Source organism: Pantoea sp. SGAir0184, assembly GCF_043544755.1.
Map to the genome: position 1 here is coordinate 2,060,082 of NZ_CP028050.1, position 115,343 is coordinate 2,175,424.

A 115,343-nucleotide genomic window follows, 5' to 3' on the forward strand; every position below is an offset into this window, starting at 1 on the left:
CGTCATCAGGTAGCGCAGCAGCAGCGTCGCTCCATCCTGTTTATCACGCAGAATACCTGAGCAATTAACGCGGTCGTCAGTGGCCGCGTAATACCAGTGAAACATTCACTATCTGCAGGGCCGCCGCCAGTACCACCAGCATGACGATGTGCTGGCGCGCCTGACGCCAGCCCTGACGGCGCCACAGCCACAGCGCACGACCAATCAGCAGCAGCACCAGCACTAACAACAGAAGGGGCTGCCACTGCATCAGAACACCCGTTTAAACGGTTTAACCGTGACTTTGTCGTACACGCCAGCGGCGATATATGGATCGTCATTGGCCCATGACTGGGCCGTTTCCAGCGATGAGAACTCGGCAACAATCACAGAACCGGTGAAACCAGCCGGGCCCGGCTCATTACTGTCGACGGCAGGCAGAGGACCGGCGACAATCAGACGCCCCTCATCCTGCAGCAGCTGCAGACGCGCCAGGTGTGCCGGTCGCACAGAGTTACGTTTTTCCAGTGAATCTGCGGTATCTTCCGCATAAATGACGTAAAGCACGATGGGATACTCCCGTTAGACTTGCCGAATTTGCGAGACACGTTAAGTGATCGCTAAACAGAGTGCAAACGAAAGATACTGGGCGCGCGCTGCAACGCAGGCAGGGTTAAAAAGCGCCTTTCTTTTGGGCTTCAGTAGCGTGCTTATTGAAACTGATTGCTATTTGCATTTAAAATCAGCGCTTCACTCAATGAACATGACTGATATGACGACGTTGACTACGCCTTTTCCAACCCGAACGCCTGTGTCCGTGATTTTATCCGTGCTCCTTCACGGTTCGGTAATCGCCGGCATTCTTTATGCTTCATTTCATCAGACCATTGAGGTTCCTAAAGCGTCTCAGCCTATCAGCATTAGCATGGTAGCCCCCGAAGTGCAGCCTGAACCGGCACCTGCAGCCGTAACCCCGCCGCCGCCGCCCGAACCGGAACCCGAGCCGGAAGTCGCGCCAGAGCCACCAAAAGCCGAGCCGGTGCCGATCCCTAAGCCGGAACCTAAACCGAAGCCAAAACCGAAACCGAAGCCAAAGGTGGAGAAAAAGGCAGAGCCGAAGCCGCGCCAGCAGGTGAAGCCGCAGGAGAATCCGTTTAAACAGGACGCGCCAGCCGCGCAAACGCGCCCCTCTACGGCACCGAAGAGTAACCCGGCCCCAACGCAGACGGTGTCGGATGGACCGAAAGCGATGAGCGTCAGCAAGCCGGCCTATCCGGCGCGTGCGTTCGCGCTGCGCGTTGAAGGGCGGGTGCGGGTCAAGTTTGACGTGGACAGCGATGGGCGCGTCGATAATGTCGAGATTTTGTCCGCTGAGCCGCGCAACATGTTTGAGCGCGAAGTGAAGCAGGCGATGAAGAAGTGGCGCTATCAGCCAGGGCGGCCGGGCAAGGGGCTGACGATGAACATCGTGTTCCGCATTAACGGCGGCGCGAACATCGAGTAAAGCCAGACAGGCAAAGAAAAAGCGGCCATTCCGGGCCGCTTTTTTATACGCTTAATCGCTCAGATTGGCTCGGCCTTCCGGCAGTGGACGGGATTTCCCGCTGTTATCGACCGCCACATAAACAAACACCGCTTCGGTGGCGCAGTAAGTCTGGCCGATCGGTTCGGACGACACTTTTTTAATCCACACTTCCACGTTAATGGTCATCGAGCTATTGCCGGTGCGGATGCAGCGCGCGTAGCAGCTCACCACATCGCCGACGGCGACGGGCTTGAGGAAGGTCATACCATCCACGCGCACCGTTACCACGCGGCCTTTGGCAATCTCTTTAGCCAGTATCGCGCCGCCCATATCCATCTGCGACATCAGCCAGCCGCCGAAGATATCACCGTTGGCATTGGTATCTGCCGGCATCGCCAGGGTACGCGAGACCATCTCGCCTTGCGGCAACTTATGTTTTTCGTCCATTGCTCAGTTCTTCTGCAGGTGAAGACAAGCCCGGCGGAGACCGGGCTGCATCGATTATTTTTGTTCTTGTTGCGGCATCTGTCGCCAGATGTACAGGCCGCTTAACAGCGTAAACAGCAGGGTCAGGCCGGTAAGACCGAACACTTTAAAGTTAACCCAAAACGCCTGGGATAACCAAAACGCGACATAAATATTCGCCAGGCCGCAGGCCAGGAAGAACAGGGCCCAGGCGATATTCAGCCGACGCCATACCGCACCCGGCAGCTGCAGCTCTTTGCCAAGCATGGTCTGGATCAGCGGTTGCTGCATAAACCACTGGCTGTACAGCAGCGCCAGCGCGAACAGCGAGTAAATCACCGTGACTTTCCATTTGATGAATTCATCGTTGTGGAACACATAGGTCAGGGTGCCGAACACCGCAACCAGCACAAAGGTGAAAATGGTCATCTTTTCCAGCTTGCGGTACAGCACCCAGCTGACCACCAGCGCAATACCGGTCGCCACCACCAGCGCGCCGGAGGCGACGAAAATGTCGTACAGCTTGTAGAAAATAAAGAAAACTACCAGGGGAAGAAAATCGAGTAACTGCTTCATAGCGTTTCCAGTCAGGGGCAGGAGCGTTGAGTTACGGCGCCGCAGCGGGCGCCGTAACGCTTAACGTAACAGCATATACAGCCGGTACAAATAGATAATCAGAATGGCTGATACCAGGTTGCCCAGCGCGTTGAGCACCACCGAAGCGATATTGGCAGGCAGCACGGTCAGCGAGGAGAAGAAGAACATCAGCGCAATTTTCGCCAGCAGCCACAAAATAATCGCCGGGGCGATCACCTTAATGTTCTTCCATGCCAGACGCATACTGGCGCGCATCGCACTGAAAATGCCCATTTTTTCACTTGCCAGCATCACCGGCGCCAGCGACAGCAGAATCGCCAGAATCACACCCGGCACCATCAGTACCATAAAGCCCAGCTGAACCAGCAGGGTGATCAGGAAGGTCTGCACCAGCAGTTTCGGCAGCAGCGGCGCAGAGGCGCCAATCGCGCGCAGCGCGCTGACGCGCTGTCCACTGGATACCATCGGCAGCAGGCACAGCATGCCGCCCAGCAGCAGCGTGTTGCCAATCAGGGCAGCGAAAGTGCCGGCGGCAGAGGCGCGCAGCAGAATGCGTTGCTGATCCGGTGACATGTTCTGGACGATTTCAAACAGCGATGAGGCGCTGCTGTCGGTCTGGCTGAGCAGGGATAACTGATCCTCGCCCGGCGTCAGGGCGTGGCCAACAATCACGGTAATAAACGAGGTCAGCAACGCCATCAGCACGATGGTGACCAGCTGATGGCGCAGAAAATTTCCTGTGTCACGGTATAACGAGCTTGCCGTGATAGACATGTACACTCCTTGAAGGAACCGGGTTAATTAACCCGGCGATTGTACATGTTCTGCAGGCAGGCTGGCACCCGGAATCCCATAACTTTCTGTCATCTCAGGTAAAGAAGGGTGAAAAAGCGCGGGTAAACCATAGCGCGCCCGGGCGCGATCGCAGGCGTCATTCGGCACGCCATTTTCGCCGGACATGGCGAACTCCCGGCACGGTGACGGCCGCTGCGCATAAATCCCACAGGAAACACAGCCGCCAATTTCACCCTGCAGCGCCACGCAGCGCGGAGCACGATCGTTGGTGCCGCGCATGTTGCGCATCAGCAGGCTCAGGGGTTCTGTCAGTTCAACCGGCACCGCGCCACCGCCGTCGTCGGCTTCGGCCCAGTAAAATGAAACGCGAAAATGGGCGCAGCAGGCGCCACAGGTCATACAGGGGTTAAGTAAATCGCTCATCTGATCGCCCGCCACTCCTGAGGCTTCGAACCAAAATCACAAAAGGGGAATAGCAACATAATCACGCCGTGTCATGGCGGCAACAGGATTTTTATGTCCGCTTGTAAAGGCAAAATTGATCTGAATCAATTCATTGTTTTATAAGTGATTAATTTGAATTGATGCTGATGATCTTTTGGCAAAAAAGGGGTAAATCTTGTGCCGCGATTAACCTCAATACCCTGTTTTCCGGCAAAGGAGTGATTATGAAACTGGCTAAATGCGCGCTGCTGCTGGCGCTGGCGATCCCGCAACTGGCACTGGCTCACCAGGCCGGTGATTTTTTTGTGCGCGCCGGTAGCGCGACCGTTCGTCCGACCGAAGGCTCTGATAATGTGCTGGGTATGGGCGGCTTCAGCGTCAGTAATGATACCCAGCTGGGTCTGACGTTTACCTGGATGGCGACCGACAATATCGGCGTTGAGCTGCTGGCGGCCACGCCGTTCCGCCACAAAGTGGGACTTGGCCCGACCGGCAACCTCGCTACCGTGCGTCAGCTGCCGCCCACCCTGATGGCGCAGTACTACTTTTTCGACAGCCAAAGTGCGCTGCGCCCTTACGTTGGCGTCGGGATCAACTACACCACCTTCTACGATGCGAAGTTCAACCAGACCGGGCAGGATGCGCAGCTGAGCGATTTGAGCGTGAAAGATTCATGGGGCGTGGCGGGTCAGGTCGGGCTGGATTATCAGATCAACCGCGACTGGATGCTCAACGCGTCATTGTGGTACATGGACATCGATACCGAGGTGAAATTCAAAGCGGCGGGCGAACAGCAGAATATCAATACCCGCATCGATCCGTGGGTGTTCTTCTTTGGCGCGGGCTACCGTTTCTGATTTTTACACCAGAAAGAAAAAGGGCGACCCGCAGGTCGCCCGTTTAGTTACTTAATCTGCATATTGTTGACGACGGATTTTACCCCCGCCACGTTACGCGTTACCGCAACCGCACGGTTGGCCATCTGCGGCGAGCTGACAAAGCCGCTCAGCTGTACTTTCCCTTTGAAGGTCTCAACGTTAATTTCTGTCGATTTCAGCGCCTCGTCATTCAGCAGCTGTGCCTTCACTTTGGTGGTAATGACCGTGTCATCGATGTAACCGCCGGTCCCTTCCTTTGTTGCTGTTGGTGCACAGGCACTTAAGGTGAGCGCCATCACTGCAGCCACTAAAAAACCCGCAACGACTTTGAACAATTTCATCGGTTATCTCCCTGTCATAGATGGTGGTGCACCGTAACGTGACGGCACGCTTAAGTGTGGGCCGTGCCTCGCATTTCGGCAACTCAGGCGCGATGAAAAAGTTTGTCGCAGGGGAGAAAAAAGGGGGCAGGAAGTAAGAAGGGCCCTGCAGCTTGTGCAGGGCCGTGCCAACTCAGCGGGTAGCCGCTTTGAGATCGCTGACGAACGTTTGCAGTTCGCTAAGCAGCGCCGTTGGGTCGTTCTGATTACGCTCGATGATTTTTACGATGGCCGAGCCGGAGATGGCTCCGGCGGCTCCGGCGGCAACGGCCTCTTTCACCTGACCCGGCTCAGAGATGCCGAAGCCCTGCAGCGGCGGCGCAGCATGATATTCGCGCAGCTTCTCGATCAGATGGTGCAGCGGCAGGCTGGCGCGATTTTCCGCACCGGTAACGCCAGCGCGTGACAGCAGATAGGTGTAGCCCCGGCCGTGCGAGGCGATTTCGCGCAGCAGATCGTCATCCGCGTTGGGCGGACAGATAAAGATCGGCGCAATGTTGTGACGCATCGCCGCCTGGCGGAATGGGGCCGACTCTTCCACCGGCACGTCAGCCACCAGCACCGAGTCAACGCCCACCGCAGCGCACTGCGCGTAGAAGTTGTCGATACCTCTGCTGAACACCAGGTTGGCGTACATCAGCAGCCCAATCGGCAGATCGGGGTATTTCTGGCGCACGGTGGCCAGCATTTCAAAACACTGCGCCACGGTGGTGCCGGCGGCAAAGGCGCGCAGCGTAGCGCCCTGAATGGTCGGGCCATCGGCCAGCGGATCGGAGAACGGAATGCCCAGCTCCAGCGCATCCGCACCGCCCGCGACCAGCGCATCAATAATTTTCAGCGACAGCGCCGGCGACGGATCGCCAAGGGTGACGAAGGGCACAAACGCGCCTTCCTGTTTCGCGGACAGACGTTGAAACAGCTGATTATAACGCTCCATCAGATCTCTCCCTTAGCTTTCAGAATATCGTGAACGGTAAAGATGTCTTTGTCACCGCGGCCGGAAAGGTTCACCACCAGCAGCTGTTCTTTGTCCGGATTTTCGCGGATCATCTTCAGCGCATACGCCAGCGCGTGTGATGACTCCAGTGCCGGAATGATGCCTTCGGCACGACACAGCGTCTTAAAGGCATCCAGCGCTTCATCATCCGTGATTGACACGTAGTCAGCGCGGCCGGTGCTGTTCAGGTGCGCATGCTGCGGACCGACCGACGGGAAATCGAGACCGGCAGAGATGGAGTAGGACTCTTCGATCTGTCCCTCTTCGGTCTGCATCATCGGCGCCTTCATGCCGAAATAGATGCCGACGCGACCGTGCTTGAGCGGCGCACCGTGCTCACCGGTGTCAATACCGTGACCCGCAGGCTCCACGCCGATCAGGCGCACGCTGCTCTCTTCGATGAAGTCCGCAAACATGCCGATGGCGTTAGAACCGCCGCCGACGCACGCCAGTACTGCATCCGGCAGGCGACCCTCTTTTTCCAGAATCTGCGCTTTGGTCTCTTCGCCAATCATGCGCTGGAATTCACGCACAATGGTCGGGAACGGGTGCGGACCTGCGGCAGTGCCGAGCATGTAGTGCGCGGTTTCGTAGCTGCCGGACCAGTCGCGCAGCGCCTCGTTACAGGCATCTTTCAGCGTGGCCGAGCCGCTGTGTACCGGAATCACCTCTGCGCCCATCAGCCGCATACGGAACACGTTGGGTGACTGACGCTCAACGTCTTTTGCGCCCATGTAAATACGGCATTTCATGCCGAGCAGGGCACACGCCAGTGCCGACGCCACGCCGTGCTGACCGGCGCCGGTTTCCGCGATGATCTCGTTTTTGCCCATGCGTTTTGCCAGCAGTGCCTGGCCCAGCACCTGGTTAGTTTTGTGTGCGCCGCCGTGCAGCAGGTCTTCGCGCTTAAGGTACAGGCGGGTTTTGCTGCCTTTGGTCAGGTTGCTGCACAGCGTCAGGGCCGTCGGGCGACCGGCGTAGTTTTTCAGCAGGTCAGTAAATTCTGCCTGAAACGCCGGATCGCGCTGTGCTTCAACAAAGGCCGTTTCCAGCTGACGCAGTGCTGGCATCAAAATCTGCGGCACATACTGGCCGCCGAATTCGCCAAAGTAGGGATTAAGTAATGTCGTCATCGTGTCCTCTTCCTTATCCGGCCCGCCCGCAGGCGGGCAGACGCAATTAATAGGCGCGCAGCGTGCGGAATACCGCCGCGACTTTGCTGGCATCTTTGATGCCCGGCGCGGATTCCACGCCGGAGTTGAAGTCGAGGCCGTCACAGCCGAGCTGAGCGGCTTCGACGCAGTTATCGGCGCTTAGGCCACCGGCCAGCAGCACATCAGCCAGGTCTTCACCCTGCAGCAGCGACCAGTCAAAGCGCTGACCGCTGCCACCCTGGCCATTATCCAGCACGTAGCGATCAACGTGCGGCCAGTCGCGTGGCGGCAACCGATCCTGAATGCTCAGCGCCTTCCAGATGCGCACGCTGGCTGGCAGCGCCTGGCGCAGTTCTGCAACGTAGGCTTTGTCTTCGTCGCTGTGCAACTGAACGGCCGCAAGCGATAAACGCGTGGCTAACGTGACAACGTCACTGATAGTCTGATTGCGGAACACGCCGACATACTTCAGCGGTGCGGCGGCGATCACCGCCTGTGCCTGCGCCTCGTTAACCTGGCGCGGCGAACCGGCGGCAAAGATCACGCCGCCATACAGCGCGCCAGCCTGATGTGCGGCCTGCGCATCTTCCGGGCGGGTCAGGCCGCACACCTTGTTATCGCCCAGCAGCACGCGGCGCACACCGGCGTCGAGGTCGTGCTCTTCCATCAACGCCGAGCCAATTAAAAAGCCGTTAGCAAAATGGCTCAGCTCGCGCAACTGGGCGTAATTATGGATGCCGGACTCGCTGATCACGGTGACGCCATGGCTGAGACGCGGGGCTAGCTGACGCGTGCGATTCAGGTCAATCGACAAATCACGCAGATCGCGGTTGTTGATGCCAACCACTTTAGCTTCCAGCGCGATAGCGCGCTCCAGCTCTTCTTCATTACTGACTTCGGTCAGCACGCCCATTTTCAGGCTATGCGCCACCGCAGCAAGCTGACGGTACTGCTCATCATCCAGTACGGACAGCATCAGCAGAATGGCATCGGCCTGATAATGGCGCGCCAGGTAAATCTGGTAGGGATCAATAATAAAGTCTTTGCACAGCACCGGCTGCGTGATGGCGGCGCTGACCACCGGCAGGAAATCAAAGCTGCCCTGGAAATATTTCTCATCGGTCAGCACTGACACCGCAGAGGCGTAATGGCGGTAGATCCCGGCGATAGTCGCGGGATCAAAATCGGCGCGAATCAGCCCTTTCGACGGGGAGGCTTTTTTACACTCCAGAATGAAGACGGTGCGCGTGCCACGCAGCGCCTCGTAAAAATGACGCTCCGCCGGCTGCAGATCGTTCTGGAAGGAGGCCAGCGGCTGCTGCGATTTACGTGCTTCAACCCACAGGGCTTTATCCTGCACAATTTTCTCTAATACGGTGCCCTTGATACTCATTTCATCCTCTCGCTGCCAGTGCCACAACGCGCTCGTACGCCTGACCGCTGCGAATGGCAGCCATGGCGCGCTCAGCGTTATCGCGCAAATCTTCATTTCCGAATACTTTCAGCAACATTGCGACATTTACCGCAACGGCCTGCTCGTGGGCGGGCTGGCCTTTACCCTGGAGCAAACGCGTCAGAATGTCACGGTTTTCTTCCGGTGTGCCGCCGGCCAGTGCCTCTTTCGGCTGGAAGCTGAAGCCAAAGTCTTCCGGCGTCAGCTGATAGCTGGTGATCTCGCCGTCACGCAGCTCAGCGACCTGGGTCGCACTGTGCAGCGCCACTTCATCCATGCCGCCACCGTGCACCACGGCAGCACGCTGGTAGCCCAGCACTTTCAGCGTCTGGGCGATGGGCAGCACCAGTTCCGGACTATAAACGCCAATCACCGCCAGCGGTGGGCGCGCCGGGTTGATCAGCGGACCCAGCACGTTAAATAGCGTGCGGGTTTTCAGCTGCTGGCGCACCGGCATCGCGTGGCGGAAACCGCTGTGATACTGCGGCGCAAACAGGAAACAGACGTTGAGATCGTCCAGCGCCTGCCGTGCCTGCTGTGCCGGCATGTCGAGATTGATACCGAAAGCGGCCAGCAGATCGGAAGATCCGGATTTGCTGGAGACGCTGCGGTTGCCGTGCTTGGCCACTTTCAGCCCGCAGGTGGCGGCGACAAAGGCGCTGGCCGTGGAAATATTAATGCTGTTGCTGCCATCACCGCCGGTGCCAACGATATCGGCAAAAGTATAGTCCGGACGCGGGAACGGTCTGGCATCGGCCAGCAGCGCGGAGGCGGCACCGGCGATCTCTTCCGGGCGCTCGCCACGCACTTTCATGGCGATCAGCGCCGCTGCCAGCTGCGTCGGATCCAGCTGTCCGGTAATAATCGCGCTGAACAGCTGGTGGCTCTCGGCCTGGCTCAGCGTTTGCGCCTGATACAGTTTTTCCAGAATAGTTTGCATCATCATCTCCCTGTTATTTCGCCAGCGCCCAGGCCAGTGTTTGCTCCAGCAGACGTGCGCCCTGCGTGGTGAGAATCGACTCAGGATGGAACTGGAAGCCGCACACGCGGTCCGTTTCGTGACGCACCGCCATCACCATGCCGTTGTAGCTGGCGTTAACCGTCAGTTCCGCCGGCGTATTGCTGCCTACCAGCGAGTGGTAGCGCGCCACCGGCAGCGGGTTGCTGAGGCCGGTGAACATCGCCTCGCCATCATGGGTAATGGCGGAGGCTTTACCGTGCAGAATTTCGCCCGCCTGGCCGACGTGCCCGCCGTAAGCTTCGACAATGGCCTGATGGCCGAGACAGATACCAATGATCGGCAGCTGACCGCGCAGCGCCTGTAACAGCTGCGGCATGCAGCCGGCATCTTTCGGTGCGCCAGGGCCGGGTGAGAGCATCAGCACCGGGTTTTCCATCTGCTGCAGGCGGTCGATCAGCACTTCTGCCGGGACGTTGTTGCGGTAAATCACCACGTTGTGGCCAAAGGTACGCAGCTGATCAACGAGGTTGTAGGTAAAGGAGTCGATATTATCGAGCAGCAGGATATCGGCCATCAGAAAATCTCCTTGCAGTGATGGGCAGTAGCGATGGCGCGCAATACCGCGCGGGCTTTGTTGCGGCTCTCATCCGCTTCAGCCTGAGGCTGAGAATCCAGCACCACGCCGGCACCGGCCTGCACGGTGGCAACGCCACCTTCCACCCAGGCGGAGCGGATGACGATGCAGGTATCAAGGTCGCCGCTGGCGGTGAAGTAGCCGACCGCGCCGCCGTAGCTGCCGCGCCGCGTGCCTTCTTTTTCCGCAATCAGCTGCATCGCACGCACTTTCGGTGCACCACTTAGCGTGCCCATGTTCATGCAGGCGCGATAGGCGTGCAGCACATCAAGATCGTTACGCAGCGTGCCTACCACGCGGGATACCAGGTGCATCACAAACGAGTAGCGGTCCACTTTGGTTAAATCCGCCACGTAACGGCTGCCGGGCACACAGATACGCGCCAGGTCGTTGCGCGCCAGATCCACCAGCATCAGGTGCTCAGCCAGCTCTTTATGATCGGTGCGCATTTCCAGTTCAATACGGCTGTCCAGGTCGCGATCCAGCGAGCCATCCGCATGGCGACCGCGCGGACGCGTACCGGCAATCGGGTAGATTTCGATCTGGCGCGAGCTGGCGTCATACTTCAGCGAGCTCTCCGGCGAAGCGCCGAACAGCGCAAAGTCCTGATCCTGCATAAAGAACATGTACGGGCTGGGGTTGCTGTTTTTCAGCGTATCGTAAGCCGCCAGCGGTGACGGGCACGGCAGCGAAAAGCGGCGCGATGGTACCACCTGGAAGATTTCGCCGATGCGAATGGCCTGCTGCAGTTCGCTTACCACGTTGCAGTAAGCTTCATCGCTCTGGCTGGTGCTCAGCGTCATCTGCTCGACGCGCTGCACTGGCAGCGCAGGCGCTGGCTGCGTCATCTGACCGTGCAGCTGTTCAATACGGCTCTGCAGACGCTGAAACTCGCTGGTGGACGGCGCAAACAGGCTGGCCTGCAGACGGGCGCTGCGCTGCTGGTGATCGATCACCAGTAACGTTTCGGCGAGGTAGAAGCAGTAGTCCGGGCAGCTTTGGTCATTGCGCAGCGGCGGCAGATCTTCAAATCCCGCCACCAGGTCGTAGGCAAACAGGCCGCCCAGCAGCATGGCTTCACGCTCTTCGGCCGGGCTGTTCACCAGATGCGGAATCAGACGCAGCGCATCAAACACCGACAGCGCCTTCAGGCGGGAGTCCTCATCGTGCAGACCCTCAACCGGCGTGAAATGCAGCTCACGTCCGTCCGGGCGAGCGGCGATGCGCACCTCGGGCGGCAGCGCTTCGTCCAGCAGCGGCAGCAGCGCGCGGCCGTTTTCCGACAGCGCCTGCAGGGTAACAACATTGCCCAGGGCGCTGATGCGCAGCGCGCTGTCGACAATCAGCAGGCTTTTCAGGTTCTGCTTGCTGTCGATATCGGCAGATTCAAGCAGCAGAGTTGCCGGACGTGCGCCGCATAGTTGATGAAACACTGCGGCCGGATCTTCGCGGTAGGGCGCGGTACCGGTAATCAACTTCAATGTAGGTTTCGCATTAGCCATAATGGATTCTCTGAATTTCGCTCAAAAAAAAGCCCGCTCGGTGGCGGGCTCAGGTATCTGCACTGCGGTTACGCAAAATGTGCATGACGACGTCGCCCGTGAAAGGGATCATCGCGCCACCAACCATTAACATGCGTACCGATAAGAGCCATGATTAAATACCCGTTACGTGTGAACTTGTGTACTAGTTAACTGGTTCGGGTGAAAAAAGTCAATACCCTTTTTCAGTTACGGGCAAAATCGTTATCATGCCAGCCGGTTTAATGCAGTCGCTGGAGTGACCTTGTCAGATATCGCCCGTTTTCCACTTTATGATTTACACAGCCATACCCAGGCTTCTGACGGTTTGCTGACGCCGACCGCGCTGGTGCAGCGCGCCGTTGAGATGCATGTCGGTGTGCTGGCTATTACCGATCACGACAGCGTGGCGGGCGTTGCCGAAGCGCAGGCGGCGGTGCAGCAGCTTCAGCTACCGCTGCGGGTACTGGCCGGTGTGGAAGCGTCGACGCTGTGGGAAAACCACGAAATTCATATTGTCGGGCTCAACATTGATGCGCAGCATCCGGCGTTGACCGCTTTTCTGGCGCAGCAGCACCAGTGCCGTATGGCACGTGCAGAATTGATTGCCGAACGGCTGGAGCGCGCGCGCATTCCTGACGCGCTGGCCGGCGCTCAGCGTCTGGCGCAGGGCGGGGTGATCACCCGCGGGCATTTTGCCCGCTATCTGGTAGAGCTGGGCAAAGCCGATAACATGGCGCAGGTATTTAAAAACTACCTGGCGCGTGGCAAAACCGGCTACGTGCCGCCACAATGGTGTACAATTAAACAAGCCATTGATGCTATTCATCATTCTGGCGGTGTGGCGGTACTGGCCCATCCTGCGCGCTACGGGCTGTCGGCCAAATGGCTGAAGCGACTGATTGCGCATTTTGCCGCAGAAGGCGGCGATGCGATGGAAGTGGCACAGTGTCAGCAGGCACCGAATGAACGTACCCAGCTGGCGAGCTATGCACGCGATAATCAGCTGGCGGCCTCGCAGGGGTCCGATTTTCACCAACCCTGTCCGTGGATTGAACTGGGGCGCAAGCTATGGCTGCCGGGCGGCGTGGAGCCGGTCTGGGTGCGTTTTCCCGCTTTAGCGCCGGTCAAATCGCACGTTGATGGGTGATATGAGGTTTTTATGAGTCAACTTTTTCACATTCATCCGGAAAATCCGCAGCCGCGTCTGGTTAATCAGGCGGTGGATTATCTCAATAAAGGCAGCGTTATTGTCTATCCGACCGATTCCGGCTACGCGCTGGGATGCCGTCTGGAAGAGAAGAATGCCATGGAGCGCATCTGCCGCATTCGTCAGCTCGATGGTAACCATAACTTTACCCTGATGTGTCGCGATCTCTCTGAGCTGTCGACCTATTCGCAGGTGGATAACAGCGCGTTTCGCATTCTGAAAAACAATACGCCAGGCAATTACACCTTCATTCTGAAGGCCACTAAAGAAGTGCCGCGTCGTCTGATGAACGACAAACGTAAAACCATCGGCCTGCGCGTACCGTCAAACCCGGTGGCGCTGGCGCTACTGGAACGCCTCAATGAGCCGATGATGTCGACCTCACTGATGCTGCCAGGCAATGATTTCACTGAATCCGATCCGGAAGAGATCCAGCACAGCATCGGCAAGCTGGTGGATTTAATTATCGATGGCGGCACGCTGGGCCAGCAGCCAACCACCGTGATCGATCTCACCAGCGATGCGCCCGTCATCGTGCGTGAAGGGGCAGGCGATACCCGCCCGTTCCTGTGATTACGCCGGGCCGGGCGCTGTTTGTGGCGTCTGGCCGATATTGGCTTCCAGCCAGCGTTTGAAATCGCCGTACGGAATGTACAGCGAGACATCTTTTAAGATGACTTTTTTGCTGCGTACGTTAGCAATTTCATGGCTGTAACCCACAATCACTCCGCTGATGGTCTGATCGGCATTATAGACAGCGCCGCCCGACATCCCCTGAACGACACCGGCATCGGATGCCATTGCCATACAGGGTTTTTTATTCCAGCGATTATTAATGGCGGTGCGCGCCAGATTAACGCCGCTCGACTCCACCGGCATCGCGGAAATAAAACTGTAGCCATACATTTTAATTGGCTCGCCCACCGCGCTGCTGCGGAATTTCGCCAGCGTACCCGGGCTGTTTTTATGATAAATAATCGCGACGTCGCAATAGGGATGATAAGCCTTCACGCGCTGCACGGCGGTTTTGGCGACGTGCGCGGCAGTCAGACTGTATTCCGGCGTTAACGGAATGGTTGTACCGAGGATGCCCAGACCCAGTACCGTCGGGATGCCGGTCACGCTCATATCCACGTGCTGCAGCGCCGTACGACTGTACTCAGTATGGCCCACGGAACAGCCGCTCAGTGCCAGCGCTGCAAGCGCCGGCCAAAGCAGGGAGGTTCTCATGATGGCGGTCTTCATTTAATGTCTGTCAGCAAAATCCCTGGTGAAGACTTTCGACAGACAAATTAAATTCAATCCGTGAAACGATTAGCGCGCCATTTCCCGAGCGCGCCGGATTATATTATCAGGCCAGCTGTACCATTATTTGTTAATGGCTTGTTGTTTGAAAGCTTATAAAAAGTAATTAAAATAATTTCTGATACTGCTTAGCCGAATTCAGGATTAAATTTTACACAGTTTTCGCGGCAGAACAATTCATCATATTTAATCTTTATCAAATAAAAACGAAAATACAGACTTAATCCAACCTGCAGCGCCAATCCGCTGTAGGGCTGGTGCTGCTGGCTGTAATTAGCTTTACTAACACCATTATTAAGTTCTTTGTGCTGATTTTGGTGTTTTGTGCCGATTTTCTGTTTGCACAACTGCAGCCTGGCCGGGAACGCTGCGGGTAACAGACTGGTGAGCCTCTTTAATCTATTGCGGCACTAATCAGCGCAACATTAAATAAATATACGGCCTCAGGCAAAACGACGTAATTTCAGCGGGTTGCGCAGGCTATCCTGACGCTCGTTACGCAAATCAATCAGAAATCTGAATCAATGACCGTGCTGCCCGCTTCAGCCTCCGGATCACAGGCGCTTTATTATCGGCAGAAAAGGAAAAGGTGTTAACGAAACTGTAGCTGGTGTAAAATCTCCGGCCGTCCGCGCTGGCACCTGGCGCGAAGCGGTCACAGATTCTGATACGGGACCTGGTAACGCCGGTATCTTACCTCTTCATTACCACGACGCCTGGGAAGGCGACAACGAGGCAGCTCCATGAGCGAGAAATTACAAAAAGTATTAGCGCGCGCCGGACACGGTTCGCGCCGTGAAATCGAAGCAATGATTTCAGCCGGACGCATCAGCGTTGATGGCAAACTGGCGACGCTGGGCGATCGCATCGAAAATGACAAAACCCTGAAAATCCGTATTGATGGCCATCTGGTATCGATTGCTGAATCGGCCACCGAGGTGTGTCGCGTACTGGCGTATTACAAACCGGAAGGTGAGCTGTGCACGCGCAACGATCCTGAAGGGCGCCCAACGGTATTTGATCGCCTGCCGCGCCTGCGCGGTTCACGCTGGATTGCCGTCGGCCGTCTGGACGTAAACACCTGCGGTCTGATGTTGTTCACCACCGACGGTGAGCTGGCCAACCGCCTGATGCACCCAAGCCGCGAAGTTGAGCGTGAATACGCAGTGCGCGTATTCGGTGAAGTGGATGACGAAAAAGTGCGTCAGCTGAGCAAGGGCGTGCAGCTGGAAGACGGCCCGGCAGCGTTCAAAACCATCAAATTCGCCGGCGGCGAAGGCATTAACCAGTGGTACAACGTCACCCTGACGGAAGGGCGTAACCGTGAGGTGCGTCGTCTGTGGGAAGCGGTTGGCGTGCAGGTAAGCCGTCTGATGCGCGTGCGCTACGGCGATATTCAGCTGCCAAAAGGTCTGCCGCGCGGCGGCTGGATGGAGATGGAACTGCCGGCGGTCAACTACCTGCGTAAGCTGGTGGGACTGCCGGAAGAGACGGTGACCAAAGTGGCGGTCGAGAAAGATCGTCGCCGCACCAAAGCGAACCAAATCCGCCGGGCGGTGAAACGTCATAGCGCGGTAAGCAATAACAGCCCGCGTCGCAACAGTAATAAACGCGGTTCCTGATGCTCCCTGACGCCGCGCCTGCGGCGTCAGTTTTTACCAGTCGATTCCCTGCTGTGCCTGAATGCCGGCATCGAACGCGTGTTTGACCGGACGCATCTCGCTGACGGTATCCGCCAGTTCCAGTAGCGTGCGGTGACAGCCGCGCCCGGTAATGATCACACTTTGCTGCGGCGGACGCTGCTGCAGTGCAGCGATCAGCTCATCCAGATCGAGATAATCCATACTCACCATGTAGGTGATTTCATCGAGTATCACCAGATCCAGCGACGCGTCTTGCAGCATGCGTCTGGCGTGTTGCCACACCTGCTGGCAGGCGGCCGTATCGCTGGCACGGTTTTGCGTCTCCCAGGTAAAACCGGTGGCCATCACCTGAAACTCCACGCCGTGCTGCGCCAGCAGATTACGTTCACCATTGGGCCATTCGCCCTTAATAAACTGCACGGCAGCCACGTTTTTACCGTGGCCGCAGGCGCGCAGCGCGGTGCCAAAAGCGGCGGTGGTTTTACCTTTGCCGTTGCCGGTAAACACCATCAGGATGCCGCGCGTTTCGGTGGCGGCGGCGATGCGGGCGTCAACCTGTTCTTTCAGCCGCTGCTGGCGTTGCTGGTGACGATCGCTCATGCGCTGGCCGGTCCCGGCTTGCGCCCCGGTTGTGCATCGTAGCTGATGCCGGTTTTTCGGCGGCTGTCATCGCCCATCAGATAGAGGTAGAGCGGCATCAGGTCGGCCGGGGTTTTCAGCAGGCTGGCATTCTCCTCCGGGAAGGCGCTGGCGCGCATTTTGGTGCGCGTGCCGCCGGGATTGATGCAGTTCACCCGCAGATGGCGGTTTTTATACTCATCGGCCAGCACCTGCATCATGCCCTCGGTGGCGAATTTCGACACGGCATAGGCGCCCCAGCCTGCGCGGCCGGTGCGGCCCACGCTGGAGGTGGTGAACACCAGCGAACCGGCGTCGGATTTTAACAGCAGCGGCAGCAGCGCCTGCGTTAAATAGAAGGTGGCGTCGAGGTTGATTTGCATCACCTGCTGCCAGACCGCCGGATCGAGTTCCGCCAGCGGCACGATCTCACCGAGAATGCCAGCGTTATGCAGCACGCCATCCAGCCGCGGCACCAGCGCGGCAACCTGTTGCGCCAGCTGCTGGCAGCTTTCCGGTGTGGCGTGCGCCAGATCCAGCAGCAGCGTAGCGGCGGGCTGTTTATTGAGCTGATTAATCGCCTCAGCGGTTTGCTGCAGCGTGGTGGCGTTGCGGCCGAGCAGAATCACGCGCGCACCGTAGCGCGCATAGGTCAGGGCGGCTTCGCGGCCAATGCCGTCGGAAGCGCCGGTCACGAGAATGATGCGATTGTCCAGCAGGTCGCTTTTCGGTTGATAATGCACAGCGATGTCCTTTGCAGGTCAGAGGGTTTTTTGGCTTTATGCCTCAATTTGGCGCAAGGTGCAATCGCCGCAACGCGCATTCTGTGCCGCCTGCCGGCATTTCAGGCGACGAACGGCATCAAAGCGGGTAAACTCAGGGTTTGACTGTAATTCACTGTTTAATAAGGCGGCAGAATGGATTTACTCTCCAGCTATGGATTATTTCTGGCCAAGGCCGTCACCGTCGTGGTGGCGATCGCAGCTATTGTACTGATTGTGCTCAATGCCGCACTGCGTAAACGTCACAGCGGCGGTCAGCTGCGCTTAACCCATCTCGACGAAGCCTATCGCGAGATGAAAGAGGACCTGCAGCTGGCGAAGATGAAGCCGCAGGCGCAGAAAGTGTGGCTGAAGCAGCATAAGAAAGAAGAGAAACAGAAAGCTAAAGCCGAAAAGCGCAATGCCAAAGCCGGTGTAACTGAAGCGGCGAAGCCGACTCTCTATGTGCTGGAGTTCAAAGGCAGTATGGACGCCGGTGAAGTCAGCTCGCTGCGCGAAGAGATCTCCGCGGTGCTGGCGGTGGCACAGCCGGGTGATGAAGTGCTGCTGCGGCTGGAAAGCCCCGGTGGCGTGGTGCACGGTTATGGCCTGGCCGCGTCGCAGTTACAACGTCTGCGTGATGCGGGGCTGCAGCTGACGGCGGTAGTGGATAAAGTTGCCGCCAGCGGTGGCTACATGATGGCCTGCGTTGCGGATCGCATCGTGGCGGCGCCGTTCTCCATCATTGGTTCCATCGGTGTGGTGGCGCAAATCCCTAACTTTAACCGGCTGCTGAAGCGTAACGACATTGATGTGGAGCTGCACACTGCCGGCCAGTACAAGCGTACGCTGACGCTGTTTGGTGAGAATACCGAGGAAGGGCGGGAGAAATTTCAGGAAGACCTGAATGAAACCCATCAGCTGTTTAAAGATTTTGTGCATCAGATGCGTCCGGCGCTGGATCTGGACAAAGTGGCGACGGGCGAACACTGGTATGGCCGTCAGGCGCTGGATCTGGGGCTGATTGATGAGATTGGTACCAGTGATGCGCTGATCATTGCGCGCATGGACCGTTTTAGCGTGCTGGGCGTGCACTTCGCGCGCAAGAAAAAGATGATTGATCGCGTGACCCACAGTGCCAGCGTGGCAGCCGAGCGGCTGATTCTGAAAATCTGGCAGCGCGGTGATAAACCGCTGTTGTGAATAAACCCGGCGCAGGCCGGGTTTTTTTATGCCAGGTGATACTGCGCGGAGAGCACCACGGCAAGGTGCTTAAACACGTTAAACACCGCCGTGGTTTTGGCGGTCGGCAACCCTTCATCATCGAGGAACCACGGGCCGCGAAACACCAGAACCTCGCCCTGCTGAATCACCTCAGTGGCTTCCATCCCGGCAAAATATTCATCGTGCTGCTCAATGAGCTGATTAGCGATTTCCAGTAGCGCCTGGTGTGAAATGGATTCCGTTTCTGCTGACATTTTTCACCTCTTTTTTGACAGCGAATTTTCTCCTTCTATATTACTTGCCTGTCGGTGCGTTCAGCAAATCAGCGTTCGGTCAGAAAACTGGCGAGAAATTAAACAGAATGCTAATTAAGTTGCGTAACAGATTTTATCAGGTAGAGTGTGGGCGATTCAGCTTTCAGGGAGATCACACCAGGATGTGTGATACCGTCAGACGGAAAACTCGCTCTTAATCATCAAGTTGCAAATGCCGATGCAATCTGACCAGAGATTGTCCCCGCTGGCTTGAAAAGCAAAAAGTCAGCAGCAATATTGAACCCATTGGGTTTTGGGGCTGCCAATCCTCTCCCGTTTATCAGGACGTTTCAATTAGGTAAAGGTACATATGGGTAAAGCACTCGTCATCGTTGAGTCCCCGGCAAAGGCCAAAACAATCAATAAATACCTCGGTAATGACTACGTGGTGAAATCCAGCGTCGGTCATATCCGTGATTTGCCGACCAGTGGTTCAACGGCCCGTAAAAGTGCCGACGGGGAAAAGGCGAAAACCGGCAAGAAAGTAAAGAAAGATGAAAAGGCCGCGCTGGTCAATCGCATGGGTGTTGACCCGTGGCACGGCTGGGAAGCGGACTACCAGATTCTGCCCGGCAAGGAAAAAGTCGTATCCGAACTGAAGAACCTGGCTGCCGATGCCGACCACATCTATCTCGCAACCGACCTTGACCGCGAAGGGGAAGCCATTGCCTGGCACCTGCGGGAAGTGATCGGTGGCGATGACAAACGCTTCAGCCGCGTGGTGTTTAACGAAATCACCAAAAATGCGATTCGTCAGGCGTTCGAGAAGCCGGGCGAACTGAATATTGAGCGCGTCAATGCGCAGCAGGCGCGTCGTTTTATGGACCGCGTGGTGGGCTATATGGTCTCGCCGCTGCTGTGGAAAAAAATTGCCCGTGGCCTGTCGGCCGGACGCGTGCAGTCGGTTGCCGTGCGTCTGGTGGTGGAGCGCGAGCGCGAAATCAAAGCCTTCGTACCGGAAGAGTACTGGGAAATTGACGCCGATCTGTCAACGCCGAAAGGCGATGCGCTGGCGGTCAGGGTAACGCATCAGGGCGATAAAGCGTTCCGCCCGGTTAACCGCGAGCAAACCGAAGCGGCCGTGGCCATCCTGGAAAAGGCGCGTTACGCGGTTCTGGATCGTGAAGACAAGCCGACCAGCAGCAAACCGTCGGCGCCGTTTATCACCTCGACGCTGCAGCAGGCGGCGAGCACCCGCCTTGGTTTTGGCGTGAAAAAAACCATGATGATGGCGCAGCGTCTGTATGAAGCCGGTCACATCACCTATATGCGTACCGATTCCACCAACCTGAGTCAGGATGCGGTGGCGATGGCGCGTGGCTATGTGGAGAAAAAATTCGGCAAGAACTACCTGCCGGATGCGCCCAACACCTATGCCAGCAAAGAGAATTCACAGGAAGCGCACGAAGCGATTCGTCCTTCTGATGTCAACGTTGCCGCCGAGCAGTTGAAGGATATGGAAGCGGATGCGCAGAAGCTGTATCAGCTGATCTGGCGCCAGTTCGTGGCCTGCCAGATGGTGCCTGCGCAATATGATTCCACCACGCTGACCGTCGGCGCGGCAGATTTCAAACTGAAAGCGAAAGGGCGTACGCTACGTTTCGACGGCTGGACCAAAGTGATGCCCGCGCTGCGTAAAAATGATGAAGATTTGACGCTGCCGCCGGTGAACGTGGGCGACACGCTGGATCTGAAATCCCTGCTGCCGGGCCAGCACTTTACCAAGCCGCCGGCGCGCTTCAGCGAAGCTTCGCTGGTACGCGAGCTGGAGAAGCGTGGCATTGGCCGCCCGTCTACCTATGCTTCGATCATTTCCACCATTCAGGATCGCGGTTACGTGCGGGTGGAAAACCGCCGTTTCTACGCCGAGAAGATGGGTGAGATTGTTACCGATCGTTTGGAAGAGAACTTCCGTGAGCTGATGAATTATGATTTCACCGCGCACATGGAAGACAGTCTCGACCAGGTTGCGAATAACGAAGCGCAATGGAAAGCGGTGCTGGATTCATTCTTCAGTGATTTCAGCCAGCAGCTGGAGCAGGCGGAGAAAGATCCGGAAGAGGGCGGCATGCAGCCGAACCAGATGGTGCTGACCTCGATCGATTGCCCAACCTGCGGACGTAAAATGGGGATTCGCACCGCCAGCACCGGCGTGTTCCTGGGCTGTTCCGGTTATGCACTGCCGCCGAAAGAGCGCTGCAAGCAGACCATTAACCTGATCCCGGAAAACGAAGTGCTTAACGTGCTGGAAGGCGATGATGCCGAAACCAACGCGCTGCGCGCCCGTCGCCGCTGCCAGAAATGCGGCACCGCGATGGACAGCTACCTGATCGATAACGGCCGTAAACTGCACGTCTGTGGTAATAACCCGGAGTGTGACGGTTATGAAATCGAGCAGGGTGAATTCCGTATCAAAGGTTATGACGGTCCGATTGTTGAGTGCGAAAAATGTGGCTCTGAAATGCACCTGAAGATGGGGCGTTTTGGTAAGTACATGGCCTGTACCAACGACGAGTGTAAAAATACCCGTAAGATTCTGCGTAACGGCGAAGTCGCGCCGCCGAAAGAAGATCCGGTACCGCTGCCGGAGCTGCCGTGCGAAAAATCGGATGCGTATTTTGTGCTGCGTGACGGAGCTGCGGGCGTGTTCCTGGCCGCTAACACCTTCCCGAAATCGCGCGAAACCCGTGCGCCGCTGGTGGAAGAGCTGCAGCGCTTTGCTGACCGTCTGCCGGAGAAACTGAAATATCTGGCCGAAGCGCCGGCAGTGGACCCGGAAGGCAATAAAACGCTGGTGCGTTTTAGCCGTAAGACCAAACAGCAGTATGTTGCCTCAGAAAAAGAGGGCAAAGCGACCGGCTGGTCGGTTTTCTATATCGACGGTAAGTGGCAGGAAGCGAAGAAGTAATCCCCCTGGAGGCCAGCGTTCGCTGGCCTTTTTCTCATCCTTATAGCTAATCGTTCTACATTCTTACGTTAACTGATATAGTAGTTATAGCTTATTGCATTTTGCTGACTCGCTTTCCCTCATTATTACGCCATCAGGGCGGATACACGCCTGCAGGGAATGCACCTCTGTCGCTATCGGGAAGATATAACTATGAAATTGCAGCAGTTGCGTTACATCGTTGAAGTCGTTAACCACAACCTCAATGTCTCCTCCACGGCAGAGGGGCTGTATACCTCGCAACCGGGCATCAGTAAGCAGGTGCGCATGCTGGAAGATGAGCTGGGCGTGCAGATTTTTGCCCGCAGCGGCAAACATCTGACGCAGGTGACGCCAGCGGGTGAAGAGATTATCCGTATTGCCCGCGAAGTTTTGTCCAAAGTGGATGCGATCAAATCGGTTGCCGGTGAACACACCTGGCCAGATAAAGGATCGCTGTACGTGGCCACGACCCACACTCAGGCGCGTTATGCACTGCCTGGCGTAATCAAAGGCTTTATCGAACGCTATCCGCGCGTTTCTCTGCACATGCATCAGGGCTCGCCCACACAAATTGCTGAGGCGGTCTCCAAAGGCAATGCCGATTTCGCCATTGCCACCGAAGCGCTGCACCTGTACGACGACTTAATTATGCTGCCGTGCTATCACTGGAACCGTGCCATTGTGGTCACGCCGGATCATCCGCTGGCGGGGAAATCCAATGTGTCGATTGAGGAGCTGGCTGATTTCCCGCTGGTGACTTACACCTTCGGTTTTACCGGCCGCTCAGAACTGGATACTGCGTTTAACCGTGCCGGTTTAACGCCGCGTATTGTTTTTACCGCAACCGATGCCGACGTGATCAAAACCTATGTGCGTTTAGGCCTGGGGGTTGGGGTGATTGCCAGCATGGCGGTGGACCCGGTTTCCGATCCGGATTTGGTGCGCATCGAAGCTTCAGAAATCTTCACCAATAGCACTACCAAGATTGGTTTCCGGCGCAGCACCTTCCTGCGCAGCTATATGTATGATTTCATTCAGCGCTTCGCACCGCACCTGACGCGAGACGTGGTGGACGCCGCTGTGGCGCTGCGCTCAAACGAAGATATCGAAGCGATGTTCCGCGATATCAAGCTTCCTTTCAGGTAATCACCTAACTCATTATTTTTGCGGGAAGTCCAGCGACTTCCCGCACACCTCCCGCCGCTTAGCACCAGCAGAACCTCAAAAAATTCCCTTATTTTTTTGTAAATGAAACATGCGTCACATGTTTTTTCATTGTTATTTATTAAATGCGAATCAGTACACAATTTTTACTTTGCCGCTTTGCGGACTGCCAGGAATATTCCCATACTCCAGTTAAGAGCTGATGAGAAAGGGCTTTTTAACTGGCTCGTTAAATTAAACTCAAATTTAAAGTGGATCTAATTTTGGTTTAAGCCAAATTTACAATGTAACTATTAAATTAATAGTTTGCAGCGTGCTTAAATTTATCTCATCAGTTTTGGCGGTTTTGATAAATAGCGTTAATCGTTGTGCTCAATAAAAATAACTGGATTTTTGGACTTAACAAGTTTAGGATTCGTCCTAAATCTTCATCGTTGTTATCAATCGTTTTATTGAGAGTGATTATCAAAAACTATGACTACGAGATTAACTGTACAACCGGACTTCCGGGCTAAAAGCACCAAGGTAGAGCGTTCAGGTAACATCCGTCGCAAAGCCTGGTTGACTGTCTTCGCTGCTTCAGCACTGTTCTGGGTAGTGGTGGCGTTAATGATTTGGCGTATGTGGGGTTAAGCCATGTGGGCAAATACACTCAGTCGTAAATATCCGGTCGCTGCGCGTCAGCCTAAAGCACCGGTGTGCAAAGCCAAAGACGCGCCTGCTGAACCGCAAGTGGCAATCCCGGCTTCCTGGGAACTGAGTGAACAGCAGCGCAGCTTTATTGAATCATTCATGGATCCGAAGTCTAAATAACGCAGTCTGCGTCCAATTCCTATTAAGACATACTGTCGCGCATTTTTACCGGACTCTCCGGTGGGCACGTTAAAAGCCCGTCCTTTAACACTCAGCATCTAAAAAAACGGTGTCATCAGTACAACGCTGAAGACGATGGCTTTTTGTTGCCCGCGATCCGGGAGGAGTGACAGATGAATACCACAACTTTTTCATGGCTCAGCGTTTATGCCTTCTCAATGGCCTTTTGGGCTGCGGCCGTCTGGGCCGTCCTGTAATTCGCTAATCCTGCCAGTTAACGCTTTCTGAATGCCCTGACACTAGTCAGGGCATTTTTCGTTGCGGTTTTGTGTGTCAATTCGTGTTGTTATCAAAACGTTAACGAAAATGTGGTCTATCTTTAAGCTAAACCTTGCACTCTCTGAGGTTTAGCAGAAGAGCCCATAAAAGGAGGAGTTATGTCGTTAACGTTACGTGAGCAGAGTCAGGATGCGCTGGAAGTAGGGGCAAAAAAATATCATTACTACAGCTTGCCGAAAGCCGCTCAGCAGGTCGGTGACATCGATCGCTTACCAAAATCCCTCAAGGTTCTGCTGGAAAACCTGCTGCGCTGGCAGGATGAAGATTCCGTAACGGCAGCAGATATTCAGGCGCTGGTGGCGTGGCAGCAAACTGCACATGCCGATCGCGAAATTGCTTATCGTCCGGCGCGCGTATTAATGCAGGATTTCACCGGCGTACCGGCCGTGGTTGACCTGGCGGCGATGCGTGAAGCCGTTAAGCGGCTGGGCGGTGATGTGGCGAAAGTTAACCCGTTGTCACCGGTCGATCTGGTGATTGACCACTCGGTCACGGTCGACCATTTTGGCGATGACGATGCGTTTGAAGAAAACGTGCGCCTGGAGATGGAACGCAACCACGAACGCTACGTTTTCCTGCGCTGGGGGCAAAAAGCCTTTAACCGTTTCCGCGTCGTGCCGCCGGGCACCGGTATCTGTCATCAGGTCAATCTGGAGTACCTCGGTAAAGCCATCTGGCATGAAACGCTGGACGGCAAAGAAGTGGCTTATCCGGATACGCTGGTCGGCACCGATTCCCATACCACCATGATTAACGCCCTGGGCGTACTTGGCTGGGGCGTGGGCGGCATTGAAGCTGAGGCCGCCATGCTTGGCCAGCCGGTTTCGATGCTGATTCCCGATGTGGTGGGTTTCAAGCTGACCGGCAAACTGCGTCCCGGTATCACCGCCACCGACCTGGTATTAACCGTGACGCAGATGCTGCGCAAGCACGGGGTGGTCGGTAAGTTTGTCGAATTCTACGGTGACGGATTGGCCGATCTGCCGCTGGCGGATCGCGCAACCATCGCCAACATGGCGCCAGAATATGGCGCAACCTGCGGTTTCTTCCCGATTGATGAAGTCACGCTCAGCTACATGACGCTCACCGGGCGCGATGCGCAGCAGGTTGAGCTGGTGGAAGCCTATGCAAAACAGCAGGGGCTGTGGCGTAAACCGGGCGATGAACCCATCTTCACCAGCACGCTGGCGCTGGATATGGCTGAAGTAGAGTCGAGCCTCGCCGGTCCGAAGCGTCCGCAAGATCGCGTCTCCCTCGGCGACGTACCGGCGGCCTTTGACGCCAGTAACGAGCTGGAAGTGAATCACGCGCAGAAGCCGCACAAAACGGTCAGCTATCTGGACAGTGAAACCGGCGACCGCATCCAGCTGGATGATGGTGCCGTGGTGATTTCGGCGATTACGTCCTGTACTAACACCTCCAACCCCAGCGTATTGATGGCGGCTGGCCTGCTGGCGAAAAAAGCCGTCGAGCGCGGGCTGATGCGCAAACCCTGGGTTAAAGCCTCGCTGGCACCAGGATCAAAAGTGGTGTCCGACTATCTCGCCGTGGCGCAACTGACCCCGTATCTTGATGAGCTGGGCTTTAACCTGGTGGGTTACGGCTGCACCACCTGCATCGGTAACTCCGGCCCGCTGCCGGATGAGATCGAAAGCGCGATCAAAGAGGGCGATTTGACGGTGGGTGCCGTGTTGTCCGGCAACCGCAATTTCGAAGGGCGCATCCATCCACTGGTGAAAACCAACTGGCTGGGGTCTCCGCCGCTGGTGGTGGCGTATGCGCTGGCGGGCAACATGAAGATCAACCTGCAGACTGACCCGATCGGTCAGGATCAGCAGGGTAATGACGTCTATCTAAAGGACATCTGGCCATCGCCGGAAGAGATTGCCGCATCGGTGCAGAAAGTTACCAGCGACATGTTCCATAAAGAGTACGCCGAGGTGTTCGACGGCACGCCCGAGTGGCAGCAGATCAAAGTCAGCGAAGCCGCCACCTATGACTGGGACGAAGGCTCCACCTATATTCGTCTGTCACCGTTCTTTGACGATATGGAAAAAACGCCGCAGCCGGTGCAGGACATTCAGGGCGCGCGCATCCTGGCGATGCTCGGTGATTCGGTGACGACCGACCATATCTCCCCGGCTGGCAGCATTAAAGCGGAAAGTCCGGCGGGGCGTTATCTGCTGGCGCACGGCGTTGAGCGTAACGACTTCAACTCGTATGGTTCACGACGCGGCAACCACGAAGTCATGATGCGCGGTACGTTTGCCAACATCCGTATTCGCAACGAAATGGTGCCTGGCGTCGAGGGCGGTTATACCCGGCACTATCCGAGCCAGGAACAGCTGGCTATTTACGATGCGGCGATGAAGTATCAGGAGGAGGGCGTGCCGCTGGCGGTGATTGCCGGGAAAGAGTACGGCTCAGGATCCAGCCGCGACTGGGCGGCGAAAGGCCCGCGCCTGCAGGGCGTGCGCGTGGTGATTGCCGAATCGTTCGAGCGTATTCACCGCTCTAACCTGATCGGCATGGGCATTTTACCGCTGGAGTTCCCGGCGGGCGTGACGCGTAAGACGCTGCAGCTGACCGGGGAAGAGCGTATCGACGTGGCGAATCTGGCGCAGCTGCAGCCCGGTTGCAGCGTCCCGGTGACGCTGACGCGGGCTGACGGCAGTCAGCAGACGCTGGATACTCGTTGTCGTATCGATACCGGTAATGAGCTGACCTATTACCAGAACGACGGCATCCTGCATTATGTGATACGCAATATGCTCAACTAAAAAATAAAGCCGGGCATGCCCGGCTTTATTCATTGACGCTGACAGCGTGTGTCACTGAAGCGCTTTGCAAGTGCGCGCACTGCCGCGTCACGATTTCGGCAGCAGATGTCCCATCTTCTCGGCTTTCGTATCGAGATAGTGCGCATTTTTTGGGTTACGGCCAACGATCAGCGGCACGCGCTCAACGATATTGATACCCGCTTCTGACAGGATTTCCACTTTGCGCGGATTGTTGGTCAGCAAACGCACTTCATTGATGCCCAGCAGTTTAAACATGTCGGCGCACAGGGTGAAATCACGCTCATCGGCGGCAAAGCCCAACTGATGGTTTGCTTCCACCGTGTCGTAGCCTTTGTCCTGCAACGCATAGGCGCGAATTTTGTTCAGCAGCCCGATGTTACGGCCTTCCTGACGATGGTACAGCAGCACGCCGCGTCCTTCTTCCGCAATGGCGGTCAGCGCCGCTTCCAGCTGGAAGCCGCAGTCGCAGCGCAGGCTGAACAGCGCATCGCCGGTGAGACATTCGGAGTGGACGCGCGCCAGCACCGGATTGTGATCGCTAATATCACCATAAACCAGCGCGACGTGGTCGTGGCCGGTTGCCAGTTCTTCAAAACCAACCATCAGGAAATCTCCCCATGGCGTGGGCAGTTTGGCTTCTGCTACCCGTTTCAGCTGCATGTGACTCTCCAGAACCTTCAGAGGATGCGCTATCATCATGATAACGCACGGGCCCGACTGGCCCGACGAAACTGCCGATATTGTGCCACAACCTGAACCAGGGCCGCTAATCAGTCAGAGTGATTGTAGTGATAAAGCACAATTATCTAAGCCGCAACGGGTATGTTATTCTTTTTTCAACTAAAGTTATGCAATACGCCTGTCAGGTCGGGAAACAATAAAGGGACGAGATGTTAAAAATTGTGCAACGCACCACGCTGGGCGCGTTTTTATTATTGCTGATGCCACTGGGCGTATGGCTTTCCGGCTGGCAGTGGCAACCGGGGGAGAGCGGGCATCTGTTGCGCGTGCTGTTCTGGATCACCGAAACCGTCACCAGTCCGTGGGGCACGCTGACCAGCCTGATTCTGAGCGGATGGGTACTGTGGTGCCTGCGCTTTCGCCTCCGGCCGGCCATTCTGTTGTTGATTATCATGAACGGCGCGATTCTTGCTGGTCAGTCGACCAAAACCTTTATTAAAGAGCAGGTGCAGGAGCCGCGGCCGTATGTGGTCTGGCTTGAGCACAGCCACGGCGTCAACGAACAGCAGTTTTATCAGCTGAAACGGCAGCAGCGCGGCGAAATGGTATCCGCTTTGCTCGCCAATGACACAAAGCTGCCCGCCTGGTTAAAAAATCACTGGGCGTTTGAGACGGGCTTTGCTTTTCCGTCTGGCCACACCATGTTTGCCGCCAGCTGGGCGCTGCTGGTGATTGGCCTGTTATGGCCGCGCCGGCATGTTGTTACGGTGGTGGTGCTGTTTGTCTGGGCGACGCTGGTCATGGGCAGCCGGCTGGTACTGGGCATGCACTGGCCGCGCGATCTGGTGGTCGCGACGCTGATCTCGTGGCTGCTGGTGACGCTGGCAACCTGGCTGGCGCAGCGCTTTTGTGGCCCGCTCAGCGTGCCGCCGGAAGAGCAGCGTGAGATTGCCGGGCGCGATGACGGATTGTAATTTCTCCCTTTGCCCCCATATGATTGATTGTACTTGCAGAAAGGGCACTAACTGCTGCGCGGATAAGCAGCAACGGCGGCACTTTTTTGGCATACTCTACCGGATAACCTCACGACAGGACGCATTGTGAAATATTTGCTGATTTTTCTCGTGGTTTTGGTCATTTTCATCATCTCCGTCACGCTCGGAGCGCATAATGACCAGATTGTCACCTTCAACTATCTGCTGGCGCAGGGCGAATTCCGCATTTCAACCTTGCTGGCCTGCCTGTTTGGTGCCGGATTTTTGCTGGGCTGGGCGATCTGTGGCCTGTTCTGGCTGCGCATTCGTGTTTCGCTGGCGCATGCACAGCGTAAACTGAAGCGCATGCAGGCGCAAAATGAACAATCTGCTGCGGTAAATAGCACCTCCACTGCAGTGCGTCGGGATTAATGTTCGATGCTTGAATTGCTGTTTCTGCTTCTTCCTGTCGCGGCGGCGTACGGCTGGTATATGGGCCGCCGCAGTGCGCAACAGGATAAGCAACAGGAAGCTAACCGTCTGTCACGCGAATACGTGGCAGGGGTGAACTTTCTCCTTTCTAATCAGCAGGATAAAGCGGTTGATCTGTTCCTCGATATGCTTAAAGAGGACAGCGGCACCGTTGAAGCCCACCTGACGCTCGGTAACCTGTTCCGTTCGCGCGGCGAAGTCGACCGCGCCATCCGCATTCACCAGTCGTTAATGGAAAGCGCGTCGCTTACCTACGATCAGCGTTTGCTGGCAATTCAGCAGCTGGGACGCGACTACATGGCTGCCGGCTTGTACGATCGCGCCGAAGACATGTTCAGCCAGCTGATCGATGAAACCGATTTTCGCATCAGCGCGCTACAGCAGCTGCTGCTGATTCATCAGGCGACCAGCGACTGGCAGAAAGCCATCGAGGTGGCGGAGCGGCTGGTAAAACTCGGCAAAGATAAGCAAAAGGGCGAAATCGCCCACTTCTACTGCGAGCTGGCGCTGCAGGCGCTGAGCAGTGACGACCTCGATCGTGCCATGAGCCTGTTGAAAAAAGGTGAAGCGGCCGACCACCAAAGCGCGCGCGTTTCCATCATGATGGGACGTATCCTGATGGAGCAGGGCGAATACGCGAAAGCGGCGCAGCGGCTGCAGCGCGTGCTGGAGCAGGACAAAGAACTGGTGAGCGAAACGCTGCCGATGCTGGAAACCTGCTATCAGCGGCTGGAGCAGCCTGACAGCTGGGCGCAGTTCCTGCAACGCTGCGTTGAAGAGAACACCGGTGCTGCGGCGGAACTCTATCTGGCGGACATTCTGGAGCAGCAGCAGGGGCCGGAAGCGGCACAGCTCTACATTAACCGTCAGCTGCAGCGTCATCCCACCATGCGCGTGTTCCATCGTCTGATGGATTTCCACCTGCACGAGGCAGAAGATGGCCGTGCCAAAGAGAGTCTGATGGTGCTGCGCGACATGGTTGGCGAACAGATTCGCACTAAACCGCGCTACCGGTGCCAGAAGTGTGGCTTCACCGCGCACGCCCTCTACTGGCACTGCCCATCGTGCCGCGCCTGGTCTTCCGTTAAACCGATTCGCGGGCTCGACGGCCAGTAAGCTGGCCGCGTTCGGTGATTATTTGCACCGTACAGTAGTTACAACATACTAATAGGGACCTTATCATCGCACCATCAGCACTGTGCACCGGCTCGTCAATCAGCAAGGCAATCGCCGTCGCAACGTTGTCGTGGCCGGGTTGCACGGGTAGAATGCTTGCCGTTTGTCCATCGCGCCTGCGGGTGCCAGCCTCTGAGGAAACGTTATGCCTGTTACTCACTCACCGATTCTGGTGGCACTCGACTATCATGATCTCAATAGCGCACTGCAGTTCGTTGACCGTATCGATCCGTGCCAGTGCCGTCTGAAAGTGGGTAAAGAGATGTTTACCCTGTTTGGACCGTCGCTGGTGAAGACGTTGCAGGCGCGCGGTTTCGAAGTATTCCTCGATCTCAAATTTCATGACATCCCGAACACGACGGCGCATGCGGTCGCGGCGGCAGCAGATCTCGGCGTGTGGATGGTCAACGTGCATGCCAGCGGCGGGGCGCGGATGATGAATGCGGCGCGCGAAGCGCTGCTGCCGTTTGGCAGTGATGCGCCCTTGCTGATTGCGGTAACGGTGCTGACCAGCATGGACGAAGACGATCTCAAAGGTCTTGGCATCACCTTATCGCCGGCGCAGCAGGCTGAGCGTCTGGCACGGCTGACGCGCGAGTGTGGTCTTGATGGTGTGGTGTGCTCGGCGCAGGAAGCCGCGCACTTCAAACAGGTTATCGGGCAGGATTTCGCGCTGGTCACGCCGGGTATTCGCCCGGCGGGGAGCGAGGCCGGCGATCAGCGTCGTATCATGACGCCGCAGCAGGCACAACAGGCCGGCGTGGATTACATGGTGATTGGGCGACCGATCACCCAATCTGCCGACCCGGCGCAGACGCTGCAGCAAATCCTGCACAGTTTACAGGAGGGCTAATGGCTCAGGACAATCCGCTGGTTTACTCCACCGAAACCGGCCGTATTACACATAGCGAAGAGAAACCGCAGAGACCGAAAGGCGATGGCATCGTGCGCATTCAGCGCCAGACCAGTGGGCGTAAAGGTAAAGGCGTGTGCCTGATTACCGGCATCGATCTCGATGATGACGCGCTGGCAAAGCTGGCGGCCGAGCTTAAGAAGAAGTGCGGCTGCGGCGGGGCGCTGAAAGAGGGCGTGATTGAGATTCAGGGCGATAAGCGCGATTTGCTTAAAACGCTGCTGGAAGCCAAAGGCATGAAGGTTAAGCTGGCGGGCGGTTAATGAAAGCGGGCCACACAAGGTGGCCCGATGTAACGTAGATGCGCTGCGTAGCCTGCTACAATATTATTATTAATCAACCTGATGGCCAATAATGCCGCCCACCGCAGCGCCACCGACGGTACCCAGCGCGCTGCCGTTGGTGAGCACCGATCCACCAATAGCACCGGCACCGGCGCCAATCGCCGTGTTGCGGTCACGTTTTGACCAGTTGGAACAGCCGCTCAGGGCCACCACTAACGTCGTTGCCAGCACGGCAACCGTCACGCGTTTCATTGTTGTAGTCATGGACATCTCCTTGATGGTTTGCTCAGAGGCAACTCGTTAAGTATAGATGTTACGCCCTGAAGTTGTTCGCCCGATGCACTCAGGCGGTGCTTTTCCTTCAGCCTGCACGCTGGCGCGCAACCACTTGCGCGCGTTGTTCACGCTGCTTGCAAAAACCATTTTGGTACCGCCGCAGGCTTGAGATAATTCTAGGCGTAAGCGGATGTGTATGCAGAAAGAAAACTCTGAAATCCCGACGTGGTGTCCGCATCCGGATCCCGTATCAAACCCCACACTTTGCCCGCTTTAGCCACTTTCCGCTGCTAATCCAGCCATTCCCTCCATAACGTTTTTAGCGGTGGCTCCGCACAATTCAGTGATGACTGTATGGCGGAGAAAACACAATGCTGGAAGCGCTGAAACAGCAGGTTCTGGAGGCCAATCTCGACCTGCCGCGTTACAACCTGGTGACCTTTACGTGGGGCAATGTCAGCGCGGTAGACCGCGAGCGCGGGCTGCTGGTGATTAAACCCTCGGGCGTTAAATATGAGCAGATGCAGCGCGACGACATGGTGGTGGTCGAACTGGAAAGCGGCAATGTCGTCGAGGGCCAGCTGCGGCCATCTTCGGATACCGCAACACACCGCGCACTGTATCTGGCGTGGCCGGATATTGGCGGCATCGTGCACACCCATTCGCGCCACGCCACCATCTGGGCGCAGGCGGGCAGGGACATCCCGGCATGGGGCACCACGCACGCTGACGATTTCTATGGCACCATTCCCTGCACTCGCGCGATGCAACGGGCAGAGATTGAGCAGGAATATGAATGGCACACCGGCCAGGTCATCATTGAAACCTTTGCGCAGCGCGGCATCGAGCCCGGCGCGATTCCTGCTGCGCTGGTGAACTCCCACGGGCCGTTTGCCTGGGGTAAAGACGCACATAGCGCAGTGCACAGTGCGGTGGTGCTGGAAGAGGTGGCCTACATGGCGCTGCACACTGAGCAGCTGCGTGCCGAGCTACCGCCTATCGCTCAGACCCTGCTTGACCTGCACTATCTGCGCAAGCACGGGAAGAACGCCTGGTACGGGCAAGGCTGAGCGCGTGATATTGTCTCAAGGCACCGGCGGGTGCCTTTTTTATTTAAGGGGATTGCGTGCCCGGACGAGACGGGGGACTGTCGATGCTGTGATTTATTCACCATGCGTTAAGCGTATTTATGCGCTTGCCGGCTGTTGCGCCGTCATTAAGTAAGCCCGCTAATCTTTCCTCAGGCAGGGGCTCGGGGATCTCTCTGGATTTTACGTTATAAATCAAACTCTCATTTGGTCTGGCCTCACTCTGCATTACGCTGATGTGGCGTTTAACGCATCACATAAATAGAGGATGAGACGATGACAGTAATTAACCAACCAACCTGCCGCCTGTTTACCGAAGTCGGCCAAACCACCCAGCTCGCCGCCTATTATGAGGAAGGTCGACACACCATGTGGATGATGCTGCGCGCGCAGCCGCGCCCCAGTTTCAACCACGAATTAATCGAGGAGATCATGAACCTGAGCTACGCCGCCCAGCGTTCCGGTCTGCCGATTGATTTCTGGGTGACCGGATCGCTGGTGCCGCAGATGTTTAACGCCGGGGGCGATTTGCGTTTCTTTGTTGAATGCATTCGCAACAACCGCCGTGAAGCACTGCGCGCCTACGCCCGCGCCTGTGTTGATTGCATCCATTCGGCGGCCCGCGGGTTTGACACCGGCGCAGTGACGCTGGCGATGATTGAGGGCAGTGCCTTGGGCGGCGGTTTTGAAGCAGCGCTGGCGCACCACTTCATTCTGGCGCAGAACAGTGCGCGTATGGGCTTCCCGGAAATTGCCTTCAACCTGTTCCCCGGCATGGGCGGCTACTCACTGGTGGCCCGCCGCTCCGGGATGAAGCTGGCCGAAGAGCTGATCTGTGAAGGGGAGTCGCACAGCGCAGAGTGGTATGAAACCCGTGGTCTGGTCGACAAAGTGTTCCAGCCCGGTGACAGCTACCGCACCACGCGTACCTTCATCGATACGCTGCGGCCAAAACTGAATGGAGTCCGTGCCATGCTGAAAGCGCGACAGCGCGTACTGCAGCTGTCACGGGCAGAACTGATGGATATCACTGAGGATTGGGTCGACTATGCTTTCACGCTGGAACCGAAAGATATTGCCTACATGGAACGTCTGGTACAGCTGCAAAATCGTCACAGCGCATCACTGCGTAAAGCCGGTTAGCAGTACGCTAAGACGTTAAACGCGGGCAGGATGCTTAGCCAGCCAATGCCCGAGCTGCTCTGCGGGCATTGGTTTCGCATAATAATAACCCTGACGCCCATCGACACCGTTGGTCAGCACAAACTTCTCTTCGGCTTTGGTTTCGATGCCTTCGGCAATGACCTGTAAATCCAGGGCTTTCGCCACGGCAACGATCGCGCGCACCAGCGACTGCGATACCGGTTGCTTGTTGATATTGCGCACAAAACTTTGATCCAGCTTAATCGCATCGATCGGCACGCGCGCCAGCTGGGAGAGCGAGGAGTAGCCCGTGCCGAAATCATCCAGATGCACCTGTGCGCCTAACTCCTGAAACTGTTTCATCAGCTTCAGCGCACCGGCCTCATTCTCGATCAGGCAGCTTTCCGTCAGCTCGATGTCTATCGGGCACTCACTGATGCCCGCTTCGCTCAGCGCCTGTTTCAGGTCGCTGTAGATGCTCTGGTCGATCAGCTGTTTGGCGGAAACGTTGACAGCGACGCGCAGGTAAATGCCTTCGCTGCGCCATTTAACGATTTGCTGCAGCACGTTCAGCATCACCCAGCGCCCGAGCGGCACAATCAGTCCGGACTCCTCCGCGTAAGAGATGAAATCGCCAGGCGGCACCAGGCCGCGTTCAGGTGAATTCCAGCGCACCAGCGCCTCGGCACTGCGCACTTCGCCGTCGCGATCGATCTTCGGCTGATAGTGCACCACCAGATGATCCTGCTCCAGCGCTTTGCGCAGATTGGTATCCAGCCACAGATATTCAAATACGCGCTGGTTCATCTCGCTGGCGAACACGCAGAATTTGCCGCGCCCGTTCTCTTTAGCGTGGTACATCGCGGTATCGGCGTTACGAATCAGACTTTCGCGATCTTCACCATGCAGCGGGGCGAGGGCGATACCAATCGAGCAGCCGCTGTAGACTTCGATCAGCCCGATACGGAACGGCTGACGCAGCCGCTCAAGAATGCGTGAGGCCATTGCCTCCAGCGCCGCCTGACTGGTGTGCTCAGCCAGTACCACAAACTCATCACCGCCGAGGCGCGCCAGCGTCTGGTCCTTGCCGAGACAGCTGAGGATCGCCAGCGACACCGCCTGCAGCAGCTGGTCGCCAAACATATGGCCGTAGGCATCGTTTACCTTCTTGAAATTGTCGAGATCGAGGTAAACCACGCCGGTCTGGCTGCCGTTAGCCAGCTCCAGTGCCAGGCTAATTTGCTGATGGATAGCATTGCGATTCGGCAGGCCCGTCACCGTGTCGGTATTGGCCATAACGCGTAAGCGCTCCTGCGCCCGACGCTCTTCTGTGATGTCGGTTCCGGAACAGATGAGGAAAATTTCATTTTTTCCGCTACCGCTGTGGACGAACTTATTACGAAACAGAAACAGTCGCTGACCTTTTCGGGTTTTAACCCAGCGCTCCACTTCGTAGGAGTTGCCGTCGCGAAAGAAGCCGGCGATATTGCGGCGCGACGCCTGCGCTTCCTGTTTGGTCATAAACAGCTGAAACACATTGCGGCCAATTACTTCCTGCTCTTTCAGGCCGGTGTACTCTTCGCTCAGGCGGTTAAAACGCTGAATGTTGCCGCGCTGATCGAGGATGACGATCACCGAATTCGCTTCAGACACCACCTGTTCGGCGAAGGAGAGGCCAAGGGTTAAATCGCGCGCCACCGACGAGGTATCGCCCCAGGCGGATGCAGTGCCGGCCCAGGTGGACTGATTCACCTTACGGCCGACAAAGTGCATCGGCACTGGCGAGCCATGCAGTGAAAGGGTCAGGTTGATGCTGGAGGTAATTACCGTCATGGCACGCAGCAGACTGGCCTGAGCCGGCGTCAGGGGCACCGCCATATTGGTATTGGCATTTTCATCTTCGGCAAAATGCAGCGCATCGCTATCTGAAGTTAAACGCCAATGAGGGCTGGTTGTGCCAAACAAGGTATATAGCAACGTTTGCCCTTGTTCATCGGTCATGGAAACTTCCTCCGGAGGAATGCGCAGCAGGGGTATCTCATTATTTTAGCAACAGTATTCAACCTCCTGCGCCAGCACAAGATGCAAACTGAATATATTTTTGTTTTTATTAAAGAATGGCACGAAAAAGCCCCGGATTCCGGGGCTGAAAGGTTAGCACGGGCACTTGCCGAGTTTGCCCGCCTGGCTGGGAAAACGCGCCTCCAGGCAGTAACGATGGAAGGCGCGCTCATCCATGGGGGTCTGTTCCGGATGTTTTTCGCGCATATGCTTCAGATAAGTTTGATAGTCGTGCACGCCCACCATTAACCGGAAGCTCTGCTGTAATCCCTGCCACAGACGCTGCCAGCGTGAGCGCGGCGCGGCAGGGGCGCGGGCAGCGAGCGGTAAGCACTGCTGAATTTGCCAGCCCGCGTGCGGCTTTTTCCAGCGTAAAATGGCCTCAGACATTTCGCACCTCCTGACGGAGTGACACGTCCGACTCATGGGTGGTCGGCACTGAACTGCGCAGCGCGCGCCGGATCACGAAGAACGCCGCAATCAGCATGGTTACCGCGACCAGCATGAAAAAGCCGCACAGCGCCGCGTTGATCTGATTGCTGAACACGATGGTTTGCATGTCGGCCACGGTTTTCGCCGGTGCGATAATCACGCCCTCATCGAGACCTTTACGGAACTTACTGGCCTGCGCGAGGAAACCAATTGACGGTTTCTCATGGAAAATTTTCTGCCAGCCGGCGGTCATGGAGGTGATAAACAGCCAGGCGGTGGGCACAATCGTCACCCAGGCGTAACGCTGCTTTTTCATTTTGAACAGCACCACGGTACCGAGGATCAGCGCCATCGACGCCAGCATCTGGTTACCGATGCCGAACAGCGGCCACAGGGTGTTGATGCCGCCGAGCGGATCGACCACGCCCTGATACACGAAGAACCCCCAGCCGGCCACTGCCACAGTGGTACCGGCCATGTTCCCGAGCCACGAGCGGTTGTTAGCCAGCGAAGGCACCACGGTCCCGACCAGATCCTGCACCATAAAACGGCAGGCGCGGGTACCGGCATCAACGGCGGTGAGGATAAACAGCGCCTCAAACAGAATGGCGAAGTGATACCAGAACGCCATCATTGCGCGGCTGTTAAACACCTCGGTGATGATATGCGCCATCCCGACGGCAAACGTCGGTGCACCACCGGCGCGGGAGAGAATGGTGCTTTCGCCCACTTCGCCGGCGATACCGCTCAGCATCTCCGGCGTCACCACAAAGCCCCAGCCGTTAATTACCTGAGACGCGTTCTCCACCGTGGTGCCAATCAGCGCCGCCGGTGAGTTCATGGCAAAGTAGACGCCCGGATCGAGCACCGAGGCACAAATCAGCGCCATGATCGCCACAAAGGACTCCATCAGCATGGCGCCATAGCCGATAAAGCGAATATGGCTTTCGCGCTCCACCAGTTTTGGCGTCGTACCGCTCGACACCAGCGCGTGGAAGCCGGAGATCGCGCCGCAGGCAATGGTGATAAACAGGAACGGGAACAGCGCGCCGGAGAACACCGGCCCCGTGCCGTCGATAAAGCGCGTCACCGCCGGCATCTTCAGTTCCGGCATGGCGAACAGAATGCCCACCGCCAGCCCGATGATCACGCCGATTTTCAGGAAGGTGGAGAGGTAATCACGCGGCGCCAGCAGCAGCCACACCGGCAGCGACGAGGCAACAAAACCGTAGATCACCAGCACCCACGTCAGCTCGGTGCCTTTCAGGGTAAAAATCGGTCCCCAGTACGGATCGGCCGCCACGTCACCGCCGTAAATGATCGCCGCCATCATCAGCACAAAGCCGATGATCGACACTTCGGCGATTTTGCCCGGGCGCAGAAAGCGCATATACACGCCCATGAACAGGGCAATCGGAATGGTGGCGGCGATGGTAAACAGCCCCCACGGACTGTTAGCCAGCGCTTTCACCACCACCAGCGCCAGCGCGGAGAGAATAATGATCATCACACCGAGCGCACCGAGCATGGTGACCACGCCGGCGAACGAGCCCAGTTCCTGGCGCGCCATCTCACCCAGCGAACGACCGTCGCGGCGCGTGGAGATAAACAGCACCAGAAAATCCTGCACCGCGCCGGCCAGCATCACGCCGACCAGAATCCAGATGGTGCCGGGCAGAAAACCCATCTGCGCCGCCAGGATCGGCCCGACCAGCGGACCGGCACCGGCGATCGCGGCAAAGTGGTGGCCAAACAGCACCCATTTGTTGGTAGGAACATAGTCCAGCCCGTCATTGAAGCGCTCTGCCGGCGTGCGGCGCCGGTCGTCCAGCTCAAAAATGCGCCTGGCGATAAACAGGCTGTAGAAGCGATACGCGATGCTATAGCAGGCGACGGAGGCGATCACCAGCCAGACGGCATTAACGTGTTCGCCGCGACTGAGCGCCAGCATGGCGAACGCAGCCGCACCAATTAACGCCACCGCTAACCAGATCAATCCGGTTCTGACGTTGTTCATGAGTTAACTCCTTGTAGGGACCGGGAAAAAGGCGATCGGAATACAACAAGTTAAAAGTAATGTAATGAATTGTTAACGACAGGGAATCGGATCAGAAGTGTGAAGCGGGAAACAAATTTAACAACTGTTCAGGCGGGCGGGGAAAAATGCGGGATAACGGCTGTTATCCCGCACGATTTCATGCTCAGGCGGCCGGACGGGCCACCACGCTGCGTGTTTCCATGCGCACTTCGGCGATGGTCACATCAATCACATCGGTCACGCGGTAGGCCACTTCACCTTTGATCTGCACGGTGCCGCTCTCCTGCGAGCACACCAGTTCGTCACGTACGGCGTGAATGAACGGGGCAGGGATAAAGGCGACCGCACCGTTCTCCAGCAGGCGCACGCGCATGCCGCCGCGCGAAACGTCGATGATCTCCGCGCTGAATTTGCGGTCAGTGCCGGCAAACGGCGCGAGGAAGCGCGCGTACAGCCAGTCACCGACATCGCGCTCGGCCATGCGGTTGAGACGGCGACGCTCACTCATGATCAGGGTCACGTCATCCTGTGGCCGCGCAATGCTTTCGCCGCGCACGATAGCCTTCAGCAGACGATGGTTGATCATATCGCCGAATTTACGAATCGGTGACGTCCAGGTCGCGTAGGCTTCGAGGCCGAGACCAAAGTGCGGGCCCGGTTCGGTGCTGATTTCGGCGAAACTCTGGAAACGACGAATGCGGCTGTCGAGATACTGGGTTGGCTGCGCATCAAGCTGACGACGCAGCTGACGGAAGCCTTCCAGCGTGGTAATGGCCTGCGGATCAACCGTGATACCGTGACCAGCCAGTACCCCAGCCGCCTGTTCCGCGTTCGCCTGGTCGAAACCGGTGTGCAGGTTGTAGATACCGAAGCCAAGCTTCTCCTGCAGCACTTTAGCGGCGCAGACGTTGGCGAGGATCATCGCTTCTTCCACGATGCGGTTAGCGATGCGGCGCGGTTCCGCAATAATATCCAGCACTTCGCCTTTCTCACCGAGCACGAAGCGGTAGTCAGGGCGATCTTTGAACACCAGCGCGTGCGTCTGACGCCACTCGCCACGTGCCAGGCACAGGCGATGCAGCAGGCGAATCTGCTGCGCGATGGTGTCATTCTCCGGCTGCCAGCTGCCGCTGTTCTCCAGCCAGTCCGACACTTCGTCGTACACCAGCTTGGCTTTGGATTCGATCCACGCGGCAAAGAAGTGGGCATCGTCAGCCAGGCTGCCATCCGGCAGCACAGTAACGCGACACACCAGCGCCGGACGCCTGACGTTAGGGCGCAGCGAGCAGACATCATCTGACAGTTCGCGCGGCAGCATCGGGATATTAAAGCCCGGCAGATAATTGGTGAAGGCGCGTCTGGAGGCCATCTGGTCGAGTTCGCTGCCGGCAGCAACGTAAGCGGTCGGGTCGGCAATAGCGATGGTCAGCGCCAGCTTACCTTCTGCCAGCTCTTCAACATACAGCGCATCGTCCATATCTTCGGTGCTGGCGCTGTCGATGGTGACAAAGTTCAGCGCGGTGAGATCTTCACGCTGCAGCTGTTCGTCCAGCATCTCGCCAAAGCCCACTTCCGGCGCTTCGCGCTCCAGATTGTGGCGCGACAGCGTTACCCACCACGGTGCGAGGTGATCGTCCGCGGTGACAACAAATTCGGTCAGTTCGGCATAGAAACCGCGATCGCCTTTCAGCGGATGGCGGCGCATCTCTGCCACAGCCCAGTCACCGTTCTGGAAATCGTGGGTCAGGCCACGCACCGCACGGCACTGAATCGCGTCTTTCAGCAGCGGATGATCCGGCACGATAGACAGGCGGTCATCTTTTTTCTGCACGCGGCCGACAAAGCGCGTCAGGAACGGCTCAATCAGGGTTTCCGGCTCCGCGCTCTCGCGGTCTTTATCAGTGTGGATCACGGCGGAAATGCGGTCGCCGTGCATCACTTTCTTCATCTGCGGAGGGGGAATGAAGTAGCTTTTCTGAGCGTCAACTTCGAGGAAGCCAAAGCCTTTTTCCGTGCCTTTCACAACACCTTCGGCGCGCGGGGTCTGCGCGTGAAGCTTCTCTTTCAGCTGCGCGAGCAGCGGGTTATCCTGGAACATAATATATTTAGTTTCGTGGCCTAAGAGCGGTGGACAGTTTTACGCGAATCAGGTCCGCGCGGCAAGGCTAAAACAGGCGAAAAAGCCGCTTTACGCGGCTTTTTACTTTCTGGTAACGCACAGAACTCAGGCGATACGCTGGGTGGGCGCGGCGGCGGTCAGCGCCAGCTTCACCGGTACCGATTTGGAGGTGGGCGTGCCGCTGCCGTCACCGTAGCTGGAGAGCGGTACCAGCGGATTGGTCTCCGGATAGTAGGCGGCAAGGTTACCGCGCGGAATATTATACGGCACCAGCTTAAAGCCGCTGACGCGACGCGTCAGACCGTCATTCCACAGGGTTTCAATGTCAACCAGCTGCCCTTCGCTGAAACCGAGCGACGCCATGTCGTCCGGGTGGATAAACACCACTTCACGCTGACCGTACACGCCGCGATAGCGGTCATCCAGGCCATAAATGGTGGTGTTGTACTGGTCATGTGAGCGCAGCGTCTGCAACGTGAACGGCACTTCAACGTCATTGCCCAGCTGCGGGAACAGCGAGGTCGGCAGTGCCGCCGCGCTGAATTCTGCCTGACGCGATGGCGTATTGAAGCGCAGTTCCGCGGCAGCGTTACCGAGGTAAAAGCCGCCGGGAATATCACACTGACGGTTAAAATCAGCGAAGCCGGGGATGGTCGCCGCAATGTGATCGCGAATGACGTTGTAATCAGCGGCCATGCCGAGCCAGTCGATGTGGTCGCTGCCCAGCGTCGCGTGCGCGATACCGGCCACAATGGCTGTTTCCGAACGCTGCGTTTCCGCCAGCGGAATGCCGACACCTTCTGAGGCGTGCACCATGCTGAACGAATCTTCCACGGTGATGAACTGGTTGCCGCTGGCCTGGCGATCGCGCTCGGTACGGCCCAGCGTCGGCAGAATCAGGCCTTCGTGGCCCGGTACCAGATGGCTGCGGTTCAGCTTGGTGCTGATCTGTACCGTCAGACCACAATGCTGCAGCGCTTCTTCGGTAACCGGTGAGTCCGGCGCCGCCGCGGCGAGGTTGCCGCCCAGCGCAATCAGCACTTTGACTTCATCACGCAGCATGGCGTTGAGCGCTTCAACCGTGTTATGACCGTGTTCGCGCGGCGGTTCAAAAGCAAAATGTGCGCCCAGTGCATCAAGGAACGCTTTCGACGGTTTCTCGTCGATGCCCATGGTGCGGTTGCCCTGCACGTTACTGTGGCCGCGCACCGGACACAGACCCGCGCCTTGTTTGCCGAGCTGGCCAAACAGCAGCTGCAGGTTAACGATTTCCCGTACGGTATCGACCGAGTGTTTGTGCTGAGTAATGCCCATCGCCCAGGTGATGATCACCCGTTCGGCGCTCTGGTAAATGGCGGCGGCTTCGCGAATCTGCGCTTCGCTCAGGCCCGACTGCTGCACAATCTGCTCCCAGCGGGTCTCGTCGACGGCCGCCAGATACTGCTCAACGCCCTGAGTGTTGGCGTCAATAAAGGCCTGATCGAAAATGCCTTTTTCACCGGCGGCCAGCCGTTTACGCTGCTCTTCCAGTAGCGCTTTGACCATGCCGCGCACCGCCGCCATATCACCGCCGAGGTTGGGCTGATAATAGGCAGAACTGATGTTGCCGGCCATCGACGTCACCACTTCCAGCGGCTTCTGCGGATCGGCAAAACGTTCCAGGCCGCGCTCACGCAGGGTATTGAAGGTCACGATTCTGGCGCCGTGATCGGCGGCGTGACGCAGGCTGTGCAGCATGCGTGGATGGTTGGTGCCGGGGTTCTGACCAAAGACAAAAATCGCATCAGCGTGGTCGAAATCGTCCAGACGAATGGTGCCTTTACCGACGCCAATGCTGCGTTTCAGTCCGGTGCCGCTGGCTTCGTGGCACATGTTGGAGCAGTCAGGGAAATTGTTGGTGCCCAGCACGCGGCCAAACAACTGGTACAGCCACGAGGCTTCATTGCTGGCGCGACCGGAAGTGTACAGCTCCAGCTGATTCGGATGGTCCATTGCCTGCAAATGCTGCGCGATCAGCGCAAAGGCGTCATCCCAGCTAATCGGTTCATAGTGATCGGTCGCGCTGTTGTAGCGCATCGGGTGGGTCAGGCGGCCCTGATACTCAAGGAAATAGTCGCTCTGCTGATACAGGGTGCTGACGCTGTGCTGGGCAAAAAATTCTGGCTCGACGACGCGGCGTGTCGCTTCCCAGGTCACGGCTTTCGCGCCGTTTTCGCAGAAGCTGAAGGTGCTCTTGTTATCATCGCCCCAGGCACAGCCCGGGCAGTCAAAGCCGCGCGCTTTGTTCATGCGCATCAGGTTACGCATGTTTTTCAGGGCGGCTTTACTGTCAAGGACAAAACGGGTGGTGGCTTCCAGCGAGCCCCAGCCGCCCGCAGCGGCGCGATAGGGCTGAATCTTACGTTTAAATTTCATGATAGTCGCAGGCTTATTGTTTATGAATTGTTATCAGAATATGACTTCTGTTGGTGAGAAGTGTGCGACTGACGGCAAAAGTTGTCTAATTGATTGACTTAATGGTGCGATAGTTAACGTTTATCGCGCGCCAGGGGTAAAAGCGTGATTGGCATCATAAATTATCCGCTGCCGCGCGCCGGCGGGTAAGTGTGCGGCCAAATAGTGGCTAATAATTGCTCTTTCCGTTAGCAAAAGGGCGCGCTCCATGAAGCAACTTGCCAGTCAGGTTCACGCATTCGGCAAAGCATTAATGATGCCGATCTCCGTCATTACTGCCGCCGGTATCTTTCTCGGTCTGGCCGCCGCGTTGCAGAATCCGGCGATCACCGGTGAAGCATTTGCCAGTTTGCAGGTGCCGCAGTTGATCATCGGTTTTATTCGTAAAGTGGCGGGCGCGCTGTTTGCCAATCTGCCGGTATTTTTTGCCGTCGCCAGCGCGATTGGGCTGGCCAAAGCGGAGAAACCCACCGCCGCGTTTGCGGCAGTAATTGGCTATATCGCCATGAATGTGGGGATCAGCGCCACGCTGGCGGCAAAAGGGCTGACGGCAGCCACCACCACGCCCGAGGCGCTGCAGCAGGCGGGTATGGACCAGACCAGCGCCATGATGACGTCAGCCGAGTACATCGACATGCTCGGCATTTTTACCTACAACATGAGCGTGCTGGGCGGGGTGATTGCCGGCCTGCTCACTGTGATGCTGCACAACCGCTTCTATACCCAGCAGTTGCCCACGGCGATCAGCTTTTTTGGCGGGCGTCGCTTTGTGCCCATCGTGACGGTGGTGGTACTGCCGCTGACGGGCGTGCTGCTGGCGCTTATCTGGCCAACCATCGGTCAGGGCATCGCGTGGGTCGGTCAGATGATCGGTAAAAGCGGTCAGTACGGTGCCTTTTTGCTCGGCGCCTGCGAGCGCCTGCTGATCCCGACCGGCCTGCATCACATCCTCAATGAAACCGTGCGCTTTACGCCGATTGGCGGCATGGCGACGGTGGACGGCCAGACCATCGTCGGCGCGCTGAATATTTTTAACACTTCGCTGACCCATCCCGGCGCGATTCCGGACGACACCGTGCGCACCGCCACGCAGTTTCTCGCCCAGGGCAAAATCCCGGTGATGATGTTCGGTCTGCCCGCCGCCGCGCTGGCCATCTATCACACCGCCAAACCTGAACATAAGCAGCGGGTCAAAGCGCTGGTGCTGGCCGGCGCGCTGACCTCATTTACCACCGGCATCACTGAACCGCTGGAGTTCTGCTTCATCTTCGTCTCGCCGGTGTTGTACTTGATGCACGCGCTGCTGACCGGCCTGTCGTTTATGCTGATGTCGATGCTGCACCTGATGATCGGTAACGTGCAGGGCGGCGCGATTGATCTGCTGGTGTTTGGCATTCTCGGCGGCAGCAAAACCCACTGGTGGTGGACGCTGGTGCTGGGCGCCATTTATGCGCCGGTTTATTACTGGGGCTTTCGCCTGGTGATTACCCGGATGCAGGTCGAAACGCCGGGGCGCGAATCCGAAGAGGAAGCCAAACCGTTGCAGGTGGCGGCGGATGAACGCACCCGCGTGATCATCAGCGGGCTGGGCGGAGAGGCCAATATAGAGGACGTCGATTGCTGCTTCACTCGCCTGCGCGTGCGGGTCAAAGAGATGAAAGAAGTGGTGGATCAAACGCTGCTGTCGACCGGTGCCAACGGCGTCAACCGCGTCAGTGAGCACGATGTGCAGGTGATTTACGGGCCGCAGGTCGAGAAAATCGCCAATGAGGTGAAAAGTGCGCTCGGCGTCGCCTGATGCCGGGCGGTACCGTTAATCATGTGGGGCGCGGCCGGTGGCGACCCGCCGCGTCTCCGCGTATACATCACCCGCTATCCGCCTGAGCAATCCGCCTGACAACGCAGAAATTTCTTCGCTGAGTGCGCGTTGGGGCGCGACGAGTTTTGCTACCATAACGCGATAAAAATTCGACGGTGGATAAGAAAATCGACATCAAGCAATTGATTTATTTGTGCAATCTGGAGCGCGAGCGCCATTTTGGCCGCGCGGCGGAGGCCAGCTTCGTCAGCCAGCCCACGCTCTCGATGCGGCTTAAAAATCTTGAGCGTGAGCTGGGGCTGTCGCTGATCAATCGCAGCAACAACTTTGACGGCTTCACGCCAGAAGGGGAACGCGTGCTGACGTGGGCGCGCGAAATTGTTTCGGTGTATCAGGGACTGAAGCTGGAAGTGGAGTCGCTTAAGCACGGCGTCAACGGCACGCTGCGGCTGGGCGTAATGCCACAGTGCAGCGTGGCGCTGCCGGCGTTACTGAAAGCGGTGGAAGCGCGCTATCCGCAGCTCGACTATCGCGTTTCTGCCATGAGCGCCGATCAACTGCTGGAAGCGCTTAACAGCCACACCGTGGACGGCGGTATCGGCTTTTTTGAGCTGACGTCACTGCGGGAACTGCATTTCCAGACCGCGCTGCTCAACGATCGCGGCGTCGAAGCCATTTTCCATCCCGATCATTTCCCGGCGCTGCTGCAGCATGAGCGGCTGTCGCTGCACACGCTGGCGAGCCAGCCGCTGTGCCTGGCCGAGCCCACGCGCTATTTCCGGCGTTACCTCGACGGACAGCTGCGTGAAACCGGCGTGCTGCCGCGAGTGATTGTGGAAAGCGCCTCGGTGATGCAGCTGATTCAGAGTGCGCAGGTTGGCCTGGGCGTCATGGTGTCGCCCTGCGGCCATCTGCTACCGGAAATGCTGCACCATCTGGCGCGCCGGCCGATTGATATCGCGCCGATGGGACGTCAGGCGGCGCTGGTGATTGCCGAGCCGGGCAGGGCGTCGCCGCTGTCGCAGCACTTCTTTGACGAAGCACGACGCCACCTGGCGGATTAGCGCGCTTCGCCCAGCGCCATCAGCAGTCGATCCTGCCAGCTGGCAAATGCCACCGCCTGCATCAGTGTGAACAGGCGCTCGCTGCCCCAGCCCGCGTTTAACAGCGGCTGCAGATGGGCGGCACTGAAGCGCTCCGGCAGCCGGGTAAGCTGGGCGCTCAGCGCGATCACCTGCTGCGTCAGGCTGTCATCGCTGGCCTGATCCACATCGTGTAGCAAACGCGTGCGCCAGCCGTTCGCCAGCTGCGCGAACTGGCGTCGGCAGCCCAGTACGCGCGCGCTGACTGCCTGCGCCAGCTGTTCCTCTTCCCCACCATAAGCCTCAAGCCGCTGACGCAGCGTCGCCCAGCCATACAGCGCCTGGGCATCGTGCACCAGCAGCCAGACAGCGTCGTCGAGTCCGGCCATACCCTGACAAAAGGTCACCGCCGCCAGCTGGTCAGCGCTGGCATAGCGCAGCTCAACCGGCTTGAGGGCGTGCTGCCAGGCAGCAGCCTGACTGAACAGCACCGCATCGGCGTCGGTGGGCGGCGTGACGCCAGGGATCCAGCGCACCGGCAGGCCCATCATCGCCTGAAGCGCGGCGACCACGCGCGCCTGATAGCTGACGTAGCCTACTAGCTGGTTGAGCGTAACGATATCGGGTTCAGTCAGGCCTACCGCATCCAGCGCGCTGATGCTGCTGGCGGTAATCAGCTCAGGCTGCATCGCCAGCTGGCGCGCATACTGGGTGATTTGCGTCAGGCGATTATTGCTTTCGCGCGAAGAATCCGGTCCCGGCAGCGGATTAAGCCGCGCCGAGTAGTGATTGCACAGCCGCTGCACGCCAGCCACCTGCGCCACCGTGAGTGCGGTGCTGAGACGATCGTACAGCGTTAGTGTATGGGTCAGCGAGGTGCTGACCGCATCGGGCAGCAGGGTATGGCTCAGGTCACGTGCCGCCTGTAGCACTGGCTGAAAGTGCTGCAGCAGCGGCTGCAGGGCGCTGGCTTCCTGCTGCAGGCCGAGCAGAAAACGGTCATCAATATGAGCGGCTTCGGGAACCAGGGGAGCAGTAGCGGACGTATGCGGGCGAGTCTGGCTTTCATAAAACCAGTGGTCATGGCCGGGAGAACGGCGGTGTTCCATGGTCATTCCTTTCGCAAAAAACGGACTGAGTGCACAACGGGCAAATCTGAAAAGCGCATCGCCACTCAAGGGCTAGCTTATCGTCGCTGAACGGCTGTCCACGGCAAAAGAATGATGGGGAATAATTAATAGCGTGTGGCTATAAGGCGGGGAGAGAAAAGAAAATGGGCGAGCACCTGGCTCGCCCGCAGAACTTATTTCAGTTCCAGCTCGTTCATCGCGGCAATGCTGAAGCCGCCATCCACGTGCACCACTTCACCGGTGATACCACCCGCCAGGTCTGAACACAGGAAGGCCGCAGAGTTACCCACGTCTTCGATGGTGACGGTGCGGCGAATCGGGGTAACCGCTTCGCAGTGTGCCAGCATCTTACGGAAATCTTTGATGCCTGATGCGGCCAGGGTACGGATTGGACCGGCAGACACGGCGTTAACACGCACGCCTTCCGGACCCATCGCGTTCGCCATGTAACGCACGTTGGCTTCCAGCGACGCTTTCGCCAGACCCATCACGTTGTAGTTCGGGATAGCGCGCTCTGCACCCAGGTAAGAGAGGGTCAGCAGTGCTGCGTTCGGGTTCAGCATCGCGCGGCACTCTTTGGCCATCGCTACAAAGCTGTAGGCGCTGATGTCGTGCGCGATTTTGAAGCCTTCACGGGTAACGGCGTTCACGTAGTCGCCATCCAGCTGGTCGCCCGGGGCGAAGCCGATGGAGTGAACAAAGCCGTCAAATTTCGGCCAGGTTTTTGCCAGTTCAGTGAACAGGGCAGTGATGCTCTCGTCTTCTGCCACATCGCACGGCAGAACAATGTCTGAACCCAGTTCTTTAGCGAACTCTTCCACGCGACCTTTCAGTTTGTCGTTCTGGTAGGTGAAAGCCAGTTCTGCGCCCTGTTTGTGCATCGCCTGCGCAATACCGTAGGCGATGGAAAGTTTACTGGCAACGCCAGTAATCAGAATGCGCTTACCGGAAAGAAAACCCATAGCTGTAATCCTTATGGTCATTGTTGTTGGCGGTCGCGATGATTAAAAATTGTGCGACCGACGTTAATCGACGTGCGGATTCTAGCACGTCTGTATCAAATGGGGTAAATCGCGCCGCGTTTTCCGCTACGGTCGTAGCACTCAACGCTCGCGCCGCCACGCCTCGGCGGTTAACGCTTCGCCAAAATGGCTGGCAATCAGCCGTTTGGTTAAGTCGTGCAGCGGCGAGGCCAGCACGTCAGCGGTGCCGCCGCGCTCCACCACTTCGCCCTGATGCATCACCAGTACCTGATCGCTGATGTGCTTCATCATGCCAAGATGCTGAGTAACATAAATATAGGCGATGCCGTGTTTCTCCTGCAGCTCCAGCATCAGGTTCACCAGCTGCGAACGCATGGTCATGTCCAGCGAGGCGAGGGCTTCATCAGCGACAATCACCTTCGGCTGCAGAATCAACGCGCGCGCCAGCGCCAGACGCTGCTTCTGGCCGGGGGCCAGCATGTGCGGATAGTAGCCGGCGTGGTCGCGCAGCAGCCCGACCTGACGCAGCGTGGCAATGATGCGCTTTTCGCGTGCTTCATCATCAAGCTCGGTATTCAGCCGCAGCGGAAAATCAAGGATCTGGCTTACGCGCTGGCGCGGATTGAGCGACGTCGACGGATCCTGAAAAATCATGCGAATCCGCTGGCTGCGGTAGCCGTAATCGCCGTAGCTAAGCGGGTGATCGTCGATCAGCATCTCGCCTTCACTTGGCGCCACCATGCCGCTCAGCATCTTCGCCAGCGTGGATTTGCCCGAACCGTTCTCGCCGATAATGGCCAGCGTCTGCTTTTCGCGCAGGGTAAAACTGACGTTTTTCACCGCTTCAACATGCTGGCGTCGGAACAGCCCGGTGCGGTAGCGGTAGGTTTTGCTCAGGTTGCGCACTTCCAGCAGGGTTTCCATTATTGGCTCTCCATATTCAGCGGGAAGTGGCAGGCATAAAGATGCGCTTTAGTGCCGCTCAGGCGCGGCGTTTCGATGCATTTACGCTGCGCGTAAGGGCAGCGCGGACCGAGACGGCAGCCAATCGGCAGATGTTCCAGCGACGGTATCGCGCCGGACAGCGTATTCAGGCGGCTTTTATGCGGCAGCGCGCGGCCAAAGTCGGGCATAGCGCGGATCAGCGCCTGAGTATACGGATGGTGCGGCGTTTCCATCAGATCGTCACTCTGCGCGGTTTCCACCGTTTGTCCGCAGTACATCACGTTGATGCGGTCCGCCCACTGACTCATGGTGCGCAGGTCATGGCTGATCAGCAAAATCGTGGTGTTGTTATTCTGATTGAGGCGGCTCAGCAGACGGAAAATCTGCGCCTGCGTGGTGGGCTCCATGGCATTGGTCGGCTCATCGGCAATCAGCAGGCGCGGCTGATTGGCCAGCGCGATGGCGATCATTACCTTCTGACATTCGCCTTCGGTCAGCTCATACGGGAAGCTGCGCATGATGTCTTTGTGATCTTTAATGCCGACGCGGTGCAGCAGCTCAATGGCGCGCTCTTTGCGCCAGAACCACAGGCGCTGATACCAGCGGCCTTTAAAGGTCCAGCGTGGAATGGCCTGCATCAGCTGGCGGCCGACACTTTCAGAAGGATCGAGGCAGGATTGCGGCTCCTGAAAAATCATCGACACGTTATGGCCAACGATGCGCCGCCGTTCGCGCGGCGACAGGCGCAGCAGATCGATATCATCGAACACCATGCGATCGGCGGTGACACGCCAGTTATCTTTGGTCACGCCGCAGATGGCTTTCGCCACCAGACTTTTCCCCGAGCCGGATTCGCCCACCAGGCCACGCACTTCGCCCTCGTTTAGCGTCAGATTGATGCGATCGACCGCTTTCACCGGACCTTCAGCGGTCATGAATTCAATGGTCAGATTTCGGATGTCCAGCAACGGCATTATTCCACTCCCGCAGCGACGGCGCGACGGATGCCATCGCCCAGCAGGTTAACAATCAATACGCTTATCATCAGCGCGGCACCCGGCAGCATCACCGTCCACGGCGCCACGTAAATCAGCTCCAGCGCGTCACCCAGCATCGCACCCCATTCGGGCGAGGGCAGCTGCGCGCCGAGGTCAAGAAAGCCGAGCGCGGCGATGTCGAGGATCGCCATCGACAGCGAGCGAGTAAATTCACTGACCAGCAGCGGCAGAACATTTGGCAGCACCGCATTCCACAGAATATTCAGGTTGCGCGCGCCATCCAGCCGCAGCGCCACCACATACTCTTTTTCCATCTCATCATGCACTGCCGTGTAGATTTCGCGCACCAGACGCGGGATCAGCGCCAGCAGTACCGCCAGCATCGCATGCTCCAGTCGCGGGCCAAGAAAGGCCACCACGCTAATCGCCAGCAGCAGAGAGGGAATCGACAGCAGCGTATCCAGCACGTGATTCATCACCGCCGAGCGCAAACCGTGGGTAATCCCCGCCAGCACGCCCAGCAGCAGCGCGCAGATTGCTGCCAGCACCGTAACCAGCAGCGCAGAGCCAACCGTCGGTGCCACGCCGCTCAGTAAACGGCTTAGCACATCGCGCCCGAGATCGTCAGTGCCGAGAAAGAAGGAGACATCGCCGTAGCGCGACCACGACGGGGGCAACAACTGATAGCCGAGAAACTGCTGGTCGATGCCGTAAGGGGACAGCAGCCCGCCGAACAGGCAGAGAAACAGCAGGATGCCGAAGCCGTACAGGCCAATCATGGCGCTGGTATCGCGATAAAAGCGCTGCCAGCTGAGGCGAAATGCACTCGGCAGCCGCTTCTCGGCGTAGATGTTATCTGAGGGCATACCACTCCTTGTGTTTCAGCGGATTGAGCGCCGCACCGATAATATCCGACAGTACGCTGACCAGAATCACTAGCCCGCCAACCACCATCACGCCTGCGGAGATCGCCGCGTAATCCTGCTGACGGATAGCGTTAATCAGCCAGCGCCCCAGTCCAGGCCAGTTGAACACCACTTCGGTGATCATCGCCAGCGTCAGCATGGTGGAGAATTGCAGGCCAAGACGCGGGATCACCGGCGGCAGTGCGTTGTGCAACACGTGACGACGTATCACGGTGAAGCGCGACAAGCCGCGCGTTGCCGCTGCCTTGACGTAATTTTTATCCATCACGTCGCTGGTGCTGTTGCGCAGCAGGCGAATCACTTCGGTAGTCGGTGCCACAGCCAGCACGATCACCGGCAGAATCAGGTGCGTCAGCGCGCTGACCAGCATCTCATGCCGCCACGGTGAAGGGCTAAGCCAGGCGTCAATCAGGGCAAAACCAGTAATGTTCTGCACCGGATAGAGCAGGTCGAAACGACCGGAAACCGGCAGCCAGCCCAGCGTCAGCGAAAACAGCAGGGTAAACAGCAGCGCCAGCCAGAACACCGGCATTGAGAAGCCGAGCAGCGCCAGCGCGCTGATGGCTTTATCCTGCCATTTATTGCGCATCACGCCGGCGCAGATGCCGAGCGGAATACCGACCAGCAGCGCCAGCATAAACGCCAGCACGCACAGTTCCAGCGTGGCGGGAAACACCTCGCGCAGCTGTATATCAATTGCCTGACCGTTGGTGCTGGAGACACCGAAATCAAACTGCAGCAGCCCTTTAAACCAGAACCACCAGGCATCGAACAGCGAGGCGCCTTCCAGCGGCGCGTTAGGCGTGAAATAGCTCAGGCTGAAACTCACCAGCGAGAGTAAGAACAGGGTGATGATCAGCAACAGCAGGCGACGCAACAGATAGATGATCATGCTTACTCCTCGCCGTGCTCATCGCGGTAAACCCCGGCGAATGAGGCATTACCGAAGGGACTCAGCACCAGGCCTTTAATGTCGTGCCGGTAAGCCTGCAGGCGCAGCGACGATGCCAGCGGCAGCACCGGCAGCGCCTGCGCCAGCATCTGCTGGGCGCGATCGTAGCTGTCGATACGCGCCGACAGCTGCTGCGACAGCAGCGCGCGCTGCAGCGCCTCATCAAACGCCGGCGAACACCAGTGCGCATAATTGGTCTGCGAACGAATCGCCGCGCAGCTCAGCAACGGGCGGAAGAAACTGTCCGGATCGTTACTGTCGGTGGCCCAGCCGGTCAGGGTTAAATCGTGATTCATGGCCATCAGCTGTGCTTCCTGAAAACGTCCCTCGACCGGCGCGATGGTGACGCGCACGCCCACCTGCGCCAGATCCGCCTGCAACAGCTCGGCGGTTTTAAGCGGGCTGGGGTTCCACGACATCGAGGTGGTCGGCACCACCAGGCGCAGATGCAAATCCTCAATGCCCAGCGCTTTTAATGCCTCACGCGCTTTTGCCGGATTGTATTCCGTCACGCGCGCATCATTATCGTAAGCCCACGAGGCGCGCGGCAGAATCGAGGCTGCGGTTTCCGCCGTGCCGTAATAAATCGACTCCATCAGCCGCTCGTTGTTGATTGCCAGCGCCAGTGCGTGGCGCACTTCCGGACGGTCGAGCGGCGGTTTGCGGGTGTTAAACGCCAGATAGGCGATATTCATGCCGGGACGCAGCGTCATGCGCAGGCGCGGATCGTCGCGCAGAATCGACAGCTGGCTGGCGGCCGGGTAGGCCAGTACGTCACACTCGCCGGTCAGCAATTTCGACAGGCGGCCAGTGCCGCCCACGCCGAGGTCGATCACCACCTGTTGCAGACGCGGTACGCCTTTCCAGTAGTGCGGATTGCGCGCCAGACGCAGATATTGTCCGGTGCGGTACTCACTCAGCTGGAACGGGCCGGTGCCCACCGGCTGGCGATCCAGCTGTTCCTGCTGGCCTGCCGCGCTCAGCTGGCTGGCGTACTCCTGCGACAGCACCGGCGCGTAGTGGGTGGCGATATGCCACAGGAACGAGGCGTCCGGGCTGTTGAGGCGGATCTCTACCGTGTCGTTATCCAGCTTCTTCACGCTCTGCACCGAGTCGGCAAACTGCAGGCTGTCGAAGTAGGGATAGCTGCCGCCGTTGACGTTATGCCACGGATGCTGGCGATCGAACATGCGGGCAAAGCTGAAGACCACATCGTCGGCGTTCATTTTGCGCGTCGGCGTAAACCAGTTGGTGTGCTGGAACGAAACATCTTTGCGTAAGTGGAAGCGGTAAGTCGCGCCGTTATCGCGCACTTCCCAGCTCTGCGCCAGATCGGGGATCAGGCGATAGGTATAAGGGTCGACGTCGAGCAGGCGGTCATACAACTGTGCCGCCAGCGTATCGACCACCAGCCCGCTGCTGACCATCTGCGGGTTGAAGGTGTTAACCGTGCCGTTCACGCAATAGACAAAGCCGCTGTGGCGGATAGAGTCCGCGGGTGCGGCGAGCGCAGAGGCACTCAGGACGCTGAGACCAAGCAGCAGCGCGGGGAATAATTTTGGCATAGAACTCAACGATTCTCGGGCAATAGCGAGAGTGTATCGCAAAGCACGCGCACTCCCCAAATTCGCCGCGCATCTGCGCTTTTTTTACCCAGCGGGCGACGGGGGTAAGCACAACCTTAGTGTGGAAATGAGAAAAATTCTCAATTAGAGCTTTACAGATGATAATAGGAATGATTATTATTCTTCTGCGCTTCGACGGTGGCTCTACCGAAGAAGAGCACGACATTGCTCACATTGCTTCCAGTATTACGTTGCCCGCACCTCGTGTTGCGGGCTTTTTTTGCGCCATCGTCAGCCGCGCATCGTTATGTTACTTCCGGCAATCCTCATGCGAAATCGGCATCGGTCATTTGTTACGCGCAGGGTAGTCTGGGCTTTTCATCTGCAGAGAAATGATAATGAAAAGAGTGACTTTAACGATGCTGTTACTGGCCAGCGGCAGCGTCGCGGCGCACGGCGTTACCCTGCGCATTGCCGATCAAAAGGGCAACATGCGCGCCGAGCTGGAAGCAGCGCAGCAGCTCAACGATCTCTCCTACCGTATCGAATGGGCGGAATTTCCGGCCGCCGCTCCGCTGGCCGAAGCCCTGAATGCCGGGGCGGTTGATGCCGGTATTATTGGTGATGCGCCGCTGCTGTTCTCACTGGCCGCGGGTTCGCAGGTCAAAGCGGTGGCCGTCAGCAAATCCACCCCGGCCGGGCTGGCGGTACTGGTTGCGCCGGACTCACCCATCAAAACGCCGCGGGATCTGCGCGGTAAACGTATCGCTACCGGGCGCGGGTCGATCGGTCATTTTATCGCGCTGAAAGCGCTGGAAAGTGCCGGGCTGAGCGATAAAGCAGTCAGCTGGCGCTTTCTCACGCCTGCCGATGCGCGCATTGCGCTGGCGAGTGGTTCCGTCGATGCGTGGGCAACCTGGGATCCTTACACCGCGCTGGCAGAAGTAACGCATACCGGCCGCGTGCTGATCAACGGCGTGGGGCTCTCCAGCGGCAACAGCTTCCTCGCCGCCACCGATGCGGCACTGAGTTACGCCAGTAAACGTGCGGCGCTGCAGGATTATATTAACCGGCTGGCGGCCGCTGACCGCTGGGCCAATCGCCACGTTGAGGCGTATTCCGTCAGGCTGGCGAAAATCATCGGTTTTCCTCAGGAGGCTGCCGCCAAATCTTTTGCCCGACGTCAGTCACACTGGCAGAGCATTGACGACCACACCGTACAACAGCAGCAGGAAACTGCCGACTTTTATCAAAAGTACGGCCTGATTGCTCAGCCACTCGATGTCAAGCCGACCTTTTATCGCGGTCTGCAGGTGGCACAGCAGTAACCCTTTGTGCGCCGGTATTTGGCGAACAGGCGGGATGCGCGTAGCATGGCGGCATCAAATCCGTGGCGGATAACCCAATGTTAATCAAAACCTTTGATGGTCATAATGACCTGTTGCTCAACCTGTGGTTGCATCATCGCGACGATCCGGCCGCTGCCTTCTTTACCGGTATCGAAAAAGGACACCTCGATTTTCCGCGCATGCAGCAGGGCGGCTTTGCCGGTGGATTGTTTGCGCTGTTTGTGCCGCCGCAGCGCTACGTCAGCGAAAAGGCGCCGCAGCTGGCCAGTGAAGCCTGGCAGCCGCTGGAGATCCTGTGGCAGCAGCTGGAGATTCTGAAAACGCTGGTTGCCCGTTCTGACGGCCGGGCGCGCCTCTGCCTCAGCACCGCCGATATCGCCGCCTGCCGGCGCGATGGCATACTGGCAATGGTGGCGCACATTGAGGGCGCGGACGGTTTTGACGGCGACGGCGCCGATCTTGCCGCCTTCTGGCAGGCGGGCGTGCGTAGCATCGGTCCGTTCTGGAATCTGGAAAATCGCTTTGGCGCTGGCGTCACCGGCGCATTTCCCGGTTCGCCGGATAGCGGTCCGGGGCTGACTGCCGATGGCGAGCGGCTGATCGCGCTGGCGAATCAGCAGCGCATGATGATCGACGTGTCGCACATGAATGAAAAAGCGTTCTGGGACACGGCCCGGCTCTCATCCGCGCCGCTGGTCGCCAGCCACTCGAATGCGCACGCGCTGTGCGCGCAGCCGCGCAACCTTACCGACGACCAACTGCGGGCGATTCGCGATAGCGGTGGCGTGGTCGGCATTAATTTCGGCAACGCCTTTCTGCGCGCCGACGGTAAGCGCGACGATGATGGCGGCTTGATCGAAATTGTTAAACACTGTGAGCATCTGATGACTATTATGGGAAGCGATCACGTCGCGCTGGGGTCGGATTTTGACGGCATCAGCGTGCCCGCAGAGCTTAAAGATGTCACCGGTTTGCCGCGGCTGTATGCGCTGATGCGCAGTCTCAACTATGATCAGGCATTGCTGGAACAACTTGCCTGGGGCAACTGGCAGCGGGTATTGCACCAAATCTGGCAGGCGTAAGTGTATTTCCTTACGCAATCAGGGTTGATCTGCTCGCTACATTGGCGCAACATCGCCCCGCGTTATCCATTGCTGGCGGAAGCTTTGTTTCTGTCGCAATGTTTTTAGCAGAGCCTGCTCTGCGTTTTAAGACTATGAGGAAGAATATTATGTGGAAAAAACCTGAGTTTGTTGACCTGCGTCTGGGCCTGGAAGTAACGCTGTACATCTCCAACCGCTAAGACGTCCTGCCCGCCGTTCGTGCGGGCATTTTCTTTTCCTGCTTCGGTCCTTCACATGTTTATTAAAGTCCTCGGTTCGGCGGCTGGCGGTGGCTTTCCTCAGTGGAACTGTAACTGCGCCAACTGCAGCGGGCTGCGTAACGGCACGCTCCAGGCGCAGGCGCGCACCCAATCCTCAATCATTGTCAGCGATAACGGTACCGACTGGGTGTTGTGCAACGCTTCGCCGGACATCAGCCAGCAAATCGCCCGGACGCCGGAACTGGTGAAACACGGCGTGCTGCGCGGAACGGCGATTGGCAGCATTATTTTGACCGACAGCCAGATCGATCACACCACCGGTCTGCTGAGCCTGCGTGAGGGCTGCCCGCATCAGGTATGGTGCACGCCGGAAGTGCATGCCGACCTCACCAGCGGCTTCCCGATTTTCACCATGCTGCAGCACTGGAACGGTGGCCTGCAGCATCGTGCGCTTACGCCGCTTGAGCCGTTTCGCGTTGACGTCTGCGCCAGTCTGCAATTCACCGCCATTCCGATTCTCAGCAATGCGCCACCGTATTCGCCGTATCGCGATCGCCCGTTGCCGGGACATAACGTGGCGCTGTTTATCGAAAACACTGCCAGCGGGCAGACGCTGCTGTATGCGCCAGGCCTCGGCGAACCGGATGCGGTGATTATGCCGTGGCTGCAAAAAGCCGACTGCCTGCTGATCGACGGCACCGTGTGGCAGGATGATGAGCTGCTGACCACCGGCGTCGGCAAAAATACCGGCAAAGCTATGGGCCATCTGGCGCTGGCGGAAGAGCAGGGGCTGATGGCGCTGCTGGCCGCGCTGCCGGCCAGACGCAAAATTCTGATTCACATTAACAATACCAATCCGATTCTCAACGAGCATTCGCCGCAGCGCCAGTTCCTGACGCAGCAGGGCATTGAAGTGAGCTGGGACGGCATGGCGATTCATTTGCAGGAGTCCGCATCGTGATCATTACCGAGGCGTTGTCACCCGAAGCCTTTGAACAGGCGCTGCGTGCCAAAGGCGCGTATTACCATATTCACCATCCTTACCATATCGCGATGCACAACGGTGCCGCGACGCGCGAGCAGATTCAGGGCTGGGTGGCGAACCGTTTTTACTATCAGACCAATATTCCGCTGAAAGATGCGGCGATCATGGCCAACTGTCCGGATCCGGCAACGCGCCGTAAATGGGTACAGCGTATCCTCGATCACGACGGCCGTAACGGCGAGGAAGGCGGCATTGAAGCCTGGCTGCAGCTGGGAGAAGCGGTCGGTCTCGATCGCAAAGTCTTGCTGTCAGAGAAGCTGGTGTTGCCGGGCGTACGGTTTGCCGTTGATGCCTATGTCAACTTTGCGCGTCGCGCCAACTGGCAGGAAGCAGCGTGCAGCTCGCTCACCGAGCTGTTTGCCCCGCAGATTCATCAGTCGCGCCTCGACAGCTGGCCGCAGCACTATCCGTGGATCAAAGAGGAAGGCTATTTCTACTTCCGCAGCCGCCTGAGCCAGGCGAACCGCGATGTGGAACATGGCCTGGCGCTGGCACTGGAAGTCTTTACCAGCGCTGAGCAGCAGAACCGTATGCTGGAGATCCTGCAGTTTAAACTCGACATTCTCTGGACCATGCTGGATGCCATGACCATGGCATACGCGCTGCAGCGTCCGCCGTACCACACGGTGACCGATCAGGTCGCCTGGCACAGTACAAGACTGGTGTAATCACATGAAAGAGACTCTGATTCCGGTGTTTCGCCGCGGCTATCGTCTGCAATGGGAAGCCGCGCAGGACAGCCACGTAGTGCTTTACCCGGAAGGGATGGCGAAGCTGAATGAAACCGCTGCCGCCATTCTGGAACTGGTAACCGGCAAGCAGGATGTGGCGGCCATTATCGCCACGCTCAATGCGCGTTTTCCGGAGGCGGGCGGCGTCGATGATGACGTCAAAGACTTCCTGCAATCGGCCATTGAACAGAAGTGGATCCAGTGTCGTGAACCCGAATAAACCTGGCGTGAATGCGCCGCTGTGGCTGCTGGCGGAGCTGACTTATCGCTGCCCGCTGCAGTGTCCTTACTGCTCGAACCCGCTGGATTTTTCGCAGCAGGAACAAGAGCTGAGCACCGAACAGTGGATCGAGGTGTTCCGCCAGGCACGCGCCATGGGCAGCGTGCAGCTGGGCTTTTCCGGCGGTGAACCGCTGACGCGCAAAGATCTGCCGGAGCTGATTCGCGCCGCGCGCGATCTGGGCTTTTACACCAACCTGATCACCTCCGGCATTGGCCTGACGGAGAAAAAGCTTGATGCCTTCGCCGACGCCGGGCTGGATCACATCCAGATCAGTTTCCAGGCGAGTGATGAAACGCTGAACGCCGCGCTGGCCGGTTCGCAGAAGGCGTTTCAGCAGAAGCTGGCGATGGCAAAAGCGGTGAAAAAGCACGGCTACCCGATGGTGCTGAACTTCGTGCTGCACCGCCATAACATCGACCAGATCGATAAAATCATCGATCTGTGTATTGAGCTGGAGGCGGATGATGTCGAGCTGGCCACCTGTCAGTTTTACGGCTGGGCGCATCTTAACCGCCAGGGGTTGCTGCCAACGCGCGAGCAGATTGCCCGCGCCGAAGCGGTGGTTGCGCGCTACCGTGAGCGCATGGGCAGCAGCGGCAATCTCACCAATCTGTTGTTTGTCACGCCGGATTACTACGAAGAGCGGCCCAAACCCTGTATGGGCGGCTGGGGATCGATATTTCTCAGCGTGACGCCGGAAGGTACGGCGTTACCCTGTCACAGCGCGCGCCAGCTGCCGGTGCAGTTCCCTTCAGTGCTGGAGCAGAGCCTGGAGGATATCTGGTACAACTCGTTTGGCTTCAATCGCTATCGCGGCTTCGACTGGATGCCGGAACCGTGCCGCTCATGCGATGAGAAAGAGAAAGATTTCGGCGGTTGCCGCTGCCAGGCATACATGCTGACCGGTGATGCCGACAACACCGACCCGGTGTGCAGCAAGTCGCCGCATCACGGAAAAATTCTTGAGGCTCGCCGCGAAGCCAGCTGCAGCGATATCAAAATCGCCCAGCTGCAGTTCCGCAACCGCAGCAATTCTGAGCTGATTTTCAAACAGCGGGTCACCTGATGTGCGAACGCAGCCTGACGCTGGCTAACGGTCTGCGCTGTCATCTGTCGCACCAGCCCGACGCGCGGGAAAGCGCGGCGCTAGTGCGCGTCGGCGCGGGCAGCCTGCACGAACCCGATCGCTGGCCCGGCCTGGCGCATCTGCTGGAACATCTGCTGTTTTGCGGCAGCGCGGGCTTTACCGGCGATGAGCGCCTGATGCCGTGGCTGCAGCAACAGGGTGGTCAGGTGAATGCCACCACGCAACTCAGCCGCAGTGCCTGGTTCTTCCAGCTGCCGGCGCAGGCGCTGGCGGCGGGCGTGGCAAGGCTGGCAGATATGCTGGCTGCGCCACTGCTGACCGGTACGGCGATTACGCAGGAAGCGGCGGTCATTGAGGCAGAATTTCAGCTGCTGCGGCATCATGCCGAAACGCTGAGTGAAGCAGCGCTGCTCGACGCGGCCGGTGGCGCACTGCGCCGCTTTCGCGTCGGGAGTGCGGCGACTTTTGGTGACAACGTAACGAAGCTGCAGCAGGCGCTACGGCTATTTCATCAGCAGCATTTCGTCGCCGCCAACCAGCGGCTGTGGCTGAGCGGACCGCAATCGCTGGATGAATTACAGCAGCTGGCCGAGGCGTTTGCTGTTCGCCAGTCAGGCGGTGCGGTGCACTCCTCATTACCAGCCATTTCCGCGCCGGAGCCAGTTGAAACGCTCATCCAGCTTGCCGATGAAGAGTCATTCTGGCTTAGCCTGTTTATCACCGGCGAAGAAAGCCCTTTGCGTGACAACGTCACATTGCTGGCGGCTTTCTGGCAGGATGAAGCCCCTGGTAGCCTGATGGCGCAGCTGCGCAGCGAGCAACTGTGCGCATCGCTGCAGTGTGAATGGCTGTGGCAGAACGCCGATCATAGCTGGCTGGCGTTGCGCTTCAGTGCGCCAGCGCTGTCAGCGTCGGCGGCAAGACGCATTGAACAGCTCTTCTGGCAGCATCTGCGTGCGGTGCGCGCCGCCACGCCAGCGCAACATCGCCACTATTTGCAACTGGCACAGCAGGATTTCGCTGCGCTGTCGCCGCTGACGCAGCTGCGCGGACGGGCGCTGGGATCGGCGCCATCAGCTGACATTCCCGCAGATTTCACCGGTTTTATCGCCGCACTGCCACAGGCCTCGTGTACGCGGCTGCTGACGCAGCGACAGCTGTCCGCCGCGCCTTATACCACGCAGGGATTCTGTCTGCAGCGCGCGCCATGGCCACAGACTGCGGCTGGCCCGGTCACGCCGGTTAACTGGTCATTTTATCCGTGCGCTGACGCCCTGCATTTGCCGGAACTCCCGGCAAATTGCGCGCCGTTACTGCGCGCAAATCCGGTGCAGCCGCGGGAAACGCTGCTGGTGCGCCCGGCGTTTTATCACACCCTGAGTGACGAGGCGGCGTTAAGCTGGCAGCAGCAGCTGCGCCCACGGCTGGCCGCACTGCGCCATGCCGGTGGCAGCGGACGCTGGCAACAGCAGCAGGGCGTCTGGCAATTGGTGATTGATCTGCCTGACGATGCAATGCCCGCGCTGCAACAGCTGCCTGGCGTGCTGGCGGCGCTGAATGCGCCGGTGCTGCCGCAACCGCACCGCGCTGCACAAAGTATTGTGATTCGTCAGTTGCTGGAAGCGCTACCGCAGCAGCTGCTGGCCCCGGCTGCGCATCCTGCATGGCAGGCCGCCTGGTGCGGCCACAGCGAAAGCGTCAGTCTGCACGCCGCGCACGGGCTGAGCGAGGTGGTCCGGACTCAGCCTGCGCCGACGCGCGCGGCTGCGCTACAGCACGGCGTCAGCGCGCTGCGTTGTGCGGCGAACGATCAGGCCTTGTTGCTGTTTATTCCGCTGCCCGCTGCCGATGATGCCAGCCTCGCGGCGCTGCGTGCGCTGGCGCTGATGTTTGAACCACGCTTCTTTCAGCGGCTGCGGGTCGGGCAACAGATTGGCTATGTGGTGTCAGCGCGCTACCAGCGCGTGGCGGATGTGGATGGACTGCAGCTGGCGCTGCAATCACCGTCCATTGGCTGGCGCACGCTGCTGCAACACTGCAAAGCGTTTTTGCGCGACATGGTGAGTGAACTCGCCGCCATCAACGATGAAACGCTGCGGGGCTGGCAGGCGACTCTGCTGACGCAGTGCCAGCCACACCAGAACGCCGACGCCGCCAGTGAGGCACTGCGACAACAGCAGGGACTGCCGGTGCTTACGCCAGAAGCGGTCGCCGCGCTCACGTTACCCCAGCTGCAGCGGCTGCATCAGCGCCTGCTGCGCGAACGCCGCCGCTGGCGCTTGCTGATTAATCAACGTGAATAATTTCTCCCTCTCTGCAGTCAGCCTGCTCCCGCTGGCATAAAGACAAAAGTTTACACAGCAGGGGTTGGTGTTTCTGCTGCTTTTGCATAAACTGGCGGCACTTTTCTCTGAGGCTGTGGCATGACGATATCGCCCCAACGCGCAAAATGGATTCTGGCACTGGTTTGTCTGGTGCTGGCATTTTGTCTCGTCCAGCGCAGCTTCAATCTCCCGACCCAGCCTGTCGTTAGCATTACTGTTCACAGCGCCGCCGTTGATGACGGTGCCAGCAGTGATAAACCCTGTGCGCTGGGCGCTAAGTCACTCAGCGGCAGCGCGCCGCTGCTCGATACCGCGCTGCCGTTCCTCGTACTGCTGCTGGCGTTGATCGCCACGCTCTTCCAGACCTCGTCTGCCACTGTCTGGCGGCGTGAACCGCTGTTTGTGCCGCTGCGACGGCGCCATCTCACGCTCTGCGTCTTCCGGGAATAACACTACGCGATCCACCGCGTAAACCCTGTTATTCACCGGAGAAACGATTATGACATTCCTGATCAGGAGCCTGCTGCTCCTCGTGGCGAGCTGCGCGCTGAGCGTGCAAGCCGCCGATACGGGCTGGCTGCGCAATGCGCAAAACAGCCACGCCGAAGTGCGCCTGCGCGCCGCGCCGCAGGGCGATCACCTGCAACTGCTGCTGGATATTCGCCTGCAGCCGGGCTGGAAAACCTACTGGCGTTCGCCGGGCGAAGGCGGCGTCGCGCCGGAAATCCGCTGGCAAACGCCGGATGTCAACGCCCGCTGGTCGTGGCCAGTGCCAGCGCGCTTTGACGTCAGCGGCCTCACCACGCAGGGCTACAAAGGCGACGTTACGCTGCCCATAGTGCTCGAATCTGCCCCGCAGGGCACGCTGGCCGGCACGCTGACGCTGTCCACCTGTAGCGACGTCTGCATCCTGACGGACTTTCCGTTCCAGCTCGATCTCTCGCAGCCCGCCAGTCCGGATTTTGCACGTGACTTCGCCCAGGCGATGGGGCAGATCCCGGCTGACAGCGGGCTGACCGATCAGCTTGATGCCAGTTTCGTTGATGGCACGCTGCAAATCCGGGCGCAGCGTCAGCAGGGCTGGCAGCAGCCGGAACTGTTCTTTGATTATCCGCAGGGCAGCATGCTGGCGGCGCCGCAAATCAGCGTGCAGGGCGAGACGCTGACTGCACGCGTGGCGGTAACCGACGAATGGGGCGAAGCCGCGCCGGACCTGCGCGGTAAAGCGCTGTCGCTGGTCATCACTGACGCCGGTATCGCTCAGCAAAGCCAGCTGACCCTTGGTCATCAGCCACTGTTTTCTCCCTCCGCCGGGAACGCCACGCTGTGGTCGGTAGTGCTGCTGGCGCTGCTCGGCGGGCTGATTCTCAACCTGATGCCCTGCGTGCTGCCGGTGCTGGCGATCAAACTGAGCAGTCTGGTGCAGCAGCAGGGACAGACGCAACGCCAGACGCGTCAGCAGTTTCTCGCGTCCAGCGCCGGCATTCTGTTCTCTTTCCTGCTGCTGGCGCTGCTGATGACCGTGCTACGGCTCAGCGGTCAGGCGCTGGGCTGGGGCATTCAGTTTCAGAGCAGCGGCTTTCTGCTGGTGATGGTGCTGGTGATGTTCCTGTTCAGCGCCAGTCTGTTCGATCTGCTGCATTTCCGCCTGCCTTCCGGCCTGACTACCCGGCTGGCGACGCATGGCGGTGCCGGTCTGGCAGGGCATTTTGGCCAGGGGGCCTTTGCCACGCTGCTGGCGACACCGTGCAGCGCACCGTTTCTTGGCACCGCCGTCGCCTATGCGCTGACCGCGCCGCTGCCGCAGCTGTGGCTGCTGTTTGTCGCGCTCGGTGTCGGCATGAGTCTGCCGTGGCTGCTGGTTGCGGCGCTGCCGGGTATGGCGCGCTGCCTGCCACGTCCGGGGCGCTGGATGCTGCATCTGCGCACGCTGCTGGGGCTGCTGATGCTGCTGGCAACGCTGTGGCTGGTGACGCTGCTGATTCCCCACTGGGGCAGCACCGTCGCCATTCTGCTGGCGGCCATCCTGCTGCTGGCGCTGACGGGCTGGCTAGTCGCACGCCGCGCGCTGCCGCAGGCAGGTCTGGTGTTCATTACCGTGACGCTGGCGGGCGCGCTGTTACTGCTGACGCGCCTCTCCCCGGAAGAAGAATCGCTGGTATGGCAACCGCTGACCGAAGCCGCCATCAATCAGGCGCTGGAGCAGGATAAGCGCGTCTTTGTCGATGTCACCGCTGACTGGTGCATCACCTGCAAAGTGAATAAATCGCGGGTGCTGAATCAGCCTGACGTGCGTGCCGCCCTCGGCGCAGAGGATGTGGTGCTGCTGCGCGGTGACTGGACACAACCGGATCCGGCCATCGGCGAGTTCCTGCGCCGCCGCGATCGCGTAGCAATCCCCTTTAACCAGATTTACGGCCCGGCACTGCCGCACGGCCAGATTTTATCGCCGTTATTAAGTCGTGATGCGGTGATTTCAACACTCTCTGAGGCAAAAAAATGATGAAAAAATCCCTGTTACTTTCGCTGATGTTACTGGCGGCACCCGCCCTGGCCGCCGCGCCATTTACCCCTGAGCAGGAGGCGCGCATCAAACAGCTGATTCGCGAAACCCTGGTACAAAATCCGGCGATTCTGGCAGAAGCCGCCGACGCATTTGATAAAGAAGCCGCGCGCCAGCAGCAAAACGTGGTCGCGCAGATGGTAGAGAAAAACCGCGCGGCGCTGTTTAACGATGCCGGCTCACCGCGCATCGGCGCCAAAAAACCGGCACTGACGCTGGTCTATTTCACCGACTACAACTGCGTCTTTTGCAAAAAGTTTGAGGCGGATATCGAAAAACTGCTGCAGAACTATCCGCAGGTGGCGGTGGTGCTGAAGCCGCTGCCGTACCGCGCTGAAAGCTCGCTCAGTTCGGCGCGTCTGGCGCTGACGGTGTGGGAGCAGCAGCCGAATAACTTTCTTAAGCTGCATGAACGGCTGATGGCAAAGAAAGGCAACCATGATGAAGCCAGCATCGCCGCCGCGCTGGACAAAAGTGGCATCAGCCTGTCGGCGCCGAGCACCGCCAGCCTCGACACCATTAACCTCAACCTGACGCTGGCGCAGCAGCTGGGTGTGCAGGGTACGCCCGCCACGCTGGTGGGCAATCAACTGATCAGCGGGGCAGTGCCTTATGCACAGCTGGAAGCCGCGGTGAAAGGTGCGCTGCAGGCTCAGCCATGAGCCGGTTAACGCGCTGGCTGCGCGAAGGCGTGCTGTTGTTGCTGATGGCAGCGGCGCTGCTGCTGGCCATGGACTGGCTGCGTGCACCGCAGCTGCCCGCGGATGTGGCCCGGCAGCCGCTCAGCGCGCTGCAGGGCGAGGTGAACCTGGCGACGCTGAGCCAGCAGCGGCCGGTGCTGGTTTACGTCTGGGCCAGCTGGTGTGGCGTGTGCAAACTCACCACACCGACGGTGGCCGCGCTCAGTCAGCACGGCACGCAGGTGGTCAGTGTGGCTCTGCGATCCGGCAGCGATGCGCGCGTCGCCACCTGGCTGGATAAAAAAGGAGTACGGGGACTCGCCGTCAATGATGAAAGCGGGGCGCTGGGAGATCGCTGGCAAATCAGCGCCACGCCGACGTTCATCGTGCTGCATCAGGGCAAGGTGGTCAGCACCAGCAGCGGCTGGACCAGCAGCTGGGGGCTGAAGCTGCGCCTGTGGTGGGCGGCACGCGCTGCCTGATTAATCATTAACGGTTAACCGACCGCGATAAATAACCGTAGCGTGAACAACCTTGCGCTGCGGTTATTTTTTTTGCTCATTAAAAATCCGCATTCAATATTTCAATGCATTGAAATTAAATGAGTAATAAATAAAGCGATAAATGAATGACTCTGGATTGTTTGCAATTGCCATCATCATGGCACATATATGTTAAATCACTTTTTTATTTATTCATTTAATAACGGCGCGCTCGCGCCATTTTATTTTTGGGGGAGAACAATGCGAATTCATCACCTCAACTGTGGCTGCATGTGCCCGCTCGGTGGCGCGTTATTCGATGGTTTCAGCAAAGGTCCGTTTGCTGAACTGGTGTGCCACTGCTTACTGCTGGAAACTGACCGTCACGGTTTAATCCTCGTGGATACCGGTCTGGGCACGCAGGATATGCGCCATCCTGACCGCCGCCTGTCGGGCTTTTTCCGCGCGCTGAATAATATTCGCTATAACGAGCAGCTCAGCGCGCTGGCACAGATTCAGCTGCTGGGTTTTCGCCCGGAAGATGTGCGCCACATTATTCTGACCCACCTCGATTTTGACCACGCCGGCGGCATCAGTGATTTTCCGACCGCCCGCATTCATCTGCTGCAGCGTGAACTGGATACCGTAACCCAGGCGGGCGATAGCAGCTGGCTGGCGCGTCAGCGGTTTCGCCCGCAGCAGTGGACTGCGCACGATGGCTGGCGCGGTTACGCCAGCGGCGGCGAGCGCTGGTATGGCTTTGATGCGGTGAAGGCGGTCGACTATCTCAGCGATGAGATTCTGCTGGTGCCGCTGCCGGGACATACGCTGGGCCATGCGGGCGTGGCGATTCGTCACCAGGGCGGCTGGCTGCTGCATGGCGGCGACGCCTGGTTTTATCGCGGTGAAATGTACCACAGCCAGCGCCACTGTACGCCGGGCCTGCGCGCCTATCAGCGCCTGATGTGCAGTGACCGCGCCGCCTGGCACAGCAATCAGCAGCGGCTGCGTGAGCTGTCACTGCAGCACGCGCAAGAGGTGCAACTGTTCTGCAGCCACGACGCGCAGGAACTGAACCAGTTCCGTCGGCACGGTTAACTTTTTGTGCGGGCTGTGCGCATGACTCTTTATCTTTACTAATATTTCTCAGGCGTGCGAAGCGATGCCTGGCCGGATCGCTCTCGCCTGGAAAAACTGTGATAGGGAGAGTGCGATGTACCATACCTCGGGACGCTCGGTTGTTGGCGTGACGCTGTTTACCCTGCTTGAGCCGTTGCCGCTGGGCTTTTTCTTTGCTGCCTGGCTGTTTGATATTATCTATCTGCAAACCTTCATCGTCATGTGGACCAAAGCCGCCAGCTGGCTGATCGCCATCGGGCTGGTGCTGGCGATTGTGCCGCGACTAATCAGCCTGATTCATTTATTCCGTGGCGCACCTGCCGCAGAGAAGACCCATTTCTGGCTGTCGCTGCTGGCGATCGTGCTGGCCATCGTCAACGCATTCATTCACAGCCGCGATGCCTATGCGGTGGTGCCGATGGGCGTAACGCTCTCCACCCTGGTGGTGGTGGTGTTGCTGATAGCGAATCTGCAGCTGGCGCTGCGCGAGCGTCGTTTACAGGGAGGCCGCCCATGAAATTTAGTGTAATGAGTGCGCTGGGAATTGCGGTACTGCTGAGCGCCTGCGACAGCGGATCGGACCTCGATCCGCAACGGCAAATCGGCCCTGATCCGCAGCTGCCGCAGGCCAAAAACTTCTTTATGCCGCCGATGCAGGTGCCGGAAGGCACCGCGTGGAAAGAGGGCGAGACACCAAAAGTGGCCGACGGCCTGAAGATCGAGAAAATCCCGGCCAGCCTGATGCACCCGCGTCAACTGTATGTGCTGCCGAATGGCGACGTGCTGGTGGCAGAAGCCAACGGGGTGAAAAACCCGGTCACGGCACCGAAAGAATTGATCATGAGCCTGGTGCAGAAATCTTCCGGCAAAGGTGGCCCGGGCGGCAACCGCATCACGCTGCTGCGCAACGTTAACGGCAAGTGGGAACAGCACCGGTTCATCGAAAACCTCAATGCGCCGTTTGGCATGCAGCTGATTGGCAATACGCTGTATGTGGCTAACGCCGACAGCCTGGTGAAATTCCCTTACCAGACCGGCGAAACCGAAATCCGCACGCCGCCGGAAGAGGTGACGTCGCTGCCGGGCGGTGAGCTGAATCACCACTGGACCAAAGCGCTGCTCGCCAGTCCGGACGGCAGCAAACTGTACGTTGGTGTCGGCTCCAACAGTAACATCACCGAGAACGGCATCGGCGCAGAGTATGGCCGCGCGGCGGTGTGGGAAGTGGACGCCGCAACCGGTGCCAGCCGCATCTATGCCAGCGGCATCCGCAATCCTACCGGTCTGCAGTGGGAGCCGCAAAGCGGCAAGCTGTGGGCCATCGCCAACGAGCGTGACGAAATCGGGTCGGATCTGGTGCCGGATTACCTGACCTCCGTGCAGGACAAAGGTTTCTACGGCTGGCCGTACAGCTACTTTGGTCAGCACGTCGACGAGCGCGCGCAGCCGCAGCGGCCGGATCTGGTCGCGAAAGCCATCAAGCCGGACTATGCGCTGAGCTCACACGTGGCACCGCTCGGCCTGCTGTTCTATGGCGCGGATAATATGCCGCAGTACCGCGGCGGCGCGTTCATCAGTGAACACGGCAGCTGGAACCGCACGCCGCTCAACGGCTATAAAGTGATTTGGGTGAAATTTGAAAACGGCAAACCGGTCGGGCAACCGCAGACGGTGGTGTCAGGATTCCTCACCGACGATCAGAAGCAGGTACGCGGTTTGCCGGTAGGACTGGCGACGGATAATCAGGGCGGGGTGTTGATTGCCGACGATGCCGGCAACGCGATCTGGCGTATCAGCGCCGCGCAGTAGGATAATCGCAGGCAATAAAAAAGGATTTGGCCAGGTCGCCAAATCCTTTTTTTATGTTCGTCACCCGGCTGGTAACCGCGCTCGGAACGGGGTGCTCAGCACTCCTCACAAAAGGAATGATAAAATGTGCAGCGAAAGATTTCAAGTTTCGCTAAAATACTGTATGGTTATACAGGTGTTGAGCGCGGCGGATGCTTATTGTTTTCTGATGACTCCAGGGGCGCGGATAGTCAAACCCCGGCAGGTTTCAGGTGGTGCTGGCCTGTGGCTTTCACAATGAGTGCCGCTCAGCGCTCCTCACAGATGTGCTTAGGCGGTCGGCGGGTAGAGTCAGGGCCCCGAAAGCTGAACAGCGCGCTCCTGTCAGAGGAGAAGGAAAGTGATGGAACTTGTTCGATTACTCCTGGACCTTGTCCGGGTGATCCTGCAAATCATCGTTGCCCTTTTGCAACTGACCGGTCAGGCGCACTGACCGGAACTTGAAACAAGGCGGAGCTCACCCCTCCGCCTTTTTTCGTACGTCCGCGTCACGCGCCGGGCCGGCTTTGCTGTTGCATCGCCTGCCTGAGCGCCGCAACAAATACGCTGACGCGCGCCGGCAGGTGGCGCGTGGTGGGAAACAGCGCCCACACGCCCAGCATCTGCGGCTGCGCGTCCTCCAGCTCCAGCGCCACCAGTTCGCCGGATGCCAGCTCTTCCCGCACATCCCACTCAGAAAGCTGCGCGATGCCGCTGCCGGCCACGCACAGCGCACGCACCCCTTCGACATTGCTGCCGCTGAAGCGCCCGTCAACGCTCAGGCTGGAGAGATGACCGTCCACCATAAAACTCCACTGCACCACATTCGACATGCGCAGACAGTGGTGTTGATGCAGATCCGCCAGATGACGCGGCGTGCCGAAGCGTTGCAGATAGCCCGGAGCCGCACACAGCCGGCGCGGGTTGTCGGCCAGACGGTGTGCCACCAGGCGGGAATCGCGCAGCGGGGCGATGCGAATCGCGACATCAAAGCCCAGCCCGACAATGTCCGTGACATCGTCGCTGAGCTGAAACTCAACGCGCAGCCCGGGGTTTTGCTCCATCAGTGACGGCAGCAGTGGAATGATGGTGCGCCGGCCAAACCCCGTAGGCGCGGTGATGCGTAGCTGGCCGGTGGCCCCCTGTTTATCGGGCGCGAACAGGTTGCGTGCGCTCTGTTCGGTCTCGGCCAGCGTTCTGGCATAGGGAAGAAACTCTTCGCCTTCATCGGTAAGGGCAATGGCGCGCGTGGTGCGATGCAGCAGCCGTACGCCGAGATCTTCCTCCAGTGAGGCTAGCCGGCGCGACACGGTCATAGTGGTGGTGCCGAGCCGCCGCGCCGCCTGCGTCAGGCTGCGGGTTTGCGACACCATCAGAAAAACATCAATATCCCGGGAGTTCATTGTAACGGTTTCCGTTAAGCAGACGTATCATAATCGGCCATTTTTGCCACAATGGCGACTCACTATAATGGCTCCTGATGATAATTTATTTCAGAGCGCCGAATGACCGACAAACACCTGTTTCAGAGCAGTACGCTTAACCACCTCGATTTAACCAATCGCCTGATGGTGGCACCGATGACGCGCATCTCCGCCAGTGTGGACGGTGTCCCGGGCGAGCGTATGCAGCAGTACTATACGCGTTTCGCCCGCGGTGGCTTTGGCGCAGTAATCAGCGAAGGTCTCTACATTGATGAAGCCTGGTCACAGACTTACGCTTTTCAGGCCGGGCTGGTCAATCGCCAGCAGATCGCCGGCTGGCGGGCCATCACCGACAGCGTGCACCAGCACGGCAGCAAAATCATTGCACAGCTGATGCACGCCGGTGCGATATCGCAGGGCAATATTTACCGGCGCGATACGCTGGCGCCTTCGGCGATCCCGCCACGTGGCGAACAGCTGCGGTTTTACCATGGCCACGGCGCTTACCCGTTGCCGCGCGCCATGAGTGATGAACAGATTGAGCAGGTGATTGACGCCTTTGCTGACAGCGCGGCGCGCGCCATTGAGGCAGCCGGTTTTGACGGCATTGAAATTCACGCGGCCAACGGTTATCTGCTCGATCAGTTCTTTACCGATTACACCAACCAGCGCAGCGACCGCTGGGGCGGCGATATTATCGCAAGACTGACGCTGACGCGGGAGGTGATTGCCGCGGTGCGACAGCGCATCGGTGCCAACGTCACGCTGGGCGTGCGGATTTCCCAGGGGAAAGTGAATGATTTTACGCATAAATGGCAGGAGGGCGCTGCCGGAGCGCGCCAGGTGTTTGCGCTGCTGGCCGACTCAGGTATCGATTATCTGCACCTGACCGAACACGATGCGTTGCAGCCAGCGTTCGCGGACGTGGCAGAGTCGCTGCTACAGCTGGCGCGCCAGGCTGCGCCACAGTTGCCGGTGGTGATCAACGGATCGCTGTCAGATGCCGAACGCGCCGGCATGGCGTTGTATCAGGGCGCAGATTATGTGGCGCTGGGCAAAAGCGCGCTGGCCAATCCGGACTGGCCACAGCGCGTTCGCCACGGCCAGCCGCTGCGCGCCTTCGATCAAAACCTGCTGGCACCGTCCGCGGATGTTAAAAACAGCGAGCTGGCATAACCGCCGTTTTCGGTCGCCATCCATGGCGACCCTGCCACAACGGTGTAAAACGCATGCCCGCGCATCTGCAACAATGATGTGGGGTTTTGTCGGGTGCGCATTGCTGCGCACCTGGATAAACCCAACACTACCCAGCCCGCTTAACGTTTAAACGCCCAGCTCAGCTTACCGTTATCGGCGCTTAACTTGTTCAGCGCCTTCTGGTTCACCGCGTCTCTGGCACCGAGCGCCTGCGCCGTCAGCGGACCGCTATCACTCTGCGCAATCACCGTGTCCTTCGGTACGCTCACCATCTTCTCCGCCACCTTTTTCACCGCTGCGGCGTAGCCGTCGCGGTCGCGCAGGTTGAACGCTTTCAGCGGCAGTTCCCGGCTCAGCCACTGTCCCCAGAAGAACTCCAGGAACGGCGGCGGGTTGTCTGGCTTATCGAAGCCGATATCGCGCACAAAGTAGATCAGCGAACGATACTCATCATCCTGCATATGCTGGCGACCCAGCTCCTGCGGCAGCGCTTCGGGGGCGATTTTACCGTTTGGCGTCTCCAGCCACACCAGATGTGCCGCCGCCATTTTCTGCCAGAAAGCAGCCTGGCTTTTCAGCGGGCGGAAATCATCGGTAATGCGCACCTGCACCGGCGTTGACAGGCCGGCTATGTCAGCAAAGTTGCTGAACGTATGGTGGCCATCAGTCAGGTACAGTTGATTATCCGGGCCGATCACCGCGGTTTTCATCGGGCCGGGCTCGCTGCCGACCGGCGCCTTACAGCTGAAACTGGCCGGATCGCGCAGGGTGGAGCGCGGCGTGAAACTTTTCACCCCTTCTTGTCCCATGCTTTCGCAATAGTCATCGAACAGCTTTTCCGGATCGGCCTGATAACGATGCTGCTTGTAATCCAGCTGGCGATAACCAATGGCGGCCTGAGTGGGATGCAGCTGCGCCAGTTCGACCTGCACAATTTCTCCGGCTTTGATGTCGGGCGGCAGGGCGGCAAAGGCGAGGGCGGGACTGAATAGCAAGGCTAATAACGGCAGGGACGCTTTCATTCCATTTTCTCCTGAAGATCTCCCGGTGGAGCAACACGATAGCATTCCTGTCATCTTCCCGCTCTAGTGTTGTGGCTCGCGGTTGCGTTGAGGCAACCACTTATCCAGACATCTGACCACAACGGAGCACCTGCTTTATGATTTCTACCACCCAGCATCCCGCTAAACTGCAGCACACCGCGATCGATCCCAGCGTCCGTCTGCGCGACACGCAGATTGGCCAGCAGTGTGAAATTCTGGCGCACAGTTATCTGGAATACAGCGAACTGGGTGATTTTTCCTACCTTGGGGAACACTGCTGCGTGGCGGATGCGCAGATTGGCCGCTTTACGGCCATCGCCAATCAGGTGCGTATCGGGGCACCGAATCATCCGATGGATCGCGCCTCACAGCATCGCTTCACCTACTGCCCGGAGTATTACGACAGCCGCGCGCAGCGTGATGCCGGTTTCTTCGCCGGACGCCGTGCCGATCGGGTGATCATTGGTCACGATGTGTGGATCGGTCACGGCGTGATTGTCCTGCCTGGCGTGACGGTCGGTGACGGCGCCGTGCTGGCGGCCGGGGCGGTGGTGAGTAAAGATGTGCCGCCTTACACCATCGTCGGAGGTGTGCCGGCGAAACCGATTCGCGCCCGTTTCAGCGCCGATATCGCGGCGCAGCTGCAGGCGATTGCCTGGTGGAACTGGCCGCTGGAGAAGCTGATGGCGCACCTGGCGGATTTTCAGTCGCCGGATATCGCCGCCTTCTGCCAGCGGCACGGGCGATAACCCTTACACAGCCTGCTGCGCGGCGGCTGGCGGCGCATCGGCTTGCAGGCGTTTCTCCGGCTGCAGCAGCGTCATGGCCAGCATGCTGCCAAAGGCGATACAGGCGGTGACGGTAAACATGGCGTTATAACCGTAGTACTGCGCCAGCCAGCCGCACAGCATCGGTGAAATGATCGACGCGAGGTTGGCGATGGCCAGCGTCATGCCGCTGAAGGTGCCGACCGATGCCTTCGGCGTCACGTCAATCACGACCGACCAGTAGACGTTATTCACCAGCGCATTGAGCGCGTTGCCGAGCGTCATCAGCGCGATAATCCCGGCAGCAGATCCGACCCAGGGAATGGCCATAAAGCAGCAGGCGGTGGCGCACAGCGTCACAGCGGCAAACAGGTTGCGCGCCAGCCGCAGATTGTTAAAGCGTGCCAGCAGGCGATCGGCGATGCGTCCGCCCAGCAGCACCGTCAGGCAGGCACCGCTCCAGGGGATCATCGCCACATACCACAGCGAGTGCAGGTCATAGTGGAAATTATCCTGCAGATATTTCGGCAGCCAGGTCACCAGGGTAAAGGTGATGTAGAGGAAACTGAAATAGCCCAGCGCGTTGCACACCAGCGTGCGGCTGGTGAAGAAGCGCCACCACGGCAGCGCGCCTTCGTCCTGCGGCTGCTGGCGTTGCCCGGCAATGATCAGCTGACGCTCGACGGCATTGGCACGGGGATGTTGCTGTGGCGTATCAGTAAAGTGGCGGGCAAACAGCAGCATCGCCAGCAGTGAAAACGCGCCGAGCAGCATAAACATCATGCGCCAGTCGTTGGTGAGCAGCAGCAGTCCGACGGCAATCGGTGCGGTCAGCAGCGAACCCACCTGGGTGCTCAGCAGGCCAATTCCCAGCGCGAAACCGCGTTCGTTATCCGGTGCCCAGTGGGCGATGGTTTTGTTCATCAACGCGTAGGCCGGCCCTTCGCTGAAGCCAAACAGCACGCGCAGTGCAGCAAACCCCATGATCGCCGAGCCGCCAAACAGCGCCATGCCCAGCTCTCCGGCCCAGGCGGTGGCGATCTCCAGCAGCGACCACAGAATGCCAGCCATCAGCCAGACCTTTTTGGTGCCCAGCCGGTCGGCAAGGAAGCCGCCGCACAGCGACCCGAACAGATAGCCAAAGCCAAAGTAGCCCAGCACGGCACCGAGTTGCACTTTACTGAAGTGAAATTCCTGCGAGATGGCGTTGGCGGCGAACGACAGCGCACCGCGGTCGATGTAGTTAATCAGTGCGATGAGAAACAGCAGCGAGAAAATGGTGTAGCGGGTTGAGGACGCTTTCATCATGCGACTCCTGAAAATGAACACAGGAATCATTAAGCAAAGGTAATGCCAGATTGCTAAGGCTGCTAACTAATTAGTGTCCGCCATGGCATAAGTGCCCGCGCCGCCGCAGTCGAAACCATCGCGCTGGCTAATAAATACCCGCTATCTGAGCGTGCTGCACCAAACCGATCGCCGGCACGATCGGTTACGGTGCGCTGCATCACACTATCGGCTGCGTGACCACTGCGGCACTGCGCAGTGGCTCCTGACCTAAGCCAACGTGCAGCAGAATCTGGCTGCGGTAATGCGCATCCGCTTCATGCTGCTCGTCACTCTGTAATAAACCGACCTCATTCACATTTTTCCCCGCGACCTGCACCTTGGTGCGTGCCGCGCTGCGCATCCACTCATACTCAATATCGATATGGCCGGTATCAATGCAGCGAATACCGTGCTGACTGAGGTCGTAAGCCAGCACGGTTGCCGTCGGGCCAAGGGAGATCAATACCATGTCGAACTCGCGCGCGTGCGCCAGCACATTACTGTATAGCTCGTTATAAACCGAAAAGGCGTTACGGTTGAGGGTGGTAATGCGCCGGATCTGCCGCGCGCCATCCAGCAGATCGTTCCCGAGACCAAGGCGCGTGCCGCTACCCTCAACAATCAGAATTTTTTTATCGTGAAACAGCTGTTTAAATTTGGCAAAAATACGTGCCGCCGGCTGTTTATCTTTATAATCATGATAAGGTCGCGTTACCGACGTATTACCATAGCGATAGCCTTTCTTTAATAAATGCTCATAGTGGCGAAAGAAAAACGCTTTATGAAAAAACCAGAAAAGCGCTGAGCCAAAACGCATATTCCCGGTGCCGCGAAAGGCATCAGGCATACACAGCAGACAGCGATTATCGCTCTGCGTGCCACGGCGCATGATCTCTTTCAGGCGAATGGAGAGGCGCTCATCAAAAGACTGAAAGCCAATATTCTTAAATAGCGTCATTTCCAGTTCCCCATCCCCATAGCGGCACGCTGAGAGCCGGTCATCGCTGAGCAGCAGATCGATGGTCTGTTCTGCTGACAGGACCTGGTATTGCCGGGCGTGCGCATTGGCCACGGGAAATTTAATGGCAGCATGTGTGAGTTTAAATGGAAAACGTAATTTGCGATAAAAAGCGTCTGCGCTGATCATAATAACCTTCTTTTTATAAGCGGCTTTGCCGCAGAGCAGTCAGATAATATATATCACCGATTAATTTGGCAGACAGGCTAAGGAAACTCTCAAAATAATAAATACGCTATTTCATTTATCAATGTCACCGCGCCGGAAAGACGCTATTTTTAGGGCAAAGCGCAGCGTTGCCTGCTTTTTTACCATCAGGTTCTGACATGACCAGGACAAATCGCATTTGTACGCTACTAATCAATTAAATAATTTCACCAGAAATACGTGTGCCGACAAATTGCAGGCTGCCCGGCAGCACGCCTGTCGCGCCTTTAGTCATATCGCCTGCTGCGTTATCAAAAAATGCGGATTTTCCTGATGATTGATTAATTTCCTCCAACAAAATTGAAACGTGATTTCACTCACACTACGAGCGAAGCGGGGCGCAGCATGAAGGAGCAGAGCTACATTGATAAGCGGCACTAACGACACGCCGCCAGGCAAATTTTTAACTAACGGTTACGTAAGTTAAGATTTTGTTGAGTTTATGTGTCTTTGGTTTGGGGTGGTTAATAATGATGAGCGTTGAGGGATTCGCATGATAAACAAACTGACCAGTCTCGTGCTGGCAATTCTGGGTGTTGCGCTGCTCTATATGGGCGGCAAGCTGCTGCTGATGGGCGGCAGCGCATTTTACGCATTGATGGCGGTGGGATTACTGATCACCGCCATTTTACTGTTCCGCAATCAGCGCAGCGCGCTGACCCTGTATGCGGTGCTGATGTGGATCACGCTGGCATGGATGATCTGGGAAGTCGGCTTCGACAAGTGGCAGTGGATCCCGCGCGGCGATCTGTTTGGCGTGATCGGCCTGTGGCTGGCGATGCCGTGGGTGGTCAAACCGCTGTATCAGGGACAGCGTCGCTTCCACGGCCTGCTCGGCAGCACGGTGGCCATCATGATTGTACTGGTGATTGGATTGTGCTTTTACGATCCGCTGCCGCAGGCCGGCACCATCACCAATGCGCGTGAACAAAACAGCGAGCAGGGCGCGAGCGCTGACTGGACCGCCTACGGCGGCACCGCCGACGGCCTGCGTTTCTCCGCCCTGAATCAGATCACCAAAGAGAACGTGCGCAATCTCGAAGTGGCCTGGACCTATCACACCGGCGATCTGCGTCAGGATAACGATGCCACCGAATACACCTTCGAAGCCACGCCGCTGAAAGCCAACGGCATGCTCTATTTCTGTACGCCGCACAATGAGGTCCACGCGCTCGATCCGCAGAGTGGTGCGGTGAAGTGGAAATACACGCCGGCGAAAGATCGTTCTTATCTGCAGCAGCATCAGACCTGCCGTGGCGTCAGCTATTACGCGGGCGCACCGGCTGCCGCACAGGACACGGCGGCGACGCCGGCGATGTGCCGCAAGCGCATCTTTAACGCCACCACTGACGCCCGGCTGATTGCGCTGGATGCCGACAGCGGCAAACCGTGCGCCGATTTTGGCAACAACGGAGTGGTGGATCTGCATGCCAATATGGGTGAGGTTCGTCCACACGCGTTGATGCAGACCGCCGCGCCGCTGGTCGCGGGCAATCTGGTGATTGTCGGCGGCTCGGTTATGGATAACGGCTTCAACAGCGGTAACCCCTCTGGCGTAATTCGCGCCTATGATGTGCAAAGTGGTCGTCTGGTGTGGAACTTTGATCCGGCTAATCCGCAAAATACCGCGCCGATAGCTGCTGGCCAGACCTATCCGCAGGATACGCCGGTGGCCTGGGGTACGCTGAGCGCTGACCTGAAAAACGGCCTGGTGTATGTGCCGTTTGGCAACGCCTCGCCGGATGAACTGGGCATCGAGCGCGATGCCAATAGCAATACAGAGAAATTCCGTGATGCGTTAGTGGCGCTCGATCTGCAGACCGGTGCATTCAAATGGCGCTATCAGAGCTCCCATCACGATCTGTGGGACCGCGATAATCCGTCACAGCCATCGCTGGTCGATATCGATTATCAGGGCCAGAAACAGCCGGTGGTGATCCTGCCGACCAAAACCGGCAATCTGTTTGTGCTCAATCGCCTGACCGGCCAGCCGGTTTATCCGGTTAACGACGTGAAGGTTTCGACGGAAGGCGGCGTGCCGGGCGAGAAATTCGCCGCCACCCAGCCGGTATCCAGCCTGAACTTTATTCCGCAGCCGCTGACTGAGAAGTCAATGTGGGGCATCACGCCGTTTGATCAAATGGCCTGCCGTATGGATTTCCGCAGCCTGCGCTATGACGGCAATCCGTGGACGCCAGCCACAGAAGGCGGCTCGCTGGTGTTCCCGGGCAATATCGGGGTGTTTAACTGGGGATCGGTGGCGGTTGATCCGCAACGTCAGATGCTGATTGCCGCACCGGTGCGCCTCGCCTACAAATACAACCTGATCAAGCGTACGCCCGCCACGGCGACGGAGCGCCTGTTCACCAAAGATGGCCAGCCTTACTGGAACGAAAACTTCCACGGTGATTACGCCATCCACATCCAGCAGCTGGCCTCCGGTCTGGGCATTCCGTGCATTGCACCGCCGTGGGGCCGCATGGTCGGCGTGGATTTGAAAACCGGTAAAACCGAATGGCTGCGTCGCGTTGGCACCACGAAAAACCTGAAAACCAGCTTCCTGCCGGGCCGCTTCCCGATTGGCTTCCCGATGGGCATGGTGGCGCACGGCGGGCCACTGCTGACGGCCGGCGATCTGGTGTTCCACGGTGCCACCGCAGACAACTTCATTCGTGCCTATGACAGCACCACCGGCGAACTGCTGTGGCAGCAGGAGCTTAGCGCCGGCGCGCAGGCGACGCCATCCACTTACATGGGCAGCGACGGTAAGCAGTACGTGGTGATTGCCGCAGGCGGTCACGGTTCGCTCGGCACCAAAGCCGGCGACAGCGTGGTGGCGTTCCGTCTGAAATAATCCTGTCGATGCAAAAAAGGCGCCCGCGGGCGCCTTTTCTATTTTTATAAATCAGCTCATTAACGCTTGGCGCGCTCGGTTTGTACCCGCTGGGCAATGCGGTCGCCAATCGTCTGGTCGATGTTGCGCCAGTACTCAAACGCGCGCGACAGCACCGGCTCCTCCACGCCGTTGAGCAGATGACCGCTGACGTTATTCACCAGACGATCACGTGCCGCCTCATCCAGCACTTTATTGACCAGCGTATTGGCCTGGCCAAAGTCATCATCATCCTGACGCAGCGTGTAGGGCGCGCGCACCATGTTGCCATGCGCTTCCCAGGTGGAATCCGTCGGGTAGCGCTCGCCGTCCGCCGCCGGACCGCCTTTCGAGTTCGGCGCGTAGACCGGATCGCTGACCGGATTGATGCGCATCGCGCCATCCTTGCTGTAGCTGTGCACCGGTGCCTGCGGGGCGTTGACCGGAATCTGCTTGTAGTTAACGCCCAGACGGGCGCGGTGAGCATCGGCATAGGCAAACACCCGGCCAATCAGCATCTTATCCGGGCTCAGCCCGATGCCGGGTACCAGGTTGTTTGGTTCAAACGCCGCCTGTTCAATCTGCGCGTGGTTGTCGGTCGGGTTGCGGTTCAGCATCAGTTTGCCGACTTTAATCAGTGGATAATCGCTGTGTGGCCAGACCTTAGTCAGATCAAACGGGTTGAAGCGGTAGGTTTCCGCCTCGGCAAACGGCATGATCTGCATGTACAGCGTCCAGCTGGGGAAATCACCATTTTTGATGGCGCTGAACAGATCGCGCGTATGGTAATCGCCGTCCTGGCCGGCCAGCAGATCGGCGTTATCCTGCGTCAGGAACTCCACACCCTGATCGGTTTTGAAGTGGTATTTAACCCAGAATTTTTCCCCGGCGGCGTTAACCCACATATAGGTGTGGCTGGAGTAACCGTTCATGTGGCGCCAGCTTTTCGGAATGCCGCGGTCGCCCATCAGCCAGGTCACCTGGTGCGCCGACTCTGGCGACAGCGTCCAGAAATCCCACTGCATATCGTTATCGCGCAGATTGTTGTCGGCACGGCGCTTCTGCGAGCGGATAAAGTGCTGGAATTTCATCGGGTCGCGGATAAAGAACACCGGCGTGTTATTGCCCACCATGTCGTAGTTGCCTTCGCTGGTGTAAAACTTGATCGCGAAGCCGCGCGGATCGCGCCAGGTGTCCGGGCTGCCACGCTCGCCGGCCACGGTGGAGAAGCGCATCACCACATCGGTTTTGGTGCCGGGCTGAAATACCGCCGCTTTGGTGTAGCGGCTGACATCTTCTGTCACCTGAAAATAGCCAAATGCACCGCTGCCTTTGGCGTGCGGTTGACGCTCTGGAATACGTTCGCGGTTGAAGTTAGCCATCTGCTCAATCAGGTAGTGATCGTGCAGCATCAGCGGGCCGTCAGGACCGACGGACAAAGAATGTTCGTCGCTGGCTACCGGAATGCCAGCATCCGTGGTGGTCGGCTTGCGATCGTCATTGCTCATAATATCTCCAGCTTTTGTAAGGATAATCCAACCACTAAGCGTAGCAGCGAGGCGCAGGCTTGCCCGAATAATTGCGCCGTCTCATCTGGTTGCCGCATTAAGCGATGCGGCACAGCTCGCAAATTTGCTTTTTATTTCTGCTGCAGGCTAAGCAGATTTTCCGTGCCGGAAAAAGCGCCATTCTGCGAATGGGATCGGAAAAGAAAAATTAATTCACCCGTCTTTTAAGACAGGTCGCAAAGGATTTTTCCATTTAGGTAAAAACAGACCTTGAATTAATCAATCATTTTATAACTTCATGTAAAATATCACTTTTTAATTTAATGATATTGATCAAAAAGAACCACAATCCGCTTATTTATGCTCTCGCTGCGTCAAAGGCAATCCCGTTGTAATTAATGAATGGACATAATAAGAGAGATAAATATGGTGATGCATAAGGCTAAAACCGCGCGCCTGGCGCTGGCTATCGCGGGGATGATGGTGGGTGGCAGTGCAGCGGCACAGTCATTAACGCTGGAGCAGCGTCTGGCCCAGTTGGAAGAGAAAATCGCGCGCGATGAGCAGCAGCAAAAGGAGGCGAGTGCCGGAACAACCAACACGTTCCGCTTTTCCGGCTACGCCCGTTCCGGCCTGCTGATTAATGATAAAGGGCGCGGTGGACGTGCCGGACCTGCTATTTCGCCTGCCAGTTCGATCGGCGGCGATGCGCATATTGGCCGGTTAGGGAATGAAAAGGATCACTACATCGAGCTGGGCTTTCATAATCAAACCCGGTTCAGTAATGGTTCGTGGGCCAATTTCAAAGCGCTGCTGGCAGATGGCTCATCCAGTCCGGACCCGTGGGTGCAGAATAACGACAACAACCTGAATATCCGCCAGGTGTATGTCGAGATGGGGGATCTGCCCAGCTTTGGGGGCGCCGCGCAACATGCCTCACTGTGGGCGGGCAAACGCTTTGACGGCGACAATTTTGATCTGCACTTCACCGATACCGATATCGTCTTTCTTGGCGGCACCGGCGGCGGCATCAGCAACCTGCAATGGAACGAGCAATGGCGCAGCGATTTCTCCATTTATGGCCGCAGTTTTGGCGACCTGGGCAGCAGCCGCTACGACGATAACAACGTGCAAAACCTGCTGCTGACCTCTAACCAGTTTTACGGTAACTGGCAGTGGATGCTGACCGGCATGAGCGCAAACGGCAACGACGAGCTGAAAGGGCGCGCATCGACCACCGGCAGCTATGCGCTGCGCAGTGACGATACGGCAAAGCACGGCGTGTTTACCATGCTGGCCTGGCACGATAAAAACCGCTTCTACGGGCTGGCACCGGGCAGCAGCACTCACGCCTTTCAATGGGGGAAAGGGCTGGGCGCAGAAACCCGGCAGATCGGTGGCGACGGCGACTTAACGCGCAACGCCAGCGCGCTGCGACTGGCCACCTTTGGCGTGATGCCACTGAGCGATCGCTGGTCAGTGGCCCCATCGCTGCTGGCGCAGCACAGCGAGGATCGCTACCGCAAAGGCGATCGCTATGACTGGGCAACCATCAACCTGCGCGCCTCCCAGGCGATTACGGAAAACTTTGCGCTGCAATATGAGGCGTCGTGGCTGTATATGGACCTCAAACCCAATGGCCGCAGCTATCAGGATGGCGGCAGCATCGCGACGTACAACGCGGTGAAGGGCGATGTATATAAGCTGACCTTTGCGCCAACGTTTAAAGTCGGCAACATCAACGACATGCTGGTGCGGCCGGAGATTCGCCTGTTCGCGACCTGGATGAACTGGTCTAAAGCGCTGGACAACTATGCGCTGAACGATGATTTCGGCAGCGCGGGCTTTACCGCTGGCGGTAGCTGGAACTTTGGCGTACAGGCAGAAGTGTGGTTCTGAGATCGCACTTCACGCTGACTGGCTGAAGGAAGGTTGCACGGTGTGAGGCGTTGAAACGGCCTCGCACCGCATCCGGCGAAACCTGCCAGCCAGCGGTAAAGCTGCATTCCGTCACCGATTATGGCTATAGTGCAACGTACTGAACCTGAAGCGATAAGGAATCGTTGTGACCATTGCCTGCCTGCATACCGCCGCCAGTAATATTGCTATTTTTGATGACGCCGCGCAGTCGCTCGGCATTCCGCCTCAGCAAATCAGCCATCTGGTGATGCCACATCTGCTGGCAGAAGCAGAGCTCAGCGGTGGCATGACGCCGGTCCAGCAGCAGCGTCTGGAGCAGCTGTTACTCAGCCTGACGCCGTGGTTCGACGCGATACTGATTACCTGCTCTACCTTAGGTGCCGCCGCAGACAGCTTTCGCGATCCACAACAGCGCTGTGCGGTTTATCGCACTGACCGTATGCTGGCGGACGAAGTGCATCGCCGTGGCGCACCCGCGCTGGTGCTGTGTGCCGCAGAGTCTACGCTGCACAGTACGCGCCAGCTGTTTTGCCCGGAGAGTCTGGCACCTGACCAGCGTCCGCAAGTCAGGCTTATCCCGGATGCCTGGGCCGCATTCAAAGCTGGCCGGCTGGACGACTATTACACGCTGATCGCCGATGCCGTCGCTCAGGGACAGCAGCAGGGCGCGGTTCAGGTGGCGTTAGCGCAGGTGTCAATGGCCGGCGCCGCGTCGCGTTTTCCTGTGCCACAGCGGCCACTCACCAGCCCGCACCTGGCGCTCAGCTTCGTACTGCAGCGGACTAAAGGCGCGGACGAAGGTCATTCAAAACCACTGATTTAAGCCAACAAAAAGCCCTACTGTTACGCAATTTTGCAGCCTTTATGATGGTCATCAGAACCTGATTTTTGAGGAAGCCACTGATGAACGTGATTAAAGCGCAGCGTGACCAGCTGTTTGAATACGGTCCCTTTACCATTCGCCGGCAGCGGCCGGGAGAACAACTGGGCGCGCTGGCGATTGTCGACCAGATGACGCTGAAGCCCGGCGCGGTGGTACCGATGCGCCGTCATCAGGATGATGAAATTTTCAGCTATGTCTGGCGCGGCTCGGTGCAGTACCGGCGCGAGGAGGGAGAGACTCTCGCCCTCAACGGCAAACGCGCACTGCTGGTGAACGCGGGCAGTGGGGTACGTCATGAAGAGTCAGCACCGCTGATTGAAAGCGAAATGCTGCAGGCGTACATCCGCCCGGCATCCGGCGGCGGTGAAGGGCAGGTGCAGAGTGTGTACCGGGCAGAAGGGGCGGCACTTAACCAGTGGACGCTGCTGGCCGGTCCGCAGCACAGCGCGGCACCTTTGACGCTGCGTCAGGCCGTTTACATCTATGACGTCAGGCTGGATCGTGGCGCACAGATCGAGGTGCCGCATTTGCCGGGTTATGCCAGCTGGGTCACGGTGCTGGAGGGCATTGCACGCACCGGGGATGTGCGGCTGCAAAAAGGCGATGCGGTGAGCGATAGCGCTGCCTTGCCGGCTATCCACGGTGAACGCGACGCCCTGCTGGTCGCCTTTCTGGTGCAGCAGGATGCGCCTGCGGTGCTGAGCGGTACGCTAAGCGGCAGTTAAAACACCGGCTATGACACGGCTGGCACGCACCAAAGTGGCCAGTCGTGTCAGCGTGCCGCTGGCGATGTCACGCACTCAGGCGCTGCCGGCTCTGCAACTCAGCGCCCGATAACCTCTTATTTCGCGTGTGACACCTGTTCGTAGTAACCGATCTTCTCCACTTTGGCGGTCGAACCGCCCCCTTCAAACTCGGATGCCAGCCAGGCGTTAACGATGTTTTTCGCCAGCTCCGGCCCGATTACGCGTGAGCCCATGGTCATGATCTGGGCATTATTACTTTTGCGCGCGCGCTCGGCGGAGAAGGTGTCATGACACTGCGCGGCGCGCACGCCTTCCACTTTATTGGCAACAATCGCGACGCCAATGCCGGTGCCACACAGCAAAATGCCGCGCTCAAACTGCTTTTGCTGCACCGCCGTAGCGAGCGCAAACGCCACGTCCGGATACATCGGGCGGTCATTTTGCGCGTCGTTACTGTAATCAGTTACCTGATAATCCTGCTCTTCCAGCAGCTTTTTAATGATGTTTTTCAAATCGATAGCCGCATCATCGGCACCAATAGCGATAGTTTTCATCACGTCTCTCCAGTGATACAGGGTCTGACACCTGCACATATGTTCGTCAGGTGATTAGATGTTCACTGACAGCCTGCCACAAAATCAAACATATGTTCAATACATGTTCATATGATTTAGAGATCGGCCACGCAAAATCTCGCGCACCCCTTGATGTAACGATCGAGCAGCGCCGCTCTGCTGCGAAAAATCCTGAAAATGTCGCTGAAATCAAATCTCATGCGCACTGTCACACTTTCGCCAACTGCGCTTGAGGAGTGAGCAAATATCCGTGTAGTGTTCATTTGTTCGCATGACCCTATCCATGTACAAGAAGACCCATTGAGGACTCGAACATGTGTCATTTGCTTCTTACCTCGCATTTTGTCTGTCGCCAGCGCCGGTTTTGCGCCTGGCCAACACCGTCTCACTGCGCACGTTTCGGAGGTGCGTTATGAATCAGTCTGCTGTCAGCGCGGTTGAGCAGACCGCAATCCGCAAAATCTCCTGGCGCCTGGTACCGTTTGTGGCGCTGATGTTCTTTATCAACTTCCTCGATCGCACCGCCATTTCCTTTGCCGGCCCAAACGGCATGACGCAGGACCTTGGCCTCAGTGCGCTGCAGTTTGGTCTCGCCTCCGGCATCTTCTTTATTGGTTACATCCTGCTGGAAGTGCCCAGCAACCTGGCGCTGCATAAGTTCGGCGCGCGGCGCTGGCTGGCGCGCATCATGATCAGCTGGGGCATCGTCTCGCTGCTGTTTACCTGGGTCAGCAGTGTCGAAGGGCTGTATACGCTGCGCCTGCTGCTGGGAATTGCCGAGGCCGGTTTCTTCCCGGGCGCCATCCTTTATCTCAGCCTGTGGGTACCGGCGCGCCACCGCAGCAAAATTTTGTCGCTGTTCTACCTGGCGCAGCCGCTGACAGTGGTGTTTGGCGCACCGCTGGCTGCCTCGCTGATTGAGCAGCACGGCCTGTTTGGTCTTGAAGGCTGGCGCGTGATGTTCATGGGCGTATCGCTGCCGGCGATCCTCATCGGGATTGTGGCGCTGTTCTGGCTGGTGGACTCGCCGCGTCAGGCGAAGTGGCTGAATGACGACGAGAAAAACTGGCTGATAGCCGAACTGGAGGCGGAACATCAGCACAAGCAGGGCCAGCACCCGCACAGCGTGCGTTCGGTGATGGGCAACAGCCGCGTGTGGATGCTGTGCCTGATCTACTTCGGCTTTATTTACGGCCTGTACGCGCTGGCGTTCTTCCTGCCGACCATTATCGCCGGCTTCCAGCAGCAGTTTGGCACCACCTTCAATGTGATGCAGAAAGGGCTGATCACCGGCGTGCCGTACCTGATCGCCGCCGTCGTGATGTTTTTCTGGTCGCGGGATGCCGCGCGGCGCGGCTGTAAAACCTGGCACATCGCGATTCCTGCGGTCGCGGGCGGCCTCAGCGTACCGCTGGCGCTCTACATGGATTCACCGTTTACCACCATCCTGGTGATCGCCGTAACGGCCAGCGCCATCTTCGCCGCGTTGCCCAATTTCTGGACGCTGCCGACGCAGTTCCTGACCGGCGCATCGGCAGCGGCGGCGATTGCGCTGATTAACACCCTGGGCAACGTGGCGGGTTTCTCCGCCGGTTACATCACCGGCGCACTGCATGATGTCACTCACAGTTATGTGTTACCGATGTTCGTGGTCGGCGGTTTTATGCTGCTCTCCGCTGTATTGATGCTGTTCCTCAATCGCCGTCGCGCGCAGCCTCTGCCAGCCTCATTTGTACAGGAGCAATAACATGACGTACCTGTTTAACCAGCCATCCGCGTTTGCCGCGGAACTGATCGAAGGCTTTGTGGCCGCCAACGCCGATAAAGTACGCCAGGTGAGCGGTGGCGTGGTGCGCAGCACGCGCAGCCAGCCGGATACCGTGGCGGTGATTGTCGGTGGCGGTTCCGGTCACTATCCCGCCTTTGCCGGATTGGTCGGCCAGGGCCTGGCGCACGGGGCGGCAATGGGCAATCTGTTCGCTTCGCCGTCGGCGCAGCAAATCTACAACGTCGCGCGCGCGGCGCATAACGGCGCGGGTGTGCTGTTGCTGTTTGGAAACTATGCCGGTGACGTGCTGCATTTTGGTCAGGCGTGCGAGCGGCTGCGCGCTGAAGGTATTGCCTGTGAGGTGCTGGCGGTAACGGATGATGTGTCCAGCGCCAGCCACGATGAGCGTCTGAAGCGACGCGGCGTCGCCGGCGATCTGTGTGTGTTTAAAGTGGCGGCGGCCGCGGCAGAAGCGGGTGACGATCTGGCTACGGTGCTGAAAAAAGCGCAACACGCCAACGATCGCACCCGCACCTTCGGTGTGGCCTTTTCCGGCTGTACGCTGCCGGGCGCTTCACATCCGCTGTTTGAGGTAGAGAAAGGGCGCATGGCGCTCGGGCTGGGCATCCACGGTGAGCCGGGCATTAGCGAAACGGCGGTGCCGCGCGCCGACGAGCTGGCAGAAATCTTTGTCGACCGGCTGCTGAGTGAGCGGCCAGCGGATGTGGCGCAGGTGGCGGGACAGCGCGTGGCGGTAATCCTCAACGGTCTCGGTTCAGTCAAGTATGAAGAGCTGTTTGTGGTGTATCGCCGCATCGCCCAGCTGCTGTCGGCGGCGCAGTTGCAGGTGGTGGAGCCGGATGTCGGCGAATTCGTCACCAGTTTTAACATGGCAGGCGTCTCGCTGACGCTGATGTGGCTCGATGATGAACTGGAAACGCTGTGGCGCGCGCCGGCCAATACGCCGGCCTACCGCAAAGGCAGCGTCCTGATTGCCGAACCGCTCAGCGCCGCCGAGTGCGAAGAGATCCGTGAAGAGACGTTACCGCAGGCCAGCACCGCATCACAACACAGCGCCCGGCGCGTTCTTGAGCTGCTGGAAGCGGTGGCGGTGATGATTCAGCGTCATGCTGGCCAGCTGGGCGACATTGATGCGGTCGCGGGCGACGGCGATCACGGCATTGGTATGGAGCGCGGCGTACTCGGCGCAGTGGAAAAGGCGCGTGAGGTGGCCGCGCGTGGCGCCGGCGCTGGCAGTCTGCTGTGTCGCGCCGCCGATGCCTGGGCGGATAAAGCGGGCGGCACGTCCGGAGCCCTGTGGGGCGTGGCACTGACCGCGCTCGGCACCGCACTGGGCGACAGCGCGGCAGCGGATGCACCACGCGTCGCTGCCGGCGTCCGGGATGCCAAAGAGGGCATTATGCACTTCGGCAAAGCGCGCGTCGGTGATAAAACCATGGTTGACGTGCTGGTTCCGTTTAGCGACACGCTGAGCGCTGCGGTCGCGCAGGGCGCATCACTCACCGAAGCCTGGTTACGTGCGGCAGCGGTGGCGGAGCAGGCCGCGCAGGCCACCGCGCAGCTGGTACCGAAAGTGGGGCGTGCACGGCCGCTGGCAGAAAAAAGCGTTGGCACGCCGGACGCCGGTGCGGTTTCACTGGCGATGATCGTCAACACCGTTGGCAATCTGTTAAAAGAACACAGTGCATCTGAACAGGGAGCGTAATTATGGCTCAGCCTAAAATCTGGCTTGGCGTCAGCCTGAAAATGTATTTCGGCTATCAGCAAACGCTGGCGTGGTGTCGCGAGGTTGCGACGCTGGCGCGGCATCCGGCGGTGCAGCGCGGTGACGTCGGGCTGTTTGTGCTGCCTGCCTATCCGGCCATCCCGGCGGTGCGGGAGATTTTTGCCGGCACGCCGGTGCGCGTCGGTGCGCAGGACGTGTGTCAGGCGGAAAACGGCGCCTGGACCGGTGAGGTCAGCGCCAGCATGCTGCAGGAGCTGGGGTGCTCACTGGCAGAGATCGGTCACGCCGAACGCCGTCGCCATTTTCATGAAGATAAAACGCAGATTGCCGCCAAAGTGGCGATGGCGCTGCGTTATCGCCTGACCCCGGTGCTGTGCATCGGTGAACCGCAGCAGGGCACGCCTGAGCAGGCGATTGCGCTGTGTCAGCAGCAGCTGCAGGAGGCGCTGGCGGAGGCCGCGCAACAGGCGCTCAGCGGTGAGGTGTTGTTTGCTTACGAACCGCAGTGGGCCATTGGCGCACCGCAGCCGGCGCCGGACAGCTACATCCGCGCGGTGTGCAGCGGGCTACAGCAGCTGACGACGCCAGACGGCATCACGCTGCGGGTGATTTACGGCGGCAGCGCCGGGCCGGGTCTGATTCAGCGCCTCGGCGGCGACGTCAACGGCCTGTTCCTCGGCCGCTTTGCCCACGATCCGCAGGCGCTGGCGCAAATCGTGCAGGAAGCCAGTGAGCTGGCTGAGGAGCTGCCGTCATGAGCCGCATTGGACTTAGTACCTATGCGTTTTTCTGGCGCATGTCGCCTCAGGTACCACAGCCGCTCACGCTGGCGCAGATGCTGCAGCACACCGCCGATCTCGACGTGTCAGTATTCCAGATCTGCGACTACCCGGCGATTGAGCAGTGGTCAGATGACCAGCTGCTGGCGCTGCGTCAGCAGGCGGATGCACTTGGCATCACGCTGGAGCTGGGCACGCGCGGTCTGGGCAGCGCGCACCTGCGCCGCTATCTGCACATCGCCGCTATTCTCGACGCGCGCGTGGTGCGCTCAATGTTCAACACCGCCGATCACCGGCCATCGCTGGATGAAGCGGCCAATCTGATTGCTGCCGTGCTGCCGGATTTTGCCCGCCAGCAGGTGCGGCTGTGCCTGGAAACCTACGAGCAGGTCAGCAGCGCGGCGATGATGTCGGTGATCAACCGCTTTCTCTCACCGTGGCTGTGCGTGTGTCTCGATCCGGCCAACTGCGTCGCCGGACTGGAGCTGCAGGAGCAGGTGATCGCCAATACCGCTGCGCGCGTCGGCAATCTGCACATCAAAGATTTCGCCTTTACCCGCCGTGCCGGCTGGGTCGGTTTTACCCTGGCCGGCTGTCCGATGGGCGAAGGGAAGCTGGATTATGACCGGCTGATCGCCAGCGTGCGGCCAGCCGATCGCGACATCAACCAAATCATCGAACACTGGTTGCCGTGGCAGGACGATGCCGCGCAGACCTGCGCGCGGGAAGCCGAATGGACCCGCCGCGCCGTTGAATTCCTACGCAGTAAACAAGATCAGGAGTCGTTAACATGAGCAAGGCATTGAAAACCATCACCGTGATCGGCGCAGGCGGCAAAATGGGCATGCGTATTTCCGCTAATTTGCAGCACAGCGCTTATCAGGTGTTTTACTGCGAGAATTCACCGCAGGCGCAGCAGCAGGTGACTGCACAGGGACGCGAGCTGTCGGATGCCGCGTCGGTGGTGCCGCTGAGTGACGTGGTGATCCTCGCCGTGCCGGATATCGTACTGGGCAAAGTCTCGCAAAGCGTGGTGCCACAAATGCAAAGCGGTGCAGTGCTGCTGACGCTCGATCCGGCCGCGGCCTACGCCAACCTGATCGCCCAGCGTGACGGCATTGAATACGCGGTCGCGCACCCGTGCCATCCGTCGGTATTTCTGGCCCGCTACACCAAAGAGGAGCACGCCGATGCGTTTGGTGGCGTCGCTGCCGTTCAGCACGTCGCGGCAGCCTGGGAAAGCGGCAGCGCTGAACAGAAGGCAGAGCTGAGTAAGGTAATCAGCGTGATGTACGGCCCGGTTGATCAGGTGCACTGGATCACGGTGACGCAACTGGCGTATCTGGAGCCGACGCTGGTCGAAACCGTCGCCTGCATGGTCGGTGCCTTCATGAAAGAGGCGCTGGATGAAACGGTGAAACACAGCGGCGTCCCGGAAGAGGCAGCGAAGGCCATGCTGTACGGCCATATTCAGATTGCGCTGGCGGTGGCTTTCCGCGCCACCAACCCGTTCTCGGACGCCTGCATGATCGCCATGGAGTATGGCCGCGAGAAGATCATCAAGCCGGACTGGAAACAGATCTTCGATCAGCAAGAGCTGGATAAGGTTATTGCCCGCATGCTGAAAATTGACGCCATTCAGCGTTAAGCGTGACAGCAGCGGCGACTCGCGGCGTTGCTGGCTGGCGAAGCGAGTCGCATCAATGATATAACTCCCTGCTGAGCACTCCGCACGACGATACAAGACAGGTAACGGATGGAAAAAAACACGCTTTCTCAGGACTCCGAGCTGCTGACGGAAATTGCCGTCGCCTACTATCAGGACGAAATCACCCAGGAGGAGATTGCGCGTAAGTTTGGGATTTCCCGTATCAAGGTGGGGCGACTGCTGAAACGCGCGCGTGAAGAGGGCATCGTCGAGATCAATGTGCGCTACCATCCGGTGTTCAGTACGCGGCTGGAACAGCAGTTGCAGACGCGCTTTCCCCATCTGCAGCGCGCGCTGATTGCCCTCGATTCACCAGACAGCGACGAGCAGCGGCGTCAGGTGGCGGCGCTGGTGTCGGCGCATCTCGCGCAGTCGCTGAAAGACAACGCTATTGTCGCCGTGGGCCAGGGGCGCAACGTGGCGGCCGTCGCCGATTATCCCGGTCAGGTGCCGACGCGCAACTGCCTGTTTATCAGCGGCATCGGCGGCACCCATCGTCCGGGGGATGCCATCAACGCGGACCACATCAGCCGCCGGCTGGCCAAAAAGTTTGGCGGCATCAGCGAAACCCTGTACGCCCCGGCTTACGTCGAAAACCGGGCGCTGCGCGACGCCTTCATGCAAAACGGCACCATCAAAGAGACGCTCGACCGCGCGCGGAAAGCGGATGTGGCACTGGTGGGCATCGGTGACATGAACGAAAACAGCTATATGGTGAAGCTCGGCTGGTTCACACCACATGAGATCATTGATGCCAGCGTCAATCAGGGCGTGACCGGTGATGTGGCCGGCTATGATTTTTTTAATGCCCAGGGCCAGCACGTGGATACGGTGATGAACGACCGGGTAATTGGCCTGAGTATCGACGAGCTGCGTAAAATTCCCTGCGTGATTGCCATTGCCGCTGAAAACACCAAAGCCATGGCGATCCTCGGCGCGCTGCGCACCGGCGCTATCGATATCATTGCCACCACGGCGCAGAACATCCGCACCATTCTGAGCATGTCGCAGTAACGCATAAACGCCTGCCCGGCGCGGCCTGCGGGCGTGCCGGGTGAGGGGGATGCTGCGCCAGGTCGCCGTCCATCACCCAACCGTCACGTCAGCGCCATAAATCTTTCATCCGCCTCAGCTAGCTTACCGCCATTCTGATTTCAGGACTGCGGATGCATGAGCCATCTCTCGCTGCAACACATCACCAAAACCTGGGGCGATAAAATCGCGCTGCAGGATATCAGCTTCGACGTGGCGCAAGGCAGTTTCGTCGCACTGCTGGGGCCTTCAGGCTGCGGTAAATCGACGCTGTTGCGCACCCTCGCCGGGCTGGAAACGGCCGACAGCGGCCGCATTTATTTCAATCACACCGACGTCACGCCTCTGCCACCGGCGCAGCGCAAGCTTTCGATGGTGTTTCAGTCTTACGCGCTGTTTCCTCACCTGAGCGTGCGGGAGAATCTGCTGTTTGGCCTGAAGGCGCGCGGTGAAGATAAGCAACAGTTTGCCGCCCGGCTGGCGCAGGTCAGCGCACTGCTTGAGCTGGAACCGCTGCTGGCGCGCCTGCCTTCACAGCTCTCCGGCGGCCAGCAGCAGCGCGTGGCGCTGGGCAGGGCGGTGATCGCCAACAATACGCTGTGCCTGATGGATGAGCCGTTATCCAACCTGGATGCCAAACTGCGCCAGAGCATGCGGCGCGAAATCCGCGCGCTGCAAAAGCAGCTCGGGCTGACCATGTTGTACGTCACCCACGATCAGACCGAAGCGATGAGCATGGCCGATCACATCATTCTGCTCAACGATGGCCGCATTGAGCAGCACGGCACGCCAGACCAGCTCTACAACCAGCCGGCGAGCTGTTTTGCCGCGCAGTTTATTGGCGCACCGCCAATGAATATCCTGCCACTGCACAGCAAAGGCGCGCATCACTACCTCAGCCATCTCAGCACACCGCTCCTGACCTATGCCGGCGAAACGGCGCTGAGTCTGGGCCTGCGCGCGGAGGATATCCAGCTGGTCGCCCCGCAGCAGGCCGCGCTGAGTGCGCGGGTAGTGAGCTACGAATACATGGGCGCGGATACGCTGCTGGTCTGTCGGTTGCCCGGCATCACGGAATCACTGACCGTCAAAGTGCCCGGCCTGCAGCGCTTCACGGATGACAGCCTGGTCGGCCTGCAGTGGTCCACCAGCCGGCAATACCTGTTTTCCACCACCTCCGGCCAGCGCTGTGTCGCTGCCGAACACCCGATGTTGCTCGCTGAGAAAAAATACGCTGTTTAACCGTTGTCGTTTATTCAAGGGAAAATCATGTCTGCGATCCGTTTCTCGCCTCTGGCTTGTGTCGTTATGCTGTGTGCCTCCGCGTCGGTGTTTGCTGCTGAGCCGGTGAAGTTACAGATGTACTACCCGATTGCGGTCGGCGGTAAAGTCAGCCACACCGTGGAAGCCCTGGTGGCGGATTTTGAAAAACAGTACCCAGAGATCAGCATTCAGCCGGTCTACACCGGCGATTACGCCACCACCGTGACCAAAGCGCTGACGGCGTTTCGCGGCGGTAACGCACCGCAGCTGGCGGTGATGGGAGATATTGAAGCCTGGTCGCTGATGGATGCCGGTGCCATCGTCGCCGCCAGCGATTTAGCCACGGGTGAAGAGGGCAAACAGTGGATCGACAGCTTCTATCCGGCCTTTCTGCGTCGCATTGAGGGCAAAGTGTGGGGCGTGCCATTTCAGCGCTCAACCGTGGTGATGTACTGGAACAAACAGGCATTTGAGAAAGCCGGTCTCGATCCGAATACACCGCCCGCCACCTGGCAGCAGGTGGTGGCATTCAGCAAAAAGCTGACGCTGAAACAGGCCAGCGGCGTCAGCCAGTGGGGCATTGAGATCCCTTCCACGCCGAACGGCTACTGGAATTTCCAGGGGCTGGCAGCCACCAATGGCGGACGGCTGGATAACGGTAAGGGCAACGCCGTGTATTTCAACACGCCGGGCAACGTGGAAACCCTGCAGTGGCTGACCGATCTCGGCCAGAAAGAGGAAGTGTCGCCGAAGGGTGCGATTGCCTGGGGCACCACGCCGCAGGACTTTATCAGTGGTAAAACGGCCATGATGGTCACTACCACCGGTAACCTGACCAACGTGCGTGACAACGCGACCTTCCCGTTTGGCGTCGCCATGCTGCCGGAGAAAACCCAGCGCGGCAGCCCGACCGGTGGCGGCAACCTCTACGTGTTCAAAAGCGCCTCACCGGCGCAGCAGCAGGCGGCGATGCGCTTCATCCGCTGGGTCACCGCACCGGAACAGGCCGCGCGCTGGAGTATCGCTACCGGCTATGTCGCCACCTCGCCGGCAGCGTGGGACACGGCGGCAATGAAAGCCTATGTGCAGCAGGTGCCTCAGGCACTGGTGGCGCGTGAGCAGCTGAAATATGCCCAGCCGGAACTCTCGACCTACAACAGCGTGCAGATTCAGGACACGCTCAATCACGCCATTGAAGCAGCGGTGACGCAGAGCAAAACCCCGGCCCAGGCGCTGGCCGATGCGCAGAAACAGGCTGACCGCCTGCTGAAAAACTATCAGTGACGGCCGCGTGATGAGTTCATTCTCTGGCAGCGCCGCCACGCTGCGCCCGCGCGGGTGGACACTGCAGCTCAGCGGCTATTTGCTGCTGCTGCCCGCGCTCAGCTTCCTGCTGCTGTTTACTCATTATCCGGCGCTGGCCACGCTGTGGCAGAGCCTGTTCAGCGCCGCGCGCGCTTCGCATCCGGCCCATTTTGTCGGGCTGGATAACTATCGCGCGCTGCTGGATGACGACATTTTTATGCAGTCGCTGTGGAATAACCTGCTGTATGCGCTGATCACCATTCCGCTGGCGGTGACGCTGGCGCTGCTGATGGCGCTGGCGGTCAATCGTCGGCTGCGCGGCAACGCACTGGTGCGTGCGGCCTTCTTCATTCCGTCGCTGCTGCCGATGATCGCCATCGCCAATCTGTGGCTGTTTTTCTACACGCCGCAGCTTGGCATCCTGAATAGCCTGCTGGCATGGTTTTCGCTACCGGCGGTCAACTGGCTCGGCGAGCCAGATACCACGCTGTACTGCCTGATGGCGGTTTCGGTATGGCGCGAGGCGGGCTTTTTCATGATCTTTTATCTCGCCGCCCTGCAGCAGATCGATCCGCGCCTCAGCGAAGCCGCCGCCATTGAAGGCGCATCGCGCGGTTACTTTTTCCGCCGCGTGCAGTGGCCGCTGCTGTTGCCAACCACGTTGTTTGTGCTGATCAACGCCTCGATGAACGCCTTCCGCATTGTCGATCAGGTGATTGCCATGACCAACGGCGGCCCGAACAACAGCAGTAGCCTGCTGCTGTTTTATATCTATCGTACCGCATTCAGTTTCTGGGACATGCCAGCCGCGTCGGCCATGACGGTGGTGCTGCTGGTGATCCTCGGATCGATTGCGTTGATCAAATTTCATCTGCTGGATAAGCGAGCCCATTATCAATGAAAGCTGCATCCTCTCCGGGCGGTTTTGCGCTCAACCTGCTGATTTGGCTGGCCGCGCTGCTGTGGAGCCTGCCGATGCTGGTGGCGCTGTGGATTGCCATTCATCCGGCCGCAGGCCAGGGGCACTTTTCGCTGCTGACGCCGCTGACGCTGGAGAACTTCATCAATGCCTGGCACGCGGCACCGTTTGCCCGCTACTTCCTCAATACCACGCTGCTGGTGCTGATGATTGTGGTGGTCCAGCTGGTGCTGGCCACGCTGGCCGCTTATGCACTGGTGCGGTTCCGCCTGAAATTTTCCGGTTTCCTCTTCGCGCTGATTCTGCTGCAGCTGATGATCAGCCCGGATGTGCTGATTCTGAATAATTACCGCACCATCAGCGCGCTCGGGCTACGCGATACCCTGACCGGCATTGCGCTGCCGTACTTTGCCTCGGCGTTCGCCATCTTTCTGCTGCGGCAGACGTTCAAAAGCATTCCGCTGGTGCTGGAAGAGGCGGCAACCGTTGAGGGGGCCAGCCGGTTTTACATTCTGCGCCACATCTACATTCCGCTAGCAAAGCCAATCTATGTGGCGTTCGCTCTGGTATCGATCAGCTTCCACTGGAACGATTTTCTCTGGCCGCTGGTGATCACCGACTCGGTTCAGGTGCGTCCGTTAACCGTCGGGCTGCAGCTGTTTTCTGCGCCGGAGCAGGGCGTGCAGTGGGCGCTGATTGGGGCAGCAACGCTGATGACCACCTTGCCGTTGCTGCTGCTGTTTTTGCTGTTCCAGCGGCAGTTTATTCAGTCATTCATGCGTGCCGGTATTCGCTAAGGAGAGCCAGAGATGGGATATGCCCATGCGCTAACCGCAGCGCAACACCAGCGGCTGGGTGATGTCGCTGAGCTGTATCAGTTACCGGATTTACGCGCGGCACCGCTCGACGGCACGCTGCGCTTCGGGCTGCTGGCCGATCCGCAATATGCTGACGTTGAGGCGGATGTCGCGGCGAATCTCTACTATCGTCATGCGCTGCATAAGCTGCCGCAGGCGATAACCGCGCTCAATCAGCAGCCGCTGGATTTTGTCGTTACGCTCGGCGATCTGGTGGATCGCCACTGGGCCAGCTATGCCACGCTGCTGCCGCTCTACGATCGGCTACTCCATCCGCATGCCGTGGTGCTGGGGAATCACGACGCCCAGACCATCGCGCAGCACCTCGATGACGCGCTGCCGCTGCCAAAAAGTTACTATGCCTTTCAGCTGCCGGGCTGGCGTTTTATTGTCTACGACGGCAACGATATCAGCCTGTACTGCAATCAACACAACGGCGACGATCGCCAGCGCGCGGCCGCACTGCTGGCTGATTTACAGGCGCGCCAGCAACCGCAGGCGCAGCCGTGGAATGGCGCGGTCGGTGCGACGCAGCTGGCATGGCTGGAAACGCAGCTTATTGAGGCCCGCGCCTGCGGCCAGCAGGTAGTGGTGTTCGGGCATTATCCGCTGGCACCGGGCTACAGCCACAGTCTGCTCAACGGTGCGCAGCTGGCAGAGCTGTTCTGCCGCTATGACGTGCGCGCCTGTTTTGCCGGCCACGATCACCGTGGCGGCTATCACCGCCGTGCGGATACCGTGTTTATAACCCTGCAGGGGATGCTGGATGGCCCGTCGCGCGTGCCCTTTGCGGTGGTGGAACTGACGGGCGAGACGTTGCGGCTGAGCGGATGGGGCGGCGAAATCAGCCGCGAAGAGGTATACGGTGCCGCGCCGATGGCTAGCCGGCCAGGTTAAAACTGTTGTCAATGCGCAACAAAACCTCGGCCGTCGGGACTGATCCATCCAGACACAGGGTGACCCAATGCTTTTTGTTCATATGGTAGCCCGGGAAATAAACCTCGCCATCGACCAGCGAAGCGATCGTCTGCGGCGAGACTTTAATATTGACGATTTCAATCAGGCTATCATCCGGTCGGCCCAGCTTGCTGCTGTGAATCATCAACAGCGCGCCGAACCACTTTTGATTATCGTTGCGGCGAAAGATGGCGTTTTCAGGAAAGCGCGGCCATAAGAATTCCAGCTCAGTCTGATACTGCTGTTTCAGGTGCTGAACAATCGCATCGGCCTGCGCTGTTTTGAAATGCTTCTGCGGGAAACATTTTTCTGCGATATCCAGCAAGATAGCGTCATGTTCTTCACGAACCTGCCCCACAAAGGCACCGGTGGCAGAAGTAATACGGTGAAGAATGTAATCTTCTCCTGTGACTTTATCGATAATGGTGGCGGCAATGTCACCCTGAGTAGTGATGTTAACCTGCAGGGTGAACTGCTTATTCATCACATCACAGCGGTAGCCGTAATCCTGCCCGTCCTTGCGGAAACCGTAAGCCAGCAGCTTTTTCACATTCATTTCCCGGCTGACGAAAAGATGATTTACGTTGTACATTTTCATGCCTGGTTAACGGTGAGATGTTCACAATATCCGGAGTTTGCTCAGGGGCGAGCGGGCTATTTTAACCGACAGGAGGGATTTTTATGTGCCATAAATCGCTATGGCACCCGGTACCGCTTTTTCGCCCTATCACACCGCAAAGCACAACCGCCACCGGACGCTCAACCCAGCCTTACGCAACGCGCGCACATGCTGTATAGTCCGTTTTTTTTCGGAGGAACCATGCTGCCCAACTCATCCACGCGCCTGAATAAATACATCAGCGAGAGCGGAATCTGCTCGCGCCGTGACGCCGATCGTTACATCGAACAAGGCAACGTTTTCATTAACGGCAAACGCGCCAGCGTCGGTGCGCAGGTGTTCGCCGGGGATGAGGTCAAAGTCAACGGGCGGCTGATTGAACCGCGCAACGAAGACGATCTGGTATTAATCGCCCTCAACAAGCCGGTGGGCATTGTCACCACCATGGAAGAGGGCGAGCGTGACAACATTGGTGACTTCGTCAACCACAGCAAGCGCGTGTTCCCGATTGGCCGGCTGGATAAAGACTCGCAGGGGCTGATTTTCCTCACCAATCACGGCGATCTGGTGAATAAAATCCTGCGCGCCGGTAACAATCACGAAAAAGAGTACGTGGTCACGGTGGATAAGCCGATCACCGATGAGTTTATTGCCGGCATGGCGGCGGGCGTACCGATGCTCGGCACAGTGACGAAAAAATGCAAAGTGAAGCGGGAGTCGACCTTTGTATTTCGTATTATCCTGGTGCAGGGACTGAACCGGCAGATTCGCCGCATGGCCAAACACTTTGGCTATGAAGTGACGAAGCTGGAGCGCACGCGGATCATGAACGTGAGCCTGAAAGGTATCCCGCTCGGTGAGTGGCGCGATCTGACGGACGATGAACTGATCGACCTGTTTAAGCTGATTGAGGATTCGTCGTCAGAAGATCAAAAAACGCAGCAGGCACAGGCGAAGAAGAAAGCGGCGACGCCCGCCGCGAAAAAACCGGCCGTCAGCGCACCGAAACAGAGTGACAAAGCGGGTCAGGGCGCGAACCGCAAGCGCTTTACCCAGCCGGGACGCAAGAAAAAAGGGCGTTAAAATCACACCCGCGGCGCCCGCGACCATCACGTATCTTTAGCGCCGCACGCCTTCATTCCAGCCACGTTTTTATTATTTATAACCGGGCGTCAGAATATCTGCGCCCGGTCATGCTTTTTCACGCAATCAATATGCAAATCCGCTGCATATCCAAAGGAGAAAATGGCATTAGGGATAAATAGTGACTGTGATAATTTTCAGCTATACGCCGAATAGCAGGCGTCACTCACCTTATTTAGCTGAACCTTTTCCATGGATATAAACAATGCATAAACACCGCCTGGCCGGACTATTACTGGCCTCTGCATCGCTGCTCGCCGGCTTGTCGCTGCACGCTCGCGCCGCTGATGCATCCATTCCCTCACTGGCCGGTAAACGTATCGGTATTACCGTGGCCGGTACCGATCACTACTGGGATCTGAAAGCCTATCAGGGACAAATTGATGAAGTAAAGCGGCTGGGTGGCACGCCTATCGCGCTGGATGGCGGACGCAAAGAGTCACAGCAGATCGCGCAAATTCAAACGCTGATTGCACAAAAACCGGATGCCATTATTGAAACGCTGGGCACCGCCTCAGTGCTGGAACCCTGGCTGAAAAAAATTCGCGACGCCGGCATTCCCTTATTTACCGTGGATACCGCCAGCCCATCCAGTATTAACGTCACGACCTCCGATAACTTTTATATTGGCGAGCAGCTGGCATTAAAACTGGTCAATGATCTGCGCGGCGAAGGCAATATTCTGGTGTTTAATGGTTTTTATGGCGTGCCGGTGGTGGCGATGCGCTATGACCAGTTAAAAGCCGTGCTGAAATGGTATCCGAAAATTAAAATCATTCAGCCCGAACTGCGCGACGTAATTCCCAATACCGTGCAGGATGCCTATGCGCAGATTAGTCAGCTACTTAACAAGTATCCGCAAGGGTCAGTACAGGCTATCTGGGCGGCATGGGACGTACCGCAGATTGGTGCCACTCAGGCGGTTGATGCTGCCGGTCGCAGTGAAATCAAAACTTACGCCGTGGACGGCAGCCCGGACGTGGTCTCGCTGGTGAAAGATCCGAAATCCAGCGCGGCGGCGGTGGTGGCGCAGCAACCCTATCTGATCGGACAGACTGCGGTACAAAATGTGGCGAAATACCTTGCCGGCGATCGTTCACTTCCGCCTGCCACCTATGTTCCGGCCATTCTGGTCACCAAAGAGAATGCGGCGCAGGCGCAGCAAACGCTGGGCCAGAGCGATGGTAAATAAGACAGTGCGACTGCAGCTGCGCCAGATCAGTAAAGCCTTTGACGGCATTCCCGCGCTGCAGGCGGTATCGCTTGATGTCCACGCCGGCGAAGTGCATGGGCTGATTGGGCATAACGGAGCCGGAAAATCGACGCTGATCAAAGTGCTGGGCGGCATCCACGCCGCCGATGAGGGCAGCGTGACGCTGGAAGGCCGGCTACTGGTGTTGACCAGTCCGGCTCAGGCACAACAGCAGGGCATCGCCATTGTTCATCAGGAGCGGCTATTGCCAGGCACGCTGACGGTGGCGGAAGCGCTGCTGCTCGGTAATGAGCCACGGATTGGCAGCACACCGTTTATCGATCGCCGGCGTATGCGTCAGCAGGCGCGGCAGCTACTGCAACAGCACTTCGATCTGCAGATCGATCCCGATGCGCTGATCGCCGGGTTAAGTGTGGCGGAACAGCAACTGGTGCAGATCTGTCGCGTATTACAGCGCGCGCCGCGCGTGGTGGTACTGGATGAACCGACCGCCGCGCTGGCGCGCCACGAGGTGCAGGCGCTGTTTCGCGTTATTGAACGTATGCGTCAGCAGGGGATCGCACTGATCTACGTTTCTCACTATCTCGATGAAATCCAGGCGCTGTGCCAGCGGGTTACGGTGCTGCGCGATGGTAAAGACGTCGCGCATTTTACCGGCGACGCCCTTTCTCCGCAGGCGCTGATTAATGCCATGATCGGTGAGACGCAGCAGGCGATTGCACCGCGCGGTCTGCCACCTGACGGCGAGCCGGTGCTGACCGTAGACGCCCTGAGCGCGCCGGGTCGCTTTCACAATGTTTGTTTCAGCGCACGACGTGGCGAGATCGTTGGCATTACCGGCCTGCTGGGCTCCGGAGGGAAGGCGTTAATCAGCGCACTGTTTGGTCTGGAACGTGGCGTGAGCGGGACGCTGCGCGTAGGTGAGACGCACGGCGTACCGGCTTCGCCACATGCCGCGGTGAAACGTGGCATCGCGCTGGTGCCGGAAGATCGCCGCGCCAACGGCATCGCGCTCGATGTGAGCCTGCGCGACAACATCACCCTGACGACCGTGCAGCGCCTGCTGCGCTGGGGCGGCGTCTCCGCAACCGCCGAGACCGCGCTAGTGGCGGACAACATCCGCCAGCTGGCGATCCGCACACCGGGCCAGCTGGCACCGCTGCGTCAGCTGTCCGGCGGAAATCAGCAAAAAGCGGTACTGGCGAAATGGCTCAACACCCACGCCACGCTCTATCTGCTGGATGAGCCCACGGTTGGCGTCGACATTGCCGCCAAGGCCGCCATTTATCAAACCCTGCAGCAGCTGGCGGCCGCCGGTGCGGTGATTATCCTGTTTTCCACCGATCTGCTGGAACTGCAAACGCTCGCCGACCGCATTATTGTGCTGGCGCGCGGCGAGCAGGTCGCCACGCTGTCCGCCCGGCACACCAGTCATCAGGAGATTCTGTCCCTGGCTTCCGGCACGGGCGCATTGACGGAGCAAATCCTATGAGTGAACTGAGCCAACCGGCGGTGGTGACGGCGGCAGGCAAACCGCAGGGGCAGCCGTGGCTGCAGCACGTCGCGCTGCTGATTATTGTACTGGTGCTGGCGGTATTTGCCTGGCTGTCGCCTATTTTCCTCAGCGTGATCAACCTTGGTAACGTATTGCAGCAAACGGCGGTGGTGGGAACGCTGGCGCTGGGTCTGACGCTGGTGCTAAGCGGTGGCGGTGTTCAGGGGATTAGCGGCGGCATTGATTTATCCATTGCCGCTAATATGGGGTTGTGTGCCGCGGTATTCGCGTCGCAGATCGCTGAGCAACACTCTGTCACTTATGCGCTGCTGCTCACGCTGCTCACCGGCATCGCCGTGGGGATATTCAATGCCCTGGCGATTGTCTGGCTTGGTATTTTGCCCCTGCTGGCGACGCTGACCAGCATGAACATCGCCATGGGACTGGAGATGGTGCTGAGCGGAAACGCGTCGATTTCCGCCAGCAGCGCGCTGCAAAACCTGCTGATAGCCAGCGGACCACTGGGCGTTTCCTGGCTCGGCTGGGGATTTCTGCTGCTGGCGTTGAGTGCACTCGCGCTCAGTCGTTTCACCGCGTTTGGCCTGCGCCTGCAGGCGGTGGGTAGCCATCCGCAGGCCGCCAACGCGGCGGGCATTAGCGTGGCGCGCTATCAAAGTCTGAGTTATGTGCTGTGCGGCTTCAGCGCTGCACTGGCAGCCATTGCCTCGGTGGCGCTGCTCAGCGGCAGTTCGCCGGGCGCTAACGACAATCTGCTGATGGTGATTGCCGCCGCGCTGCTCGGCGTGGTGTTTTCGCGTCGCCTGGTGCCGACCCTGGGCGGTGCACTGATCAGCGCTCTGTTTCTGAGTCTGATAGCCAACGGCTTTCAGTTGGTTAACGTCTCAAGTTACTGGATTAACGGCGTCGAGGGTGTGCTCATCCTGCTGGTTGTGGCGCTGACCGCGCTACTGCGGCGCCGTCAGGCGGGGAGGGCATCTCATGTCTGAACTGAGCCTGAGCGGTAAAAAAGTGCCGGGGCTGTTGCGCAGCCTGATGGTGCTGACCTTTGTTGCGCTGCTGCTGTTTTTCATCATCGCCGCGCCCGCGTTTGCCACTGTCGCCAACATTCGTAGCGTGCTGCTGAATAATGTCGCACCGCTGGCGATTGTGGCGCTGGCCATGACGCTGGTCACGCGTATCGGCGCGATCGATCTGTCCGTCGGTACGGCGATTGATGTCGCCTGCCTGGTGCTGGTGACGCTGGTACTGCATCAGGTCGCGCTGCCGCTGGCGCTGTTGGGTGCGCTGACGGCGGCACTGCTGGTAGGCGTGTTCAACGCTTTTCTGGTGACACAACTCGGCGTTGAGCCGTTTCTCGCCACGCTTGGCACGCTGTTTATTGGTCAGAGCGTACAGCAACTGTCGTCCAACGGTGGGCAGCCGGTCTATCTGCTAAGCCAGACGCTGCCGGCGGGTTTTACCGCTATTGGTCACGGCACGCTGCTTGGCGTTCCACTGCCGCTCTGGCTGTTGCTGGGCGTGGCGCTGGTGCTGTATCAACTGTTGCACCGCAGCGCCAGCGGTCGCGCACTGCGCATGATGGGTGAACAGCTCAGCGTAGCGCATCATTCTGGCGTGGCGGTCAAACGTCTCACCGCGCTGGCATTCATATTCAGTGCACTGGTCGCCGGTATCGTCGGGTTAATTCTCGCCGCCAATGTCAAAGCCTGGGTACCGTTATCGGGCAATGCCTATCTGCTGAATGCCATCGGTGCCAGCTTTATTGGCGCGACCTTCGCGCCTTCGCGCCGCCCGAATGTGCCGGGTACGCTGCTGGGGGTCGTGCTGCTGAGTTTCATCGCCAACGGACTGTTGCTGGTCGGCTGGAACTTTTACTGGCAGCAGGTGGCAACCGGCGCACTGATCTTTGTGGTACTGGCCGTGGGTGCGCTGCGTGCGCGTCGCCCTGTCTGAGGAGGGTAACGGATGCCTTCACCGTTTTTGCTGTTTGCGTTCATGATGAATGTCCCTGGTCATCTCTCTGCCGGATTATGGCGACATCCCCAGGATCAGGCGCATCGCTATACCGAGCTGGATTACTGGACGACCCTCGCACGGCAGCTTGATACCGCAGGTTTTGATGCGCTGTTTATTGCTGATGCGCTGGGACAATTGGATGTATGGCAGGGCAAGCCGGACGCGGCGTTGCGCCTGGCCGCTCAGATGCCGGTGAACGATCCGCTGCTGCTGGTCTCAGCCATGGCAGCCGTCACGCAGCACCTCGGTTTCGGTATTACGGTCTCTGCCACCTACGAACATCCTTATTTGCTGGCGCGCAAGTTCACGACGCTTGATCATCTCACCCGCGGGCGTATCGCCTGGAACGTGGTGACTTCCATGCTTGATTCCGCGGCGCGCAATCTGGGTTTGACCCGGCAGCTGCCGCATGATGAGCGTTACGATCGCGCACAGGAGTTTCTGGATGTGACCGCGAAGCTGTGGGAAGGCTCATGGGAGGAAGATGCGGTTAGCCGCGATAAAGCCAACAGCCTGTATAGCGATCCGCAAAAAGTGCACGCTATTCAGCATTATGGTCGCTGGTATCAGGTGCCGGATGCACATCTCAGTGAGCCCAGCCCACAGCGCACCCCGGTGCTGTTTCAGGCTGGCACTTCGGCACGCGGTGCGCAGTTTGCTGCCCGCAACGCAGAAGTCATTTTCCTCGGTGGCGTCACCGCGCAGGCGATTGCCAGCGATATTCAGCGCATTCGTCAGCTGGCCGTGGCAGAAGGGCGCGATCCGGCGTCGCTGCGTTTTGTCACAGCCATCACGGTGATCACGGCCGAAGATGATGCCGCCGCCCGGGCCAAACTTGAGGATTATCAGCAATACATCAGTGAAGAGGCTGCGCTGGCGCTCTTCTCGGCGTGGACCGGTATCGACTGGTCGCAGGAGGATCCGGACATGCCGCTGGCCTTTCGCGAAACCGACGCCTGCCGTTCGGCGCTGGCCAGCCTGACGCGAATTGACGATCAAAAACGCTGGACGCTGCGTGAGGCAGCCCGCTACATCGGTATCGGTGGTCTGCATCCGTTGCTGGTGGGCGGCGGCGAAACCATTGCCGATCGGCTGGATCAGTTTGCGGCAGAATCGGGCGTGGACGGCTTTAATCTGGGCTGGGCTATTAGCCCGGGCAGCTTCAACGATTTCATTGCCTGGGTCATGCCGGTGCTGCGCCAGCGCGGGCGGGTGCGTCCTCAGCCAGCACAGCCGTTAACCTTGCGTGAACGTCTCACGGGTCAGCCGCGCCTGGCAGCTGACCATCCGGCAACGCGCTTCCGCCGCCCTTAGCTCCACGCATGGCGCGGCGGCGGCGTGCCGTTGAGATAATAATTACCCACGTGGTAATACTTCCAGCGCACCGGATCGTGCAGCGTATGGGTGCGCGCGTTGCGCCAGTGGCGGTCCAGATTAAACTCCTGCAGCGTGGCGCGGGTGCCAGCCAGCTCAAACAGTTTGTTACCGGCAAGCAGAGCGATCTCCGTCGTCAGCACTTTGGCCTCGGCGGTGGCCACGGTCGCGCGTGCCACGCTGGTCTCATCGGGCTGCGTCAGCGCGGCGTCAATCGCTGCACCGGCCTGCCACAGCAGCGCTTCGGCAGCGTGCAGGCCGATTTTCAAATCACCGACTGCCGCCAGCGTGAAGTGGTCATCGGCAGCGCGCGCCTGGCCACTGTCAATCCACGGCCGCGAGCGTTCGCGAACAAATTGCAGGGTGTCTTCAATGGTGCCGCGCGCAATACCGACATCCACCGCCGCCTGAATGATCTGTGAAATCGGCCCGGCAGCGGTTGGCCGCTCAAACGCCTGCCAGGTTGGAATAACGCGCGACAGCGGGGCGCGGACATTCTCCAGCAGTACGGTACCGGAGGCCGTCGTGCGCTGACCAAAGGCCGACCAGTTATTAATGACGCTGATGCCTGGCGTGTCGCGATCGAGCACAATCAGATGCGCCCGGTCCTGCTCGTCCAGCGCCACGGCATGGATTCGATGCGCCAGCAGCGCGCCAGTGGCATAAAATTTTTCCCCGTTAATCACCACCTCATCACCGTCACGCCGAAAGCGCGTCTGAAAATCGGCGACCGTGCGGCCATGCTTCTCCGAGAAGGCGTTACCCCAGCGCAGCCCGGCCAGTACCTCGCTCAGCAGTACCTGTTTTTGTGCTTCGCTACCGTCTTCCAGCAGATGGGCCACACCGGCCAGATGGTTTTGCGGCAGCTGACCGAGCGCCGGATCGGCAGCTGAAATGATGGCGATCACCCTGGCCACGGTGGTCCATGACACGCCCGCTCCGCCCCAGGCTTTGGGAATGGCCATTGCCCACAGGCCGCTTTGCGAGAACGCATCCAGCTCTTTGAGGGGCAGAATGCCCTCACGATCGCGCAGTGCCGCCTCGCGCGCGAAGCTGGCCGCCAGCTGATGGGCTACGGCGATAGCTTCCGCATCGTCGCGAATGATATGCGCGGCGCCAGCCGGTAATGGCACCGGTGCTTCCGCCTGTTGCGTATTGACTTTACGCGGCAGCGCCGCGGAGTCGGCTAAGGTCAGCGACATAATGACTTCTCCGGTAGAAGAGGATAGAGGAGGGCATCATCGCATGCGCACGCGGAGGGCTTATATCTCAATAGCGGTTAAGCAAAGCGCAAAAAAGCCTTAGTGCTCGCACACTAAGGCCGGATTTACAGTCGGGGAGAGAACCGCTGGCTACGCCACTTTCACCACGGTTTTGCCGAAGTTTTTGCCTTTCAGCATGTCAATAAACGCCTGCGGCGCATGCTCCAGCCCTTCTACCATGTGTTCGCGGTACAACACTTTTTGTTGCTCGACCAGCGGCGTCATCGCCTGCAGGAATTCCGGATAGCGATCGCCATAATCCTGGAAGATGATGAAGCCCTGCATACGGATGCGGCGTTTCAGAATCCCGCCCATGATCAGCGGCGTGCGATCGGGGCCGGGTGGCAGTTCGCGACTGCTGTAGCCCGACACCAGGCCACACACCGGCACGCGCGCGGCGGTGTTGAGCAGCGGGAAGACGGCATCGAATACTTTGCCGCCGACGTTTTCAAAATAGATGTCGATACCGTCCGGGCAGGCGGCCGCCAGCTGTTCCGCGAAATCGTCACGATGATGATCGATACAGGCGGAAAAACCGAGGGTGTCAATCGCGTAGCGGCACTTCTCCTCACCGCCGGCCACGCCGACGACGCGGCAGCCATTCAGCTTACCGAGCTGACCGACCGTGGCACCCACCGGTCCGGTGGCGGCGGCGACAACCAGCGTTTCACCGGCTTTGGGCTGACCGATATCCATCAGGCCCATGTAGGCGGTGAAGCCCGGCATACCCAGAATGCCCAGCGCCCAGGATGGATGGGGCAGATGACCGATTTTAGTCACGCCAGTGCCATCGGACAGGGCATAGCTCTGCCAGCCGCTGGCCGCCAGTACCCAGTCGCCGGCGCTGAAGTCCGGATGCTGCGATTCCGCCACCTGGCATACGGTGCCGCCGACCATCGGCTGGTCGAGTTGCGCCGGCGGCGCGTAGGATTTGCTGTCATCCATGCGGCCACGCATATACGGGTCGAGCGACAGATAGTGGGTGCGCAGCAGCATCTGTCCCGCCTGCACCTGCGGCAGCGGTTGTTCGACAAAGCGGAAGTTCTCTTTCACCGGCTCGCCGTCCGGGCGTGACGCCAGCAGCCAGGCGTGATTGAGTGAAGCGTGTTGAGTCATAGCATTTCCTTGTTTCTGCGCGGGTAAAACAGCAAGTGTAGCCAATGATCGGGCATGGAATGGATGATTGATGCGGCTTGCGCCTACATCAGAATGATACCAAACCGCTTCAGCACTACCGCCCAGAGGGCGAACAGCACCACGGTAATCACGCAGGAGAGCAGTAGCGTGAGCCAGAAGCCGACGCGCTGGTAAAAAAACGGAAACAGGATAAACATCGGCAGTGTCGGCACCACATACCAGAACGTATACCATGCGTGAGCGGCAATTTTTTCCTGCGTTTGTCCTTCTATTTTCATCCAGATAAGCACCAGCAAGGTGACCAGCGGTAAAGCGGCGAGCAGGCCGCCCAGACGATCGCTGCGTTTCGCGGCTTCTGAGATCAGTACCACCATAAAGGCGGTTAACGCGTATTTTGAGATTAGCCAGAGCATCGTTATTCCCGATAATTATTATTAAGCCGGCTGCGTGCCTGAGGTTCTATTTCAGGTAAGAACGAATGACCGCCACGATCTCTTCCAGATCCTCACTTCGCGCCTGCGGCGTAGCCTCTGCGTTCATCAAATGTTCGCGTATATGGCCTTCGAGCAATTCGCTCATCAGGCCATTAATAGCGCCGCGCACTGCCGCGACCTGCTGCAGTACCTTGAGGCACTCCTCACCCGATTCGACGGCGGTTTCCAGCGACGCCGCCTGACCTTTTATACGTCGAATGCGGGTGAGTAAGCTTTTCTGATTTCTCAGGGTATGGGCCATTACTGTCTCCGGTTGATCATGTTCTATACTGGGGTATAGTATAGAACTCACTTTACGGCGCTTTCGGGCCGCCTGCAACTGATTACCCCGACATTGACATCCAAATCCCAGGAGGCTGGATATGGCCGCAAAATCGCCGTGCATCGATCTCTGTGTGTTTGATACGAAAACCGGCTGGTGCGAAGGATGCGGACGCACCCGTGGTGAAACCCAAAGCTGGCGCAAGCTTTCGCCTTACCATCGCAAAGCGACAGAGCGGGCGCTTCCAACGCGCCTGAAAGCGCTTAAAACCCGAGAGGCGTAGTTTTGTTCGTCAGGTCGAGGCGACGCACATTGAGGGTGACGCTGCTGCTAAAGATTGAAACCTGACGGTGTTGCAGGACATTTGTGATTAACATCTTACTTACATCATTAACATCCCCTTTTTGCTGGCTATCGGTTATGCGGTGAATCTATAGTCAATTTACTATGTAAAACTGTGTTTTATCTGGTGCAACTCATGGCTTTGGCGATGAGGTATGCCAGCAGCGTTTCAGACCTGATTTAAATCAGGCAGTTAAGAGGGATACTATGGAGACCGTTAACGCACCGCATCTGCCAGTCAGAGAGCACTGGCTGGCACTGCATCATGAACCCGCTTTGATGCCCGACCTGCCGATGGTCGATGCGCATCATCACTTATGGGACCGCCAGTCAGGGCGTTATCTGGCGCCTGAATTCAGCCACGATATCGAAACGTCCGGCCACCGGATACTCTCCACCGTCTACATTCAATGCCGTTCAATGCTGCGCCGTAACGGACCGGAGGCCTTCAAACCCGTCGGTGAGGTGGAGTTTGCCAGCGGCGTTGCGGCAATGTTTGACAGCGGCCATTACGGCGCGGCGGGAGGCTGTGAAGCGATTGTCGGCGGTGCCAGCCTGCTGGCTGGCGATGACCTGCTGCCGGTGATTGAAAGCATGACGGAACGTTCAGGGGGACGATTACGCGGGATGCGTAATCCGCTGGCCTGGCACGATGACCCACGCGTGGTATCCAGTCCCGTGACGCCGCCCGCCGGTCTGGCGGCCAGTGCCGCATTCCGGCGCGGTGCCGCATGCCTGGCCCGCAAAGGACTGTCGCTGGATGTCTGGGTTTATCACACCCAACTCGATGAAATCGCTGAGCTGGCACGGGCGCTACCCGATCTGCACATTATTGTGGACCATTGCGGCGGGCCGATCGGTAGCGGGCCGTATGCCGACAAACGGGATGCCACCTTCCGGGAATGGAAAAAGGCCATCATTGCGCTGGCGGCGTTGCCAAACGTGAGCATCAAAATCAGCGGTTTCGGCATGACCGTCATGGGCTACTCCTTCGCCCAGCATGCCATGCCACCGGACTCCCTGACGCTTTCGCAGGCCTGGCGGCCGCAGTTTGAAACCCTGGTTGACGCATTTGGCGTCGGGCGCTGTATGTTTGCCAGCAACTTCCCGGTCGACAAAGGGATGTTCAGCTACGGCGTATTCTGGAATGCCTGTAAAAGGCTGGCTGAGCACGCTTCGCCGACCGAAAGAGAACAGCTGTTCTGGCGCACCGCGGCTGCACGCTATCGCTTATCCTCCCTGGAGAATATGGATGAATATCAAATTAAGACTGCATGAAGCGCCTCCCCTGGCGCAGGATGAGTCCGTTGCAGCGATCTCGTATACATCGGCAGAAAAAAGGACGCTGGCGCTGGGCGGGTTAGGGTGGACGTTTGAAAGCTACGACTCGTTTTTGCTCTCGCTGTTATTACCGGTACTGGGCGTGGTATTTGATGTCAGCAAAACGGAACTTGGCGTGTTTATCAGCACCACGGCAGGCGGGCAGATTATTGGTGGCATTCTGTTTGGGCTGGTTGCCGATAAGATCGGACGCGTCAGAACGGCCTTTATCTGTATCGCGATCTATTCACTTTTCTCCGGACTGCTGGCGTTCTCCCACAATCCTCAGGCGTTTGCTGCGCTGCGATTCTGCGGTGCGCTGGGTATGGGCGGCATGTGGACGTCAGGAGCGGCACTGATCGCCGAAACATGGCGTCCGGAACGTCGTGCACGCGGTGGCGCGCTGATGCAAATGGGGTTACCGGTGGGGGCGATCCTGGCGATTGGCCTGACGGCGCTGGTGACGGCCCTGACCGGCGGGCTGGAAAACGGCGGCTGGCGCTACCTTTTCATGATTGGCGCACTGCCGGTGTTTATCATGATGGTTATTGCTTATATCACGCCTGAATCACCTGTCTGGATGGCGCGCCAGCAGGAACGCGCTCACCGCCAGAGCAAAACTGCAGGTACCGGCAAAATCAACCTCAAAGGATTGCTACTGGCATTTACCTTTATCTTTTTCATTCAGTACCTGTTCTGGGGCGTATTCACCTGGACGCCAACCTATCTTCGTGAAGTTAAGCATCTCGATTTTCTTCACAGCCTGAAATTTGTGCTGGCCCTGCAAACCGGTGCCATTGCAGGCTTCCTGGTGTTCTCACTGCTGGCCGATAAGTGGGGGCGCAGGCCGATGTTTCTGCTCTATCTGTTTATCGGTGCGGTGGCGGTCGGCATGTATCTGGCGACCACTCAGCCGCTGATTCTGATGGTCGCCATCTTTATGGCAGGTTTTGGCGTAAACGGTATTTTTGCCGGCTCCGGTCCTTTCCTCGCCGAGATCATTGGCGACACGCAGTCACGCGGCTTTTTGATGGGGCTGGCGTATAACGGCGGGCGCCTGGGCGGCTTTATCGCGCCGCTGCTGATTGGCTTTGTGGCCAGCGTTGGAGGATTCACCGCCGGGCTGGCCACCACAGTGATCGCCTTTCTTGCCGCGATGGTGGTGGTCTGGTTAGCGCCAGAAACCAAAGGCGTGAAGTTGCAGTAAGCTGTGCACCTGTCGCGCAATCGGCAGGTTAAAACCTGTGACACGGTTGAACACCTGACGCGCTGTCAGGTGTTCAGCCAGTTGTGTGGTATACCCACCGTAGCCAGAATCATCACCGCAAAATCCTGCACCACATCGCGGCCACGCCAGGTGAGCCCGCGCACAAACCCAGACAAAACATCAGGTTCGCCGGCGCGCTAATTGCCTGATTAGCCTGGCTTGCTGGAGAAGTGCCCAGGTGACGTCGGGCAATCTCACATAACAGGCGCATGCTTTACTGCGCATAACCGGGTCTGATTACCCCTCATCAAGGAGAACACCATGATAAACAGCCTGCGCACCGTTACGCTGCTGGCGGCAATGACGGTGAGCGCGCCACTGCTGGCGCAGACCTTTGTTTACGTATCCGCCGCCGACGACGGCACCATCGCGCGCTATACGCTGGACGCACGCAGCGGCGCTTTGCAGCTGCTTGGCCACACTGAGGCCGGGGGCAAAGTGATGCCGATGGCGCTCAGTGCGGATCACAAAACGCTGTACGCGGCGATTCGCAGTAAACCGCTGCAACTGGCGAGCTGGCAGATTGACTCGCAGAGCGGCGAGCTGAACAACCGGCACACCGTGCCGGCTGCGGCCAGTTACCCCTACATCAGCACTGACCGTCAGGGACGCTTTCTGCTGGGGGCCTCTTATGATGGCGACGTGGTGCAGGTTTACCGCCTGACGGCCAGCGGCACCATCGCTACGCCGCCGGTCGGCAGCTATAAAACCGGTCATGCGGCACATTCGGTGATTGTCGATGCCAGCGGTCGTCACGCTTATGTGGGCAATCTTGGCACCGATCGCGTGCTGCAGCTCCGGTTGGGCGCAGACGGCACGCTCAGCGCCCTTGATAAGGGCGGGGTAGCAACCGCCGCCGACAACGGTCCGCGCCACTCAGTGTTGTCGCCGGATAATCGCTATCTGTACAACCTTGGTGAAATGGGCGGCATCATTACCCAGTTCCGACGCGAAACCAGCGGCGAGCTGGTGAAAGTGGCGGAAACGCCCAACGCGGTGGCGGCGCAGTATCATCTGCAACATGGGCGTGAACGGCCGCCGGGTTACAGCGACAGCACGCCGCGCATCTGGTCAGCGGATATCCAGCTGACGCCGGACGGGCGTTTTCTGTATGTCAGCGAGCGCACCAGCAGTACCGTGAGCGGTTATCGTGTTAACCAGCAGGATGGCAAACTGACGCTGATCGGCAGCTGGCCGGTGGAGAAACAGCCGCGCGGCATGGCGATCAGCGCCGATGGCCGCTGGCTGGTGGTGAGCGGTGAGAAGAGTGCGGTTATTGGCAGCTACGCGATTGAGGCGCGCAGCGGGGCGTTGCAGCGGGTGGGCGAGGCGCCAGCCGGCCGGGACGCGAACTGGGTGACCATCGTCAGCTATTAAAATGATCGGGCGCAGGAAACTGCGCCTTATTGCGCGAAATTATTTTATGGATAGCATCGTCCGGCAGCAAAGTGTGATCTGCGACACATTTCTGCCGCTGAAGACAGATTGCTGCTTTCTGCGGCAGTGACAGCGCAGATATCCCGCCGGCGACCCGCCGATCGCTGCGTTCGATTAGTTTCCTTAAAGCATTCTGTGCCTGATGTCAGGCGCGTATGAACACCGTTTTCGATTACGAAACAATTTGTCGTAGTTATCGGGATGAGCGCCCGCCAGATTCTGGCAGGATACGCCGCACTTAGCGCCTTCTGGTCTCCGTGACATGCAGTGGTTTTCGAAAAACGCCGTTTTTTTTGCTGTAAAAACCTGTCTGGCCGCCTTTCTGGCATTGTATCTGGCTCTTGAACTGAATGTTGATCGTCCCGCCTGGGCGCTGACCACGGTGTTTGTGGCATCGCAGCTTTATTCGGCCTCCACCATTTCCAAATCGCTGTTCCGCCTGCTTGGCACGCTGCTCGGTGGCGTCTTCATCTTTTTTATCTTTCCGCTCACTGTGGCGCATCCGCTGCTGTTCAGCCTGTGTATCTCACTGTGGGTGAGCCTGTGTCTCTATCTGTCGCTGCACGACCGCACGCCGAAAAGCTATGTTTTTATGCTGGCGGGCTACAGCGCCGCGATTATGGGTTTCCCGGAAGTGACGACGCCGCTCGGTATCACCAGCACCGTGCTGTCGCGCATTGAGGAAATTACTTTAGGCATTGTGTGTAGCAGCCTGGTGCACGCGCTGTTGTTTCCGGTCTCGATGCGCAGTCTGCTGGAGCAGAGCGTCAGCCAGTGGTATCTCAACGGGCGCAAGCTGTGCCGCGATTTACTCTCTGGCATTTCCGCTGACCGATCGCCAGAACGCGACGAAATCCTGACCCGCATGGCCACTAATCCGCAGCAGGTCGAGATCCTGATTACCCATTGCGTGTACGAGGGCGACGCGGCCCGGCGGCTGATTCGCCTGGTCAGCACGCAGTATCAGCATCTTTCATACTTAATCCCCACGCTGACGGCGATTGAGATGCGGCTGCAGCGGCTGGCAGCGCGCCAGATTGCCTTTCCTGCCTGGGTTGAGCAGACCCTGCAGCAGTTCCTGCTGTGGCTGAATGACGGCGAAGCGGTGGGCGATGTCATTGGCATTCAGCTGGAACTGAGCCTTTGTCAGGATCGGCTGAATGCGGCGTGGCGCAATGGCGAGTTGTCTACCGAACACTGTCTGCTGTTTACCGGCCTGCTGGAGCGGCTGGTGGATTTTGTGCGTATCGCCGGGGCTTACCAGAGCGTGGGCGGGCTGGTCAGCGATCTGTCAGGCGACACCACGCTGGCGCGCGGCAAACGCACGCATCGCTTTTTCGACAAAGGGCTGATTCGGCTGTCGGCGCTGACGGCATTTTGCGCCACCTTTGGCTCCTGTCTATTGTGGATGGCGACCGGCTGGCGCGACGGGGCATCAGCGCCAGTGATGGCCGCGATTCTCAGCTCCTTCTTCGCCAGCCTCGATACGCCGCTGACCTCAATGAAGCTGTTTATTCGTGGGGTGATCGTGGCGATCTTTATCAGCGTGATTTATGTCGCGCTGCTGCTGCCGCAGGCAACCTCGTTCGAGGCGCTGATCCTCTGTCTGGCTCCGGGTTTGCTACTGCTCGGACTGATGATTGCGCGACCGGCCAGCAACATGATCGGTCTGAGCGTAGCGATTCAGATCCCCGGCTTTATCGGGCTCGGGCATCATCTGAAACCCGATCTGGTGCTGCTGGTGAATAACGCGATTGCTTCAATGGCCGGCGTGCTGTTTGCGGTGATCCTGACCGCGCTGATGCGCAACAAGCGGCCATCGTGGACCGCGCGCCGTGCCGTGCGTCACGGCCTGCGTGAACTGCTGCGCTTTATCAAGGAGATTGAGCGCAACGGCTCATCGCTGCTGGGGCGCCAGCGTTTTATTGGCCTGATGCTGGATAAGGTCAACGTGGTGCTGCCACGCCTGCATCTTGATCCGCAGTCCGATATGGCGCCGGCGGGAATGCTGCTGACCGAGGTGTGGCTGGGGGTCAATAGCTTTGACTACTACGCGCGCCATCAGGCGCTGCTGAGCCGTTATCAGCTGGACAGCGGGCAGATGTTTCACGAGCTGGGACTATTTCTTAAGCGCAGGCTGAAGTCGCTGCAGACGCCGCCGCATGAGGATTTGCAGGAGGAGCTGGATGTGCTGCTGATGCAGCTGGAACAGCTGGCGCAACGTGACGAGGCGCTGCTGCTGCCGCTGTTTCATCTGTTCAGTATCCGGTTATACCTGTTTCCGCAACTTAGCTGGCCGGTGGCCACGCCGCGTCAGGCCGAACGCCTGCAGCAGCATCGTTACCGCCTGCAGGCTTAGCCATACCAGCTGTAGCCTTTCGGCACGCGGGAAAAGCCGATGGCTTTCAGGGCCGGTAGCAGTGATGACTGGCTGGCCGGCTGATCGTCCACCCGTTCGAGAATGAAGCTGTGGGTCTTCTCCCGGCGTAAGGCCTGGCCCAGCGCCACGATCGCGGCCTGGCGTTGCTCCTCACTAATGTCGCCAAAAGTTAACAGCTCTTTACCACCCGGCGGCAGCCACAGCATAACGCGCCCATTGCCAATCACCACCAGTGCGCCGCTGCGGCGGGTAGGCCGCACGCCACCGACGCTGAGCGGCCACGCCAGCTGCACGCCAAAGGGATTGGCGGGATCCAGCACTGCCAGCGCCACCGGCGGATGCGTGGCCTGCGCACTGCCGAGCTGGCGCAGCCGATCGATGGCCGGATTTTCAGCAAACTGCGCGCCACCCATGCCAGCAACAAAGCGGCCGCGCAGCAGCCGTCCGGCATCCTCCATACCGCGCAAGAGCGGCTGCAGCGCCGGAAAGCCACCGGTAATCTGCTCTGCCACGGCGGCACCGCGCGTGATCACGCCAAAGCGGTCGAGCATATTTTCAGTCAGCGCCAGGGCGCGCTCGGTATCGGCCAGCGGCTGCCGCACAATCAGCGACCAGCGTCCGGCCATGCTGTTGAGCGAGGGCTGCGCAGCAGCACTGCGGCTGGCCGCGAAACTGGCCCGACTGTGGCGACTGCGCGCAGGACGGGCCGGGCGTGGACGCGGCGTGTGGCTGGTGGTGCTGAGCTGGCGCAGCGCGGCCCAGGTATCCATGGTCAGATAGCCGCGCCATACCAGTTCCCACATCGCGGCAAAGACTTCGCCGGGATCGACAGCATGTTCAGGCTGCGCCATGACGCGCGGCAGCAGCTCGCGGGCGAACCAGCCGCCGCCGTCCTGCAATTGCGCCACAATCGCCTGCTGCAAAGGTGACAACGTCACATTATTACCCTCATCAGGCACTGGTAACGTTTCACTGGCAAACTCACTCAGGTGCAGTGAGACCAGTCCGTCCTGCGCGCCAGGTGCCCGCTGGCCACTCCAGATGACTTCACCGGAAGAGAGCAGCTCATCCAGCATCGCAGGCTGATAGTCACGCACCCGCGCCGGCAAAATCTGGCTTTCCCACAGCGAAACCGGCAGCGCCACGCCAGCCAGCTGTTCGATCACCCGCACCACGCCGTTGATACCGGCAAAGGCGCCCTGTGCCGCAGCTGCCGCGACGTCGCTCAGTAATCCCTGACGCTCAAGCAGAAAAGCCACGTACGCCGGCGCTTCGACCGGTCGGGTGGCCTCTCGCGCCGCCTGCAGCGAGCGCACGCGCAGACGACGAAATACGCTTTCCGCTACCCACTGCGTTGACGCATCGACCGCAGGCGAGAGGAAATCGCCTTTCAGTACGCGTTGCTGCTGACGCAGCTCTTCCAGCGTGTCGTCGACCACGGCGCGGCCCAGACCAAAGCGGGCGGCGATTTGCAGACTGGTGGCGACAG

107 protein-coding genes, 1 pseudogene and 1 other annotated feature (2 of these 109 cut by a window edge) are annotated in these 115,343 nt (G+C 58.6%); of the genes and pseudogenes, 65 read left to right on the forward strand and 43 right to left on the reverse strand.

From position 1 onward, the window contains the following. Positions 1-60 carry the 3' end of a YciY family protein gene (locus C1N60_RS09670; RefSeq protein WP_088517180.1) on the forward strand. Its footprint begins 114 nt before the window's first position, so the window shows 60 of its 174 coding nt (coding positions 115-174); its start codon lies off the left edge, out of view; the stop codon is at positions 58-60. A gap of 16 nt (positions 61-76) precedes the next feature. Here C1N60_RS09670 and C1N60_RS09675 read toward each other — a convergent pair whose 3' ends face one another. Together C1N60_RS09675 and C1N60_RS09680 are read right to left on the reverse strand one after the other, a co-directional pair. Further along, positions 77-250 (reverse strand): hypothetical protein, encoded by a 174-nt coding sequence (locus C1N60_RS09675; RefSeq protein ID WP_021510092.1) that lies wholly within the window; start codon positions 248-250, stop codon positions 77-79. Then, positions 250-546 carry a YciI family protein gene (locus C1N60_RS09680; RefSeq protein WP_010617723.1) on the reverse strand — a complete coding sequence of 99 codons (297 nt, stop codon included), beginning with the start codon at positions 544-546 and terminating at the stop codon, positions 250-252. The genes C1N60_RS09675 and C1N60_RS09680 overlap by 1 nt, the downstream gene beginning before the upstream one ends. 205 nt (positions 547-751) lie before the next feature. On the opposite strand from C1N60_RS09680, the gene tonB reads away from it, so the two are divergent. Then, positions 752-1,483 carry a TonB system transport protein TonB gene (gene tonB / locus C1N60_RS09685; RefSeq protein WP_031280217.1) on the forward strand — a complete coding sequence of 244 codons (732 nt, stop codon included), beginning with the start codon at positions 752-754 and terminating at the stop codon, positions 1,481-1,483. Between the two features lie 51 nt (positions 1,484-1,534). Here the strand turns inward: tonB and yciA are convergent, their stop codons facing one another. From yciA to C1N60_RS09705, 4 genes are read right to left on the reverse strand one after another with little or no spacing between them, the layout of a single operon-like run. Continuing rightward, on the reverse strand, positions 1,535-1,951 hold the full coding sequence (yciA, locus tag C1N60_RS09690) for an acyl-CoA thioester hydrolase YciA (RefSeq protein WP_215785851.1): 417 nt from the start codon (positions 1,949-1,951) through the stop codon (positions 1,535-1,537). A 54-nt stretch (positions 1,952-2,005) separates the two neighbouring features. Further along, complete coding sequence (locus tag C1N60_RS09695; protein ID WP_058758637.1) at positions 2,006-2,545, reverse strand: septation protein A; 540 nt, start codon at positions 2,543-2,545, stop codon at positions 2,006-2,008. A 60-nt stretch (positions 2,546-2,605) separates the two neighbouring features. Then, on the reverse strand, positions 2,606-3,340 hold the full coding sequence (locus C1N60_RS09700; RefSeq protein WP_104092993.1) for a YciC family protein: 735 nt from the start codon (positions 3,338-3,340) through the stop codon (positions 2,606-2,608). Positions 3,341-3,367: 27 nt separating this feature from the next. Then, on the reverse strand, positions 3,368-3,784 hold the full coding sequence (locus C1N60_RS09705; RefSeq protein WP_260642135.1) for a YkgJ family cysteine cluster protein: 417 nt from the start codon (positions 3,782-3,784) through the stop codon (positions 3,368-3,370). 245 nt (positions 3,785-4,029) lie between these two features. Between C1N60_RS09705 and ompW the strand changes: the two genes are divergently transcribed. After that, positions 4,030-4,662 (forward strand): outer membrane protein OmpW, encoded by a 633-nt coding sequence (gene ompW / locus C1N60_RS09710; protein WP_058771265.1) that lies wholly within the window; start codon positions 4,030-4,032, stop codon positions 4,660-4,662. Between the two features lie 47 nt (positions 4,663-4,709). Here ompW and C1N60_RS09715 read toward each other — a convergent pair whose 3' ends face one another. The 6 genes and pseudogenes from C1N60_RS09715 to C1N60_RS09740 all read right to left on the reverse strand — a co-directional run bounded on the left by C1N60_RS09715 (position 4,710) and on the right by C1N60_RS09740 (position 11,764). Beyond that, positions 4,710-5,024 carry a BON domain-containing protein gene (locus C1N60_RS09715; RefSeq protein ID WP_021510099.1) on the reverse strand — a complete coding sequence of 105 codons (315 nt, stop codon included), beginning with the start codon at positions 5,022-5,024 and terminating at the stop codon, positions 4,710-4,712. 172 nt (positions 5,025-5,196) lie between these two features. Continuing rightward, entirely contained in the window at positions 5,197-6,000 is an 804-nt protein-coding gene (trpA, locus tag C1N60_RS09720) for a tryptophan synthase subunit alpha (protein WP_058771266.1), read from the reverse strand. Next, complete coding sequence (gene trpB, locus C1N60_RS09725) at positions 6,000-7,193, reverse strand: tryptophan synthase subunit beta (protein ID WP_021510101.1); 1,194 nt, start codon at positions 7,191-7,193, stop codon at positions 6,000-6,002. Before trpB ends, trpA begins: the two co-directional genes overlap by 1 nt. Before the next feature lie 46 nt (positions 7,194-7,239). Beyond that, a complete protein-coding gene (gene trpCF, locus C1N60_RS09730) occupies positions 7,240-8,607 on the reverse strand; it encodes a bifunctional indole-3-glycerol-phosphate synthase TrpC/phosphoribosylanthranilate isomerase TrpF (protein ID WP_394521718.1) in 1,368 nt (455 codons plus the stop codon). A 1-nt stretch (position 8,608) separates the two neighbouring features. Then, positions 8,609-10,202: pseudogene (gene trpD, locus C1N60_RS09735) on the reverse strand (bifunctional anthranilate synthase glutamate amidotransferase component TrpG/anthranilate phosphoribosyltransferase TrpD). Then, entirely contained in the window at positions 10,202-11,764 is a 1,563-nt protein-coding gene (locus C1N60_RS09740) for an anthranilate synthase component 1 (RefSeq protein WP_394521719.1), read from the reverse strand. Before C1N60_RS09740 ends, trpD begins: the two are co-directional and overlap by 1 nt. A 23-nt stretch (positions 11,765-11,787) precedes the next feature. Beyond that, positions 11,788-11,892: a sequence feature (Trp leader region), on the reverse strand. A gap of 155 nt (positions 11,893-12,047) precedes the next feature. Between C1N60_RS09740 and C1N60_RS09745 the strand changes: the two genes are divergently transcribed. Continuing rightward, on the forward strand, positions 12,048-12,932 hold the full coding sequence (locus C1N60_RS09745; RefSeq protein ID WP_211724405.1) for an RNase RNM: 885 nt from the start codon (positions 12,048-12,050) through the stop codon (positions 12,930-12,932). Between the two features lie 12 nt (positions 12,933-12,944). Continuing rightward, positions 12,945-13,565, forward strand: a complete 621-nt coding sequence (locus C1N60_RS09750) for an L-threonylcarbamoyladenylate synthase (protein WP_021510107.1) — start codon at positions 12,945-12,947, stop codon at positions 13,563-13,565. Here C1N60_RS09750 and C1N60_RS09755 read toward each other — a convergent pair whose 3' ends face one another. Then, positions 13,566-14,222, reverse strand: coding sequence for a serine protease family protein (locus C1N60_RS09755; RefSeq protein WP_211145584.1), 657 nt, complete (start codon positions 14,220-14,222; stop codon positions 13,566-13,568). It abuts the gene before it with no gap. A gap of 818 nt (positions 14,223-15,040) precedes the next feature. Here C1N60_RS09755 and rluB point away from each other — a divergent pair. After that, positions 15,041-15,919, forward strand: coding sequence for a 23S rRNA pseudouridine(2605) synthase RluB (gene rluB / locus C1N60_RS09760; RefSeq protein WP_059011621.1), 879 nt, complete (start codon positions 15,041-15,043; stop codon positions 15,917-15,919). A gap of 33 nt (positions 15,920-15,952) precedes the next feature. Here the strand turns inward: rluB and cobO are convergent, their stop codons facing one another. Together cobO and C1N60_RS09770 are read right to left on the reverse strand one after the other, a co-directional pair. Next, complete coding sequence (cobO, locus tag C1N60_RS09765; RefSeq protein ID WP_125308571.1) at positions 15,953-16,540, reverse strand: cob(I)yrinic acid a,c-diamide adenosyltransferase; 588 nt, start codon at positions 16,538-16,540, stop codon at positions 15,953-15,955. Beyond that, positions 16,537-17,301: a YciK family oxidoreductase gene (locus C1N60_RS09770; protein WP_021510112.1), complete on the reverse strand. Its 765-nt coding sequence runs from the start codon at positions 17,299-17,301 to the stop codon at positions 16,537-16,539. Before C1N60_RS09770 ends, cobO begins: the two co-directional genes overlap by 4 nt. A gap of 174 nt (positions 17,302-17,475) precedes the next feature. Here C1N60_RS09770 and sohB point away from each other — a divergent pair, with 174 nt between their 5' ends. Continuing rightward, entirely contained in the window at positions 17,476-18,522 is a 1,047-nt protein-coding gene (gene sohB / locus C1N60_RS09775; protein ID WP_058758624.1) for a protease SohB, read from the forward strand. 26 nt (positions 18,523-18,548) lie between these two features. Here the strand turns inward: sohB and C1N60_RS09780 are convergent, their stop codons facing one another. After that, positions 18,549-18,797, reverse strand: a complete 249-nt coding sequence (locus C1N60_RS09780) for a DUF2498 family protein (protein ID WP_264251666.1) — start codon at positions 18,795-18,797, stop codon at positions 18,549-18,551. 370 nt (positions 18,798-19,167) lie between these two features. Between C1N60_RS09780 and topA the strand changes: the two genes are divergently transcribed. The 5 genes from topA (at position 19,168) to acnA (ending at position 26,882) form a co-directional block, all read left to right on the forward strand. Then, positions 19,168-21,765, forward strand: coding sequence for a type I DNA topoisomerase (topA, locus tag C1N60_RS09785; RefSeq protein WP_058774627.1), 2,598 nt, complete (start codon positions 19,168-19,170; stop codon positions 21,763-21,765). 192 nt (positions 21,766-21,957) lie between these two features. Continuing rightward, positions 21,958-22,932 (forward strand): HTH-type transcriptional regulator CysB, encoded by a 975-nt coding sequence (gene cysB, locus C1N60_RS09790; protein WP_021510116.1) that lies wholly within the window; start codon positions 21,958-21,960, stop codon positions 22,930-22,932. 492 nt (positions 22,933-23,424) lie between these two features. Further along, the gene (locus C1N60_RS09795; RefSeq protein WP_071813666.1) at positions 23,425-23,583 is read left to right on the forward strand and encodes a YmiA family putative membrane protein; all 159 of its coding nucleotides are present in this window, start codon (positions 23,425-23,427) and stop codon (positions 23,581-23,583) included. 3 nt (positions 23,584-23,586) lie between these two features. Next, positions 23,587-23,763, forward strand: a complete 177-nt coding sequence (locus C1N60_RS09800) for a hypothetical protein (protein ID WP_176428134.1) — start codon at positions 23,587-23,589, stop codon at positions 23,761-23,763. Positions 23,764-24,200: 437 nt separating this feature from the next. Next, on the forward strand, positions 24,201-26,882 hold the full coding sequence (acnA, locus tag C1N60_RS09805) for an aconitate hydratase AcnA (RefSeq protein ID WP_262257929.1): 2,682 nt from the start codon (positions 24,201-24,203) through the stop codon (positions 26,880-26,882). A gap of 87 nt (positions 26,883-26,969) precedes the next feature. On the opposite strand, the gene ribA is transcribed toward acnA, so the two are convergent. Continuing rightward, positions 26,970-27,563 carry a GTP cyclohydrolase II gene (ribA, locus tag C1N60_RS09810; RefSeq protein ID WP_058758620.1) on the reverse strand — a complete coding sequence of 198 codons (594 nt, stop codon included), beginning with the start codon at positions 27,561-27,563 and terminating at the stop codon, positions 26,970-26,972. Positions 27,564-27,793: 230 nt separating this feature from the next. On the opposite strand from ribA, the gene pgpB reads away from it, so the two are divergent. From pgpB to yciH, 5 genes are all read left to right on the forward strand, one after another. Then, entirely contained in the window at positions 27,794-28,558 is a 765-nt protein-coding gene (pgpB, locus tag C1N60_RS09815; protein ID WP_021505947.1) for a phosphatidylglycerophosphatase B, read from the forward strand. Between the two features lie 126 nt (positions 28,559-28,684). Continuing rightward, entirely contained in the window at positions 28,685-28,990 is a 306-nt protein-coding gene (locus C1N60_RS09820) for a LapA family protein (RefSeq protein ID WP_058771279.1), read from the forward strand. A gap of 6 nt (positions 28,991-28,996) precedes the next feature. Further along, the gene (gene lapB, locus C1N60_RS09825) at positions 28,997-30,166 is read left to right on the forward strand and encodes a lipopolysaccharide assembly protein LapB (RefSeq protein ID WP_058758617.1); all 1,170 of its coding nucleotides are present in this window, start codon (positions 28,997-28,999) and stop codon (positions 30,164-30,166) included. 205 nt (positions 30,167-30,371) lie between these two features. Beyond that, on the forward strand, positions 30,372-31,079 hold the full coding sequence (gene pyrF / locus C1N60_RS09830; RefSeq protein ID WP_262257930.1) for an orotidine-5'-phosphate decarboxylase: 708 nt from the start codon (positions 30,372-30,374) through the stop codon (positions 31,077-31,079). Further along, on the forward strand, positions 31,079-31,402 hold the full coding sequence (gene yciH / locus C1N60_RS09835; RefSeq protein WP_021505951.1) for a stress response translation initiation inhibitor YciH: 324 nt from the start codon (positions 31,079-31,081) through the stop codon (positions 31,400-31,402). The genes pyrF and yciH overlap by 1 nt, the downstream gene beginning before the upstream one ends. Positions 31,403-31,471: 69 nt before the next feature. Here the strand turns inward: yciH and osmB are convergent, their stop codons facing one another. After that, complete coding sequence (gene osmB, locus C1N60_RS09840) at positions 31,472-31,687, reverse strand: osmotically-inducible lipoprotein OsmB (RefSeq protein ID WP_031279061.1); 216 nt, start codon at positions 31,685-31,687, stop codon at positions 31,472-31,474. Between the two features lie 383 nt (positions 31,688-32,070). Between osmB and araD the strand changes: the two genes are divergently transcribed. Then, positions 32,071-32,769 carry an L-ribulose-5-phosphate 4-epimerase gene (gene araD / locus C1N60_RS09845; protein ID WP_058774630.1) on the forward strand — a complete coding sequence of 233 codons (699 nt, stop codon included), beginning with the start codon at positions 32,071-32,073 and terminating at the stop codon, positions 32,767-32,769. Between the two features lie 294 nt (positions 32,770-33,063). After that, positions 33,064-33,930: a crotonase/enoyl-CoA hydratase family protein gene (locus C1N60_RS09850; RefSeq protein WP_021505954.1), complete on the forward strand. Its 867-nt coding sequence runs from the start codon at positions 33,064-33,066 to the stop codon at positions 33,928-33,930. Between the two features lie 15 nt (positions 33,931-33,945). On the opposite strand, the gene pdeR is transcribed toward C1N60_RS09850, so the two are convergent. The 5 genes from pdeR to C1N60_RS09875 form a co-directional block, all read right to left on the reverse strand. Continuing rightward, positions 33,946-35,931, reverse strand: a complete 1,986-nt coding sequence (gene pdeR / locus C1N60_RS09855) for a cyclic di-GMP phosphodiesterase (protein ID WP_058758614.1) — start codon at positions 35,929-35,931, stop codon at positions 33,946-33,948. Between the two features lie 153 nt (positions 35,932-36,084). After that, the gene (locus C1N60_RS09860; protein WP_058774631.1) at positions 36,085-36,381 is read right to left on the reverse strand and encodes a YbdD/YjiX family protein; all 297 of its coding nucleotides are present in this window, start codon (positions 36,379-36,381) and stop codon (positions 36,085-36,087) included. After that, entirely contained in the window at positions 36,374-38,440 is a 2,067-nt protein-coding gene (locus tag C1N60_RS09865) for a carbon starvation CstA family protein (RefSeq protein ID WP_059012964.1), read from the reverse strand. The genes C1N60_RS09860 and C1N60_RS09865 overlap by 8 nt, the downstream gene beginning before the upstream one ends. Positions 38,441-38,624: 184 nt before the next feature. Then, the gene (locus C1N60_RS09870; RefSeq protein ID WP_211726151.1) at positions 38,625-40,559 is read right to left on the reverse strand and encodes an exoribonuclease II; all 1,935 of its coding nucleotides are present in this window, start codon (positions 40,557-40,559) and stop codon (positions 38,625-38,627) included. Between the two features lie 126 nt (positions 40,560-40,685). After that, on the reverse strand, positions 40,686-42,995 hold the full coding sequence (locus tag C1N60_RS09875) for an FdhF/YdeP family oxidoreductase (RefSeq protein ID WP_394521720.1): 2,310 nt from the start codon (positions 42,993-42,995) through the stop codon (positions 40,686-40,688). Between the two features lie 247 nt (positions 42,996-43,242). Here C1N60_RS09875 and C1N60_RS09880 point away from each other — a divergent pair, with 247 nt between their 5' ends. Further along, positions 43,243-44,832 carry a PTS transporter subunit EIIC gene (locus C1N60_RS09880; RefSeq protein WP_262257935.1) on the forward strand — a complete coding sequence of 530 codons (1,590 nt, stop codon included), beginning with the start codon at positions 43,243-43,245 and terminating at the stop codon, positions 44,830-44,832. 188 nt (positions 44,833-45,020) lie between these two features. Continuing rightward, positions 45,021-45,917 carry a LysR family transcriptional regulator gene (locus tag C1N60_RS09885; RefSeq protein WP_058758655.1) on the forward strand — a complete coding sequence of 299 codons (897 nt, stop codon included), beginning with the start codon at positions 45,021-45,023 and terminating at the stop codon, positions 45,915-45,917. Here C1N60_RS09885 and C1N60_RS09890 read toward each other — a convergent pair. From C1N60_RS09890 to sapA, 7 genes are all read right to left on the reverse strand, one after another. After that, positions 45,914-47,044 (reverse strand): CMD domain-containing protein, encoded by a 1,131-nt coding sequence (locus C1N60_RS09890; RefSeq protein WP_058774636.1) that lies wholly within the window; start codon positions 47,042-47,044, stop codon positions 45,914-45,916. The genes C1N60_RS09885 and C1N60_RS09890 overlap by 4 nt on opposite strands. 194 nt (positions 47,045-47,238) lie before the next feature. Continuing rightward, positions 47,239-48,027: an enoyl-ACP reductase FabI gene (fabI, locus tag C1N60_RS09895; protein WP_021505963.1), complete on the reverse strand. Its 789-nt coding sequence runs from the start codon at positions 48,025-48,027 to the stop codon at positions 47,239-47,241. Between the two features lie 141 nt (positions 48,028-48,168). Then, the gene (sapF, locus tag C1N60_RS09900) at positions 48,169-48,972 is read right to left on the reverse strand and encodes a putrescine export ABC transporter ATP-binding protein SapF (RefSeq protein ID WP_021505965.1); all 804 of its coding nucleotides are present in this window, start codon (positions 48,970-48,972) and stop codon (positions 48,169-48,171) included. Beyond that, on the reverse strand, positions 48,972-49,967 hold the full coding sequence (gene sapD / locus C1N60_RS09905) for a putrescine export ABC transporter ATP-binding protein SapD (RefSeq protein ID WP_021505966.1): 996 nt from the start codon (positions 49,965-49,967) through the stop codon (positions 48,972-48,974). The genes sapF and sapD overlap by 1 nt, the downstream gene beginning before the upstream one ends. Then, the gene (sapC, locus tag C1N60_RS09910) at positions 49,967-50,857 is read right to left on the reverse strand and encodes a putrescine export ABC transporter permease SapC (RefSeq protein WP_394521721.1); all 891 of its coding nucleotides are present in this window, start codon (positions 50,855-50,857) and stop codon (positions 49,967-49,969) included. Before sapC ends, sapD begins: the two co-directional genes overlap by 1 nt. Continuing rightward, a complete protein-coding gene (sapB, locus tag C1N60_RS09915) occupies positions 50,844-51,809 on the reverse strand; it encodes a putrescine export ABC transporter permease SapB (protein WP_021505968.1) in 966 nt (321 codons plus the stop codon). The genes sapC and sapB overlap by 14 nt, the downstream gene beginning before the upstream one ends. A 2-nt stretch (positions 51,810-51,811) precedes the next feature. Then, a complete protein-coding gene (gene sapA, locus C1N60_RS09920) occupies positions 51,812-53,434 on the reverse strand; it encodes an ABC transporter substrate-binding protein SapA (protein WP_058758605.1) in 1,623 nt (540 codons plus the stop codon). A gap of 170 nt (positions 53,435-53,604) precedes the next feature. On the opposite strand from sapA, the gene C1N60_RS09925 reads away from it, so the two are divergent. From C1N60_RS09925 to C1N60_RS10000, 16 genes are all read left to right on the forward strand, one after another. Further along, complete coding sequence (locus C1N60_RS09925; RefSeq protein WP_336701814.1) at positions 53,605-53,802, forward strand: hypothetical protein; 198 nt, start codon at positions 53,605-53,607, stop codon at positions 53,800-53,802. 30 nt (positions 53,803-53,832) lie between these two features. Continuing rightward, the gene (locus C1N60_RS09930; protein WP_394521722.1) at positions 53,833-54,762 is read left to right on the forward strand and encodes an ABC transporter substrate-binding protein; all 930 of its coding nucleotides are present in this window, start codon (positions 53,833-53,835) and stop codon (positions 54,760-54,762) included. An 83-nt stretch (positions 54,763-54,845) separates the two neighbouring features. After that, a complete protein-coding gene (locus C1N60_RS09935) occupies positions 54,846-55,865 on the forward strand; it encodes a dipeptidase (RefSeq protein ID WP_227746481.1) in 1,020 nt (339 codons plus the stop codon). A 149-nt stretch (positions 55,866-56,014) separates the two neighbouring features. Then, complete coding sequence (gene pqqA / locus C1N60_RS09940) at positions 56,015-56,086, forward strand: pyrroloquinoline quinone precursor peptide PqqA (RefSeq protein WP_010617686.1); 72 nt, start codon at positions 56,015-56,017, stop codon at positions 56,084-56,086. 55 nt (positions 56,087-56,141) lie between these two features. Then, positions 56,142-57,068 carry a pyrroloquinoline quinone biosynthesis protein PqqB gene (gene pqqB, locus C1N60_RS09945; protein ID WP_021505973.1) on the forward strand — a complete coding sequence of 309 codons (927 nt, stop codon included), beginning with the start codon at positions 56,142-56,144 and terminating at the stop codon, positions 57,066-57,068. Then, positions 57,065-57,820, forward strand: a complete 756-nt coding sequence (gene pqqC / locus C1N60_RS09950; RefSeq protein ID WP_021505974.1) for a pyrroloquinoline-quinone synthase PqqC — start codon at positions 57,065-57,067, stop codon at positions 57,818-57,820. The genes pqqB and pqqC overlap by 4 nt, the downstream gene beginning before the upstream one ends. A 4-nt stretch (positions 57,821-57,824) precedes the next feature. Then, positions 57,825-58,103: a pyrroloquinoline quinone biosynthesis peptide chaperone PqqD gene (pqqD, locus tag C1N60_RS09955; protein WP_394521723.1), complete on the forward strand. Its 279-nt coding sequence runs from the start codon at positions 57,825-57,827 to the stop codon at positions 58,101-58,103. Continuing rightward, positions 58,090-59,232, forward strand: a complete 1,143-nt coding sequence (pqqE, locus tag C1N60_RS09960) for a pyrroloquinoline quinone biosynthesis protein PqqE (RefSeq protein WP_058758602.1) — start codon at positions 58,090-58,092, stop codon at positions 59,230-59,232. Before pqqD ends, pqqE begins: the two co-directional genes overlap by 14 nt. Further along, entirely contained in the window at positions 59,232-61,556 is a 2,325-nt protein-coding gene (pqqF, locus tag C1N60_RS09965; RefSeq protein WP_394521724.1) for a pyrroloquinoline quinone biosynthesis protein PqqF, read from the forward strand. Before pqqE ends, pqqF begins: the two co-directional genes overlap by 1 nt. A 120-nt stretch (positions 61,557-61,676) precedes the next feature. Then, a complete protein-coding gene (locus tag C1N60_RS09970; RefSeq protein ID WP_104092976.1) occupies positions 61,677-62,027 on the forward strand; it encodes a hypothetical protein in 351 nt (116 codons plus the stop codon). Positions 62,028-62,076: 49 nt separating this feature from the next. Next, positions 62,077-64,080 (forward strand): protein-disulfide reductase DsbD family protein, encoded by a 2,004-nt coding sequence (locus tag C1N60_RS09975; protein ID WP_394520778.1) that lies wholly within the window; start codon positions 62,077-62,079, stop codon positions 64,078-64,080. After that, entirely contained in the window at positions 64,080-64,802 is a 723-nt protein-coding gene (locus C1N60_RS09980; RefSeq protein ID WP_152391545.1) for a DsbA family protein, read from the forward strand. The genes C1N60_RS09975 and C1N60_RS09980 overlap by 1 nt, the downstream gene beginning before the upstream one ends. Continuing rightward, complete coding sequence (locus C1N60_RS09985) at positions 64,799-65,302, forward strand: thioredoxin domain-containing protein (protein ID WP_394520779.1); 504 nt, start codon at positions 64,799-64,801, stop codon at positions 65,300-65,302. Before C1N60_RS09980 ends, C1N60_RS09985 begins: the two co-directional genes overlap by 4 nt. A gap of 261 nt (positions 65,303-65,563) precedes the next feature. Next, positions 65,564-66,400 carry an MBL fold metallo-hydrolase gene (locus C1N60_RS09990; protein WP_394520780.1) on the forward strand — a complete coding sequence of 279 codons (837 nt, stop codon included), beginning with the start codon at positions 65,564-65,566 and terminating at the stop codon, positions 66,398-66,400. A gap of 115 nt (positions 66,401-66,515) precedes the next feature. Then, on the forward strand, positions 66,516-66,938 hold the full coding sequence (locus C1N60_RS09995; RefSeq protein WP_021505986.1) for a DUF2231 domain-containing protein: 423 nt from the start codon (positions 66,516-66,518) through the stop codon (positions 66,936-66,938). Beyond that, positions 66,935-68,230, forward strand: coding sequence for a PQQ-dependent sugar dehydrogenase (locus C1N60_RS10000; protein WP_394516584.1), 1,296 nt, complete (start codon positions 66,935-66,937; stop codon positions 68,228-68,230). The genes C1N60_RS09995 and C1N60_RS10000 overlap by 4 nt, the downstream gene beginning before the upstream one ends. Positions 68,231-68,757: 527 nt before the next feature. On the opposite strand, the gene C1N60_RS10005 is transcribed toward C1N60_RS10000, so the two are convergent. Next, positions 68,758-69,651, reverse strand: coding sequence for a LysR family transcriptional regulator (locus tag C1N60_RS10005; RefSeq protein WP_348878929.1), 894 nt, complete (start codon positions 69,649-69,651; stop codon positions 68,758-68,760). Positions 69,652-69,753: 102 nt separating this feature from the next. On the opposite strand from C1N60_RS10005, the gene C1N60_RS10010 reads away from it, so the two are divergent. After that, complete coding sequence (locus C1N60_RS10010; RefSeq protein ID WP_394520781.1) at positions 69,754-70,848, forward strand: oxidoreductase; 1,095 nt, start codon at positions 69,754-69,756, stop codon at positions 70,846-70,848. A gap of 140 nt (positions 70,849-70,988) precedes the next feature. Here the strand turns inward: C1N60_RS10010 and C1N60_RS10015 are convergent, their stop codons facing one another. Further along, positions 70,989-71,891, reverse strand: coding sequence for a ParB/Srx family N-terminal domain-containing protein (locus tag C1N60_RS10015; RefSeq protein ID WP_394520782.1), 903 nt, complete (start codon positions 71,889-71,891; stop codon positions 70,989-70,991). 137 nt (positions 71,892-72,028) lie between these two features. On the opposite strand from C1N60_RS10015, the gene C1N60_RS10020 reads away from it, so the two are divergent. After that, positions 72,029-72,661: a DapH/DapD/GlmU-related protein gene (locus tag C1N60_RS10020; RefSeq protein ID WP_394520783.1), complete on the forward strand. Its 633-nt coding sequence runs from the start codon at positions 72,029-72,031 to the stop codon at positions 72,659-72,661. A 3-nt stretch (positions 72,662-72,664) separates the two neighbouring features. Here C1N60_RS10020 and C1N60_RS10025 read toward each other — a convergent pair whose 3' ends face one another. The 3 genes from C1N60_RS10025 to C1N60_RS10035 form a co-directional block, all read right to left on the reverse strand. Beyond that, the gene (locus C1N60_RS10025; RefSeq protein WP_058769834.1) at positions 72,665-73,984 is read right to left on the reverse strand and encodes an MFS transporter; all 1,320 of its coding nucleotides are present in this window, start codon (positions 73,982-73,984) and stop codon (positions 72,665-72,667) included. A gap of 202 nt (positions 73,985-74,186) precedes the next feature. Next, positions 74,187-75,155 carry a GT-D fold domain-containing glycosyltransferase gene (locus tag C1N60_RS10030; RefSeq protein WP_058769833.1) on the reverse strand — a complete coding sequence of 323 codons (969 nt, stop codon included), beginning with the start codon at positions 75,153-75,155 and terminating at the stop codon, positions 74,187-74,189. Positions 75,156-75,390: 235 nt separating this feature from the next. Next, positions 75,391-75,531, reverse strand: coding sequence for a hypothetical protein (locus C1N60_RS10035; protein WP_193751871.1), 141 nt, complete (start codon positions 75,529-75,531; stop codon positions 75,391-75,393). Between the two features lie 195 nt (positions 75,532-75,726). Between C1N60_RS10035 and C1N60_RS10040 the strand changes: the two genes are divergently transcribed. Then, positions 75,727-78,087 carry a membrane-bound PQQ-dependent dehydrogenase, glucose/quinate/shikimate family gene (locus C1N60_RS10040; RefSeq protein ID WP_394520784.1) on the forward strand — a complete coding sequence of 787 codons (2,361 nt, stop codon included), beginning with the start codon at positions 75,727-75,729 and terminating at the stop codon, positions 78,085-78,087. Between the two features lie 59 nt (positions 78,088-78,146). Here the strand turns inward: C1N60_RS10040 and C1N60_RS10045 are convergent, their stop codons facing one another. Next, the gene (locus C1N60_RS10045; RefSeq protein ID WP_058774652.1) at positions 78,147-79,613 is read right to left on the reverse strand and encodes a catalase; all 1,467 of its coding nucleotides are present in this window, start codon (positions 79,611-79,613) and stop codon (positions 78,147-78,149) included. A gap of 477 nt (positions 79,614-80,090) precedes the next feature. On the opposite strand from C1N60_RS10045, the gene C1N60_RS10050 reads away from it, so the two are divergent. From C1N60_RS10050 to C1N60_RS10060, 3 genes are all read left to right on the forward strand, one after another. Beyond that, positions 80,091-81,512 carry a carbohydrate porin gene (locus C1N60_RS10050; protein ID WP_394521748.1) on the forward strand — a complete coding sequence of 474 codons (1,422 nt, stop codon included), beginning with the start codon at positions 80,091-80,093 and terminating at the stop codon, positions 81,510-81,512. Positions 81,513-81,678: 166 nt separating this feature from the next. Then, complete coding sequence (locus C1N60_RS10055; protein WP_394520785.1) at positions 81,679-82,356, forward strand: glutamate racemase; 678 nt, start codon at positions 81,679-81,681, stop codon at positions 82,354-82,356. Positions 82,357-82,436: 80 nt separating this feature from the next. Continuing rightward, entirely contained in the window at positions 82,437-83,141 is a 705-nt protein-coding gene (locus C1N60_RS10060; RefSeq protein ID WP_058774654.1) for a pirin family protein, read from the forward strand. Between the two features lie 116 nt (positions 83,142-83,257). Here C1N60_RS10060 and C1N60_RS10065 read toward each other — a convergent pair whose 3' ends face one another. Then, entirely contained in the window at positions 83,258-83,716 is a 459-nt protein-coding gene (locus tag C1N60_RS10065; protein WP_021506001.1) for an RpiB/LacA/LacB family sugar-phosphate isomerase, read from the reverse strand. Between the two features lie 433 nt (positions 83,717-84,149). Here C1N60_RS10065 and C1N60_RS10070 point away from each other — a divergent pair, with 433 nt between their 5' ends. The 11 genes from C1N60_RS10070 to C1N60_RS10120 all read left to right on the forward strand — a co-directional run bounded on the left by C1N60_RS10070 (position 84,150) and on the right by C1N60_RS10120 (position 96,012). Beyond that, the gene (locus C1N60_RS10070; RefSeq protein WP_394520786.1) at positions 84,150-85,484 is read left to right on the forward strand and encodes an MFS transporter; all 1,335 of its coding nucleotides are present in this window, start codon (positions 84,150-84,152) and stop codon (positions 85,482-85,484) included. A gap of 1 nt (position 85,485) precedes the next feature. After that, positions 85,486-87,231: a dihydroxyacetone kinase family protein gene (locus C1N60_RS10075; RefSeq protein ID WP_182688953.1), complete on the forward strand. Its 1,746-nt coding sequence runs from the start codon at positions 85,486-85,488 to the stop codon at positions 87,229-87,231. 2 nt (positions 87,232-87,233) lie between these two features. After that, positions 87,234-88,010: a triose-phosphate isomerase family protein gene (locus C1N60_RS10080; RefSeq protein ID WP_394520787.1), complete on the forward strand. Its 777-nt coding sequence runs from the start codon at positions 87,234-87,236 to the stop codon at positions 88,008-88,010. Continuing rightward, complete coding sequence (locus tag C1N60_RS10085) at positions 88,007-88,825, forward strand: sugar phosphate isomerase/epimerase family protein (protein ID WP_166710170.1); 819 nt, start codon at positions 88,007-88,009, stop codon at positions 88,823-88,825. Before C1N60_RS10080 ends, C1N60_RS10085 begins: the two co-directional genes overlap by 4 nt. Continuing rightward, positions 88,822-89,679, forward strand: a complete 858-nt coding sequence (locus C1N60_RS10090; protein ID WP_394520788.1) for a phosphogluconate dehydrogenase C-terminal domain-containing protein — start codon at positions 88,822-88,824, stop codon at positions 89,677-89,679. The genes C1N60_RS10085 and C1N60_RS10090 overlap by 4 nt, the downstream gene beginning before the upstream one ends. 108 nt (positions 89,680-89,787) lie before the next feature. Then, entirely contained in the window at positions 89,788-90,753 is a 966-nt protein-coding gene (locus tag C1N60_RS10095) for a sugar-binding transcriptional regulator (RefSeq protein WP_021506007.1), read from the forward strand. Between the two features lie 156 nt (positions 90,754-90,909). After that, the gene (locus tag C1N60_RS10100; RefSeq protein WP_288442995.1) at positions 90,910-92,013 is read left to right on the forward strand and encodes an ABC transporter ATP-binding protein; all 1,104 of its coding nucleotides are present in this window, start codon (positions 90,910-90,912) and stop codon (positions 92,011-92,013) included. Positions 92,014-92,040: 27 nt separating this feature from the next. Further along, positions 92,041-93,318, forward strand: a complete 1,278-nt coding sequence (locus C1N60_RS10105) for an ABC transporter substrate-binding protein (protein ID WP_394520789.1) — start codon at positions 92,041-92,043, stop codon at positions 93,316-93,318. A 10-nt stretch (positions 93,319-93,328) separates the two neighbouring features. After that, entirely contained in the window at positions 93,329-94,240 is a 912-nt protein-coding gene (locus C1N60_RS10110; RefSeq protein ID WP_141495423.1) for a carbohydrate ABC transporter permease, read from the forward strand. Then, positions 94,237-95,055, forward strand: a complete 819-nt coding sequence (locus C1N60_RS10115; RefSeq protein WP_058758579.1) for a carbohydrate ABC transporter permease — start codon at positions 94,237-94,239, stop codon at positions 95,053-95,055. Before C1N60_RS10110 ends, C1N60_RS10115 begins: the two co-directional genes overlap by 4 nt. A 12-nt stretch (positions 95,056-95,067) precedes the next feature. Further along, positions 95,068-96,012, forward strand: a complete 945-nt coding sequence (locus C1N60_RS10120) for a metallophosphoesterase (RefSeq protein ID WP_394520790.1) — start codon at positions 95,068-95,070, stop codon at positions 96,010-96,012. On the opposite strand, the gene C1N60_RS10125 is transcribed toward C1N60_RS10120, so the two are convergent. After that, positions 95,996-96,664 (reverse strand): MmcQ/YjbR family DNA-binding protein, encoded by a 669-nt coding sequence (locus C1N60_RS10125; protein WP_211724431.1) that lies wholly within the window; start codon positions 96,662-96,664, stop codon positions 95,996-95,998. The genes C1N60_RS10120 and C1N60_RS10125 overlap by 17 nt on opposite strands. A gap of 228 nt (positions 96,665-96,892) precedes the next feature. Here C1N60_RS10125 and rluF point away from each other — a divergent pair, with 228 nt between their 5' ends. The 6 genes from rluF (at position 96,893) to C1N60_RS10155 (ending at position 103,893) form a co-directional block, all read left to right on the forward strand. Then, positions 96,893-97,774: a 23S rRNA pseudouridine(2604) synthase RluF gene (rluF, locus tag C1N60_RS10130; RefSeq protein WP_021506014.1), complete on the forward strand. Its 882-nt coding sequence runs from the start codon at positions 96,893-96,895 to the stop codon at positions 97,772-97,774. A 265-nt stretch (positions 97,775-98,039) separates the two neighbouring features. Continuing rightward, positions 98,040-99,026 (forward strand): sugar ABC transporter substrate-binding protein, encoded by a 987-nt coding sequence (locus C1N60_RS10135; protein WP_021506015.1) that lies wholly within the window; start codon positions 98,040-98,042, stop codon positions 99,024-99,026. Then, entirely contained in the window at positions 99,016-100,539 is a 1,524-nt protein-coding gene (locus C1N60_RS10140; RefSeq protein ID WP_021506016.1) for a sugar ABC transporter ATP-binding protein, read from the forward strand. The genes C1N60_RS10135 and C1N60_RS10140 overlap by 11 nt, the downstream gene beginning before the upstream one ends. Further along, positions 100,536-101,549 (forward strand): ABC transporter permease, encoded by a 1,014-nt coding sequence (locus tag C1N60_RS10145; RefSeq protein WP_267410491.1) that lies wholly within the window; start codon positions 100,536-100,538, stop codon positions 101,547-101,549. Before C1N60_RS10140 ends, C1N60_RS10145 begins: the two co-directional genes overlap by 4 nt. Then, a complete protein-coding gene (locus C1N60_RS10150) occupies positions 101,542-102,516 on the forward strand; it encodes an ABC transporter permease (protein WP_081315760.1) in 975 nt (324 codons plus the stop codon). The genes C1N60_RS10145 and C1N60_RS10150 overlap by 8 nt, the downstream gene beginning before the upstream one ends. A gap of 12 nt (positions 102,517-102,528) precedes the next feature. Next, complete coding sequence (locus C1N60_RS10155; protein WP_104092956.1) at positions 102,529-103,893, forward strand: LLM class flavin-dependent oxidoreductase; 1,365 nt, start codon at positions 102,529-102,531, stop codon at positions 103,891-103,893. Here the strand turns inward: C1N60_RS10155 and C1N60_RS10160 are convergent. The 4 genes from C1N60_RS10160 to C1N60_RS10175 form a co-directional block, all read right to left on the reverse strand. Next, the gene (locus C1N60_RS10160; protein ID WP_394520791.1) at positions 103,890-105,155 is read right to left on the reverse strand and encodes an SfnB family sulfur acquisition oxidoreductase; all 1,266 of its coding nucleotides are present in this window, start codon (positions 105,153-105,155) and stop codon (positions 103,890-103,892) included. The genes C1N60_RS10155 and C1N60_RS10160 overlap by 4 nt on opposite strands. A 150-nt stretch (positions 105,156-105,305) precedes the next feature. Beyond that, complete coding sequence (locus tag C1N60_RS10165; RefSeq protein ID WP_058758571.1) at positions 105,306-106,331, reverse strand: NADP-dependent oxidoreductase; 1,026 nt, start codon at positions 106,329-106,331, stop codon at positions 105,306-105,308. 83 nt (positions 106,332-106,414) lie between these two features. Further along, positions 106,415-106,765, reverse strand: a complete 351-nt coding sequence (locus tag C1N60_RS10170; protein ID WP_394516156.1) for a DUF3147 family protein — start codon at positions 106,763-106,765, stop codon at positions 106,415-106,417. A gap of 46 nt (positions 106,766-106,811) precedes the next feature. After that, positions 106,812-107,087: a metal/formaldehyde-sensitive transcriptional repressor gene (locus C1N60_RS10175; protein WP_058769814.1), complete on the reverse strand. Its 276-nt coding sequence runs from the start codon at positions 107,085-107,087 to the stop codon at positions 106,812-106,814. A gap of 121 nt (positions 107,088-107,208) precedes the next feature. Between C1N60_RS10175 and C1N60_RS10180 the strand changes: the two genes are divergently transcribed. The 5 genes from C1N60_RS10180 (at position 107,209) to C1N60_RS10200 (ending at position 113,833) form a co-directional block, all read left to right on the forward strand. Continuing rightward, positions 107,209-107,391 (forward strand): DUF1289 domain-containing protein, encoded by a 183-nt coding sequence (locus C1N60_RS10180; protein ID WP_394520792.1) that lies wholly within the window; start codon positions 107,209-107,211, stop codon positions 107,389-107,391. 266 nt (positions 107,392-107,657) lie between these two features. Next, entirely contained in the window at positions 107,658-108,728 is a 1,071-nt protein-coding gene (locus tag C1N60_RS10185) for an amidohydrolase family protein (RefSeq protein ID WP_394520793.1), read from the forward strand. Beyond that, a complete protein-coding gene (locus C1N60_RS10190; protein ID WP_394520794.1) occupies positions 108,703-109,977 on the forward strand; it encodes an MFS transporter in 1,275 nt (424 codons plus the stop codon). The genes C1N60_RS10185 and C1N60_RS10190 overlap by 26 nt, the downstream gene beginning before the upstream one ends. Before the next feature lie 321 nt (positions 109,978-110,298). Beyond that, entirely contained in the window at positions 110,299-111,414 is a 1,116-nt protein-coding gene (locus tag C1N60_RS10195) for a lactonase family protein (RefSeq protein WP_262255655.1), read from the forward strand. 322 nt (positions 111,415-111,736) lie between these two features. Then, positions 111,737-113,833: an FUSC family protein gene (locus C1N60_RS10200; RefSeq protein WP_058774673.1), complete on the forward strand. Its 2,097-nt coding sequence runs from the start codon at positions 111,737-111,739 to the stop codon at positions 113,831-113,833. Here the strand turns inward: C1N60_RS10200 and C1N60_RS10205 are convergent. Beyond that, positions 113,830-115,343: the end of an ATP-dependent helicase gene (locus tag C1N60_RS10205; protein ID WP_394520795.1), read on the reverse strand. Its footprint extends 3,070 nt past the window's final position; 1,514 of the gene's 4,584 nt are visible here — the last part of the coding sequence; its start codon lies off the right edge, out of view; the stop codon is at positions 113,830-113,832. The genes C1N60_RS10200 and C1N60_RS10205 overlap by 4 nt on opposite strands.

Coding starts and splice junctions, on each gene's coding strand:
- C1N60_RS09675 (WP_021510092.1), bottom strand. CDS start 250: ATGCAGTGGCAGCCCCTTCTGTTGTTAGTGCTGGTGCTGCTGCTGATT.
- C1N60_RS10085 (WP_166710170.1), top strand. CDS start 88,007: ATGAGCCGCATTGGACTTAGTACCTATGCGTTTTTCTGGCGCATGTCG.
- C1N60_RS09715 (WP_021510099.1), bottom strand. CDS start 5,024: ATGAAATTGTTCAAAGTCGTTGCGGGTTTTTTAGTGGCTGCAGTGATG.
- C1N60_RS09880 (WP_262257935.1), top strand. CDS start 43,243: ATGAAGCAACTTGCCAGTCAGGTTCACGCATTCGGCAAAGCATTAATG.
- C1N60_RS09970 (WP_104092976.1), top strand. CDS start 61,677: ATGACGATATCGCCCCAACGCGCAAAATGGATTCTGGCACTGGTTTGT.
- sapA (WP_058758605.1), bottom strand. CDS start 53,434: ATGCCAAAATTATTCCCCGCGCTGCTGCTTGGTCTCAGCGTCCTGAGT.
- cobO (WP_125308571.1), bottom strand. CDS start 16,540: ATGAGCGATCGTCACCAGCAACGCCAGCAGCGGCTGAAAGAACAGGTT.
- C1N60_RS09865 (WP_059012964.1), bottom strand. CDS start 38,440: ATGAACAACGTCAGAACCGGATTGATCTGGTTAGCGGTGGCGTTAATT.
- sohB (WP_058758624.1), top strand. CDS start 17,476: ATGGATTTACTCTCCAGCTATGGATTATTTCTGGCCAAGGCCGTCACC.
- C1N60_RS09875 (WP_394521720.1), bottom strand. CDS start 42,995: ATGAAATTTAAACGTAAGATTCAGCCCTATCGCGCCGCTGCGGGCGGC.
- C1N60_RS09975 (WP_394520778.1), top strand. CDS start 62,077: ATGACATTCCTGATCAGGAGCCTGCTGCTCCTCGTGGCGAGCTGCGCG.
- rluF (WP_021506014.1), top strand. CDS start 96,893: ATGCTGCCCAACTCATCCACGCGCCTGAATAAATACATCAGCGAGAGC.
- sapB (WP_021505968.1), bottom strand. CDS start 51,809: ATGATCATCTATCTGTTGCGTCGCCTGCTGTTGCTGATCATCACCCTG.
- C1N60_RS10040 (WP_394520784.1), top strand. CDS start 75,727: ATGATAAACAAACTGACCAGTCTCGTGCTGGCAATTCTGGGTGTTGCG.
- C1N60_RS10015 (WP_394520782.1), bottom strand. CDS start 71,891: ATGAAAGCGTCCCTGCCGTTATTAGCCTTGCTATTCAGTCCCGCCCTC.
- C1N60_RS10150 (WP_081315760.1), top strand. CDS start 101,542: ATGTCTGAACTGAGCCTGAGCGGTAAAAAAGTGCCGGGGCTGTTGCGC.
- C1N60_RS09890 (WP_058774636.1), bottom strand. CDS start 47,044: ATGGAACACCGCCGTTCTCCCGGCCATGACCACTGGTTTTATGAAAGC.
- C1N60_RS10050 (WP_394521748.1), top strand. CDS start 80,091: ATGATGGTGGGTGGCAGTGCAGCGGCACAGTCATTAACGCTGGAGCAG.
- C1N60_RS10090 (WP_394520788.1), top strand. CDS start 88,822: ATGAGCAAGGCATTGAAAACCATCACCGTGATCGGCGCAGGCGGCAAA.
- C1N60_RS10140 (WP_021506016.1), top strand. CDS start 99,016: ATGGTAAATAAGACAGTGCGACTGCAGCTGCGCCAGATCAGTAAAGCC.
- C1N60_RS09995 (WP_021505986.1), top strand. CDS start 66,516: ATGTACCATACCTCGGGACGCTCGGTTGTTGGCGTGACGCTGTTTACC.
- C1N60_RS09800 (WP_176428134.1), top strand. CDS start 23,587: ATGTGGGCAAATACACTCAGTCGTAAATATCCGGTCGCTGCGCGTCAG.
- C1N60_RS09850 (WP_021505954.1), top strand. CDS start 33,064: ATGACAGTAATTAACCAACCAACCTGCCGCCTGTTTACCGAAGTCGGC.
- osmB (WP_031279061.1), bottom strand. CDS start 31,687: ATGACTACAACAATGAAACGCGTGACGGTTGCCGTGCTGGCAACGACG.
- C1N60_RS10115 (WP_058758579.1), top strand. CDS start 94,237: ATGAAAGCTGCATCCTCTCCGGGCGGTTTTGCGCTCAACCTGCTGATT.
- C1N60_RS10125 (WP_211724431.1), bottom strand. CDS start 96,664: ATGTACAACGTAAATCATCTTTTCGTCAGCCGGGAAATGAATGTGAAA.
- yciA (WP_215785851.1), bottom strand. CDS start 1,951: ATGGACGAAAAACATAAGTTGCCGCAAGGCGAGATGGTCTCGCGTACC.
- C1N60_RS09755 (WP_211145584.1), bottom strand. CDS start 14,222: ATGAGAACCTCCCTGCTTTGGCCGGCGCTTGCAGCGCTGGCACTGAGC.
- C1N60_RS10045 (WP_058774652.1), bottom strand. CDS start 79,613: ATGAGCAATGACGATCGCAAGCCGACCACCACGGATGCTGGCATTCCG.
- C1N60_RS10000 (WP_394516584.1), top strand. CDS start 66,935: ATGAAATTTAGTGTAATGAGTGCGCTGGGAATTGCGGTACTGCTGAGC.
- pdeR (WP_058758614.1), bottom strand. CDS start 35,931: ATGACCGATGAACAAGGGCAAACGTTGCTATATACCTTGTTTGGCACA.
- C1N60_RS10060 (WP_058774654.1), top strand. CDS start 82,437: ATGAACGTGATTAAAGCGCAGCGTGACCAGCTGTTTGAATACGGTCCC.
- pgpB (WP_021505947.1), top strand. CDS start 27,794: ATGTTAAAAATTGTGCAACGCACCACGCTGGGCGCGTTTTTATTATTG.
- fabI (WP_021505963.1), bottom strand. CDS start 48,027: ATGGGTTTTCTTTCCGGTAAGCGCATTCTGATTACTGGCGTTGCCAGT.
- C1N60_RS09860 (WP_058774631.1), bottom strand. CDS start 36,381: ATGTCTGAGGCCATTTTACGCTGGAAAAAGCCGCACGCGGGCTGGCAA.
- cysB (WP_021510116.1), top strand. CDS start 21,958: ATGAAATTGCAGCAGTTGCGTTACATCGTTGAAGTCGTTAACCACAAC.
- C1N60_RS10200 (WP_058774673.1), top strand. CDS start 111,737: ATGCAGTGGTTTTCGAAAAACGCCGTTTTTTTTGCTGTAAAAACCTGT.
- C1N60_RS09990 (WP_394520780.1), top strand. CDS start 65,564: ATGCGAATTCATCACCTCAACTGTGGCTGCATGTGCCCGCTCGGTGGC.
- C1N60_RS09780 (WP_264251666.1), bottom strand. CDS start 18,797: ATGTCAGCAGAAACGGAATCCATTTCACACCAGGCGCTACTGGAAATC.
- C1N60_RS10120 (WP_394520790.1), top strand. CDS start 95,068: ATGGGATATGCCCATGCGCTAACCGCAGCGCAACACCAGCGGCTGGGT.
- C1N60_RS10065 (WP_021506001.1), bottom strand. CDS start 83,716: ATGAAAACTATCGCTATTGGTGCCGATGATGCGGCTATCGATTTGAAA.
- C1N60_RS10145 (WP_267410491.1), top strand. CDS start 100,536: ATGAGTGAACTGAGCCAACCGGCGGTGGTGACGGCGGCAGGCAAACCG.
- trpCF (WP_394521718.1), bottom strand. CDS start 8,607: ATGAGTATCAAGGGCACCGTATTAGAGAAAATTGTGCAGGATAAAGCC.
- C1N60_RS09925 (WP_336701814.1), top strand. CDS start 53,605: ATGATTATTATTCTTCTGCGCTTCGACGGTGGCTCTACCGAAGAAGAG.
- C1N60_RS10190 (WP_394520794.1), top strand. CDS start 108,703: ATGAATATCAAATTAAGACTGCATGAAGCGCCTCCCCTGGCGCAGGAT.
- C1N60_RS10070 (WP_394520786.1), top strand. CDS start 84,150: ATGAATCAGTCTGCTGTCAGCGCGGTTGAGCAGACCGCAATCCGCAAA.
- C1N60_RS10160 (WP_394520791.1), bottom strand. CDS start 105,155: ATGTCGCTGACCTTAGCCGACTCCGCGGCGCTGCCGCGTAAAGTCAAT.
- C1N60_RS09695 (WP_058758637.1), bottom strand. CDS start 2,545: ATGAAGCAGTTACTCGATTTTCTTCCCCTGGTAGTTTTCTTTATTTTC.
- pyrF (WP_262257930.1), top strand. CDS start 30,372: ATGCCTGTTACTCACTCACCGATTCTGGTGGCACTCGACTATCATGAT.
- C1N60_RS10080 (WP_394520787.1), top strand. CDS start 87,234: ATGGCTCAGCCTAAAATCTGGCTTGGCGTCAGCCTGAAAATGTATTTC.
- C1N60_RS10025 (WP_058769834.1), bottom strand. CDS start 73,984: ATGAAAGCGTCCTCAACCCGCTACACCATTTTCTCGCTGCTGTTTCTC.
- pqqB (WP_021505973.1), top strand. CDS start 56,142: ATGTTTATTAAAGTCCTCGGTTCGGCGGCTGGCGGTGGCTTTCCTCAG.
- C1N60_RS09870 (WP_211726151.1), bottom strand. CDS start 40,559: ATGTTCCAGGATAACCCGCTGCTCGCGCAGCTGAAAGAGAAGCTTCAC.
- C1N60_RS09985 (WP_394520779.1), top strand. CDS start 64,799: ATGAGCCGGTTAACGCGCTGGCTGCGCGAAGGCGTGCTGTTGTTGCTG.
- ompW (WP_058771265.1), top strand. CDS start 4,030: ATGAAACTGGCTAAATGCGCGCTGCTGCTGGCGCTGGCGATCCCGCAA.
- C1N60_RS10165 (WP_058758571.1), bottom strand. CDS start 106,331: ATGACTCAACACGCTTCACTCAATCACGCCTGGCTGCTGGCGTCACGC.
- C1N60_RS09700 (WP_104092993.1), bottom strand. CDS start 3,340: ATGTCTATCACGGCAAGCTCGTTATACCGTGACACAGGAAATTTTCTG.
- C1N60_RS10195 (WP_262255655.1), top strand. CDS start 110,299: ATGATAAACAGCCTGCGCACCGTTACGCTGCTGGCGGCAATGACGGTG.
- yciH (WP_021505951.1), top strand. CDS start 31,079: ATGGCTCAGGACAATCCGCTGGTTTACTCCACCGAAACCGGCCGTATT.
- araD (WP_058774630.1), top strand. CDS start 32,071: ATGCTGGAAGCGCTGAAACAGCAGGTTCTGGAGGCCAATCTCGACCTG.
- C1N60_RS10075 (WP_182688953.1), top strand. CDS start 85,486: ATGACGTACCTGTTTAACCAGCCATCCGCGTTTGCCGCGGAACTGATC.
- ribA (WP_058758620.1), bottom strand. CDS start 27,563: ATGCAGCTGAAACGGGTAGCAGAAGCCAAACTGCCCACGCCATGGGGA.
- rluB (WP_059011621.1), top strand. CDS start 15,041: ATGAGCGAGAAATTACAAAAAGTATTAGCGCGCGCCGGACACGGTTCG.
- C1N60_RS10020 (WP_394520783.1), top strand. CDS start 72,029: ATGATTTCTACCACCCAGCATCCCGCTAAACTGCAGCACACCGCGATC.
- C1N60_RS10010 (WP_394520781.1), top strand. CDS start 69,754: ATGACCGACAAACACCTGTTTCAGAGCAGTACGCTTAACCACCTCGAT.
- acnA (WP_262257929.1), top strand. CDS start 24,201: ATGTCGTTAACGTTACGTGAGCAGAGTCAGGATGCGCTGGAAGTAGGG.
- C1N60_RS09795 (WP_071813666.1), top strand. CDS start 23,425: ATGACTACGAGATTAACTGTACAACCGGACTTCCGGGCTAAAAGCACC.
- C1N60_RS10170 (WP_394516156.1), bottom strand. CDS start 106,765: ATGCTCTGGCTAATCTCAAAATACGCGTTAACCGCCTTTATGGTGGTA.
- C1N60_RS10175 (WP_058769814.1), bottom strand. CDS start 107,087: ATGGCCCATACCCTGAGAAATCAGAAAAGCTTACTCACCCGCATTCGA.
- C1N60_RS09930 (WP_394521722.1), top strand. CDS start 53,833: ATGAAAAGAGTGACTTTAACGATGCTGTTACTGGCCAGCGGCAGCGTC.
- tonB (WP_031280217.1), top strand. CDS start 752: ATGACGACGTTGACTACGCCTTTTCCAACCCGAACGCCTGTGTCCGTG.
- C1N60_RS09750 (WP_021510107.1), top strand. CDS start 12,945: ATGAGTCAACTTTTTCACATTCATCCGGAAAATCCGCAGCCGCGTCTG.
- pqqF (WP_394521724.1), top strand. CDS start 59,232: ATGTGCGAACGCAGCCTGACGCTGGCTAACGGTCTGCGCTGTCATCTG.
- C1N60_RS10110 (WP_141495423.1), top strand. CDS start 93,329: ATGAGTTCATTCTCTGGCAGCGCCGCCACGCTGCGCCCGCGCGGGTGG.
- C1N60_RS10180 (WP_394520792.1), top strand. CDS start 107,209: ATGGCCGCAAAATCGCCGTGCATCGATCTCTGTGTGTTTGATACGAAA.
- C1N60_RS10030 (WP_058769833.1), bottom strand. CDS start 75,155: ATGATCAGCGCAGACGCTTTTTATCGCAAATTACGTTTTCCATTTAAA.
- sapF (WP_021505965.1), bottom strand. CDS start 48,972: ATGGAAACCCTGCTGGAAGTGCGCAACCTGAGCAAAACCTACCGCTAC.
- C1N60_RS10005 (WP_348878929.1), bottom strand. CDS start 69,651: ATGAACTCCCGGGATATTGATGTTTTTCTGATGGTGTCGCAAACCCGC.
- C1N60_RS10135 (WP_021506015.1), top strand. CDS start 98,040: ATGCATAAACACCGCCTGGCCGGACTATTACTGGCCTCTGCATCGCTG.
- sapC (WP_394521721.1), bottom strand. CDS start 50,857: ATGCCCTCAGATAACATCTACGCCGAGAAGCGGCTGCCGAGTGCATTT.
- C1N60_RS09705 (WP_260642135.1), bottom strand. CDS start 3,784: ATGAGCGATTTACTTAACCCCTGTATGACCTGTGGCGCCTGCTGCGCC.
- C1N60_RS09740 (WP_394521719.1), bottom strand. CDS start 11,764: ATGGCTAATGCGAAACCTACATTGAAGTTGATTACCGGTACCGCGCCC.
- C1N60_RS10100 (WP_288442995.1), top strand. CDS start 90,910: ATGAGCCATCTCTCGCTGCAACACATCACCAAAACCTGGGGCGATAAA.
- topA (WP_058774627.1), top strand. CDS start 19,168: ATGGGTAAAGCACTCGTCATCGTTGAGTCCCCGGCAAAGGCCAAAACA.
- C1N60_RS09980 (WP_152391545.1), top strand. CDS start 64,080: ATGAAAAAATCCCTGTTACTTTCGCTGATGTTACTGGCGGCACCCGCC.
- trpA (WP_058771266.1), bottom strand. CDS start 6,000: ATGGAGCGTTATAATCAGCTGTTTCAACGTCTGTCCGCGAAACAGGAA.
- C1N60_RS10185 (WP_394520793.1), top strand. CDS start 107,658: ATGGAGACCGTTAACGCACCGCATCTGCCAGTCAGAGAGCACTGGCTG.
- trpB (WP_021510101.1), bottom strand. CDS start 7,193: ATGACGACATTACTTAATCCCTACTTTGGCGAATTCGGCGGCCAGTAT.
- C1N60_RS10105 (WP_394520789.1), top strand. CDS start 92,041: ATGTCTGCGATCCGTTTCTCGCCTCTGGCTTGTGTCGTTATGCTGTGT.
- pqqD (WP_394521723.1), top strand. CDS start 57,825: ATGAAAGAGACTCTGATTCCGGTGTTTCGCCGCGGCTATCGTCTGCAA.
- lapB (WP_058758617.1), top strand. CDS start 28,997: ATGCTTGAATTGCTGTTTCTGCTTCTTCCTGTCGCGGCGGCGTACGGC.
- C1N60_RS10155 (WP_104092956.1), top strand. CDS start 102,529: ATGCCTTCACCGTTTTTGCTGTTTGCGTTCATGATGAATGTCCCTGGT.
- sapD (WP_021505966.1), bottom strand. CDS start 49,967: ATGCCGTTGCTGGACATCCGAAATCTGACCATTGAATTCATGACCGCT.
- C1N60_RS10095 (WP_021506007.1), top strand. CDS start 89,788: ATGGAAAAAAACACGCTTTCTCAGGACTCCGAGCTGCTGACGGAAATT.